Origin of the sequence: Vibrio sp. 3-2(1), from assembly GCF_963887575.1 — a bacterium.
Taxonomy (GTDB): domain Bacteria; phylum Pseudomonadota; class Gammaproteobacteria; order Enterobacterales; family Vibrionaceae; genus Vibrio; species Vibrio anguillarum.
This window is the reverse complement of record NZ_CAWPGB010000055.1, coordinates 57,672-170,076: the sequence shown is the minus strand read 5'-3', so window position 1 is coordinate 170,076 and position 112,405 is coordinate 57,672. Positions and strand designations below refer to the sequence as shown.

The window sequence follows — 112,405 nt, the reverse complement described above, 5'->3', positions numbered from 1 at the left end:
CGGCCATGTGGAACCGAGCCTGTTCTTACCCGCGTTAGGCTGTGGCTTATTGGCGGTCGCTGTGCTCAATGTCAACAATATGCGTGATATTGAAAATGATGCAGTTTGCGGAAAAAAAACCGTTGCCGTACGTCTTGGGCAAACACGCGCCAAGCAATATCACTTTATGCTATTGGCGGGTGCGGTGGTCGCTTTTGCTTGGTATTTAGTGATGCAAAGCAGCCCAAGGTGGATAAGTTTGCCCTTTTTGTTGAGCATTGTGGTAGTGGTAAAACACAGTAAAGCGGTGTGGGTGAGTGATCAACCTGCGCAGATAGCACCTATGATGCCCGCTATCGTTAAATGTTCACTGATCACCAACTTGTTGTTTGTTGGAATTGTTATAGCTCAAACTCTGACGAGTTAATTGTCGCTTGTCATTGCAATGACTTAATGACCCTATATACTCGGTGAAGATAATTTTCGGCAAGAGAAGAACCATTATGGAATACAACACCTCTGCGTTATGTGATATTTATCTCGACCAAGTCGATGTGGTGGAGCCAATGTTTAGTAACTTTGGTGGAAGCGCATCCTTTGCTGGCCAGCTTACGACGATTAAATGTTTTGAAGATAATGGCTTAATCCGTGAAGTATTAGAGCAAGATGGGCTAGGACGGGTGCTGTTAATTGATGGTGGTGGTTCACTGCGCCGTGCGCTGATTGATGCAGAATTGGCCGCTCTTGCTGAAGAAAATGAGTGGGAAGGCATCGTTGTTTACGGTTGTGTCCGCGAAGTGGATGAACTCGAAGAGATGAGCATCGGCATTCAAGCGCTCGCCTCTATTCCTGTTGGAGCATCCAATCAAGGTATCGGTGAAGTGGATGTGCCTGTCAATTTTGGTGGCGTCACTTTCCTACCTGAAGATTATTTATACGCTGATAATACGGGTATTATTTTATCTCCTGAGCCTTTAAATGTGGATATGGACTTAGATGATGACCTTGACGAGATTGAAGAGTAGTTTCTCGCGCTGAAAGGCGATGCTTCTAAGTGATAAAGCCAGCATGAATGCTGGCTTTTTTATATTTAGTTCACCACGACGTGCTCAACCAGATAAATGGTAGCATTAGCGAAACAGGTAAGTTCGTTTTAGACGCAGGGCGTAGTAATAACCCAGCAGCCCACCTAAGGTATTGCCTGCGGCAATCCCGATAAACAGCCCTTCGACATCATAGAGATACGAACCTAACCACGCGGCAGGAAGAGTGAACACAAATAGCCGCATCACGCTCCACTGAAAGGCGCGCATGGGTTGATGCAATGCATTCAATCCAGATACAAGCATCATCACAATGCCTTGAAAGCCATAGCTCAGTGGCACCACCAGCAAATAGTGCCACAATAGATCGCGCACCGAGGGCTCTTGAGAAAATAGGGCTGACAAAGGGATGCTCAGCGGTACCATCATCGCAAAAATCATCAATTGAAATACGATAGAAAAACGCATGCTGAGGAACAGGCCAGCAAAGCTACGCTCAATGTTTTTTGCGCCGATGTTTTGTGCCATAAAGGGAGTCAGTGCTGAGGTTAGTGACATCAAGACCAAAATGAGTATCGACTCAATACGCTGCGCGGCGCCGTAAGCGGCCACGGCAGCCGTGCCATGGCTTGCCAGCATTATCATTAATAGCGCGCCAGAGAGTGGATTCATTGCATTGGAGAGTGCCGCTGGTGTGCCCACTTTTAAGATCTGCTGCCAATCATGCCATAAAGTAGGAAAATACGGCCATGCCAATAATTTTTCTCTTTTGATTAAGACATATAGCGATCCACACAGTGCGCCTAACCAACTGAATGCACTGGCAATAGCAGCACCTTGGATTCCTAATTCAGGGAAAGGGCCATAACCAAAAATCAGCAGCGGATCGAGCAGACCGTTAATACAACCTGCGAGCATCATAATTTTAGCCGGCGTTTTGGTGTCACCCGTGGCTCGAATTGCGCTGTTACCAGCCATGGGAATAACGAGCAAAGGAATGGTCAAATACCAAACCTGCATGTATTGCTCAATCAAAGGGATTAAATCGTCAGTGGCACCAAGCAGTAGGAAGAGTGGCTTAATGGTCAGTAAACCCAGAATTGAAGCGAATGTCACCAGCACCACAGCCAGTAACACACCGTGACTAGAAAAACGTGCCGCATTTTTGGCGTCACCTTGACCGAGTAAGCGGCCAATACTCGTCGAAAGTCCAATACCAATCCCCATGGTGATGCAGTTGACCGCAAAGGTGACGGGAAAGGTAAAACTGATGGCGGCAAGAGATTCGGTGCCCAACAGTGAGATAAAAAAGGTGTCGACCAAGTTAAACATCAAAATCGCGATCAAACCAAAAATCATTGGGATCGTCATTTGACTGAGCACATTTGGAATTGGGGCGGTTAATAGGCCGTGTTTATCGTGCATTACTGGCAACGTAGGTTAAGCAAAACGTTAGGATACTTGATTCTGGCGATCGCGACTATAGCTGCTGGGATGGGAAGTGTGACGCGAGTGAAGAAACAAAAAAGGCCAGCAAATGCTGACCTTCTTAACGATAATTAGTGTGAATAATTACGCTTTTTTCGCTTCAGCTGCTGCTTTTGCGATAGCTGCAAAGCTTTTCGCATCAAGTGCTGCGCCGCCAACTAGAGCACCATCAATGTCTGGTTGTGCGAAGTAAGCTGCTGCATTTTCAGGTTTGACAGAACCGCCGTATTGGATAACGACATTCTTCGCGACTGCTTCTGATTTTGCAGCAATGTGCGCGCGAATGGCGGCGTGAATACGTTGAGCATCATCTGCTGTTGCTGCTTTACCTGTGCCGATCGCCCAGATTGGTTCGTAAGCGATGATCGCACCTTCTAGCGCTTCAACACCTTGAGTGTTGATCACAGCGTCAAGTTGACGTGCACATACGGCTACTGTTTCGCGAGCTTCGTTTTGTGCTTCAGATTCACCGATACAAAGTACTGGTGTTAGGCCATTTTCTTTTAGGAATGCAAATTTTTGCGCCACAAATTCATCGGATTCGTTGTGGTATTCACGACGCTCTGAGTGACCAATGATGATGTGTGTTGCACCGAATTCTTTCAGCATTGCTGGAGACATATCGCCAGTGAATGCACCACTGTTGTGTACGTCGCTGTTTTGGGCACCCAGAATGATCGCGCTACCCGCATCGGTCAGAGTGCGCTCTGCTAGGTCAATAAAAAGTGCTGGTGGAGCAACGGCTACGTCAACACCCGTTACACCTTCAAGCTCTGCATTCAGACCATTTAGCAGCTCAACAACCATCTCTTTGCTGCCGTTTAGTTTCCAGTTACCCATAACTACAGGATGACGCATAGGAATATCTCCATTATCTATCAAAGTTAAAATGAATGAATGTCAAAAATAAACGTGATTGCGAAAGAATATAACAGATAAAATCGGTCAGATCATGATTCGAGTCATGACTTTATGGGATCTTAAGCAATGCGTGACACCCCTTATCAGTGATCAGATAGACAGAATAGTCGATAATGGCTCGGATTTTACGAGATTAATTGCTATTAGTGGCTGTTAAAAGAAAAGCTAGTGATACCAATAAGGCTCACCAGTGTTGAAATTTGATCATGAATGAAGAAAAGGAATTCGTATGCCCAACCTTGTTATGGAATACTCGAACTCTGTGGATGAACGTGTGAATGTTCAAGGGTTATTGGAAGATCTTCACCAAGTCGCACTTCGCTGCGGATTATTTGACGCTGACTCAGTGAAATCACGGGCGCTACGCTGCCACCATTGGTGCATTGGTGAAGAGGGCGACAGTGTTGATTTTATTCACCTCAGCTTTGATTTGCTGTCAGGGCGGACACCTGAACAAAAAAGAGAGTTGTCACGTCAATTAATGGCGGTATTGCAACAGCAAGCTAGTCAAGTCAGGAGTCTGACCGTGAATGTGCGTGATATGGATAAAGATTGCTTCCAAAAGGTTGTAAATTAACCATTTTAGGTAACAAGATGTCAATTAAAGAACTGCTATTTTCATTTCAAGGACGCATCGGGCGCAAAGTATTTTGGATGTGGAATCTCTGTTATTACGCGTCCATTATGGGCTTCGCACTCGCTGCAAACCAAATGTTTCCTGCCTATACGCACCTGATCTTGCCGCTGTTTTTGCTAGTGGTGTTACTGCCTGATTTGGCCATCACGGTAAAACGTTGGCATGACAGAGATAAGTCTGCTTGGTGGTTATTGCTTAATGTCCCTTTGGTGATAGGCCGTATGAGTATGCCTTTTGCCAGTGCCGAGATTGCCACTCAAGCCAGTATGACAGAGTCATTGGTATCGCTGGTCGCACTGGTTTGTGGCTCATGGATTTTAGTCGAATGTGGTTTTATGAAGGGAACGCAAAGCCGCAACCGCTACGGACCTGAACCAGAGTAAACTTGATAGAAAAAAATTGATGAAACAACAGGAGGCCAATGCCTCCTGTTGTTTTAAAAAGCTTCAAATAGCGAGGTTAACGCCAGTCGCTGTGGCGCGGCACAAATGGAATGATGGTCGCGCTCGGTTGAGTGCGCGCCGATTCGCCATCTAAGGCATTTCTAAATTTCATCATCTGTTCGCCGAGCTCACGCATCAGCATAACATTAGCATGGACAGGGTTTTTGCATTGGCTCACCACCAAGTCAATGTGACTTTGCTGAGCCCATAACCTGTCTTGCATGTTGTTGGAAGAGGAGAGGATCATCTCTTCACAGATATCTTTTTTCAGTTGCGTAAAGGCATCTGGATTATGTTTGGCAAGTTCAACCAATTCATCAAAAGAAGGTAAGGCCTGTTTTTGAGGGGGCTCCATATCTTTCTCCTTTACACTATTTCTCTGTTGATTATTTTATCAACACAATGAAAGCATAACCGATCAATAAGGTAGGAGTTGGAACGAAATCGCCATTTCTTACTAATGAGACGATCTTAGCGTGGTGTGATTTGATAACGGCAGCGACGCTCACCCATAATGATGTGTTCGCTCCGCTCAACTACATATTGCTCACCGATCAACGTTTGGAAAATATTAAGTTCAGATTGGCACAGATTAGGGCAGCGTGCCGCAGCTTTACAGATAGGGCAATGGTTCTCAATTAAAGTGTAACCGTTCGTTGATGGTATGAGCTCTGCCATATAGCCTTCTTGCTCACGAAGCGTCACTAGCTTAGCTAGTTTTTCTTCTAAACTGTGGCAATCAATTAATGTGTGTTGATACTGTGCTAATGTGTGAGCTTCACGTTCTGCCGCCACTTTGGCTAGTCCTTCTTTACCAAAAAGGTGCTCAACAGCATCAATCACTTGGATGATCAACTCGCCATGCCGATCAGCAAATTGGTCGTGGCCTTGTTGTGTCAAAGACCAGTGTCGAGTAGGGCGTCCGACTTTTACTTTGACATCATGAAACGCCACAATGCCATCATCTTCCAAACTTTGTAGGTGCTGGCGAGCCCCCATGGTGGTAATTCCTAGGTCGTCGGCCAGTCGTTTAGCGGTTACCGCTCCATCGCGTTTGATGGTTTGAAGTATTCGGTCAATGGTTTTCATCGCATTCCTCTGTTTGCCTTATCTATTATGAAGAAGCAGCTTAATAAAGCAAATTATTGACTATACAGGATGAGCCGCTAGTAACTTTTGTCAGCACAGAACCAAGATTCGCTATCAATTCGTTAAATAGATCACAAAATTTTCGTTTTCCCCCCTTGGGATCCCTTGCTTGCTCCCCCACATATCACTCACGAGCTGAGTAATCAGCCTTTTCATAAACCTAACGGAAAATCTAATCAGGAGAGACGACCGATGAACATTCGTCCATTACACGACCGAGTTATCGTTGAACGCCAAGAAGTTGAATCTAAATCTGCTGGTGGCATTGTTCTAACAGGTTCCGCTGCAGAGAAATCGACTCGCGGCGTCATCTTAGCAGTAGGCAAAGGCCGAATCCTTGAAAATGGTTCGGTACAACCGCTGGATGTCAAAGTAGGTGATACGGTTATTTTTGCAGAAAGCTACGGTACTAAAACGGAAAAGATCGACGGTAAAGAAGTGCTCATTATGTCTGAAAACGACATCATGGCGATTGTCGAGTAAGCATTGAGTAATTTTTGCTCTGATTCAAAAACGATTGATTAAAACAGAATTTAGAAAAGGAAATTAAAGATGGCTGCTAAAGACGTTAAATTTGGTAACGATGCACGTATTAAAATGCTAGAAGGCGTTAATATTCTAGCCGATGCAGTAAAAGTCACCCTTGGCCCTAAAGGCCGTAACGTTGTGATAGATAAATCGTTTGGTTCACCTATTATCACCAAAGATGGTGTCACTGTTGCGCGTGAAATTGAACTGGAAGACAAATTCCAGAACATGGGTGCACAAATGGTGAAAGAAGTTGCTTCTCAAGCTAACGATGCAGCGGGTGACGGAACGACAACCGCAACGGTATTAGCGCAAGCGATCATCACTGAAGGCTTGAAAGCTGTAGCAGCGGGTATGAACCCAATGGATCTTAAGCGTGGCATCGACAAAGCTGTCGTGGCGGCGGTTGAAGCGTTGAAAGAGCTTTCAGTACCTTGTTCAGACACTAAAGCGATTGCGCAAGTGGGTACTATTTCTGCGAACTCGGATTCAAGCGTGGGTAACATCATTGCTGAAGCGATGGAAAAAGTGGGCCGAGATGGCGTTATCACTGTTGAAGAAGGCCAAGCACTGCAAGATGAACTCGATGTAGTGGAAGGCATGCAGTTTGATCGTGGTTACCTATCTCCTTACTTCATTAATAACCAAGAAGCGGGCAGTGTTGATCTAGATAGCCCATTCATCCTATTGGTTGATAAGAAAATTTCTAACATTCGCGAACTGCTTCCTGCACTTGAAGCGGTAGCAAAAGCTTCTCGTCCACTACTGATTGTGGCGGAAGATGTTGAAGGTGAAGCATTGGCGACGCTGGTTGTGAACAACATGCGTGGCATTGTAAAAGTGGCTGCCGTGAAAGCACCTGGTTTTGGTGATCGCCGTAAAGCGATGCTACAAGACATTGCTACCCTAACGGGCGGTACTGTGATTTCTGAAGAGATCGGTCTTGAGCTTGAAAAAGTGACACTAGAAGATTTGGGTCAAGCGAAACGTATCTCTATCACTAAAGAAAACACCACCATCATTGATGGTGCAGGTGAAGAGCAAGCCATTAAAGGTCGCGTTGCACAAATTCGTCAACAAATTGAAGACGCAACTTCAGATTACGACAAAGAAAAACTACAAGAACGCGTGGCCAAACTGGCAGGTGGCGTTGCAGTGATCAAAGTCGGTGCAACCACTGAAGTTGAAATGAAAGAGAAGAAAGATCGTGTAGAAGATGCACTGCATGCAACTCGCGCAGCCGTTGAAGAAGGCGTGGTTGCGGGTGGTGGTGTTGCACTGATCCGTGCGGCTGCTAAAGTTGCGGGCCTTGAAGGTGACAACGAAGAGCAAAACGTAGGTATTCGTGTTGCACTACGTGCGATGGAAGCACCAATTCGTCAAATCGTGAAAAACGCGGGCGAAGAGGATTCTGTTGTGGCTAACAATGTTCGCGCTGGTGAAGGTAACTATGGTTACAACGCTGCGACGGGTGAATATGGCGATATGATCGACATGGGTATTTTGGATCCAACCAAAGTGACTCGTAGTGCACTACAGTTCGCAGCTTCAGTCGCGGGCCTCATGATCACCACAGAAGCTATGGTGACTGAGCTACCGAAGAAAGAAGCGGCAATGCCTGATATGGGTGGCATGGGCGGTATGGGAGGGATGATGTAATCATCCTCTCTCAATAAGAAACCGGAGCTTGCCTCCGGTTTTTTTTCGCATAATTAGCTCAATCCTGACGTTTGAGTGATCCGACTCTTCTAGACTTCGTCTCTTCACTGATCACAATTTGGTGATGATGTGAGTGGAATAGCGTGAACAAACCAAATATTAACGGTTTCATTGGTCAATGGAGATCTTTATGAAAAAAGTACTTTCAGCACTAGCCGTAGTGGCTGCGTTATCTTCTTCTGTTGCGATGGCTGGCACTCCAGTTATGTTTTCTTCCATCAATAACTTCAATGCGCCGGATGAAAATGCGGTATCAGGCGTTCGTGTTGCGGCTCTTTACGGTAAAGTGAATGAGGTTAAAGGCTTAGATCTCGCCGTTGTTGGATTATCTGAAACTGACTCTACGACGGGTGTAAATTTAGGTCTTTTAGGGGCATCGAAAGTCAATCAAGAGATGACTGGTGCTTCACTCGGTTTGTTAAACTGGAATACAGGGCAAACCGTGGGTGCTAACGTGGGTGTAGTGAATCTGACCAACAATGTACAAGGTGCTAACGTCAGTCTAGTGAACTACTCTGAAGGTAATACCATGGTTGATGTTGGTGCAGCAAACTTCTCTGATACATCGAAAGTGCAAGTGGGTTTGTTCAACAAAACCACAAAAATTGAAGGTGTTCAGGTTGGTCTAATTAACTGTGCGGATAACGGTTTCTTTAAGTGTTTTCCTATCATCAACTTTGCTAAATAGCCGATGAATTGAAATCGAAAGAGCAGCATCAAGCTGCTCTTTTTTCACCTTATGTACGACGACGAAAGCGTTGATGAACACCACGGCGCAAACTTTGAAAGCTATTTTCTACCTTATCCACGCCATACAACACACACAATGCCAATACCGTGATAATGATGGATTGCTGTAAGTAACCAAGACCGATCATCAATCCCAGTGATGCCAGTACCCAAATAACAGCGGCTGAGGTGACGCCATGGATTTTCCCATCTTGAGTCATCATCACGCCTGCGCCTAAAAAACCAACCCCAGTAATAATTTGTCCAAGCACGCGAGCTTGATCTAAGGTGTTAGGGGACAGTGATACGGCCATCGCTAGAAAGAGGTAAGTCCCTGAGATGATTAATATTGATGTGCGAATGCCCACCGGTTTGCCACGGGTTTGGCGTTCAACGCCAATCAGTAACCCATTGATAGCACAGCACAATAATGCAGACCAACTGAATGGACTAAGATCAAGAAATTGTCCGAGAGATTGCATGATGGTTTTCCCAAAAGTATGAAGGTAAGAGTTCGTTGATTGACACCGAACCGCTCTTTTGAAGTTCTGTAATTACTCAAGATGCAGATCGAGTGGCGTTTTACTGGCTCTGCCACCGATTTCTCGAGTTAGCTTAGCAACAAGATAGCCCGAGACTCGCTCAATGACACCTGCCATTATTTCTTTTGCTTTTTGATCACTAACAAAAAAGTGCGCTGCGCCTTGCACTTTATCCAGCACATGCAAGTAGTAAGGCAAAATTCTTGCATCAAATAACGTTTCGCTGAGCGCGACTTGCGCGTCAACGCTATCATTAACACCTTTTAACAATACACCTTGGTTGAGTAAGGTAACATTGATGGCGCGCAGACGACTCATCTGCTGTTTGAATTCTAGATTGATTTCATTGGCATGGTTAATGTGCGTCACCAAAATGACTTGTAAGCGAGTTTCACGCAGTAAATCACACAATGCATTGGTGATTCGAGCGGGGATCACCACGGGTAAGCGCGAGTGAATACGCAATCGTTTAATATGAGGCACGCTGCTGATTGCATCGATGAGCCAACGCAGTTCTTCATCTTTCGCCATTAGCGGATCACCGCCCGATAAAATGACCTCATTGAGCTCGGGATGCGCAGCAATATAGTCGACACTTTGCTGCCACACCTGCTTTGAGCCTTTATTCTCTTGGTAGGGGAAATGACGACGAAAGCAGTAACGGCAGTTAATCGCACAACCACCTTTGACTATCATTAGCACTCGGTTGCGGTATTTATGCAGCAATCCCGGAATGGCATTGTTTTGCTCATCAAGTGGATCATTTGAGTACCCATCATGCCATTCAAACTCTTCATTGAGTGGCAAAACTTGACGCAACAGGGGATCGTAAGGGTTTCCTTTTTCCATGCGATCGACAAAACTTTGTGGCACCCGTAGTGCGAAGAGTTTGCGTGCGGCAAACCCGTTTTGCCAAAGGGCAGGATCAATCTCTAACTGCTGGAGAAGCTCGGCAGGGTTTGAGATCGCATTCGTTAATTGTTGAAGCCAGTTTTGCTCAACAGAATCAAGTTTTCGGGTTATTATATGCGGCATTGAATTTAACTCGAAGAATGGTAAGAGGAAAAAATGGCTACTGTTAGCACGAATGAATTTAAAGGCGGTCTCAAAATTATGCTTGATAATGAGCCTTGTGTCATTCTCGAAAATGAATATGTGAAACCAGGTAAAGGCCAAGCCTTCAACCGTGTCAAAATCCGTAAACTTCTTTCTGGCAAAGTGTTGGAAAAAACATTTAAGTCAGGTGATTCAGTAGAAACGGCTGACGTAATGGATATCGACCTTGATTATCTCTATAACGACGGCGAATTCTACCACTTTATGAATAATGAAACATTCGAGCAAATTGCGGCGGATAATAAAGCGGTGGGTGAAAGCGCAAAATGGCTAGTGGAAAACAACACCTGCATGTTGACGCTTTGGAACGGTAACCCAATTGCGGTAACGCCACCAAACTTTGTTGAACTGGAAGTGGCTGAAACTGATCCGGGCTTGAAAGGTGATACGCAAGGTACGGGTGGTAAACCCGCTACGTTGGTCACTGGTGCTGTGGTACGTGTGCCACTGTTCATCTCTATCGGTGAAGTGATCAAAGTGGATACCCGCTCTGGCGAATATGTAGGTCGAGTCAAATAATCACCTCAAAGTAAGTAAGAAGGTCGCTCGGTTAGCGGCCTTTTTTATTGCTCCAAAGCTGAGTGAGTGCCGTAATAAAAAAGAGCTGCCGAGGCAGCTCTTTGATGTCATCACTTTTCTATCTTTAAATCATAAAGATAAAAACGACAGCGAGCGCGGAAATCAGCCCAGCAAACGCATAACAAGCGATTTTACCCACTAAACCGGTGTGGAATTTTAGGTCATGCATACCGTGGTGGACACGGTGCATGGCATGCCACATCGGTAAGGCTAATGTGCCAATGATAAACAGTGCGCCGATGATGCTAGTCGCAAAACTCGAAACGCGTTCATAACTCACTGCTTCAGCATCGATAATGCCTAATGGTGCTAAAATACCCAACACGAGAATGGTGATCGGGGTAATCATCGCAAACCATGTTCCACCGGCACCAAACAGCCCCCACCAGATAGGTTCATCAGAACGTTTTGGCGTGCGATTTACCTTATAATTGTTGTTCATGACTATAAGCTCCTACACCACGATGAGAACAATCAGTGAGATAAACGCAACCGCTGCCCACTGAGTTAAGACGATGATTTTCTTGTCGATTAGCTTACCTTTCAAGCGGATTGGCATCACTTGCGGCATCATGCTAAAGAAGGTTTGTGCATGCAGCAAACTCCCCGCCAACGCGACAATATTGATTGCGACCACAATTGGGTTTGCCATAAAGCTTAGCCAGCCTTCCCATGCTTCAGGGCCTTTAACCAAGCAGCCCAAGCCAAAGGTAAGGAATAAGGTAAAGAATATCAGTGGCAGTACCGTGGCTTCACGCAACATGTAGAAGCGGTAGAATGGGTGATCTTTCCACCAAGTACGTGTCATTTCACGAACGTAAGGTTTACGGTTACTCATCCTTATCCCTCCACTTTCTTTGGTGAACCGTCAGGTTTTAGCATGGCAATCACGAAGTCCATTGAAGACTCAACTTTGCCTTGGTTGACGGCTGCTGCTGGATCAACGTGTTTTGGACACACTTCAGAGCAGTAACCAACAAAGGTACAACCCCAAGCACCGTTATCACCATTGATGAGCTTCATACGCTCGGCTTTACCATGGTCACGGCTATCTAAGTTGTAGCGGTGAGCAAGGGTTAATGCTGCGGGGCCAATAAACTCAGGGTTCAAACCGAACTGAGGGCAGGCCGCGTAGCAAAGACCGCAGTTAATACAACCAGCAAATTGTTTGTATTTGGCCATTTGCTCTGGCGTTTGTAAGTTGGTGCCATCTTCAGGTTTGCGATCGTTGCCAATGATGTAGGGTTTAATGGCTTCAAGACGCTCGATAAACGAAGTCATATCCACGATCAAATCTTTTTCAATTGGGAAGTTGGCTAAAGGTTCAATTTTCACGCCATTGGGGTAATCGCGCAGGAAGCTCTTACAAGCCAATTTAGGTACGCCATTGACCATCACACCACACGAACCGCAGATCGCCATACGGCAAGACCAGCGATAAGAAAGGTCCTTATCGAGGTTATCTTTGATGTAGCCAATCGCGTCGAGCACTGACATGGTGTCATCAAAGGGAACTTCAAACGCTTGCAGGCGTGGTTTAGCGTCTTTTTCTGGGTCGTAGCGCAAAATGTCTACTTTTTGAATGCGATTTGCTGACATTATTTTTGCTCCTCTGCGCTTTTCTCTTCTGCCGCTTTTTCCGCAGCGGCAGCCTGTTCTGCCGCTTCACCATAGAGACGAGCTTTCGGCTGAGATTTCGTGATCTTAACTGCGCTGTAGTCGATACTTGGAGCAGCATCAGGTTGATAGAAAGCTAAAGAGTGCTTGAGGTAGTTCACATCATCACGCTCAGTACAACCTTCGTCTAAACGCTGATGCGCACCGCGAGATTCTTTACGCAAGATAGCTGAGTGAACCATAGCTTCAGCCACTTCAAGGCCATAACCGACTTCGATAGCGTACAGAAGGTCGGTGTTGAACACTTTGCCTTTATCTTTAATGCTAATGTTCTTGTAGCGTGCTTTTAGCTCGGTGATTTTATCAATCGTCGCTTGCATTAAATCTTCTTGGCGGTAGATACCACAACCCGCTTCCATGGTGTGACCCATCTCAGTGCGAATGGTGGCCCAGTTTTCATCACCTTCTTGGTTCATTAACGCTGCAATACGCTCTTCTACGGCTTTGACTTGTTTGGCGATAGATTCATCGTTCCAACCTTTGAATTCCGCTGCGCGTTTCACTGCACTTTCACCCGCAACGCGGCCAAAAACCACAAATTCAGCTAACGAGTTAGAACCCAAACGGTTTGCACCATGCAAGCCAACCGAGGCACATTCGCCGACAGCAAACAGACCTTTGATGCGCGTTTCACATTGTCCATCCGTTTCGATACCACCCATGGTGTAGTGTACGGTTGGACGAATTGGGATCGGCTCTTTTGCTGGATCAACGTTGACGTAAGCTTTCGCCAATTCGCAGATAAACGGCAAACGCTCTTGTAAGTACTCTTCACCAAGGTGGCGAAGATCAAGCAGCACCACATCACCAAGCGGATGTTTGATGGTGTTGCCTTTTTGTTGTTCATGCCAGAAAGCTTGAGAAACTTTGTCGCGAGGACCGAGTTCCATGTATTTGTTTTTAGGCTGACCCACTGGAGTTTCTGGGCCCATACCGTAATCTTGCAGATAACGATAGCCATTTTTATTGACGATGATACCACCTTCACCGCGGCAACCTTCCGTCATCAAAATACCCGTGCCAGGTAGGCCAGTTGGGTGGTATTGCACGAACTCCATATCGCGTAGAGGGACGCCATGACGATAAGCCATCGCCATACCATCGCCGGTTACAATGCCGCCGTTGGTGTTGCAGTGGTACACACGGCCGGCGCCACCAGTGGCTAATACCACGGATTTCGCTTTGATGGTTACTAGCTCACCTTCGGACATATGAATCGCGATAAGCCCTTGAACTTCGCCATCTTCAACAAGTAGATCCACCACGAAATACTCATCAAATCGATTGATTTGTGGGTACTTCATTGAAGTTTGGAAGAGGGTGTGAAGCATGTGGAAGCCTGTTTTGTCAGCCGCAAACCAAGTACGCTCGACTTTCATGCCACCAAAACGGCGTACGTTGACTTCGCCATTTTCTTTACGGCTCCATGGGCAACCCCACTGTTCCATTTGCACCATCTCGCGGGTCGAGTTGGCCACAAAATATTCAACAACATCCTGTTCACATAGCCAATCTCCACCACCAACGGTATCGTTGAAGTGGTTGTCAAGGCTATCTTCTTCCTTGATAACTGCTGCTGAGCCTCCTTCCGCTGCAACCGTATGAGATCGCATAGGATAAACTTTAGAAATCAGAGCAACTTCTAAATCAGGGTTTGCTTCAGCGGCTGCAATTGCAGTGCGAAGACCAGCGCCGCCTGCGCCGATGACTGCGATATCTGTGGTGATAATTTGCACAGTTATCCTCCGGTGTGTGATGCGGAAAATCCGCTTGTTATAGTTAAAGGTTCGTAAGCCTTAAGTGGTACGGGTAGTGTAGAAGAGCTGTGTAAGGAAAAAATTGATTCTGTTAGGTTTTTGCTTCGGAAGTGCAAGCGCGAGCATACTTATTTTTCTTTGTGTGATAATAATCACGTTAGAATTTGGAATTGCGCTTTAAGTCAGTAAAATTCATATCATCCAAACTTATGTGTGCCAGAACATGAATAGAAAAAACTGGATGCCAACCGCATCAATATCACAACTCAAACAGCGTGCTCAGTTACTCAAGCAGATCCGCCATTTCTTTGAACTACGAGATGTATTGGAAGTCGATACACCAGCCATGAGTCATGCCACGGTAACCGACATTCATTTGCAAACCTTCCAAACCCAATTTGTTGGCCCAGGGTATGCTGATGGCCGTCAACTTTATTTAATGACCAGCCCTGAGTTTCATATGAAACGACTTTTGGCGGCGGGGAGTGGTTCGATTTATCAGATCAATAAAGCGTTTCGCAACGAGGAAAATGGCCGCTATCACAACCCAGAATTTACGATGTTAGAGTGGTATCGGGTTGGTTTTACTCACCATGATTTAATGGATGAGATGGATCAATTGCTGCAACTTATTTTGCAGTGTGGAGCGGCGCAGAAGATGAGCTACCAACAAGCATTTTTACAGGTACTTGGGGTTTGTCCGTTAGAAGGCTCAATGAACGAGTTAAAAGCGGCTGCGAGCCGATTAGGTCTAAGTGACATTGCTGAGCCAGAAGAGGATAGAGATACCTTACTGCAACTGCTATTTAGTGTCGGTGTTGAGGCGGAAATTGGTCAACAGGTACCCGTTTTTGTTTACGATTTTCCTGCATCACAAGCGGCACTAGCTAAGATTAACCCGCAAGATCATCGTGTTGCGGAGCGCTTTGAGGTCTATTTCAAAGGGATTGAACTTGCGAATGGTTTTCATGAGCTGGACAACCCACAAGAGCAACTGGCTCGTTTTGAAGCGGATAACCAAAAGCGTAAAACGATGGGGCTGGTCGAACAGCCGATTGATTACCACTTGATAGCAGCGTTAGAGGCTGGCTTACCTGAATGTTCAGGAGTAGCGCTTGGTATTGATCGCTTGATTATGCTGGCGTTAGGCCAAGATCATATTGATAACGTGACGGCTTTTCCTTTTCCGATAGCTTAAGCTTTTAAGCTGATGTGGATTGCGCGCTTGTAGTGCGATGAGCGCGCTGAAAAACGGCAACAGTTTCTTATTATGCAATGTAAGCCCTCGCGTCTGGCTGACAACCTCGTTATACTCCTTGTCTGATTTTAAGCCCACATTGCAAGAGCACAGAATATGCAAGAGTACATCGAATTTTTCCAACACAATATGATTCTATCTTTGGCATGGGTAGGTATTCTCGTCGCCTTAATCATGAGCATCGTGAAATCAACCACGGCAGCCTATAAAGAGATCACCGCTTCACAAACGACGCTTTTAATGAATCGTGAAAACGGTGTTGTTGTCGATATCCGCACGAAAGATGAATTTAAAAAAGGCCATATTACCGATGCGGTTCACATTTTACCGTCAGATATTAAATCCGGTAACTTGGCTAGCCTTGAAAAGCACAAGTCTGACCCAATCATTGTGGTATGTAAAACGGGTCAAACCGCGCAAGAGAGTGCCAACCTGCTTGCCAAAGCTGGGTTTGAGAATGTGAATTTACTGAAAAATGGTCTTGTAGCTTGGAATGAAGCGAACTTGCCATTGGTTCGTGGCAATAAATAATTCACTGATCGCGGTTATCTTGAACTGAGTGTGCTGGCTGAAAAGCCAGCATTTGATGCTAAGAGTTGTGATGTTTTCCACGTAATCGTGAGCTCATCTAGTCATTCGAAATCAGCTCGGTTAGTCTAAAAGCAACACTGAATTTGTAAGTATTTAAGGATTTAATCATGGCTGAAGCCGCACAACAAACAGCACAACAAAATTTCGCAATTCAACGTATCTTTCTAAAAGATGTCTCTTTTGAAGCGCCAAACTCACCTGTTATGTTCCAAAAAGAGTGGAATCCAGATGTGAAGTTGGATCTTGACACTCAAAGTCGTGATCTGGGTGAAGGTGTGTATGAAGTCGTATTACGCCTAACAGTGACAGTGAAAAACGCGGAAGAAATCGCGTTCTTATGCGAAGTGCAACAAGGTGGTATTTTTACTGCTGAAAAAATGGAAGCGGGTCAACTTGCCCATTGTTTAGGTGCATTCTGCCCGAACATTCTGTTCCCATATGCACGTGAAACGATTTCTAGCTTAGTTGTTAAAGGGACATTCCCACAACTTAACCTTGCACCAGTGAACTTTGATGCATTGTTCATGAACTACCTACAACAACAAGCGACTCAAGGCGAGCAAGCAGAAGCTTAATCGTTAATGACGTGAGATCATTAACGTTGGCGTTCCACGTCAGACTTTGATGATAAAAAATGCACAAAGCATCCCAGATAATGATGGTGCGTTGTGCATTTTTTGTTTATTTCGAATGCCAATACCTCCGTTCCTTGTTACTCCGTATTGAAAGCTGTATCGGAAGGAATTTAGGTATAACATGACAACACGAATAGCAATGGACGAAACAATGACAGATCCTAACAGTATTTACGGTAAAGCGATCACCATGACAGTAGTTGGTGCGGGTTCTTACGGCACATCTCTGGCGATTTCTTTAGCACGTAACGGTGCTAATGTTGTCCTTTGGGGACACGATGCTAAGCATATGGCTCGTCTTGACGCTGATCGTGCTAACCAAGAATTTTTACCCGGTATTGATTTTCCCGATTCGCTGATTGTGGAAACCGATTTGAAAAAAGCGGTACAAGCGAGCCGCGATTTGTTGGTTGTAGTTCCGAGCCACGTATTTGGCCTTGTTATGAATAGTTTAAAGCCTCACTTACGTGATGATTCCCGTATTTGTTGGGCAACCAAAGGGCTTGAACCTGAAACGGGCCGGTTACTGATGGATGTGGCCTATGACACCATTGGCGAGCGCTATTCATTGGCAGTGTTATCTGGGCCGACTTTTGCTAAAGAGTTGGCGATGGGAATGCCTACCGCAATTTCTGTTGCTTCGCCTGACGCGCAGTTTGTCGAAGATCTGCAAGGCAAAATTCACTGCAGCAAAACTTTCCGCGTTTACGCCAATAGTGATTTTATTGGCATGCAGCTAGGTGGTGCGGTTAAAAACGTGATTGCGATTGGCGCTGGCATGTCCGATGGGATTGGCTTTGGTGCGAATGCGCGTACTGCATTGATTACGCGCGGTCTGGCCGAAATGTGCCGTTTGGGTGCAGCGTTAGGTGCTCAGCCTGAAACCTTTATGGGGATGGCCGGATTGGGTGACTTAGTACTCACTTGCACCGATAACCAATCACGTAACCGCCGCTTTGGTTTGGCGCTGGGACAAGGAAAAGATGTGGATACGGCGCAGCAAGAAATTGGCCAAGTGGTTGAAGGTTATCGCAACACCAAAGAGGTGTGGTTATTAGCGGCGCGCATGGAGGTTGAAATGCCAATAGTTGATCAAATCTATCAAGTGCTGTATCAAGGAAAAGATGCGCGTGTTGCAGCACAAGATTTGCTGGCTCGTGATAAAAAAGCAGAACGCTAATTCATTGCTCATGATTAGGCACAAAGCCTATTAGCAATCTACATTGACGCTCTAGAGATTGGATGAGGAAGGGTGATCAACCAACGATGAAACATTGCGAAAAACTCAAAGTGTGGCAAGCCATAGTCAAAGAGGCGCGCGAGCAGTCAGAGCAAGAACCGATGCTGGCTAGTTTTTATCATGCCACTATTATTAAGCATGATAGTTTAAGCTCGGCCTTGAGCTACATTCTTGCCAATAAGCTGAATACGGCCTCAATGCCAGCGATGGCGGTGCGTGAAGTGGTCGAAGAGGCATTTGCCGCAGACCCCAGCATTATGGAAGCGGCGGCGTGTGACATCTGCGCGACTGTCAATCGTGACCCCGCGGTATCTATGTTTTCAATGCCTCTACTTTATCTCAAGGGCTACCATGCCTTACAAGGCTATCGCGTCGCGAACTGGTTATGGAAGCAAGGTCGAGTGGCGTTGGCTACCTATTTTCAAAACCAAATCTCGGTAGCTTGCCAAGTGGACATCCATCCTGCAGCACGTATTGGTCGCGGCATCATGCTTGACCATGCTACGGGCATTGTGATCGGTGAAACCGCGGTGGTGGAGAATGATGTCTCTATTTTACAAGATGTAACGCTAGGCGGAACGGGTAAAGAGTGCGGCGATCGCCACCCGAAAATTCGTGAAGGCGTGATGATTGGCGCGGGTGCCAAAATTCTCGGTAATATTGAAGTGGGCGAAGGGGCGAAAATTGGTTCTTGTTCGGTGGTATTGCAAGCGGTGCCTCCGCACACTACCGTCGCTGGAGTGCCAGCCAAAATTGTCGGTCGTCCGCAAACCGATAAGCCTTCGTTAGATATGGACCAACAATTTAATGGCCGTTCTCAAAGTTTCATTGCCGGTGATGGTATTTGATTTGGTCGCGGAAAACAAAAAGGGTGATGCTCACAGAGCATCACCCTTTTTTATGGTTGGCATTAAGCCATTGCATCGAGTTCAGCAAGCACCTCTTCAGCCCAATCAACCCACGCTTGGCGAACCAGTAGGTTGCGGCGTAGTGTTAGACGCTCAAGGCGCTGTAGCTTATCGAGGGTAGCTGGTATTGCATAGTACGCAGACTCAATCTCTTTGTAGTGAGCAACCAGTTTTTTCGATTCTTCAACCAATTCACCCAGTTGAATTCGGTAAGGTGTTGCTGGTTGTACCGCGCAAGCGATCAATTTAGCGCTAAATTCATCACGTACGGTTGGGTGAGCTGTAGGTTGGTCAAACCATTCACCTAAAGCGCTGCGACCTGCATCGGTGATGGAGTAAACTTTACGATCTGGCTTGCCATCTTGCGGTTCTAATACACAAGTGACTAGGCCTTGTTGACCCATTTTATTCAGTTCGCGGTAAACTTGTTGGTGGCTGGCTTTCCAAAAATAGCCAATGCTCGAAGAGAACTCTTTTGTGATGTCGTACCCTGTGGCATCGCGAGTGCTCAAAACAGTGAGGATAACGTGTGGTAATGACATGTCTTTAATCCAAATGGTTAATAAACTCAAAAACAACTTGCTCAAACTCGTGTTGTGCTTCTGATGGCATCAATCATGAATGAGTTTAAGCAACACCCACCGTTCTATTGACGGAGTGGGTTGTGTCACCTTAAAAAGCCGTTTATCACCTAGGATTATATGCGTGACGCATATCGACCTGCGATTTGTTATGTTTGTATGCTACCGCAGAGGAGCAGTAGTATATCTAAATAATAAGCATAAAGTAGAATACTTTGTTAGTTTAGCTTAAAAAACTGATAATATGCTCAATAATTTTTGTGATTTAAAATAAAAAGCCGCACAGAGGCGGCCTTTTAGCTAGTTTGTGAAACAAAATGCTGTTACTTAGCCTGTGTTACGCATTCCTGCTGCAATACCCGCGATAGTCACCATTAAGGCTTCTTCTAACTCTGCTGGTGCGGTTTCGGTTTTGCGAGTGCGGTACAACAGCTCTGCTTGCAGCATATTTAATGGCTCAACATAGATATTGCGCAAACGGATTGACTCTTGACCCCAAGGATCGCTTTGCATCAAGTTCTCATTGTTTTCTACATTTAACACCGCTTTGATGTCTTTCTGTAATTGAGAACGCAAACGCTCACCGAGCGGGCGTAACGATTCATCGACTAAGCGTTCATCGTAATAGCGTGAGATTTCAATGTTGCACTTGGAGTAAACCATCTCTAGCATGCCCAAACGCGTTGAGAAAAATGGCCATTCACGGCACATCTCTTCCAGCAGTGCTTGGTGTCCTTTATCGATAGAAAACTGAATTGCTTCTCCCGCACCTAGCCAGGCTGGTAGCACGAGGCGGTTTTGGCTCCAAGAGAAGATCCACGGGATTGCACGTAAGCTTTCGACTCCACCATTAGGGTTGCGTTTAGCCGGACGTGAACCGAGCGGCAATTTACCCAGCTCTAGCTCTGGCGTTGCTTGGCGGAAGTACGGGACAAAGTCCGGCTCGCCGCGAACAATATGGCGATACGCTTCGCAAGAGACCTCAGACAATACCTGCATTAAGTCGCGCCAATCTTGTTTTGGCTCTGGTGGTGGCAGCAGGTTCGCTTCTAAAATGGCGCTGGCGTACATCGTAAAACTATTGACCGCTACTTCTGGTAGACCAAGCTTAAAGCGGATCATTTCGCCTTGCTCCGTCACACGCAAGCCACCTTTTAAGCTTTTGGGTGGTTGTGAAAGCAGTGCCGCATGTGCTGGAGCGCCCCCGCGACCAATGGTGCCGCCACGTCCATGGAATAGTGTCAGTTCAATTCCAGCCTCTTCACTGACATTAACCAAAGCTTCCATCGCGCTGTATTGTGCCCAACCGGCGGACATTACACCTGCATCTTTAGCGGAATCGGAGTAACCAATCATCACCATCTGGTGGTTTTGAATAAAGCCACGATAGAGATCAATGCCCATTAGTTGGCGGATCACCGTTTCTGCGTTGTTTAAATCATCCAAAGTTTCGAACAGTGGACAAACGTCCATGCGATAAGGGCAGCCACACTCTTGCAACAATAGATGTACAGCAAGTACATCTGATGCGGTACGAGCCATCGAAATCACATAAGCACCAAAGGCTTCGCGAGGCTGAGAAGCAACGATTTTACAGGTGTCGATCACCTCTTGTACCGCTTCTGAAGGCTGCCAGTCACGAGGTAACAAAGGACGTTTTGAGCTCAACTCATTGGTGAGAAACGCAATTTTGTCTTGCTCGCTCCACTGGTCATAATCACCAATGCCTAAATAAAGGGTGAGCTCGGAGATCACATCAGAGTGACGAGTGCTCTCTTGGCGAATGTCCAAACGTACAAGATGCACACCAAACGCTTTAATCCGGCGCAGAGTATCAAGCAGCGAGCCATCGGCAATGACGCCCATGCCGCATTGATGTAAAGATTGGTAGCAGGCATAAAGCGGTTCCCACAACTGTGCGATATTTTGCAGTGGTGCTTTGCGTGCCAGTTGTTGGCCATTGATCTTGGCATCCAACACTTCCAGTGTTTCGCTGAGTAGTTCACGCAGGCGTTTGAGAATAGCGCGATAAGGTTCGTGTTCATCTATGCCAGCCAAATCGCGTAGCGCGTCACTGCATTTGGTCATCGACAATTCGCTGACCAGCTCATTGATATCACCTAGGTAGAGATCGGCCGCTTTCCAGCGAGAAAGCAGCATTACTTCACGGGTGATTTTATGAGTCACAAAGGGGTTACCATCACGGTCGCCGCCCATCCACGAAGAGAAATGCACAGGGCGTGCATCAATTGGTAGTCCTTCACCTAAGTAGTTGGTGAGGTGCTCATCAAATTCACGAAGAAAATCAGGCACGGCTTGCCATAGAGAATTTTCCACCACCGCAAAGCCCCATTTTGCTTCATCCAGTGGCGTAGGGCGCTGCTTACGAATCACATCTGAATGCCAGCTTTGCGCGATCAACTGTTCTAAACGGCGTTCGGTTTTTTGGCGCTCTTTAAATGAAAGGTCACTGAGTTCAAGCTTGGAGAGACACTCGTTAATTTTCACAAGCTTGTTGATCATCGTGCGGCGTGTAATTTCGGTTGGGTGAGCCGTTAGCACTAACTCGATATTGAGATCGCGTACCGCTTGAGCAGCATCCAATTTACTGATTTTATTTTGATTCAGTTTAGTAAACAGTAAATTAATCGCATCAGGCTCACACACATGTTCTTCACAGTGACGTGAAATGGTGTGGTACTGCTCGGCCATGTTGGTTAAGTTAAGAAATTGGTTGAATGCCCGCGCTACTGGGGTGAGCTGTTCATTGGGAAGGTTTTTGATCTCTTCAACCAAGCTGTCTCGGTCGGCTTGATTGCCATTACGGGCTGATTTTGAAAGTTTTCGGATGGTTTCCACTTTCTCTAAGATAACGTCACCATGGGCGTCCTGAATGGTGTTGCCCAGCAAACGGCCAAGCATGCTCACGTTACTTTTGAGCGCAGCGTATTTTTCGTTCATTGTCATCCTGCCTTGTAAAAAAATTACATCCATTGTTCCTTGCTAAGTACACAATCTAGCGAAAAGATCCCTGTAGAGTCAAATAAAGCCGACTATTTTTACGATTATTGCTGAATGTTATTGAACGTGATCATTTGGTGAATAATTGGCGTAAATTACTGAAATTTTATTACAAAAATGCCCGACCGTAGAAACCCGGTCAGGCATTTATCGCTTGAGTAAGCTTGGTAGGCTAGAAGCAGTATTTATACATTGCTTTGGACAAAATCGAGATGGTTGGATCAATAAATTCAAACGCTAGGAATTCATCCGGTTGATGCGCTTGATCGATCGAACCTGGGCCGAGTACCAGTGTTGGGCATAATTGTTGTAAGAACGGTGCTTCAGTACAGTAATTCACGGTTTGTGAAGCGGTATTGCAAATCTCTTCAATGTTGCCAATAAAGGGGTGATCATGCTGACATTCATAACCCGGAATCGCATCATGCAGCGCGGTAATCTCAATGCGGCCGGGCCATTTTGCACTGACTTCATTCAGTGCATTGCGCAGCAAGTTATCGAGCCCATCTAGACTCATGCCGGGCAGCGGGCGCACATCGTAATGCAATTCGCAGCAGCCACAAATGCGGTTTGGACTATCGCCACCGTGGATATGGCCGAGGTTTAAAGTGGGGTGAGGAATGGCAAAGCCTGGGTGATGGTACTCTTTGATCAATTTGTCGCGCAGTTGCATTAACGCGAACAGCACTTCATGCATGATTTCGATGGCATTTACGCCCAGAGCTGGATCAGACGAGTGGCCCGATTTTCCTGTCACTCGAATAGCGTTGGCTACGTGGCCTTTATGGCCGCGGATGGGCACAAGGCTAGTCGGCTCACCAATAATGCAGTAATCCGGTTGAAATGGTGCATGTTCAGTGAAATGACGCGCGCCGAGCATAGTGGTTTCTTCATCACAGGTAGCCAACACATACAGCGGTTTAGTCTGTTTACTCCAATCGACTTTTTTCACCGCTTCGTAGATAAAAGCAAAAAAGCCTTTCATGTCTGCCGTGCCTAAGCCATAGAAACGATCATTGGCTTGCGTTAACGCGTGTGGTTCAAAATTCCAACGTCCTTCGTCAAATGGAACGGTATCACTGTGCCCCGCGAGCAGTAGGCCACCTTCGCCGCACCCTTTCTTCGCCACTAAATTGTATTTTCCCGGCGCGACTTCAATGGTGTCGACTACAAACCCTAAGCTGGAAAACCAGCTTGCCAATTTATCAATCACATTCTGGTTACCTTCGTCCCAACGAGCATCTGTGGAGCTGATGGAAGAGGTTGAAATCAGACCTTGGTAAACCTCAAGAAAACTGGGTAATTGCATATTATCTTTGCTCCTAGTATTGACAGAGTAATTGCGAGAAGGTAAAACACATATTAAATCACTTTGTGTGAATAAAAAACCGAGTTAAGTGTCTTTTTTGAAATTTATAGTCATTTTTAGATTGTCTTTTTTACCTTGAAATTGGATGTCACGAGATGTTGAAAACCACAATTATCGGAGCTAGCGGTTATACCGGCGCTGAGTTGGCGTATATGGTGCAAAAACACCCACAACTCACGCTATCAGGTTTATACGTTTCCGCCAATAGCCTAGATGCTGGAAAACCAATGGCTGAGCTGCATGGCAAACTCTCCGGTATTGTCGACATGCAGGTACAACCATTAATGGATCCGGTGAGCGTTGCAAGCCAATGTGATGTGGTGTTTTTAGCTACGGCTCATGAGGTGAGCCATGATCTCGCGCCTATTTTTCTTGCGCAAAATTGTCAAGTTTTCGACCTTTCTGGTGCTTTTCGCGTCAAAGGTGATGATTTTTACCAAAATTACTATGGTTTTAAACATCAACACCCTAAATGGTTAGAAAACGCGGTTTATGGACTGGCGGAATGGAATTGTGAGGCAATTAAGCAGAGCCAATTGATCGCTGTTGCGGGTTGCTATCCAACCGCATCGCAACTTGCGATAAAGCCTTTGGTTGAAGCGGGTTTGTTAGATACAACTCAATGGCCGGTGATTAATGCCACCAGCGGTGTCACAGGCGCGGGCAGAAAAGCGACATTAACCAACAGTTTTTGTGAAGTGAGTTTACAGCCATACGGCGTGTTTACTCATCGCCACCAACCTGAAATCGTCGCCCATTTAGGATGTGATGTGATTTTTACGCCTCACTTAGGGAATTTCAAACGCGGTATTTTGGCCACCGTGACGATGAAGCTTGCATCAGGTATTTCAGAGCAACAAGTCAGCCATGCTTTTGAGAAGGCGTACGCTAACAAACCAGCGGTTCGGCTCAAATCAACCTTGCCGAGCATCAAAGATGTTGAATTTACACCATTTTGCGACCTCGGTTGGCGAGTGCAAGGTGAGCATATTATCGTCGTGTCCGCGATCGATAATTTATTAAAGGGGGCATCGAGCCAAGCGATGCAGTGTTTAAATATTCATTACGGTTTTTCTGAGCTAACGGCTTTGGTGTAACGCACCAAGCGTAAGGGTTAAATATGACAGATACAAAGCAAAATCCATTAGTGATTAAGTTAGGCGGCGCGGCGCTGTCTTGTTCTGAAACGCTAAGCAAACTGTTTGGCGCAATCGCACTGTATCAAGCCCAAGCTCAGCGACGAATTGTCATCGTGCACGGGGGCGGTTATCTCGTCGATGACCTGATGGCGAAATTACAACTAAAAACCGTGAAGAAAGAAGGTTTGCGTGTCACGCCTTATGACCAAATTCCGCTGATTGCAGGCGCGCTGGCTGGAACAGCCAACAAAATGCTGCAAGGGCAAGCGATTAAAGATGGCTTAAATGCGGTTGGTTTATCGCTCGCTGATGGCGGGTTATGCAAAGTCGAAGAGTTGGATCCAGAACTCGGCGCAGTGGGCAAGGCTTCTCCTGGTGATTCACAAATCGTGCAAGCGATTTTAGCCGCTGGTGGTTTGCCTATTATCAGCTCGATTGGCCTGACTGCTGATGGCCAAATGATGAATGTCAACGCCGATCAAGCAGCCGTTGCAGTGGCTGGCGCATTGGACGCAGAGCTCGTTCTGCTTTCCGATGTGAGCGGTGTGCTGGATGGCAAAGGCCATTTGTTGTCGAGCCTCAATGAGCAGCAGGCCAATGCGCTCATTAAAGGCAAAGTGATCACGGATGGCATGATTGTCAAAGTGAAAGCGGCGCTGGAAGCGGCAAATGATTTAGGTCGCCCGATTGAAGTGGCGACATGGCGTTACCCAGATAAGCTCAGCAAATTGTTTGCGGGCGAAAGTATCGGGACCCAATTTTTACCTCAATAAACGTATTTAATCAGTTGTTGATAACAGCTGTAAGTAATTAATCACCCAGAGCACTGACCGCCAAGCGCAGCGCCGGGAAATGGAGAAAGTAAGATGAGCAAGGTTCAAGTCAATAAAGTCGTTGTCGCATACTCTGGCGGTCTAGATACCTCGGTAATCATTCCGTGGTTAAAAGAAAACTACGATTGTGAAGTGGTTGCCTTTGTTGCCGATGTCGGCCAAGGTGAAGAAGAATTGGTCGGCATTGAAGAGAAAGCGAAAGCGTCTGGCGCGTCAGAGTGTTATGTGGTCGATCTTAAAGAAGAGATGGTCGCTGAATACATCTACCCAACACTAAAAACAGGTGCTTATTACGAAGGTAAATACCTGCTTGGGACGTCAATGGCTCGCCCAATCATTGCCAAAGCTCAAGTTGAAGTGGCGCGTAAAGTGGGTGCTGATGCGCTGTGTCACGGCTGTACGGGGAAAGGTAATGACCAAGTGCGTTTTGAAGGTGCGTTTGCAGCCCTAGCGCCTGATTTACATGTGATTGCCCCTTGGCGTGAGTGGGACATCGTGAGTCGTGAAGAGTGTCTTGATTTCCTTGCTGAGCGTAACATTCCTTGCGCCGCTTCATTGACGAAAATTTACTCGCGTGATGCGAACGCGTGGCACATTTCGACCGAAGGTGGCGTGCTTGAGAGTACTTGGAACGCCCCTAATGAGGATTGCTGGGTATGGACAGTAGATCCAGAGCAAGCGCCAAATGAGCCAGAGTTTGTCACACTGCAGGTCGCGAAAGGCGAAGTCGTTGGCGTCGATGGTGAACTGATGACGCCTTACAACGCACTCGTTTACCTTAATGAGAAAGGCTCTAAACACGGAGTTGGTCGTATCGACATCGTCGAAAACCGTTTGGTTGGTATGAAGTCTCGTGGTTGTTATGAAACCCCAGGAGGCACCATCATGATGGAAGCGTTGCGTGCTGTTGAGCAGTTAGTGCTCGATAAAGCCTCATTCGAATTTCGTGAAGAACTGGGTGTCAAAGCGTCGCATCTTGTATACGATGGCCGTTGGTTCACTCCGCTGCGTAAATCCATCATGGCTGCAGCCGATGAGCTGGCACAGGATGTTAATGGTGAAGTGGTTGTGAAGCTTTACAAAGGGCAAGCGACAGTGACGCAAAAACGTTCGGAAAACAGCTTGTACTCGGAAGAGTTTGCGACCTTTGGTGAAGATGTTGTGTATGACCAAAGCCACGCAGGCGGCTTCATTCGTCTCTATTCGTTGGCAAGCCGGATCAGAGCGTTGAACGAAGCGAAGAAGAATAAAGCCTAGGTTAACACCCAAGGTAGAGACACAAAAATAACAATAAAAGATCGCTCTAGTAGCGATCTTTATTATAAAAATGATTGAGCAATTTGATGTGGTCACGCTCAGTCGCGACCTAAGAGCAGGAGATACGCAATGGCATTATGGGGCGGTAGATTTACCCAAGCAGCAGACACGAGGTTCAAAGAGTTCAACGATTCACTTCGCTTTGATTACCGATTGGCTGAACAAGACATTGTGGGCTCTATAGCATGGTCAAAGGCGTTGGTGTCAGTGAATGTTTTGGGCGAAGAGGAGCAGCAAAAACTAGAACTTGCGCTCAACGAACTCAAACTGGAAGTGATGGAAGATCCTGAGCAGATCTTACGCTCTGATGCAGAAGATATTCACTCTTGGGTTGAGCAGCAGTTGATCAGCAAAGTGGGTGATTTAGGCAAAAAGCTGCACACTGGGCGCTCTCGTAATGACCAAGTCGCGACCGATTTAAAATTGTGGTGCCGCCAGCAAGGTCAACAATTACTGTTGGGGTTAGATCGCCTGCAAACGAAATTAGTGTCGGTTGCTCAGCAGCACCAAGCGACGGTTTTGCCCGGTTATACCCACCTGCAACGTGCGCAACCAGTGACCTTTGCGCATTGGTGTTTGGCCTATGTTGAAATGTTTGAGCGTGATTACTCTCGTTTAAATGATGCGATTAAGCGCCTTGATACTTGCCCGCTTGGCTCCGGCGCGCTGGCAGGTACGGCCTATCCGATTGATCGTGAACAGCTTGCTCATCATTTAGGGTTTCGCCGTGCCACGCGTAACTCGCTCGATTCAGTATCCGACCGAGATCACGTGATGGAATTGATGTCGGTGGCGTCGATCTCGATGCTGCATTTATCGCGCTTGGCGGAAGATATGATCTTCTACAACTCGGGTGAGTCTGGTTTTATCGAACTGGCTGACACCGTGACTTCGGGTTCATCCTTGATGCCGCAAAAGAAAAACCCTGATGCATTAGAGCTGATCCGTGGCAAAACTGGCCGTGTTTATGGCTCGCTTGCGGGCATGATGATGACGGTCAAAGCCTTACCATTGGCTTATAACAAAGATATGCAAGAAGACAAAGAAGGGCTGTTTGACGCGCTGGATACTTGGAACGACTGCATGGAAATGGCTGCGCTTTGCTTTGATGGCATCAAAATTAAAACCGAACGGACTTTAGAAGCGGCCAAACAAGGCTATGCCAATGCTACCGAATTAGCTGATTATTTAGTCGCCAAAGGGATCCCTTTCCGTGAAGCGCACCATATTGTGGGCGTAGCGGTGGTTGGCGCGATCGCGAAAGGGTGTGCGCTTGAAGAACTGACCCTTGCCGAGCTTAAAGAGTTTTCGTCGGTCATTGAAGATGATGTTTATGCGATCCTCACTATTGAATCTTGCTTAGAAAAACGCAGCGCTTTAGGTGGCGTTTCGCCAAAACAAGTGGCCTATGCGGTTGATCAAGCCAAAGCGCGTTTAGACAAACGTGACACCACGGCGGTGAAAGTTCGTCCTGCCCGTTTGACGGATATTGAAACGCTAGAAAGTATGGTCACTTATTGGGCGAATATGGGAGAAAATCTGCCTCGTTCACGCAATGAGTTGGTGCGCGATATTGGTTCATTTGCCGTGGCGGAACACCATGGTGAAGTGACGGGATGCGCCTCGTTATATGTCTATGACTCTGGGTTGGCTGAAATTCGTTCGCTTGGTGTAGAAGCAGGTTGGCAAGGTCAAGGACAAGGAAAAGCGATCGTCTCGTATTTGGTGAATAAAGCGCGGCAAATGGCGATTAAGAAAGTGTTTGTTCTGACTCGAACGCCAGAGTTTTTCATGAAGCATGATTTTATTCCAACCTCAAAAAGCTTACTGCCAGAGAAAGTGCTCAAAGATTGTGAACAATGCCCACGGCAGCACGCTTGTGATGAAGTGGCGCTTGAGATCAATTTGGTTGAGCAGATCATCAAGCGAGTCAACGTCGCTTAATGCGTTGATTACCAACGCGATCATTGCCGTTAATGAGGCCTTGGAAAAAGATCTCAAAAAGATCGAATGATCACGGAACAATTTAAGAAAAGCGTGGTCTATAACTGTACCACTGCTTTTTCTTAGAAGAATCTAAGAAGGCCCCAAACCTACTATTGGTTCTGGGGCTTTTTCTTTTGTGCTCTTTAGCTTTTTATTTGTCGCGCCCTTGCCGCTTACGCCAAGGGAGTACCACAAACTTCATCCACAGATGTAAAAACAGCAAACCGTTAAAGGCAAAGCCCGCTATTAGCAAGCTGATCGATTCAATGGTTTTAGGGTTCTCCCTGTATAACCACCACCACACAAGCCAGCACCCAACTGACAAAACAGTGAGCTGATCCATACAACGTTGGCAGCGGCCGATTTTTTTCCAAAACCACGAAGATTGGCAGTTATTGCAAGGCATAAGCGCGTTCATTAAAGAGAAAATAACGGCAGTATAACGTGCGTGAAGGTGTGAGTCTAAGGCGCGGCTGAAACTAAAGCGTATAAAAAACGGCCGCCCAAGGGCGACCGCATGAATGGATGTTGAAAATTAACAGCCCGGACCGCAGTCCATGCAATGCTTTATCATCTCAGGACCTAAATGCAGTTTAGCGTTTAGATCACGCAGCGCGGTGCGCACGCCTTCTTCAATTACGGGGTGATAAAAAGGCATATCCAACATCTGTGAAATCGTCATCTGATTTTGATGTGCCCACGCCAGTAAATGAGCCAAGTGCTCCGCATTCGGTCCCATCATTTCAGCGCCTAAAAATCGCCCTGTTCCTTGTTCGCCATACACATGCAATAACCCTTTATTGCGCAGCATGACGCGTGAACGGCCTTGATTTTCAAACGACACAGTACCGATAGCAAAACAGCCACAATTTCCTAAACGAGTGGTTAGCTGTTTGTAGGATTCACCGACCATCGCAATTTGTGGGTCTGAAAAAACCGCTGAGATAGAGGAACGACGAAGCCCGGCACGAATATCTGGGTAGCGGCCAGCGTTATCCCCTGCAATACGACCTTGATCGGCTGCTTCATGAAGCAGTGGCAGTTGATTACTGGCATCACCAGCAATGAAAATACTGTCTACAGAGGTTTGCAGCGTATAGTGATCGGCCGTTGGTACGCCGCGCGCATCAAGGGCTACATCGGTATTTTCAAGTGCCAATTTATCTACGTTCGGGCGACGACCGGTTGCCGCCAACACATAGTCAACGACAAATGTCTCGAGCTGCCCTTCACGGTTGATGAATTGGATTTCAACTTTGTCGTTTTGGCCTGTTGGAGAAGCAATGCGTTTCATGCTTTCCACTTTAACGTCAGCGTCTAAATAGAATTCTTCCTTAAACGTTTTATCAGCGTAAGCCATCACATCAGGGTCGGTTAATGGGCCAACTTGTCCACCAATGCCGAACAGCTTTACTTTCACCCCTAAACGATGCAAGGCTTGGCCTAGTTCTAAGCCAATAACTCCCGGGCCAAATACGGCAACAGATTCGGGTAAGTCGTCCCACTCAAATAGGTCATCATTAATGATTAAGCGATCGCCAAGTTCATGCCATACCGCGGGGTAGGCTGGGCGAGAACCGGTAGCAATCACGATCCGCTTGGCGCTGATTCGTGTATGGTTGTCGACCTGTAGGGTGTGGTTGTCGATAAATTGGGCGTAGCCTGAGATTTTGTCTTCAGCGGGGATCTCCTCAACGCCTTCAAGCACAAATCCGACAAAGCGGTCACGTTCACGTTTTACCCGCGCCATCACTTCACGTCCATTAATGACAATTTCACCTTGAGGATGAACACCAAAAGCAGGAGCTTTGTGAATGTGATGGACGCTTTCAGCGGCCGCAATCAGTAACTTAGATGGCATGCAGCCGACGCGAGCGCATGTGGTTCCGTATGGGCCACCTTCGATCATGACGACACTAGTCGTATGTGCTTTTGCTGCACGATAAGCGCCGAGTCCTGCGGTCCCACCACCAATAATGGCTACATCAACGTTTAACTGTTTCATCATCGCTTTCTCTAAATTTGGAATGTGAATAGTCGATGGCAACATTTAATAATGCTGTCATTGAGTCTAAATGAGGAGGATGCCCTAGGAAGATTTTCCTAGGGCAGGCGTGATTAGCCCAGGTAAGCTTCTAGCTCTTCGCTGCCGCCGATGTGTTTACCACCAACGAAAACTTGCGGAACGGTGGTACGGCCTGTGATAGCTCGTAAGCTCACTGTGGTTGCATCTTTACCCAATACCACTTCTTCATATTGAAGACCGTGGTCAATCAAGAGTTGTTTTGCTTTAGTGCAGAATGGGCAACCTGGTTTAGTAAATACGGTAACCGATTCTTGTGTTTTATAGTTAGGTGCAATGTATTTCAGCATGGTGTCAGCATCTGATACTTTGAACGGGTCACCCGGTTCATCAGCTTCGATAAACATTTTTTCGATGATGCCATCTTTGACTAGCATGCTGTAACGCCATGAACGTTTGCCAAAACCGATTTGGCTTTTATCAACTAACATACCCATGCCGTCAGTAAATTCGCCATTGCCATCAGGAATGAAAGTAATATTCTCTGCTTCTTGGTCTGCTTTCCAAGCATTCATCACAAAGGTATCGTTCACCGAAACACATAGGATGTCATCAACGCCATGCTCTTTAAACACCGGGTACAGTTCGTTGTAACGCGGCAAGTGGCTTGATGAACAGGTTGGGGTGAAGGCACCTGGCAAGCTAAATACGATAACGGTTTTACCTTTGAATAATTGATCTGTTGTGAGATTAACCCAAGCATCACCTTGACGAGTAGGGAAAGTGACTTGTGGTACCGCTTGGCCTTCTTTAGATATTAACATTCTATTTTCCTTGTGATTTTCTAAGTTAGGTTATGATTTTAAGAGCCGCTGCTCTCATTTGTTGAAGCCATTATGGAAGAAAACCTTTGATAGCTCCAATCGTTTGATGCTATGGTTTTGATAGGTGGATTCTATTGAGATTGAAGATGAACATTCGTGATTTTGAGTACTTAGTATCATTAGCTGAACATAAACATTTTCGTAAAGCAGCAGAAGCTTGTTTTGTGAGCCAGCCAACACTCAGTGGCCAGATCCGCAAACTGGAGGATGAGCTGGGAACGGTATTATTAGAGCGCAGCAGTCGCAGAGTATTGTTCACCGATTCGGGCCTGCAATTGGTCGATCAGGCCAAGCGTATTTTAAGTGAAATCAAAACCTTCAGAGATATGGCTAGCGGCCAGGGTGGCTCGATGAGTGGTCCTATCCATATTGGGTTCATTCCCACTTTAGGCCCCTACCTTTTGCCGCGTATTGTGCCTTTTTTAAAAGAGCAATTTCCTGAACTGGAGCTCTATTTACACGAAGCGCAAACCCAACAGCTTGTGCGCCAGTTAGAAGATGGAAAACTCGATTGTTTAGTGTTGGCCTCCGTTGCGGAAACGGCTCACTTTAAAGAGATTGATCTGTATGACGAAGCATTGAGTATTGCCGTGCCTAGTGGGCATGAATGGGCTGCAAAAAGTGAAGTAAGTATGTTGGATTTGAAAGGGCGAACGGTATTGGCTTTAGGTGACGGTCATTGCTTACGCGATCAAGCCTTAGGTTTCTGTTTTGCGGCAGGCGCAAAAGATGACGAACGTTTTAAAGCGACCAGCTTAGAGACGCTGCGTAATATGGTCGCAGCGGGTGGGGGAATTACCCTGTTACCTGAACTCTCTTTACCAGATGTCAAAGAGAAGGATGGCGTTTGTTACCTTAAAGCGGTCAACCCGCAGCCTTCACGCCGCTTAGTATTAGCTTATCGGCCGGGATCGCCATTGAGGCAGCGTTTTGAGCAGTTGGCTCACGCAATCAAAACAAAGCTAAATGAGAAATAAAAAAAGAGGCTAAATTTAGCCTCTTTTTACTGAGCTTTAGAATAGCTCTTCACCTGAAGGTGAAGAGTAGATGTTGTCAGAGACACTCTCTGCGACATACTCGGTTGGCTCAGTGCCTTGAATGAAGTATTCAAACATCGAGCTTGAATCAAACTTATTGGTTAACAGGCCGGTATCGATATCGATTCTTACCCGCACAATATTGGCGGGAATGGGTTTGTCTTGCGCTGGCACATTGACCAGTACTTGACGCATAAAATCAATCCAAGCGGGTTGTGCCGTTTTTGCTCCCGCTTCCGCACCGGACACACCATCGTCATCTACATTGCTGTTTTCGGTTGTCCTACCTAAGTTGCGGTTATGATCATCAAATCCGACCCAAGCAATAGCGACCATGCCCGGTGCATAGCCGTTGTACCACGCATCTTTGGAGTCATTGGTCGTTCCTGTTTTACCACCAATATCACGACGCCCCAGCTTTTGTGCACGCCAGCCTGTACCATTCCAACCCGTTCCTTCACGCCAATTTCCGCCACCCCAAATATTGCTGTACATCATCTCTCGGACAAGAAATGCGTTTTGTTCGGAAATTACTTGTGGAGCATAGTGCGATGCAACATCTTGCTCATCGAACTCATTTGTGTCTGGGGTGCATTGCTGTTGGCAAACGACTTTTGGTGTGGCTTGATACTCAAGTTTGCCAAAGGGATCTTCAACTTTGCTGATGTAATAGGGTTCAACATAATAGCCACCATTGGCAAACACGGAATAGCCTTGCGCCATCTTAACCGGCGTTAAGCTCCCCGCACCTAAGGCTATGGTTTCTGAGCGTGGTACTTGGTCAATATCAAAACCAAAGCGAGTGAGATACTCACGTGTTTCATCCAGCCCAACAGAGCGTAGCACTCTCACCGCCATCACGTTTTTGGATTGAGCCAAGCCAACGCGAAGACGAGTTGGGCCAATATAAGTCGGTGGTGAGTTTTTAGGACGCCATGCTGTACCTTGGCTTTGGTCCCACTGGTTAATCGGCGCATCATTAATGAGCGTCGCTAAGGTCATGCCTTTATCGATGGCGGCAGAGTAGATAAAGGGTTTAATACTTGAGCCGACCTGGCGCACCGATTGAGTCGCACGGTTAAATTTATTGTGCACAAAGTTAAAGCCGCCAACCAGCGCCAGTACCGCACCATTTTCTGGGTTCATGGCAACAAAGGCAGTGTTGGCATTGGGTACTTGGCTTAAGTACCACTGTGGTACTTCGTCGGTGGTATGCTCATCACTGTATTCAGCACGATTACGTACCCAAATTTGTTCACCAGCGGCGATGATTTCCGTCGCTGTACTCGGAACCGGTCCTTGTCGAGAATCAGTTAAGAAACGGCGAGCCCAGTTCATGCCTTGCCATTCAATGGTCTGCAATCCTTGGTTCTTAACCCAAACCGTAGCCGATTGGCTGCTTACGTGGGTAACGACGGCTGGTAATAAATCTCCATAAGTCGGCTCATTATTTAAGTGCTCGGCCAGTTGCTGTTCATTCAATGGCGTTTGGCCTTCTTTCCAAACTACTTTTTCAGCACCGCGATAGCCATGACGCTCATCATAGGCGAGTAGGTTATTGATTGCAGCTTTACTCGCGGCTTGCTGCTGTTTGGAATCTACCGTTGTGGTGACAATCATGCCAGAGGTATAGGCCGACTCTTCACCATAGCGCTCCACCATCCATGAACGGGCGATTTCTGCCACATAAGGTGCATTAAGTTCAATTTCAGCACCGTGGTATTTCGACATTAAGGGCTCAGAGCGGGCTTGCGCATATTGCGCTTGGGTTATGTATTTCTCATCAAGCATTCTCTGTAGCACCACGTTACGGCGGTTAGTCGCGCGATCTAGAGAATAGATAGGGTTCATGGTTGAAGGTGCTTTGGGAAGTCCTGCAATCAGGGCAATTTCACTCAGCGTTAAATCTTTGACTTCTTTTCCAAAATAAACTTGGGCTGCCGCTCCAATTCCATACGATCGGTAACCGAGATAAATTTTATTGAGATAAAGCTCTAGGATTTCTTTTTTCGTCAGCAATTGTTCGATATGAATAGCGATAAAAATCTCTTTGATTTTTCGCATGATCTTCTTCTCATTAGAGAGATAGAAGTTACGAGCAAGCTGCTGAGTAATGGTACTTGCACCTTGTTTAGCGCTACCTGAGGCGATCACAGCGACCGCAGCACGCGTGATACCAATTGGGTCAAAACCATAGTGCTCGTAGAAGCGGCTATCTTCGGTGGCGATAATCGCTTCGATAAGTTCAGGCGGGATCTCTTCAATACGCAACGGAACTCGGCGCTTTTCTCCAAATTGGGCGATGAGCTTGCCATCTTGACTATAGACCTGCATCGGTGTCTGCAATTGTACATCACGTAAAGTCGCTACATCGGGGAGGTCTGGCTTCACGTAAAAATAGAAGCCAAATATCGTAGTGACTCCAAGAATAATGCAAATCAATGAAAGTAATAACAATCGCTTTATGAACTTCACCGGATAATCCCTGTTTAGTTAAGGCTGCCCTTATGCAAACCCTTGTACTCTAGGCTAAAAATTTAGCTCTAAAAATAAATTGTGGCTTATTTAACCTCAAAATAAGCAAATCGAGCTAAGCCTAAGCAGCGTTACTGGAGCTAAGCCGTATGGGTAAATCATTGGTTACGGGTATAGATATTGGCCACCATAGTATTAAAGCGGTGGTGTTAAAGCTAGCGGGTGATTCATATGCACTCGTCGGTTATAAAGAATTATTTATTACTGAGGACATATTCTCCGATAACCACACGCTGGATTATCAGAAAATTGTAAAGAAACTCAAAGAACTAAGAAAGGGTTTACCACTATTTAGTCGCAAAGTCGCCATATCGGTACCGGACAATGCGGTAATAAGTAAGGTATTACAGATAGATAGTGACCTGCAGGCGCGTGAAAAAGAGTTTGCTATTTATCAGGCATTTTCTCATCAGTCACCGTTCCCGATAGAAGAACTGAGTCTCGATTTCGTCAAAGTGATGGAAAAAAGCGTAAGTCGCAGTAGCACCGTAAGTTATCAAGTTTACGCCACTCGTAAAGACGTCGTGGAAAGCCGTGCGTTAGCGGCTCAAAAAGCGGGCTTTTTACCGATCGCGGTTGATGTGCAAATACACAGTTTGTTAAACATTTGGCAGTTGGCGAGCAGGGCACAACATCGCAGCGATTGGATGCTCATGGATGTGGGCCATACCCAAACGGCGCTCTGTATTGATTTTACTGATAAAGCCCCTTTTCATAAAGAGATCCCTCTCGGTTGTCAGTGGTTGTCCCAAGACAGCGCGATGTCGGGCACCAATGCGGAATTAGCCGATAAAAACGAGCGCTTTGTGCATGAGTTGATCGAGCGACTTCAACGTCAGTTGCAGCTTTTCACCTCCGTCAATGGCGCGGGCAGTTTAGCAGGCATTTGGCTCTCAGGTGGTGGCGCAGATACTCCGATGTTGGCGCAAGAGATCTCACGGCGTCTCAAGCTTGAGTGCGAAATTCTCGATCCCTTCCTTCTGTTTAACAATAAGTTAGCGAAACGCCAGCGAGGTAAGCAGTCTGGGCAGAGTTTTAGCACCGCGGCTGGCCTTGCACTGCGTGGTATTGAGTGGTTGGAGTCTTCTCATGTTGCATAGTATTAACTTACTGCCTTGGCGAGAGGAACAAAGAGCGGCGCATAAGCGTCGTTTTATGGGCTTGGTCGTCTTAGGTGTGATGAGCGCTGTTGGTATTCAATGGGGTATCGGTTTGTATTTCTCTGGGCAAGCGCAGCAGCAAGAGTCTCGTTTGGCTTATTTGAATCAATACATTCAGCAGCTTGATAAACAGATCAATGCATTAAAAATGACGGAACAAGAACACAAGGCACTATTAACTCGCTTGTCGGTCGTCGAGTCATTGCAAAGCCAACGCAATAAAACCACCGAGTTGATGAACCTGATGCCACAGCTTATGCCTGAAGGAGTCTACGTCGATAAGATCAAAATGAATGGTGAAGAAATTGAAATTACGGGCATCAGTGACAGCACTGCGCGTCTTGCGACCATGCTCGATAATTTTGAAAAATCAGCCTTACTTTCCGATGTCAACATGCACTCTATCGTGCACGGTAATAAGCGATTTGGTAAGGAGTTTCAGACATTTAAAGTGTCATTTATGTTTCATTCGCCGACACCACAGGGCTCTGTGCTAACCAAGATTCGGCCTACAGGAGCTGTCCATGACTAGTTTTCAAGATCTTGATATGGATGAAATGGCTGAATGGCCGTTGCTGCCTCAACTGCTGGTTATTTTGGTGTTGATGCTGATTATTCAAGGCGTTGGCGCGTGGTTCTACCTGATGCCTCAAAATGAGCAATTGCAGAACTTAAAACAGCAAGAAGAGGTGCTGAAATCGACCTTACGGATTAAGGCCAGCAAAGCCGCTACCTTACCCCAGTTGCAAGCTCAACTGGATGAATTAACCGAACGTTATGATTTTTTATTACGCCAATTACCCGTGCAAAAAGAGCTCGCAAGCATGCTGGCGTCGGTCAATGAACTAGGGCTAGATAACGCGTTAACCTTTACACGTATTGATTGGGGAGAAAAACAGAATAAAGAGTTTCTGTATCGTTTGCCGCTCAATATCGAATTAACTGGGAATTACCACGACATTGGTGATTTCTCCGAGGCGATCGCGAAATTGCCCCGCATTATTAATTTCGATGATGTTGATTGGCAACGGGTTAGCCAGGAAAGCAGTACGTTACATTTTAGGGTGCGCGCTTATACCTATCAATTCAAGCAAGAGGTGGACGATGAAAAACAATAATCTGCTGCTGATGGTGCTGTTTAGTACCAGCGTATTGGTTGGTTGTAAGGCGAATCAAGATTCATTGAAGGTTTATGTGGAGCAGGTTGAGGGGCAAGCACGCAAAGAAGTCTCCAAATTAAAACCCATTATTCAATTTGAAGTTGCTCATTATGCGCAACATGAATCCCGCGAACCTTTTGTGCTGCCTAAAGAAGCGATTGTACAAAATCAGCCTGTAGTGAAGGCAGACTGCTGGCAACCTCCAGCTCGCAGTAAAAATGGCCAGCTAGAGCGCTATCCGCTTAATCAACTGCGATTAAAAGGCGTGATGAGTAGCGGGGGCGCGGTATCGGCATTAGTGCAAACGCCCCAAGGCAAGGTCGTCAACGTGAAAGCGGGACAATATTTAGGTTTGAATCACGGCAAAGTTACTCGAGTTAATTCCAATTACCTGCTGATCAATGAAACCTTGCCAGACGGCTTAGGTTGTTGGAATCAACGTAACGTCAAATTGGCTCTGAAATAGAATTTGAATTTAGAGAAATCACTATGATTAAAGGACTACAGACACAAATGACTATGGTATTTCGGAGCCTCTTATTTGGCTTATTATTGAGTGTGGCAGGGCTAAGTGTGGCGGCAGAAACGACGCAGACCAACGAGCTTAAAGGCATTGATTTTCGAGTCAATAAAAACAAAGACGCTGTATTGATTGTTGAACTCGCATCACCTTCGACAGTAGTTAATGTGCAGAAAGTGGCTGACGGTTTACAAATTGAACTGCTTAAGACGGATGTCTCCAATGAGAAACTGTATGTCTTGGACGTCAAAGATTTTGCAACCGTTGTTGAGAGTATCGAGGTATTGCGCAAAGAGCCAAGTACACAGTTACTGGCGACCATTCATGGCGAGTTTAAGTATGATTACAGCTTGAAAGGGAAATACCTTGAGGTGGTGATTGGCAAACTGAAAGAACAAGAAAAACCTAAGCCGAAGAGCATTCTTGAGAAAGAGGGCAAGCTTATCTCGATTAACTTTCAAGATATTCCTGTGCGAAATGTTTTGCAGCTTATCGCAGATTATAACGCGTTTAACCTAGTCGTCTCAGATTCGGTCACTGGTAACCTGACGCTACGGCTTGATGGCGTGCCTTGGCAGCAAGTGCTCGATATCATTTTGCAAGTCAAGGGATTAGATAAGCGTGTTGACGGCAATGTGATTTTAGTTGCACCTAAAGAAGAATTGGATTTACGTGAAAAGCAGCAGCTTGAAAAGGCACGTTTGGCTGAAGAGTTGGGCGATCTGCGTTCTGAAATCATCAAAATTAATTTTGCTAAGGCGTCTGATATTGCGCAGATGATTGGCGGCGAAGGGGCAGTCAGCATGTTGTCTGAGCGAGGTTCCATCAGTATCGACGAGCGAACCAACTCACTGCTGATCCGCGAATTGGCTGAGAATATTGTGGTGATACGCCAAATTATTGAATCGCTCGATATCCCGGTCAAACAGGTACAGATTGAAGCGCGCATTGTTACGGTCAACGAAGGTAATTTGGATGAACTTGGCGTACGCTGGGGCTTTACTTCGACCAATGGCAACAACACCGCAGGCGGAAGTATTGAAAGTAATTTATTCCAAGTGGGCAAGTTGGGGGAAAGCACATTGCCCGTTGATGACTTCCTTAACGTAAACTTAGCGGCGACCTCTGCTAACGCCTCAAGTATTGCCTTCCAAGTGGCTAAGTTGGGGTCGGATATGTTGTTGGATTTAGAGCTTTCAGCGCTGCAACGTGAGTCGAAAGCGGAGATTATTTCCAGCCCTCGTTTGATCACGACAAACAAGAAGCCAGCTTATATCGAGCAGGGTACGGAGATCCCTTATCTGGAGTCTTCTTCCAGCGGGGCAACGACGGTCGCCTTCAAAAAAGCGGTGCTGAGTTTAAAAGTGACGCCGCAGATAACGCCGGATAATCGTTTAGTGTTAGATCTCAGTGTCACTCAAGACCGGCCTGGGGATATTGTAAAAACAGGGACGGGAGAAGCGGTTGCAATTAATACTCAGCGTATTGGCACTCAAGTATTGGTCAATAATGGAGAAACCGTGGTCCTTGGTGGAATATTCCAACATAGCGTCAACAATACGGTGGATAAGGTGCCATTACTTGGTGATTTGCCATTACTTGGTGCATTGTTCCGCCGTTCCTATGAACAAGTAGGCAAAAGTGAGCTGCTGATTTTCGTGACACCGAAAGTCGTCATTCAATAACTTACGGCTGATATTGCGATTGGTTAAAAAATAAAGTTGCATTAGTGGCACCATATCTAGATAATTTCGGGTCTTATCACGAATCATCTGTGAGGAATAGGTGCCACGAGCGTCTTAACGGTCAGTATTATACTGGCTAATCTTGTGGCGATGTCATTGAATTAACGTTGTAAATTACTGCTAAACATGGCTGAGAAACGCAATATTTTCCTTGTTGGCCCAATGGGCGCCGGCAAAAGTACAATTGGTAGACATCTTGCTCAACAACTGCATATGGAGTTTTTAGACTCAGATACAGTCATTGAAGAGCGTACAGGCGCAGATATCGCATGGGTATTTGACGTCGAAGGTGAAGAGGGCTTCCGTAAACGTGAGGAAGCTGTAATTAATGACCTAACCGAGAAACAAGGTATTGTACTCGCAACAGGCGGTGGTTCTGTTAAGAGTAAAGAAAACCGTAATCGTTTATCTGCTCGTGGTATTGTGGTCTACCTTGAAACGACGATTGAAAAACAACTTGCACGCACGAACCGTGACAAAAAACGGCCATTGCTTCAAACAGACAATCCACGTGAAGTCTTAGAATGCTTGGCTGATGAACGTAACGATCTTTACGCTGAGATCGCTGATTTTACGGTTCGTACTGACGATCAAGGTGCAAAAGTGGTAGCCAACGAGATCGTAAAAATGCTAGAAGAACATTCCTAAGTTCTTTATTTTGGAGTGCAAACCATGGAACGGATTACGGTCAGTTTAGATGAGCGTAGCTACCCAATCTCAATTGGCGCCGGATTATTTAATGATCCGGCCCTCCTTTCTTTCTTATCGGCCAAACAAAAAGTCGTCGTCATCAGTAATGTAACGGTCGCGCCTTTGTACGCGGATAAAATCTTCGCCCTTCTTGCACCGCATGCTTGTAACGTCTCCTTGCTTGAACTGCCAGATGGCGAGCAGTACAAAACTTTAGATACATTTAACACGGTGATGAGTTACCTGCTGGAAGGTAATTACAGCCGTGATGTGGTGATCATCGCTTTAGGTGGTGGCGTGATTGGTGATTTAGTTGGATTCGCCGCAGCCTGTTATCAGCGCGGAGTCGATTTTATCCAAATACCGACCACGCTGCTTTCGCAAGTGGACTCCTCCGTTGGCGGTAAAACCGCGGTCAATCATGCTTTAGGTAAAAACATGATTGGTGCATTTTATCAGCCGAAAGCCGTCATTATTGATACTGAATGTTTGGCGACTTTACCTGCGCGAGAATTTGCCGCTGGTATGGCGGAAGTGATCAAATATGGCATCATTTACGATCATGATTTCTTTGTCTGGTTGGAAGAGAATCTCGATAAACTCTATGCCTTAGATGAGCAAGCGCTAAGTTATGCCATCGCTCGCTGCTGTCAAATTAAAGCCGATGTGGTCGCTCAAGATGAAAAAGAGTCGGGAATTCGCGCGTTGTTGAACCTAGGTCATACATTTGGTCATGCGATTGAAGCGCAGCTCGGGTATGGTAATTGGCTACACGGTGAAGCGGTTTCTACCGGAACTGTGATGGCCGCTAAAACGGCGCAGTTACAAGGTTTAATTAACGATCAGCAAGTTGAGCGGATTGTTTCTATACTCAAAAGAGCAAATTTACCGATTCATACGCCCGAAAGCATGTCGTTTTCTGACTTTATGCAACACATGATGCGTGATAAAAAAGTGCTTTCAGGCGAACTACGTTTGGTGCTACCAACCAGTATTGGTACATCACAAGTAGTGAAAGGTGTACCCGAAGCGGTCATTGAACAAGCGATTGACTTCTGCCGCACCCTGTAAATCTTCATTGATACTAATTTGACAGTTGTCTGTCAGTAGGACGGCCTAATGAGTTTGGCGAATGAATTACGTATATTGGAATTAGATTCGCAAGTCGAGCTACTTGAGCGTTTGCAATTATTGACCAATTTTGGCTCAAATGTCATTACCGTTGGTGGTGGATTAGGTTTTGGTAAATCTTGGTTAGCGCAGCGTTATTTAGAAGCGTGGGCCGAAGATAAAAACCAATCGCTGTTGCTGTGTCATCCCAATCAAGATGACCAGCAGCGTCGAGCGACCATTCTTACCCAAATCGTTTCAGGCCCGTTATTTAATCCTCATGATACACTTTCTGACAGCTTAGCTCGTCTGCTAGATGGTGGCGGTTGTGATGTGGTGATTGTTGTCGATGACGCTCATCTACTCTCCGAAACCTTAGTGTCTGAGCTATGGATGCTGGTGTTAGAAGCACAAGCCAATCCATTGTGGACCATCAATGTCGTATTATTTGCACAAGCTAATAGCCTTGATGCTTTGCTGACTCGTTTAAGCTACGGACAAGAGCATAAACCCGTAGAGCTTGAGATTGAAGCCCTAAGCAATGAAGAAGCGGATCGCTTTTTTGAAAATCTGGTCATGCGTTATGTACCCGATGAGATGGAGCGCCGCGTACGCAACGCTTACAAAAAGGTGAAACGCGTGCCTGGGGAAATCATGGCATTAGGAGAGCAGAAAATGGAAAAAAGGATCATCATCCGTTCGATTATCGGTTCTCCTGTGCAGATCGCTGCCTTGGTTTTACTGCTTCTGCTCATCATCGGTGGTGGTTACTGGTGGCTATTTACCCAGCCCTCACCCGATGAGCAAGCGTCGCAAATTACAGGCACACTCGAGCAGACGGTGATTCCGACGCTCGGGGATGCTGCTGCACCAACAGTCAATACGCTTAACGATGATTCAGCAACTGACGCCACCAATAATGGGAAGCTGCTTGCGAAAAGTGACCCGAGTTATTTAGATGCTGAAGATGATTCCAGTTCGTTACCACCCGATGTGATGGAGAATTCAGAGAGCGTGGGCATAATTGACAGCGATCAGCAACGAGTGGTGATTGAGTCTGATGTTGTGGATGCGCTTTTGGAAGGCAATTCGACCAAAGCCGATACGTCAGTGATTAATAATGCACTTGCTGATGCACAAAACCGCACGGCGCAAACTGTGCCAGTAAGTGAGTCTGTCACTGCTGCTGCGCCAACGAAAATCACCTTCTCCTTTGCGAGAGAAGAACTCAAAGCCTTCTCGCCACGCAGTTATACTTTGCAATTAGCGGCGGTCAGTTCGCTTGCTGAAGCACAAAACTTTATTAACACCTACGCGCTGCAAGAAAAGGTGCGTATTTATCCGACAGCACGCAATGATGTGGAGTGGTACATCATCACCTATGGTAATTATCCAACCATCCAGTTTGCGCGTGATGCCGTTGAAACCTTACCGAAAGCGTTGCAATTGCAAGGCCCTTGGGCCAAATCACTCAGCCAAGTACAGCGAGAGATTGATCGTGCGAAATAACGCTGAGCTTGACGCAAAAATATGTTACATTCCGCAGCCTTATTTCGTGGTTGAAAGATAGAGCAGTAAATGAAGAAGCAGCGTGCCTTTCTTAAATGGGCTGGTGGTAAGTATGGCCTAGTCGAAGAGATTCAACGTCACCTGCCGCCAGCGCGTAAACTGGTTGAACCCTTTGTTGGTGCTGGCTCTGTGTTCCTCAATACTGATTTTGAACAGTATTTGTTGGCCGATATCAATCCTGATCTCATCAACTTGTACAACCTGATCAAAGATCAACCTGAACTGTACATCACCGAATCTAAGCGTTGGTTCACGGCCGATAACAACCGTAAAGAAGCGTATCTCGATATTCGCAAAGAGTTCAATAAAACCGATGATGTACTGTATCGTTCGTTGGCGTTTTTATACATGAACCGTTTTGGTTTTAATGGTTTATGTCGCTATAACAAAAAAGGCGGTTTCAATGTGCCTTTTGGTTCTTACAAAAAGCCTTATTTCCCGCAAGCAGAATTGGAGTTTTTTGCCGAGAAAGCCAAGAAAGCGACCTTTATTTGCGAAGGATACGAAGAGACGTTTCGTCGTGCTCGCAAGGGCTGTGTTGTCTATTGCGATCCGCCATACGCGCCACTCTCTACTACCGCCAATTTTACTTCTTATTCTGGTAATGGCTTTTCATTGGATGATCAAGCCTCATTGGCCGATGTTGCCGAAAAAGCCGCCAATGATCGTGGCATACCGGTACTGATTTCCAATCATGACACTAAGTTAACGCGCCGTTTATATCATGGTGCAGAACTTAACGTGGTCAAGGTTAAGCGCACCATTAGCCGTAATGGAGCAGGGCGCAACAAAGTCGATGAGTTGTTGGCGCTGTTCAATACAGCGGAATGCGAAGGTTAACATTTCGTAGTTAAATCGGGTGTCGCGCTAGGATATCTTGGCCAGCTTAGGTAGAATTGCGGGCGAATTTTGCTCATCACGCATTTGCGCCCACTAGCCTAAGAGGTCAGGTATGAAAGATTTCCTAATTGCCCCATCTATACTCTCAGCAGATTTTGCTCGTCTTGGCGAAGATGTTGAGAAAGTGCTTGCCGCTGGGGCAGACGTTGTCCATTTTGATGTAATGGATAACCACTACGTTCCCAACTTGACCTTTGGTGCTCCTATTTGTAAGGCGCTGCGTGACTATGGTGTTACGGCACCGATTGATGTTCACCTGATGGTGAAACCAGTTGATCGCATCATTCCTGATTTTGCCAAGGCAGGGGCTTCGATGATCACTTTTCATGTGGAAGCTTCTGATCACGTTGATCGCACATTGCAATTGATCAAAGAGCACGGATGCCAAGCGGGTGTAGTGCTCAACCCAGCTACGCCACTTGCGCATCTCGAATTTATTATGGATAAAGTGGACCTCATTTTGCTGATGTCGGTTAACCCTGGTTTTGGTGGTCAATCTTTTATTCCGCATACGTTGGATAAACTGCGCGCGGTGCGTCAATTGATTGAGCAATCGGGTCGTCATATCCGCCTTGAGATTGATGGTGGGGTCAAAGTCGATAACATTCGTGAAATTGCACAAGCGGGCGCAGATATGTTTGTCGCAGGCTCGGCTATTTTTGGTCAACCTAATTACCAAACGGTGATTGATGAGATGCGCGCAGAATTAGCCAAAGTGGCGCGCTAAGTCATAATACTGACTACACCTCAATAATCACTACGCAACATACTTATAACGCAACAAGGGGCTTTGTGCCCCTTGTCTATTATTCGGAAGTTAAGATGTCTTTAAGCTCAATTAAATTAATCGCCTTTGATCTCGATGGTACCTTGCTCGATAGCGTGCCAGATTTAGCTGTAGCCGCCGACCAAGCGGTACAATCGTTAGGCTATTCATCAGTATCAGAAATGCAAGTGCGTGATTACGTCGGCAATGGTGCAGATGTGCTGATCGCTCGCTCACTTAGCCAAAGTTTAACCATCAACCCTGATCTTAGCGATGAGATCAAAGCCACCGCTCGTGAGCGTTTTGATGAATTTTATGCCCAAACGGGCCATAAACTGAGCCATTTATATCCCCAAGTGAAAGAAACCTTAGCGCAGCTACACAGTGCTGGATTCACATTAGCTTTGGTGACCAATAAACCGTCTAAGTTTGTACCTGACGTATTGGTACAACATGGTATTGAGCACTTTTTTAGTGATGTGATTGGTGGTGATACCTTCCCGATCAAAAAACCTGATCCAATGGCGCTTAACTGGCTATTGGATAAACATCAACTAACGGCCAAGGAAATGTTGATGGTTGGGGATTCGAAAAACGATATTTTAGCGGCTAAAAATGCGGGTTGTTATTCGTTTGGTTTGACTTATGGCTACAATCACGGTGAGCCCATTTCAGCTTCCAACCCTGATTACGTGGCGGACTGTATCGACCAATTGCTTGATGTGTTGCGAGTTTCAGCATAAAAGTTCACACAATGCGCTAGTAAAATACTCGTCAATGAGTACACTGCATAAACCGCGTTATCGCTAAATCAAGTATCACTTAGCGAATAAGCGCGGTTTTTTTCACAGACATTTTCAGTCTTATCTCATTTTAAGTAGCAAGGAAATCATCCCTATGAGCAAACCCATTGTATTGAGTGGTGTTCAACCGTCAGGTGAACTAAGTATCGGTAACTATTTGGGTGCTCTACGTCAATGGCAACAGATGCAAGATGACTATGATTGTCAATACTGCGTGGTTGATCTGCATGCGATCACGGTTCGTCAAGATCCGAAAGCACTGCATGAAGCCACGTTAGATGCATTGTCAATCTGTCTTGCAGTTGGTGTTGACCCTAAAAAGAGCACGCTATTTGTTCAGTCACACGTACCAGAGCATGCTCAATTGGGTTGGCTTCTCAACTGCTACACGCAGATGGGTGAATTGAGCCGCATGACTCAGTTCAAAGACAAATCAGCACGTTATGCGAACGATGTGAATGCGGGCTTATTCGGTTATCCTGTGTTGATGGCGGCCGATATTCTACTTTATGGCGCGCACCAAGTACCCGTGGGCAGTGACCAAAAGCAGCACTTAGAACTTGCGCGAGATATCGCGACTCGTTTTAACAACATCTATAGTCCTGAAAAGCCGATCTTCACCATTCCAGAGCCTTACATTCCTCAAGTGAACGCGCGAGTAATGAGCCTGCAAGATGCGACGAAAAAGATGTCTAAGTCAGATGATAACCGTAAGAATGTCATCACTTTGCTGGAAGATCCAAAGTCGATTATCAAGAAGGTTAATAAGGCTCAGACAGATACTGAAACGCCACCGCGCATCGCTTTTGATACCGAAAACAAAGCGGGCATCTCCAACTTGATGAGTTTGTACTCTGCGGCGACAGGCAAAAGCTTTGCTGAGATTGAAGCGCAATATCAAGGTGTTGAGATGTACGGCCCTTTCAAGAAAGATGTTGGCGAAGCGTTGGTTGCCATGCTGGAGCCTGTACAAGCTGAATACGCGCGCATTCGAGAAGATCGCGCGTATCTTGATTCAGTAATGAAAGCTGGTGCAGAAAAAGCCTCGGCCCGCGCTGCGATCACCTTGAAAAAAGCATTTAAAGCGGTAGGGTTTGTCGAGCGTCCTTAGTTTTTCCTGCGATAATCTAACTCTTTTTGCATTAAATAAAGCTAGGTTTTCCTAGCTTTATTTTTTACTTCTGCTTAATCAAATTTGATCTTTCTCTTTGTATTGTAGGCTTAGGTCTACACTTTAAATCATAACCATGATGATGAGTTTTGAACATGAGACGACTGCTGTTATTAGGATTGATGTTCATCTGTAGTGCCGCCGCCGCAGAGCCAGTTCGTATTTGTGTTGGTGATGTGAATGTTTGGCCCCCGTTCACCTATTGGCAGGGGAGCTCGTATCAAGAAAAAGCCGATTCCTTGACTGGCTCAGCCACAACGCTGGTGTTGGACGCATTAAAATCTCACAACATCGATTACCAGTTTTATTTTATGCCTTGGGCGCGAGTCCAACATGAACTGACGCAAGAGCGCGGTCGCTGCGATCTGACATGGGATGCAAGTTATCGCGCAGAAAGGGCTGAGTACAGCTATTTTTCGGTCCCGCTTTATACGATCCAACTCGGTTATTTTACGCTGCCAGACAACCATGAAGATTTAAAAGACCCATCCGTTGATGGCGTATTATGCGGAGTTAATGGCTTTAATTATGAGAATTTTGCACTGTCTAGAGAACCCTCTCTCTATTTAAATTCCGTACAGCAAGCGTTGAATATGCTGCAAAAAGAGCGGTGTGATTGGTTTGTGAGTGAAATTGAACCCATTTATGGTGGAATTCAGTTGGGTCTATATAAAATTGATCGGCCAATCGTTCATCATTTTCTCGCTAGAAACAAGCCGTACCACGTGCAAGTTCGCCGTAGCTTAGAAAATTCGATGCCGCTGTTAAATCAGCTTAATGACTATTTTCTCGATGCGCAGCAAACTGGTCGCGCGCAGGCGGTCTTTGATCGCTACCTCTCTTTTAGCCAGCCACAATAATCAAACTAAGGTGTTTGTCGTGTACGGAGCACCTTGTTTGCTTTTCTTTTTAGAAAAATAAGACTTTTCACCTCACTGCAATATCACTGTCGAAAACCCCCTTTACCTTCTTTGTTGAAAGTTTGCGCTTAGTTCAAGTATTTGCTCTAGCTATGCGATGTTGATCTCGATATGAATGGTGAATGTTTTTATCTTTCATTTAAAAACACAACACTGTACGCGCAAATGGAACCAATCCCCTTTATAAACGTGATTTACAACACCTTGCTTACCACTTCGGTTACAGAGCAGGGAAAGAGGTGAACAATGGAATCGACACGAATTAAACCCTTTGGCCGAACATTACTCGCTGCGGCGATAAGCTCCACATTGGCTGTATCAGCTCAAGCTGAGATTATTATTTCTCAGTATGTAGAAGGCAGCAGCTTCAATAAGGCCATCGAAATTGCTAACACTAGCAATGCATCCGTCAGTTTAGACAATTTCATTTTAGCGAAATCAAGCAATGGCGGTGGGAACTGGGATACACAGTTGCCCCTGACTGGGCGAGTAATTGCTGCGAACGATGTGTTAGTGATTTCTCATGCCAGCGCCAATAGTGCTATCCAAGCGGTGAGTGATGAAAATGATGTCTCGGTGATTAATTTTAACGGTGATGATCCGGTGGCGCTGCTAAACAGTGATGGTAGCGTACATGATGTGTTGGGAGTGATGGGCGGCATTAACTGGGGCAAGGACACCACTTTAGTGCGTAATAGCGATAGCCTCACGCCCTCAGCGGCTTATCAAGCTGCGCAGTGGAGCGCGTTAGGCAAGGATAATATTGAAGGGTTAGGCGCACTCGATGCCGTTGAGCCACCAGCTGAATTTACCTGTACTCAAGAGGGATCTGAGCCCGCCTTTACCTCTATTCAAGCCATTCAAGGCGAAGGGCAAACCTCTCCTTTTATTAGTGGCTACCCTTACATCACCGACCAAGAATATTTTGTCAAAGGTGTCGTGAGTGCCATTACCACAGGGTTGACTAAAGGTTTTTATCTGCAAGCGTTGGAAGATGATTACAACTTAAATACCTCTGAAGGTTTGTTTGTTTTTACCGATCAATCAAGCTCAAGTTTAAAACCGGGGGATGTGGTTTGTGTGAAAGGTAAAGTACAGGAGTATTACAACCTCACACAGCTTAAAGTCGAAAACAACCAATGGCTAAAACGAGGTGAACAAGAGGCACCACAAGCGACCGCGATAGAGATTTTGCCCACCGATGAGAACTTTGAACACACATTAGAGCGTTATGAAGGCATGTTGGTAAAAACCACACCAGAGCTGGATATGCGTGTGACGCGTACCTTTGGTTATGACTATGCTTCTCGTCGCAATAACATGGTGTTAGCGCAAGGTCGTATTAACATGCAACCGAACCAGCTTTTCGCTGCGGGCTCTGAGCAAGCCAAACAACAGAGCATCGAAAACGCGCAGCGCCGCTTGTTTATTGAATCAGATGCGAAAGCCGCCGATGGCCAAATTCCGTACTACCCAGAGTTTGGTCGCAGTGATATTGATCAAAATGGTTCGACGGAAGATTACATCCGCATTGATGACAGCATCATAGGTTTAGAAGGTGTGCTCTCATACGGTTACAACGAATATCGTCTGATTGTGACCAATTCGCTCAATCAAGAGAATTTCGTGCGCAATGATCCTCGCAGCGAGAAACCGGATATCGATGAAGGTGATCTGCGCATTGCCACATTCAACGTGCTTAACTATTTCAACTCGCCGTTTGGCGGTGATGCAAATCAGCATGGTGATAATCGTGGTGCTAATAACCTTGCAGAATTTGAACTGCAGCAAGCGAAGATCGTCAATGCGATTGTACGTTTGGATGCCGATATTGTCGGTTTGATGGAAATTGAGAATAACGGTTTCGGTGCAGGGTCGGCGATTGCGCAATTGGTCAATCAGATCAACAGCCAGATCTCGGATAAGAAAAAGCATTACCGTTTTGTCGCGATTGACTCAAATAATGATGGCGTGACCGATGAACTTGATTCTATTGGCACGGATGTGATCACCACAGGAGTGATTTATCGTGAAAAAGTAGTGAAGTTGACAGAGAATCGTGTAATTCCAATGCCAAGCCAGCAAGCACCAGAAGTGTTGGATGACAAAGGCAAAGTGATTGAAGATGGTAAAAATTACCAGCGTGACACGCTTGCACCGACCTTCAAAGTTAAAGGTGGCAATGAGAAAATTACCGTCGCGGTTAACCATCTAAAATCCAAAGGCTCGGCATGTTGGGAAGATGCCGCACCAGTTGAACAAGGTGGGCAAGGCGGCAAAGATCTTGATTTTCAAGGTGCATGTGAACAATTCCGTGTCGCAGCTGCAGTTGCTTTAGGTGAAGCGTTACAAAAAATAAAAGGGCATAAAGTCATTTTGGGTGATATGAACTCTTACGGTATGGAAGACCCGATGCTCGTATTGACGGACTACAGCCCAGAGAAGTATGGCAAAACCATTCGTGCGGCACGTAATACTTACATTGCAGGTACTCCTCAGTTTGGTGATGATGGCGCGTTGATTACTCACAATTATGGGTACCTTAACGCTGTGGCGATAAAACACCCAGAGAGCTGGAGTTACTCATTTAATGATGAAGTTGGCGCACTGGATCATTTGCTGGTCAGCAAAAGTTTGAAAGGCAAAGTGGTGGATGCGACCGATTGGCACATCAACGGTGGTGAATCGACACTGTTTGATTACAACAGTGAATTCAAAGGTGATTTGCCCAAATATCAAGATCATTTCCGCGCATCTGATCATGATCCTGCCGTGTTAGAACTGAACATCTATGGCGGTTCATTCAGCCTAGGAGCACTCTTCTCATTACTCGGCTTTGGTATGTGGCGACGTCGTCGTTAAGGCTTAAATTGCGCCCCGTTAACTGACGGGGCGTTTTTGTTTTGCTCAAGCTCGGATTTTTTCAATTAAATAATCAATAAATAGCCTTACTCGTGGCGCAAGGTGGTGACGGCTCGGGTAAAGAATGTTCATGGTGTTATCTGATAGATAATAATCTGGAAAAAGCCTGACGAGGTTAGGATCATTGATTTCGTCAGCAAGAAAATTGGCAATCAAGCCGATCCCCATGCCTTGTTGTACCATTGACATCGCACCAAGCGGCGCATTGCAGATATGTTTAGGGCGGGTTTTAATGTTGCATCTCACTCCCTTTGGATTGATTAGCGTGACTTTATCTTGAGGAAGATTCAATAAAGTTAACGCAACCCATGGGTGCTGCTCTAAATCTCGTAGTTTCCTTAATAAAGGTGCACTAGCTAAGTATTTTTTACTGGCGTATATCCCCATTTTAAAAGGCATTAATTCGCGGCCAACCATTGAGCAAGATGTCAGTTCACCCATTCTGATCAGCACATCTAATTGTGTGGCTACTGGATCTTGTAAACCATCTTCGAGTTGAATATCAAACAGCACATTGGGGTAACTCTCAGAAAATGTTGAAATCAGCGGACTTAAAATATAGCTGCCGACATCAATGGTTGTACCGATCCTAATCACGCCTGCCACATCGGTAGAAAAATGCTGGACGGCCCGTAGCGCGTCTTCTGCCAGCGGTAAGAGGCCATTGGTATGTTGATAAAATGCGTGCCCTTCAGTCGTTAGGCTAACTTTACGGGTAGAGCGATGCAGTAAACGTACGTTAAGATGTGATTCTAGCAAGCTAACTTGCTCGCTCACTTTCGATTTTGCTATACCTAACGATTCACCAGCCGAGGTAAACGAACCGTATTCAACCACTTTATTAAAAATGGCAATACGTTTTAACTCACTCAACATAATTGTTCCCTTATTGGTAACCTTTCGTTCTTGTTTTGTTATCTAGTCAACCTTTGTCATTCATCAAATAATGACAGCTCTAATTAGAGAGATATAAACCATTTTGGTTTCCTTTAAATACGGGTAAATAATAAATTTCTTCTGAATGATGGCACTATTGAGATATCTATTCCTAAATAAACTGGGATTAATAATTAAATTGGCAATGTCAATCTTATAAATATCAATGTTGTGTAAATATTTTTAATATTATCCAACCGAATTTTCGAAAATGATGGATGCAATGTTGTTTTATTTCTAACGTTTTATTAAAAATTAATTTAAAGGAACGGGTGATGAATTATCAGGTCACGAAGCTCCATCCTTTTGGAGTAAAAATAGAAGCAAATGGATTAAAAATTCCCATTAGCGAAGTACCAATAGCACTACTGCGTAAACTATTTATTGAGCATCAGTTGGTATTGATACGTGGATTTAAAGCCTTTGAACAGGCCGAGCAATTTGCGGAATATTGCGAGCAATGGGGAGAGATCAGTATTTGGCCATTTGGCAAAGTGTTAGATTTAATTCAAAAAGATCAGCCAAAGGACCATATTTTTGATAGTAGCTATATGCCGCTGCATTGGGATGGCATGTTCCGTCCTCAAGTGCCTGAATATCAGATATTTCAATGTGTTCAGGCGCCATTGCCAGCACAAGGCGGCCGGACGACCTTCACTCATACAACCAAGGCGCTACAGAACGCAACCGAACAGCAGCGCTCATTATGGCGAAAAGTCACGGGGCATTACCAGCGAGAGATGGAGTTCTATTGCAGTCACACCATTTCCCCGATTATTGCTCAACACCCCTATCACTCATACGAGGTCATTCGTTACGCCGAACCGCATTTCGCTGAACGTGGTGATCTGCTAAACCCACCAAATGTGACCTTTAGTGGCATTGATAGTGAGCAAATAGCTGAGTTCCACCGTAGCTTGCGTGACGCACTGTATGACCCTCGTCATTTTTATGCTCACGAATGGCAAAATGATGATGTGGTCATTACGGATAACTTTAACTTACTGCATGGTCGAGAAAGCTTTTTATCGCATACCCCACGTCATATCCGTCGAGTTCAGGTGCTAAGCGATCCACCGTTTGATAATCCAAGTTTGGAGTCTTACCGATGAGTGATTACCACACAGATATTATGATCGTTGGAGCCGGCCCTGTCGGGCTTATGTGCCACTATTTAGCGCAGCGCTGCGGTCTGAACTCACAAGTTATTGATAAATCTAATGGGCCACTGGTGGTCGGACGGGCCGATGCACTTAATGCTCGAACTCTGCAGTTACTTGATATAGTTGACTTATTTGAGCCACTTTACGTGCAAGGCAAACCCTGTAATACCAGTTCGGTATGGGCTAATGGTCAATTTTTGTCACGCCAGTCTCATTGGTGGACAGCGCTGCAAGGCTGCTTCTATCCTCACTTTCTGATGTTGGGGCAAGCACATATTGAAAAAGCGCTAGATAGTGCAGTCAAAGCGCAGAACGCGGCCGTGCGCCGTGGTTTATCTGTGGTCGATATCACTGTTGATGAGCAAGGCTGCGTGACGGAACTAAGCAGTGGCGAGCGAGTTCGTTCACGTTACGTGATTGGTGCAGACGGTGGGCGCTCTTTTGTACGTCAGCATTTTTCGATTCCATTTGAAATCGAGAGACCAGAAATTATCTGGGCGGTGATTGATGGTGTTATTGAGTCAGATTTTCCGAAAGTGCCAGAAATCATCGTATTTCAGGCTGAGACGTCAGATGTCGCCTGGATTCCACGTGAAGGTGATTTGGATCGTTTTTATATCCGTATGGACACCGAAGAATTTACTCAGCAAGAGGTTATTACGCGCATTAACCGAGCAATGTCGCCGCATTCACTGACGTTTAAGCAGGTTGAGTGGTTTTCTTATTTCTCGGTTAAGGAGTCTGTTGCAGAACGGTATGACCACCAGCAACGGGTATTTCTAGCAGGAGATGCCTGCCATATACATTCGGTCAATGGCGGCCAAGGGCTCAATACCGGAGTTGCTGACGCGTTCAATTTGATCTGGAAGCTCAATATAGTGTTGCGTGGTCAGGCATCACCTACGCTGCTGGACAGTTATCAGGCTGAGCGCCAACTAGTGGCTCGCAGCGTGATTGAAAGCTCTGGTGCATTGGTGCGTGCGACTAAATACTCAGAACGAGGAACCCATGCGGAGGACTATGTACAAATCGTTGAACAGCGAGCTGGTAACATCACAGGTATGGGCATTGGGTATGGCAATGGTGGCTTAAACGGTTCTCGAGTGTATGACTTTGAGATGCATAGCGATCAGCAGAGTTGCCGCTTTTATCAATGGCTAGATTACCGCTCCTTTACGCTTCTGTTAACTGGCGATGCGGAGTTACCACCAGAAATTCCTCCGTTTGTGCGTTGCCTTCATCTGTACGATCAGGCGAAGCCTGGGCAGTATTGGAGTGAGAGTTCATTCTACCAGGGGCAAGCTTTACTGATCCGCCCTGATGGTTATATTGCGGCTTTCGCGTCGCTTGCGCACGCGGCTGAACTGTTGGCTGGCCTATAAACTTTTTAACCGAGAGTGAAGGCCGAGGGTTCTGCATCATTCCGTCAATGGTCTTCGCCTTTAATAAGGAAACACTATGCTTGATCATCAACAGCAGCAATGTGTGGATAATATTGCTTTTATTTTATTAGACCAATTATTAGCACAAACAGACGCCACTTTTAGTGGGTATCAGAAGTTAAAAAAACAGATAGCTCAGTGTGTCATTGAAAACAAAGTCATTACATTATTACTACCTGCCTTTCCATGTAAAACGAATAACCTAGATAAGGTATTAGGTTATAAGCCTGATTTGGGTGAATATCGAGTTTTACAAAAATTTGTTAATGCCATTCGTGATATTCAATCTGTCTATTCTCCAGGAGTGATGTTTTACATTTTTTCTGATTATCATACATTTTCTGATTATATTAATGTCGATTTAGAACATCATTACACTTATTCTGATGAATTACGGAATATGGTGGAAAATATGAACGCCAGTGATTGTCTAAAAATTATAAACTTTGAGCACTTCTCTGCGTTTGATGACTTAAATGAATATCAATATTTCAATGGATTAAAGCAGCGCTTTGGTGATGCGGAATATGAGCGTGATTTTGCACGTCTTAAACAGCATGATAATGCAATGCACCATACCTATCTGGGCTTGAAAAAATTCATGCATCAGGATCAGAAATATGCGCTTGCTCCGCTGAGTTATAAGAAACGACGTGAGCGACTAGCTCTTATGGCTAAAGGAATGATGGTGCAAGGACGTGCACTCGATAATTTCCTCAATACTCATTTGAGCCACGCTATTCGTCTCAGCATTCATGAACACCCAATGCAAGGCAAAAAATATTCGCTGTTTCTTTTTGATGAGCGATCGTTTAAGACACCTTGGCATACTTGTGTCTTATTTGATGCTTGCCACGGAGAATTTATTATTGATACGCAGGCCAATCACAAACAACGTGAAGGCGTGATTATTCCCGTAACGCACCAGGGAACGTTGTGGTGCTTACTGCGTTTCAATATCGAAGACGCTAACGAAGCACAGTTGATGCGAGAGGTGAAAGCCACTCTACAAACCGAGCAGTTTGGCCTGACGTTAGAGTCACACCATGGATGCTCATTGACCACGCTACCGCAAGCTCAAGTGAGCCAATTGGTGAAGGCATTCTCTGCTGTCTGTTTAAAAGGCTTTGGCCCGTTGCCTCAAGCTTCATTTTGGTCTTCGTGGTTTACCGGAAATCATGCTCTGCTTCCGGAAGAATATGTTCGGAGTAGTACATTAGCAGAGCCCAGTTGGTACGGGCTCAAAACACCGTCAACGAGCATAGCGCGTCGCTATTCTTATACTGACATGACTCCTGATGAATGGGCGATTTACTGTTCATCTTCTCCGCTGAAGGTTAACTTACTGGATGCCTCACTGGCTGCGTTGTGTCTTAATGGTCAAGCAAGTGGTTGGCTGAAAAATACCATTGTGCAGTACGATGATACGGCTACTTATCCTGTGATTATGTCGGGGGATTGGGGAATGAATTTACGCTGGAGCCCATCATTGGCGAAGCATATATCGTCGTCGACTGAAATTGACAATATCAATCAAGTAGCCAATGTTTTAACTCCTATTCTTGAACGTTCACAAGTACAGCATGTGTTTGATTTACAACTTGGCGATATATTACTGGTGAATAACCACACCGTACTTCGTTATGGCGTGTTATCCGAAACAGAATTAGCGGTGCGTCAGCCTTATTCGGTAAATTCCCCTTGGCAGCCTCATAACAAACAACCAAGTAGTGAGCATTTACAAGAAAGCCCTGCTTAAATAAACGACATTTTTAGGAAATAAGCATGAAGAGCCAAGTAAGCGGATTACTTGGCTTTATTTTTATGGATCATTAACTATGGGATAGATTTATTTTATCGTTGTTTCCATTCTCTTATTCGACCATACGATGAGAAGTGTTACTTTCAAATGAGAGCAAGTAAAATAATGATCACAACCGAACTGGTTACATAATGAACGAATGTGCAAATAGTGTATTTAGTACAGAATCGATAACTTCTTGCCTTTCCAAACCAGTATTGCACAATAGCGCCTCTCGCTGACTTTTACCCAGAGCGTTTTAATTCACATGCTACTTATCATCGATAACTACGATTCCTTTACCTACAACTTGTACCAATACTTCTGTGAGCTGGGAGTTCAAGTGACGGTGGTGCGTAATGATGAAATCGATATCGCTGGCATTGAAGCGCTCAGCCCAACGCATCTGGTGATTTCCCCTGGGCCTTGCACGCCGAATGAGGCGGGAATTTCACTGGCCGCGATTGAACATTTTGCGGGTAAACTACCTATCTTAGGAGTCTGCCTTGGGCATCAAGCCATTGCGCAAGTGTTTGGCGGGCAAGTGGTGCGAGCCAAAAAGGTGATGCATGGTAAAACCTCACCGATCCAACACACCAACCGTGGTCTCTTTTTAGGGCTCAATAACCCGTTAACCGTTACTCGCTACCACTCGTTGGTGGTCAAAGCCGATTCTCTTGCGGACTGTTTTGAGCTCACCGCTTGGACTCAACAGGCCGATGGTTCGATGGACGAAATCATGGGTTACCAACATAAAACACTGCCAATTGATGCCGTGCAGTTTCATCCTGAATCAATTAAAACAGAACAGGGTCATCAACTGCTCGCAAATTTTTTGCGCCGTTGAACCATTCTCAACCGGACTGCGATCACCTTTCTTAACATTTTCTTCATCATTTCTGCTGTTTTTTATCTTTGCAATATTATGCACCATACATCCTGTTGGAATGAGGGATGGCTTGTTGCCTCAAGGCCTTGTTGTGCTTATTCATATTATTTATAAAAAAGTGCTTCATAAAAGAGGTGACTTAATGCATAAATAATCATAAGTAGTGACGATTGTCGGTGGTTCTGCCGATCTAAAAGAATAAATCACTATTGAAATGGTTAATAATTTGTAAATACAATGCTGCATTAGCTAAAAAGCGAAACAATATCTTCCACTCAAGCGTTTAATAGGAAGATCGCAATCTGCTTGGCATGCGGTATCAAGAGGGAATGTGTAATGACAGTGGAAAATAGTGTAGATCGCAGTCTGTTTGATGAGGTGATGGTCCCTTGTTATAACCCGATGGAAATGATTCCAGTTAAAGGGCAGGGCTCTCGAGTGTGGGATGAACAAGGTCATGAATACATCGACTTTGCTGGCGGTATTGCAGTGAGTTGTTTGGGCCATTGCCATCCGGCGATGGTTGATGCGATCACCAAGCAAGCCAATAAGTTGTGGCATCTCAGTAACGTGATGACTAATGAGCCTGCTTTGCGCTTGGCGAAAAAATTAACGCAAGTCAGTTTTGCTGAAAAGGTGTTTTTTGCTAACTCCGGCGCGGAAGCTAATGAAGCGGCGCTCAAACTGGCGCGTCGCTGGGCCGCTGATGTCCATGGTGAACAAAAATCAGAAATCATCGCCTTTAACCAAGGCTTCCACGGCCGCACTTTCTTTACAGTGACGGTCGGGGGGCAAGCGACTTATTCCGATGGATTTGGTCCTAAACCTGCGGATGTTACCCACCTACCGTATAACGATATTGAAGCGTTGCAAGCACACATCTCTGATCGCACTTGTGCGGTAATGATGGAACCCTTGCAAGGCGAGGGTGGCATTGTGTCGCCTTCGGCTGAGTTTGTCCAAGCCGTGCGTGAATTGTGCAATAAGCACAACGCCCTGTTGATCTTTGATGAAGTGCAAACCGGTAATGGCCGCACTGGTGAGTTCTATGCTTATCAAGGATTGGGCGTCACGCCGGATATTTTAAGTACCGCGAAATCACTCGGTGGCGGCTTCCCTATTGGCGCTATGCTCACCACAAACGAATTGGCCGCGCATTTTAAAGTGGGCACTCACGGCTCGACTTATGGTGGCAACCCACTGGCTTGCGCAGTAGCGGAAGCGGTAGTTAATGTGGTTAGTCAGCCAGAAACCTTGGCTGGCGTTAAAGAGCGTGAAGCGCTCTTTCGTGAAGGATTGGCTAACATTAATGAGAAGTACCACATTTTTAGTGAAATCCGTGGTAAAGGTCTACTGCTTGGCGCGGCATTGAATGAGCAGTGGCAAGGTCGCGCTCGCGATATCCTACAAGCCGCGGGCAAGCAAGGTTTACTGGTGTTGGTTGCGGGTATGAACGTGGTTCGTATGACGCCTTCATTGGTGATCACCAAACAAGAAATAGAAGAAGGCTTAGCAAGATTAGATAAAGCTATTGCATCACTCATGTAGTGAAAAAGCCTAGCAGCCCAAGGTAGGATGCCTTGGGCCACTTCAAGCATCTGGAGGGAAGTATTGATGCTAGTTGTTCGCCCTATCGCAATGTCGGACTACGATGCGCTACACACATGCGCTATTGAATCCGGTCACGGGTTTACATCACTACCCGTGAATGAAAAGCTCTTAACCAACCGTATTACTCATTCTGAATACAGCTTCGCTAAACCCGACGTCTCAGAGCCGGGAGATGAAGGTTACCTGATGGTCGGTTTTGATTCTGAAACCGGTGAGGTCGCAGGGACGACTGGCGTTGAAGCATCGATTGGCCATGACGTGCCGTTCTATTCTTATCACATCAGCACGATAGTGCATTCGTCGCCTAAGCTGAAGGTTAACAATACCGTCAAGTTGCTTACTTTTGGCAATAACTACACTGGATGCAGCGAAATTTGTACGCTTTTTTTACGCCCAGATTTTCGTCAAGGGTTGAATGGGCGTTTGATGTCGAAATGCCGTTTTCTGATGATGGCGGAACACCCACATCGTTTTTCTAAAACCATCTTTGCTGAAATGCGTGGTGTGTCTGATGCCGAAGGCAACTCGCCCTTTTGGCAATGGCTGCAAGAGCATTTTTTCTCGATTGATTTCACTATGGCTGATTATTTAACCGGCATTGGTAAAAAAGGGTTTATTGCTGATCTGATGCCCAAACTGCCGATTTACGTCAACTTATTGAGTAAAGAGGCACAGGCGGTGATTGGTCAAGTGCATGACAATACCCGTCCAGCGTTAACGCTACTCGAGCGCGAAGGATTCACCTGCCGTAACTATGTAGACATTTTTGATGCAGGTCCAACGGTTGAGTGCGATTTGCGCAATATCGAATCCGTACGTCACTCGGTGCGAGCTAAAGTGGAAGTGGCCGAGCATTCAAGCTCGCAAGATTATCTTATCTGCAATAGCTCGTTTGAAAACTTTCGTGCTACTGCTGCAAAAGGTGCTTATAACCGCGAAACGGAAACGGTGATCATCTCACCTAAAGTGGCGCAAGCTCTATTGGTTGATAGTGGTGATTTTGTTCGAATTTTGGCGCAGTAAAATAGGTACATTGAAAGGTAAGGATTAACAGATGACTCAGTGGATTGCAGGTGAATGGTTAGCTGGACAAGGCGAGGCAATGCTTTCGCTTAGTCCCTATAACAATGAGACGATTTGGCAGGGCGATAGCGCCACACCCGCGCAAGTAGAAGCTGCGGTAACGGCGGCAAGAGTCGCATTTATAGAGTGGAAAAAACGTCCTTTTGTTGAGCGTGAGCAATATGTCTTAGCCTTCGCTGAAAAAGTGAAACAGCGCAGTGAAGAGCTTGCGCAGATCATCGCCAAAGAGACAGGAAAGCCACTTTGGGAAACGCGTACTGAAGCGGCAGCGGTGGCGGGTAAAATCGCTATATCCATTCGAGCTTATCATGATCGCACTGGTGAAAACACACGCGAAGCGGCGGGTAATCAACTGGTATTACGTCATCGTCCATTGGGCGTTCTTGCTGTTTTTGGTCCGTATAATTTCCCTGCCCACCTGCCGAATGGTCATATTGTGCCTGCACTTTTAGCGGGTAATACGGTTGTGTTTAAACCTTCAGAGCAGACTCCGTGGACTGGTGAGTTTGTGATGAAGTTGTGGCAAGAAGCAGGCCTACCTGCGGGTGTGCTTAACCTAGTGCAGGGCGCGAAGGAAACGGGTATTGCGCTTGCTCAGGCCAAAGGCATTGATGGCCTTCTTTTTACTGGCAGCGCCAATACAGGTCATTTACTCCATCGCCAGTTTGCTGGGCAGCCGGGGAAAATGCTGGCTTTAGAAATGGGCGGCAACAACCCAATGGTTATCTCTAAGCAGTATGGCGAGCTTGATGCGGCAGTGTATACCATTATTCAATCCGCATTTTTAAGTGCAGGCCAGCGCTGTACCTGTGCGCGGCGTCTTTATGTTCCAGAGGGAAATGAAGGCGATCGATTGCTTGAAAAGCTGGTCAGTACCACTCAAAAATTGCGTATTGATCACCCCTTTGCTGAGCCAGCACCTTTTATGGGGCCACAAATATCACAAGCGGCGGCGCAGTTCATTCTTGCTGCTCAGGACAATTTACGCGCCTTGGGTGGCGTCAGCTTGCTGGCCGCGACACCTTTGCAGGCGGCGTTTGTCACACCGGGCATTATTGATGTCACCGCAGTTAGCCAATTGCCTGATGAAGAGTATTTCGGACCATTGTTACAAGTCGTGCGTTACCAAAGCTTAGAGCAAGCGGTACAACTGGCTAATGAAACTCGCTTTGGTTTATCGGCAGGCTTAGTGTCGACCAATGATGCCGAATGGGACTACTTTGTCGATCATATCCGCGCTGGCATTGTAAATCGTAATCGACAATTAACCGGAGCCAGTGGTGATGCACCGTTTGGTGGGCCGGGAGCATCGGGAAATTTAAGACCAAGCGCCTATTACGCGGCCGATTACTGCGCATACCCAATGGCATCAATGGAAGGCCGTTCGACAGAACTGCCTGCCACGCTCAGCCCTGGGGTTGAGCTATAGCAGTAAACTTTATCTAAAACCCCATGCCTACTAGCATGGTTTAAACCGAGCACAGACAAGGAGGCGTTATGACGCCAACCGTTTTATTTCAATCATTATGGAATGACTACATTCAGCGCCTTTGCCCTTCTGCCGACAAAGTCCATCACTTGCTTCAAGAAGAGGAAGCGTTGATTAATGACCATATTGCGTTGCGAACCTTCAATGTTGCGCCATTAGGTATTGAAACGCTGGCTAAGCCTTTTCTTGCCTTAGGCTACGTTGCCTGTGGTGATTATGTGTTTGAAAGTAAGAAGCTGGTAGCGAAGCACTATGAACACCCTGATCCGACTCAGCCTAAAGTATTCATAAGCGAGCTGAAAGTGGAAGAGTGCTCGCCTGCACTCCAAGCCATTGTGGAGAAGCTGGTACATCAAGTCGATAGCAATAAATTAAACAGCAGTGACTTTTTATATGGCGGTCGCCTGTGGCAACTAAGCTACAGCGATTATTTGCAGCTTGCCAACGAAAGTGAATACGCCGCTTGGTTGGCGGCGCATGGCTATGGCGCAAACCATTTCACTGTTAGTGTTAATCAACTGCAGGCGTTTAATGAAGTGAAAGCGGTCAATGATCATCTACGCCAAGCGGGTTTTACCATCAATGAAAATGGTGGAGAAGTGAAAGGTACACCTGATGTGCTGCTTGAGCAGTCGTCGACCATGGCCGATAAAGTACCGGTGCAATTTACGGAAGGGGTGGAGGTGATTCCCGGTGGATTCTATGAATTTGCCAAACGCTATCCAATGGCCAACGGTGAACTCTATAGCGGTTTTGTGGCGGCCTCTGCAGATAAGATATTTGAAAGCACTGACATGCAATAGCCTCTCATCTTTTTACTTTCGTATCGAAATATCACCAAAGAAAAAGCCACCTGAGTTCCCCAAGGTGGCTTTATGCATTTAATCTCAATCATTTTGATTGAGATTAACGAGTTCCGTACACCACGATAGTTTTACCATGGGCAGAAATTAAATTCTGCTCTTCGAGCATCTTCAAAATACGTCCCACAGTTTCACGAGAACAGCCTACAATTTGGCCGATCTCTTGACGGGTGATTTTGATTTGCATGCCATCTGGGTGCGTCATTGCATCAGGTTGTTTCGCTAGGTTGAGTAGCGTTTGTGCAATACGACCCGTCACGTCTAGGAAGGCTAAATCACCCACTTTTTGACTGGTGACTTGTAGACGTCGAGAAATTTGTGCAGACAGACGCATTAAGATGTCTGGGTTCACTTGGATAAGCTGACGGAATTTCTTAAATGAAATTTCCGCAACTTCACAAGGAGATTTTGCACGAACCCAAGCAGTACGCTCTTGGTCTTCTTCGAATAGACCAAGTTCACCGATAAAGTCACCTTGGTTTAGGTAAGAGAGGATCATCTCTTTACCTTCTTCGTCTTTAATCAATACCGCTACCGAGCCTTTGACGATGTAGTACAGCGTCTCTGCTTTTTCGCCCGCATGAATCAACGTGCTTTTCGATGGGTATTTATGAATATGACAGTGTGAAAGAAACCACTCTAGTGTTGGATCGGTTTGAGGTTTACCTAGAACCATAATATCTCACTTCCTCTGCAGGGTACGCTTGCCGCTTTCCATATTGTAGCTAAGCCTAAAATAAGCTTACTAGGATAAGAGCACTTTCCAAATGCTGCAAGCTAACTTGTGTTTCGGTTAAGGATAGTATCCTTTTTCAGAAACGATTTCTTGATTTTAATCGTGTCAGTGGCATGATTTTTTACGCAAAACTGTGCACATGATCACGGTATGAAAAGTAACCGTCAACTTGTCCGATCACTTAGCCAATTTTACCTGTTTCAATCAATTGCTGCAGGATCGGTCTGACGATCAATTCCATCGCAAAACTCATCTTGCCACCCGGTACCACAATGGTGTTGTGGCGCGACATAAAAGAGCCATCAATCATGGCGAGCAGATAGGGGAAATCAACATTCTTTATGCCGCGCAGGCGGATCACGACGAAGCTTTCATCTAAACTAGGGATGCCCTTGGCGTTAAGTGGGTTTGAAGTATCAACCGTCGGTACCCGTTGGAAGTTGATGTGAGTTCGTGAGAATTGGGGGGTGATGTAATTGAGGTAATCATCCATCGAACGGACGATGGAATCCATCACCGCTTCACGTGAATGGCCTCGATCACGAGTATCACGCACGTACTTTTGTATCCACTCAAGGTTAACGATTGGCACCATGCCTATCAAAAAATCGACATGCTGCGCGACGTTTACATCGCCATCGACTACACCGCCATGCAGACCTTCGTAAAACATCACATCCGAGTTTTCTGGTAAATCTTGCCAAGGTGTAAAGGTGCCGGGCATTTGATTGTAGGGCACAGCTTCGTCAAAAGAGTGTAGATAGCGGCGAACTTGGCCTGTGCCTAATTTCCCATATTGGCGGAAAAATTCTTCCAATGCAGGAAAATCATTGGCTTGTGGACCAAAGTAACTGATGTGCTTCCCTTGTTCGCGCGCTTTACGAATTTCCACATCCATTTCTGGCCGTGTAAAGCGATGGAAGCTATCCCCTTCAACCCATGCTGGTTTAATGTTCATCATATTGAACATTTTGCGAAAGGCTTCTGAGGTCGTAGTTGTACCGGCACCGGACGAGCCGGTGACAGCGATAATTGGATGTTTTGCTGACATGACAAACCCTGTCTGTATGTAACGTACTTGTTATCGATGGCTGCAATATAGCACGAAAAGAGTAGATTGTTTTGAGCTGAAATTATTTACGCAATTGAATATCCACACTTTCATGCAACTCAGAATAGACGATGATCGCTTCCCCTGTTGCGAGCTGTTTCTTTATTTGCTCGATTTTTTGCTGCAATGGTACTTCCTGCTCTCCGTAATCAGTACCTTCGCGTAATACAAACGTTTCAATCAAATTATCCAGTGTTTCAGGCGCAATGTGCTGCCAAGGAATAAGCATGACGACCTCTTAAACTGTCATGGAGAAAAGGGTATCGATTTAAAGCGATATGTGATTAATCATGCGTTGCATTGATGGTCAATAGGGTTGCCGTGACGCAGGTTTTCGTAATATGTTGGAAGTGCTTCTTCGAGCCAAAATTTAGGCTTAAGCGCGCTACCGCTGAGAAAACCGACATGGCCACCTTGGGTAAATAAGCGGTAATGGATGTTCTCTGGTAAGGAAAATTTGGGGATCACGGCATCCGTCATAAAGGGATCATCTTGCGCTTGAATGATTTGTAGCGGCACGCGAATTTGTGTCAGCTTTGAAAGGCCTGAGCACTGCTGGTAGTAATCCTGCGCATCTTGAAAACCATGCAAAGGCGCGGTGATGAGATCGTCAAATTCGTAAAGTTTTTTGATGTGTTTAATTTGATGGTTAGAAATACCTAACTCATTATGTAAAAGATGCTGTTTCTTTAGTGCATTTTTTTTCAATGATGTCAGTAAGTAAGCGCGATAAACCTTTGAAAATCCCTGTTCAATGCGTGTGGAACACGCTGACAGATCGAGCGGAGCGGAGACAACGGTTGCCGCGCTAACGATCGGGTCGTGATTATATTGCGCTAAGTAATTAACCAACATATTGCCGCCAAGAGAAATACCCACCGCCACGATAGGTCGATTCGGGCATTGCTTGCGTATGTATTCGAGCACAAAGCGTGCATCTTCAACTTCACCAGAATGGTAAGCACGTGCCAGATGGTTCGGTTTGCCGCTACAGCCGCGAAAATGCATCATGACCGATAACCACCCCTGCTGTGCGAAGGCGTACATTAAGCCATTGGCATACGGGCTATGAAAACTGCCTTCTAAGCCATGAAACAAGATAAATAGGGGTTTATTTTGTACTCGCTCTGAGCGCCAATCATCACTCCAAGCAAGGTCTAAAAAATCACCATCAGGTGTAAACAGCGTTTGCCACAGCGGCTCAAAACGTGCGCGTTTGCGCAACAAACGAGGAAGCAGAGTCTGAAGGTGTGGATTTGTTAGTCCAGTAGCAGCGATAAATGAAGTCATAACCATAGCGCATTATTTTTATGAATTGCGACCAGTATACACCGAGCGAGCAATTGATGTAGTTACGGTTTTTGAGAATGAGGCGCCGGGGTTTTAAAGGCGAGATGCAAATGCTCACAGCCAAGTTGGCGACAGTAACGCAGCGTTAATTGTTCACCATGGTTATTCTGCAATGCCAATGCGTTGATACATTCCACAAGGTCAGCTTGCTGCTGCTTTTCAAGCTGCAGCTCAAATTGCAGCGCCTCGCGGTACAGCGTATCTGGCACCATGCTTTTCAAACGTCGTCTTAACTCTCGGTAACTGTGCAGCAGCGCTTCTGAACGACCGATACATTGAGTGACATTTTGCCAGTCAGCATCGGCAACCGTCACTTGTTGCTCATCAAGCCATTTGAGTAGCAGCAATAAGTTGACGTTGCCGTGGAAGTTATTTTGTAAACTTAAGCACGCCTCTTTCACTTCTCGCACGCTGTAGTATTGCAAACTGAATTGCCATAAGCGTTCTAAGGTCAGTGATAATCGTACGTGCTCTTGGCTCATCTTAGCGACTGAATTCCTGCTCTAGTTGTTCGAGTGTCTCTTGTTCCGACATCCATTCCATTTCGATCGCTTCAAGTGCCGATTTACTGCGAGCTTGAAGCGCAATCACTTCGGTAAGTTTAGCTTTGTTTTCGGCTTCATACAGCGAAGTATCAGACAATTGCTCTTCAGTTTGCGCCAGTGCCGCGTTCAATGTGTCCATTTTCGCTTCGAGTTGTGTCAGTTTTTTGCGAATTGGTGCGGTTTGGATGCGAAATTCCGCTTCTCGGCGCTTTTGATCTTTTTTGGCAGCGGCACTGTTGCTGCTGTCTTTGGCAGGTTGCTGAGATTGAACTTCTCTACGTTCCGCTTTCTGTTGTTCTGTCAGCCATTTGTAGTAGTCGGTTAAATCCCCATCGAAAGGCGCGACTTGACGATCGTGCACCAAGTACAAGTCATCGGTGGTTGCGCGCAGTAGATAACGATCATGGCTGACGATGACCATCGCGCCTTCAAAGGTTTGCAGGGCAAACGTTAGGGCTTGACGCATATCCAAGTCTAAGTGGTTGGTGGGTTCATCAAGCAGCAGCAAGTTCGGTTTTTGCCACACAATTAGCGCAAGCACTAAGCGAGCCTTTTCACCCCCGGAAAACGGAGCGATTTTCTCTAGCGCTTTGTCGCCTTGGAAACCAAAACTACCCAGATAATTACGCAGCTCAAGTTCGTTTTTATCTGGGGCGATTTGCATCATGTGCTGCAGAGGGGTCTCTTCTGGATGCAGTGTTTCTAACTGATGCTGGGCAAAGTAACCAATCTTTACACCTTGCGAATAAGTGAGATCGCCGCCTTGCGGTTTTAACTCACCGGAGAGCAATTTAATTAATGTTGATTTACCCGCACCGTTACGCCCGAGTAATCCAATACGGCTTCCCGGTACAAGGTTGAGGCGAATTTTTTCTAAAATTAAACGTTCACCATACCCGGCGTAGACTTCGTCCATCATCATGATTGGGTTAGGCAGTGCCGAAGGCTCTCGAAATTCGAAATTAAATGGGTTATCAAATTGAGCTGGCAGCACTTTTTCCATTCGTTCCAACGCTTTGATACGACTTTGTGCTTGGCGAGCTTTGGAGGCCTTGTAGCGGAAACGGTCGATGTAGCTTTGCATGTGCACCATCTGTTTTTGCTGCTTCTGGTACATGGCTTGTTGCAAGATCAGTTTTTGCGCCCGTTGATTTTCAAACGATGAGTAGTTTCCGGTGTATTCGTTCATGGCTTGATTTTCGATATGGATGATGCGTCCGACGATCGGATCAAGAAAATCGCGGTCATGGGAAATCAAGATCAAGGTGCCGGGATAGTTTTGTAACCAACGTTCAAGCCACATGACGGCGTCCAAATCCAAGTGGTTGGTCGGTTCATCAAGCAGCAGTAAATCCGAGCGGCACAACAGCGCTTGCGCTAAGTTTAAGCGCATCCGCCAACCACCTGAAAATTGCGTTAAGCTCCATCCCATCTGTTCTTGGCTAAACCCCAAACCATCAAGCAGTTCAGAAGCCCGAGCGCGAATACTGTATCCACCGATGGTTTCAATTTTTCCATGCAGCTCTGCAACTAAGGTTCCTTGGTCAGCCTCTTCAGCAACGCTGAGGCGCCGTTCTAATTCACGATATTCACGATCGCCATCGATGACATATTCAATCGCATCGCGATCAAGAGCCGGAGTTTCTTGGGCAACCCAAGCCAGTTCCCAGTGAGCTGGTTTACTGAAGGAGCCAGCGTCAATAGATAGCTCATCTTTGAGTAGGGCAAAGAGCGTTGATTTGCCACAGCCATTTTTGCCTACTAGGCCAACTTTATCGCCCGGCTGGATAGTTGCAGAGGCCTTTTCAAGGAGCGGTTTACCGCCGCGCAGTAATTGAATATCAGAGAAGGTAATCATAAAAATCTATTTTTCATATCGAGACGTTATCGCGTGGAATAGTAGGGGCAATAAGGATAAATGTCGATCATTATGCAAATTGCGTTATTATGCTTAATAACATATTGATAACTATTGGGAGCGCAGACAAAAATGTCCACCACCGTCATGCCTGACCAAATTACACCTAAAATATTGGTGATTTATGCGCATCCTGAGCCATTAAACTCCATCGCCAATCAAACCATGCTGCTCAATATTGCGTCACTTTCCCACGTCACAGTGCATGACTTGTATGCAACCTATCCCGATTTTTTTATCGATGTGCACGCAGAGCAGCAAAAACTACTTGAGCATGATGTGATTGTGTTTCAACACCCTCTTTATATGTATTCCTGCCCCGCGCTGCTCAAAGAGTGGTTTGATCGCGTGCTTGCCAAAGGGTTTGCCTTCGGCGGACAGACGGCGTTGCATGGTAAATACTGGCGTAGCGTCATCACCACGGGCGGAAAAAAAGAAGCGTTTGATGAGCGGGGCTACAACAAATACCCACTGGATCAAATTCTCCAACCATTTGAATTAACCGCGGCTCTGTGTTGTATGAACTGGATGGAACCGTTAGTTCTCTACTGGTCACGTAATGTGAGTGATATGGAGCGCTATCAACACGCTGAGCATTATCGACACTGGTTGCAACACCCACTGGCCACACAAGGAGAGCTTGATGGCGTTAAGCGGTGATTTTTTACAAAGCAGCGTGGTGTTTTTAACCGCGGCTGTGGTGGCCGTACCGATTGCTCAGCGTGCAGGGCTGGGTTCGGTGCTCGGCTATTTGTTAGCTGGTGTAGCCATAGGCCCTTGGGGGCTGGGTTTAATCAGTGATGTGCAAGCCATATTACACTTTGCTGAATTTGGCGTGGTGCTGCTGTTGTTTCTGATTGGGCTGGAATTAAACCCCAAAAAATTATGGCAGATGCGTGGGCCGATCCTTGGTTTGGGTGGCGCGCAGGTAGTGGTAAGTACCTTAGTCATTGCCAGTATTGCTTATCTATTAGGCGTTAACTGGCAGAGTAGTTTAGTGATTGGTATGGGCCTTGCGCTCTCTTCGACAGCAATCGCATTACGCGTAATTGAAGAGCAAGGGCTAACACGCAGTGAAGCTGGCCAGTCTGGTTTTGCAGTACTGCTTTTTCAAGATATCGCTGTCATCCCGATGTTGGCCTTTTTGCCTTTACTGGCAGGCAACGCTGGCGGAAGCTGGTTAGATGTGACTTGGATGTTGGGTGGCATTACCGCTTTGCTGGTCGGGGGCCATTTTCTATTGAGCCCGCTGTTTCGTTATATTGTGACCAGTGGTGTGCGTGAACTTTTTACCGTTGCCGCCTTATTGTTGGTGATTGGGATTGCACTGTTAATGCAGCAGCTTGGCTTGTCAATGGCGCTCGGTACTTTCCTTGCTGGCGTGTTGCTGGCAGAAAGTGAATTTCGCCATGAACTTGAGATCGCGATTGAACCGTTTAAAGGGTTATTGCTCGGGCTATTTTTTATTGCCGTTGGAATGGCGGTTAATTTGGGCTTATTGGCGCAAGCGCCGCTGCAAGTGTTGGCGGCTGTATTAGGTCTAGTGGTGCTGAAAGGAGGAATCCTTTATCTCCTCGCGCGTTTATCGGGTACACGTTCCAAAGCGCGCAGCAAAATGGCGGCGATCCTCAGCCAAGGCGGCGAGTTCGCGTTCGTGATTTTCACAGCGGCAAGCGCGCAGGGCGTGCTATCACCGGATCAAGTGGCCTTTTTGCTCGTTGTGGTCAGCTTGTCGATGGTCACCACACCTTTATTACTGACGATTCAGGACAAATGGTTTGCGCGAAAATTGAACCTCAGCAGTGACGATGAGATGCATTCCGATGTCGTCAATAAACAGCCGCAAATTATCATTGCGGGTTTTGGGCGTTTTGGGCAAATTGTAGGGCGTTTGATGTACGCCAATAAGATTAAAATTACCGTATTAGAAAGCGATGCCAGTCAAATTAAATTATTGAGAGAGTACGGTTATAACGTTTTTTATGGTGATGCGACTCAACTTGAACTGTTGCGCGCCGCGGGTGCAGAAGAAGCTGAGGCGATTGTCATCTGTACCGATGCGCCCGATGAAGTGATGAAAATTGTGGAACTTTGTCAGCACCATTTCCCGCAGTTAAAGATCTTAGCTCGCGCTCGTAGCCGGGTAGAGGCGTATCAGTTACTCAGCCATGGGGTCGATAAATACTCGCGGGAAACTTTCTTAGGCGCTTTGGACCTCGGCCGACAAGTACTGGTCGAATTGGGCATGCACCCTTACCAAGCCAAGCGCGCCGAAGCACATTTTAGAAAACTCGATAATGCGATGCTCAAAGAACTGCTACCGCAACATAACCAAGACAAACAACTCGCACTGCGCGCCAAAGAGGCACGTAAAGAGCTAGAAGAAATATTTGGGCGTGAAATGGATAATGATCGCCAATCTCGTCATTATTGGGAAAAATAACGCCAATCAATATTCAGTTGTAGGATGTAACGTGAAACAGAAAAAACGCTTTATTGCCGGTGCAAAGTGCCCAAGTTGTCAGTCACAAGATACTCTGCGCTGGTGGGTTGAAAACAACATAGAGCTCGTTGAGTGTGTCGAGTGCGACTACCATGAGCAGCGAAAGCCCAAATCTGTAGAAAAAAGTGAACATGCTCGGCAAGAGATGATCGGGATTTTTAAACCAGAATAATTGAGTTTCTGGAATAGATCTTCATAATACGCCTCATACCGATCGATTTCTTAGGTTTGAAGATGACAACCTAGGAACAAACCTCCTTGGAGTTGTTATGAAAATTGAAAAGAACGTGGTTGTAAGCCTAGCCTACCAATTAGTATTGGAAGATGGTGCAGTCGTAGACCAATCAACAGTTGATGCACCACTAGATTACCTTCACGGTCACAACAATCTAATCACTGGCCTTGAAAATGAGTTAGAAGGAAAAGTTGTGGGCGATAAGTTCACAGCAACTATCGCTCCTGAAGAAGCGTACGGTGAATACAACGATGAGCTTGTACAACGTGTACCTGCTGAAGTTTTCCAAGGCGTTGATGAAATTGAAGTGGGTATGCGTTTTCTAGCGGATACTGACCAAGGCCAAATTCCAGTTGAAATCACGGAAGTGGATGGTGACGAAGTGGTAGTTGATGGTAACCACATGTTGGCTGGCCAAACATTAACGTTTGATGTAGAAGTCGTTGCGATTCGCGCTGCAACTGAAGAAGAAATCCAACATGGTCACATTCACCAAGCTGGTGGCTGTGGACATGGCCACGACCATGACCACGATCATGATCATGAAGGTGGTTGCTGTGGTGGTGAAGGCCATGACCATGGTGAGAAAAAAGAAGGTTGTTGCGGTGGCGGCAGCTGCGGTTCACATTAATCATTTTTTGGTTGGTAGTGCCAAAGTAGGCAGTAATAACCGACTGATACAATGAAATGGAAAGCGTTAATCGTCATGCGATTAGCGCTTTTTTGTTGCTTGTTAATTATTACAGTACTCACTTGCCGCCTACCTGCAACTTCAAGTTATTTGGGTATAGTTAATGTGTAGAACAGAAGTGTATTGCCTCTCAATTTATTAAGTTAAGGAATTCTCATGTCACAACCTTTTGCTATAGCAATTCATGGCGGCGCTGGAACCATCATTCGTCAACAAATGAGCGAATCATTAAAGCGCGATATTTTGAACACGCTAGAAAGTGCTGTCCGAGCGGGGCATCAAGTACTGGCACAAGGTGGTGATGCACTGGATGCGGTGGTTGAGGCTGTGAAAATACTTGAGGACTCTCCGTTGTTTAACGCAGGAAAAGGTTCGGTGTTAACGCATCAAGAGATGGTGGAGATGGACGCCTCTGTCATGCATGGCAAAATGATGGACGCAGGCGCGGTCGCTGGGGTTCGGCACATTAAAAATCCGGTGCAGCTCGCGCGTGATGTAATGAAGCACAGTGATCATGTGTTGTTGATTGGTGAGGGCGCAGAAGCGTTTGCTTTTACTCAAGGGCATCAATATACAGAACAAGATTACTTTTTTACTGAGCGTCGTTATGAACAGTTGCTAGCGATGAAAAGCAACAATCAATTTGCTTTGTCGGAATCAAAATTCCCAGATGACAAGAAATTTGGCACTGTTGGCGCAGTTGCATTGGATAAACAAGGCAACCTTGCGTCTGCTACTAGTACCGGTGGCATCACGAATAAAAAATTTGGTCGCGTCGGCGATTCTCCCATCATCGGTGCAGGAACGGTGGCTGAAAATGGTAATGTGGCGGTATCGACAACGGGCATGGGGGAATATTTCATTCGTAAAATGGTTGCCAGTGACGTTGCCGCTCGCATGCGTTATTTAAAAGAAGATGTTCATACCGCATGTGAAACCATTATTCAGGGTGAACTTAAAACGCTCGGTGGTGAGGGTGGATTGATCGCCATTGATGCGCAAGGCGACATTCATTTTGCAATGAACAGTTCCGGTATGTACCGTGCTTGTGTTGATCGTCAAGGAGAGCTAATCGTAAAAATATATTCGGATGAGTAACTTACGTGCCTAATAACTGAATCATTTATTAAGTTATATTTTTATGACATTTTCGTGTTTAAAAAAGGACTGCAAGGAAAAGGATTCGGTGCTAGAATCCTTTTTTAACTAGCAATCAGACTTGGAAAGATGGGAAATAACGTAGTCGTTCTAGGCACCCAATGGGGTGACGAAGGCAAAGGTAAAATCGTAGACCTTTTAACTGAAGATGCAAAATACGTGGTTCGCTACCAAGGCGGCCATAATGCAGGCCACACTTTGGTCATTGACGGTGAAAAAACCGTTCTTCATTTAATTCCATCCGGCATTCTTCGCAATAAAGTGAAATGCATCATCGGCAACGGTGTTGTGCTTTCACCTGACGCACTAATCAATGAAATGAAGCCTCTAGAAGAGCGTGGTATTCCAGTCCGCGAACGTCTTTTCATTTCTGAAGCTTGCCCACTTATTCTTCCTTACCACATTGCGCTTGACCAAGCTCGTGAAACGGCTCGTGGTAAAAAAGCAATTGGTACGACAGGTCGTGGTATCGGTCCTGCTTATGAAGACAAAGTGGCTCGTCGTGGTTTACGCGTTGGTGACTTGTTCGATATGGCTTCATTTGCAGAAAAGCTAAAAGAAGTGATGGAGTTCCATAACTTCCAACTTGAGCATTTCTACAAAGCTGAACCAGTAAGCTACGAATCCGTACTTGAGCAAGCACAAGGCTATGCTGATTTGCTGACTTCGATGGTGATCGACGTGACCGATGAACTTGATGCAGCGCGTAAGCGTGGCGACAAAATCATGTTCGAAGGTGCGCAAGGTACTATGCTTGATATTGACCACGGTACATACCCATACGTAACGTCTTCTAACACGACTGCTGGTGGTGTTGCTGCAGGTTCTGGTTTCGGCCCTCGTCATCTAGGTTATATTCTAGGTATCGCGAAAGCTTACTGTACTCGCGTTGGTGCAGGTCCATTCCCAACCGAATTGGATGATGAAATCGGTAATCACCTAGGCACGAAAGGCCATGAGTTTGGTGCTACAACAGGCCGTAAGCGCCGTTGTGGTTGGTTTGATGCGGTAGCGATGCGTCGCGCCATTCAAATTAACTCAGTCACAGGCTTCTGCTTGACTAAACTTGACGTACTTGATGGTCTAGAAGAGCTAAAAATCTGTACGGGTTACCAAATGCCAGATGGCTCAATTGCTCAAGTATCACCAATGGCAGCTGACGCTTTTGAAGCGGTAACACCTATTTACGAAACTATGCCTGGTTGGTCTGAAAATACCTTCGGTGCTAAATCAATTGATGCCCTGCCACAAGCGGCGCTTGATTACATCAAACGTATTGAAGAGTTGACTGGTGTACCTGTTGACATCGTTTCTACAGGTCCAGATCGTAACGAAACCATTATCAAGGTTCACCCATTTTCAGTTTAATGGTTGATTGATAAACGTTTTTAAAACCGGCTTTCAGAGCCGGTTTTTTTATACCTGTATTGATGATATTTTGTCCTTGGTGTGGCAATAAATGGCCGAATAACGGCAAATTTTGTCTAAAGAGTTTGCCGCACTGGTCGATAAAGTTATCAAGCCCAGCCCTAGATGAAACTGAGGCTATAATTTTAAGGCTATCGATAGACATAAAGAGTGCAGGTATGAAGCTACGAACGGTAGCAGCTTCATTGTTTTTAGCGCTGACCTCATCCTTGAGTCATGCCAACGTGGCGGAAGTGGGTGAGCCAGTCCCTATTTACACCGAAGCTGAACTAATCAAGTTAATTGAGCAAAATAAACATTTAGAGCAAGTCAAGGCCGACAACTGCCAATTGGTAGAAGATATTGTTGCGCGTGCTACTCGCATCAGCCTGCCTTCCTACGAGTTTTTGTATGGAGATATGCTAGCGTGGGGGGTCTGTGTAGATCAAGATGTCGAACTTGGCTTGTACTATATGGAAAATGCAGCTCATCAAGGTTTACCCGCTGCGTTAGAGCAGCTTGGGCGTTATTATTCGCGTGGTACTTTAGTACAGCAGGATAAAGAGCGAGCTATTCCCTATCTGCGTGAAGCCGCTGCGATGGGCAATATTAATGCTCGTATCCATCTAGCTGAGCTTTTGCTGCGTGATTATGGCAGCCCGCTTGATTATGAAGATGCTTATCGCTGGCTCTATAATTCGGTGACTATCGATCAAAGAATACATTCTCGGATCTCTATGCTCCGGCAGGGGTTAGAGCAGCGAATGCCACAAAATGTGGTTGCGCGAGCCAAGCGCAGAGATACGTTTTGGTAGCCTTCATTATTGCTTTTCTTATTTCGCCCACACGGTTGGGCGAAGTCATTTCTACGCTTTTCCTCTAACGCATTAGCCTATAATAATCAATACGCTGCTGTAGCTTCTGCCGTGAGTCAGTTATACTCTGGCTATCTCTCCTTGCTTTAGCAGGTCTGCCTATGTCTGAAATTATCAATAACGATCCTTTTGCGGATCGAGAATCTAGCAATTACGAAAATCCAATTCCAAGCCGAGAATTCATCCTCGAATTTCTAACCGAAGCCAATGTACCGATGAATCGTAATGATCTTTTTGAGGCATTGGGTTTGTCTGGTGAAGAGCAATACGAAGGGCTACGCCGTCGTTTGCGTGCGATGGAGCGAGATGGCCAATTGGTATTTACTCGTCGCCAATGCTATGCATTGCCAGAAAAACTGGAAATGATCAAAGGTCACGTAATCGGACATAAAGATGGTCATGGGTGGGTTCGTCCTGATGGCAGCGTTGGCAAAGATAACGATGTTTTGCTACCTCATCACCAAATGCGTACCATTATTCATGGCGACTACGTGCTGGTACAACCGACAGGCACGGATAAAAGAGGCCGTAAAGAAGGGCGTTTGGTCCGAGTTTTGGAAGAACGTAAAACCCAACTTGTTGGGCGTTTCTTCCTCGAAAATGGCTACTCTTATGTCGTGCCCGATGATTCACGCATCACTCAAGACATCTTGATCCCTAATGAGCACAAAGGCGGAGCTCGCATGGGGAACGTGGTGGTGATTGAAATTACCGATCGTGGTGCCAGAGCAAGAGGAATGACAGGCAGGGTTGTTGAGGTACTTGGGGAAAATATGGCTCCCGGTATGGAGACACAAATAGCGATTCGCACTCACCAGATCCCTCATGAGTGGCCGCAAGAAGTATTAAAGCAAGTCGAAAACCTGAGAGAAGAAGTTCCAGAAGAGGCGAAGCAAGGGCGCGTTGATTTGCGTCAATTACCTTTAGTGACTATTGATGGTGAAGACGCGCGTGACTTTGATGACGCGGTTTATTGCGAAGCCAAAAAAGGTGGTGGCTGGCGTCTCTGGGTTGCGATTGCTGACGTAAGTTATTATGTGCGCCCCGATACGGCTCTTGATAAAGAAGCGATCAACCGTGGTAACTCAGTTTACTTCCCATCGCAAGTCGTCCCTATGCTACCGGAAGTACTGTCGAACGGTCTTTGTTCACTTAATCCACAAGTCGACCGTCTATGCATGGTGTGCGAGATGACAGTCTCTGCAACGGGCAAAATTTCGGGTTACAAACATTACGAAGCCGTGATGAACTCTCATGCCCGTTTAACTTACAACAAAGTACACGCCATTCTTGAAGGGGATGAAGAGCTACGCGAACGTTATCAAGCCGTGGTTCCTCATCTTGAAGAACTCTATTCGATGTATAAGGTGCTAAAAGCAGCGCGTGATGAGCGTGGCGGTATCGAATTTGAAACGATTGAAACTAAGTTTATTTTTAATGCTGAGCGTAAAATCGACAGCATTGAACCTGTTGTACGTAATGATGCGCATAAAATAATCGAAGAGTGCATGATCCTCGCTAATATTGCTTCAGCATCGCTGGTGGAAAAAGCGAAAGAGCCCGCTCTGTACCGTATCCATGAATCACCGGGAGAAGAGCGCTTGACCGGCTTTAGGGATTTCTTAGGCGAGCTTGGTTTGAACTTAGCGGGTGGGCTAGAGCCTTCGCCAACCGATTACGCTAACTTAATGAAACAGATTGGTGAGCGCCAAGACAAAGAGTTGATCCAAACCATGTTACTGCGTTCCATGAAGCAGGCTGTGTATAACGCGGATAACTGTGGTCACTTTGGTTTAGCGCTCAAACGCTATGCGCACTTTACTTCACCTATTCGTCGCTACCCTGATCTCCTATTGCACCGCGCAATTAAATATTTGATTGCCAAAGAATCGGGTAATCACACCGACCGTTGGACAACCACAGGTGGTTATCACTACTCTTTTGATGACATGGACTTCTATGGTCAGCAATGTTCAATGACAGAACGCCGTGCTGATGATGCGACGCGTGAAGTATCTGATTGGCTCAAGTGTGAATACATGCAAGATCATGTAGGCGAAGAGCTTGATGGAGTCATAGCCAACGTGACAGGTTTCGGTTTCTTCGTTCGTTTAACTGAGTTGCACATTGATGGATTGGTCCATATTTCAACGCTAGCGAACGACTACTATCAATTTGATCCCGTGGGACAACGATTGATCGGCGAAAGTTTTGGCAACATCTATCGCTTAGGTGACGCCGTTAAAGTCAAAGTGTTATCCGTCAACTTGGATGATCGTCAAATTGACTTTGAAATCGTGGGCACTAGCCGTAAGCTGCGCGGAGAAGGCAAGACAGCGAAGAAACGTGCAACGGATGCACGAGAGAAAGCACGTGGCAAGAAGGTGACGTCAAGTAAAGGAAAGGCAACTCCTTTAGTTGAAGCGACTAAACGCCCAGATGAAAAAAGTAGTGAAGGCTCAAAACCTGAACGAAAAAAAAGCAAAACAACAAAAGCACGCAAAAAGAAACCCGCGGCCAAAGCAAATAAAGCGCGTGCTAGTAAATAACGATCAATGGGTAAATCATGAGTAACGAATGTATTTATGGTATTCACGCGGTCAGCGCTGTACTTGAAAAAGATCCAGCGCGATTGATAGAAGCGTTTGTACTGAAAGGGCGACAAGATGATCGCCTGCTTCCACTGTTAAATGAACTGCAACATTGCGGTGTCTCTATTCAACAGATGGGACGTAAAACATTGGATGACAAGGCTCAAGGGGCGAATCATCAGGGCATCATTGCTCGTGTAAAACCAGCAAAACAGCTTAATGAGCATGATTTAGAAGCAATCATCGCACAGCATGAACAACCGCTATTACTTGTTTTGGATGGTGTTACCGATCCGCATAATCTCGGCGCATGCTTACGTAACGCCGATGCTGCCGGGGTCGCTGCAGTGATCGTACCGAAAGATAAGTCAGCACCAATGACGGCAACGGTCAGCAAAGTCGCTTGTGGCGCTGCTGAAACTGTGCCTTTAGTACGAGTGACGAATCTTGCACGTACCATGCGCGCCCTTCAAGAACAAGGCGTATGGTTTGTTGGCACTGCCGGTGAGGCGACGCATGACATTTACCAAGCCAAACTGACAGGGCCCCTTGCGATTGTTATGGGCGCTGAAGGGGATGGTATGCGCCGTTTAACGCGCGAAACCTGCGATGATCTGATCAAAATACCGATGGCGGGCACCGTTTCTAGCCTAAACGTATCAGTAGCGGCTGGGATCTGTCTGTTTGAAGCAGTGAGACAGCGCCAAGCTGTATAATTGTGCAACAGGGATAAAAGGATAGGGTCGTGAGTGCTCACCTCATCTTTCTATCCCTTCTATACTTCCTCAGTGAAAGAAGAAATAGATAGTTTATAAGTTTAATTTCTACACAGCGCTTGCATGTGTAATGGTGATCTGTATAATGCACCGCACTGGTTAAATCCAGTTGTGAACCAATGAGCAGTGAGGAGTAAACTGACCTAGCTGTTAGTTTAGTAACGTATACTCAGCTTATGTTCGCAGTTAATACAATTAGCTCTGTTGCGTTTAGTAATAGATTAAAGTTAATCGAAAATTAACTGACAATGTGCCTAATTTTGGCACTACGGTTTCACATAAATCAATCGGCATTCTCTCGTTTTAACGAGTTTGAGTGGCGATATTGTTTGTGTAATTTTTAATTATTGGAGCTCTGTCTCATGCAGAACCAACGTATCCGTATCCGCCTAAAAGCGTTCGATTACAAACTAATCGATGCTTCTACAGCGGAAATCGTTGAAACAGCTAAGCGTACCGGCGCACAGGTTCGTGGTCCTATTCCACTTCCTACTCGTAAAGAGCGTTTCACTGTTCTTATCTCTCCACACGTCAACAAAGATGCTCGTGATCAGTACGAAATTCGTACTCACAAACGTCTAATCGACATCGTTGAGCCAACAGATAAAACTGTTGATGCACTGATGCGCCTAGATCTAGCTGCTGGCGTTGACGTACAAATCAGCCTAGGTTAAGGGAGATTAGAAGAATGATTGGTCTAGTCGGACGTAAAGTGGGTATGACCCGCGTATTTACTGAAGAAGGCGTTTCTATCCCAGTAACTGTTGTTGAGGTTGAAGCAAACCGTATTTCTCAAGTGAAAACTCTTGAGACTGACGGCTATGCAGCAATCCAGGTAACTACTGGTACTAAGAAAGCCAACCGTGTAACTAAACCAGAAGCTGGTCACTTTGCGAAAGCAGGTGTAGAAGCTGGTCGCGGTCTTTGGGAATTCCGTTTAGAAAACGGCGAAGAGTTTGAAGTTGGCACTGAGCTAAATGTAGAACTTTTCAACGAAGTTAAAAAAGTAGACGTTACTGGTACATCTAAAGGTAAAGGTTTCCAAGGTGCTGTTAAGCGCTGGAATTTCCGTACCCAAGATATGACTCACGGTAACTCTTTGTCTCACCGTGCACCGGGTTCAATTGGCCAATGTCAAACTCCAGGTCGCGTGTTCAAAGGCAAAAAAATGGCAGGTCACATGGGTGCTGAGCGTGTAACGACTCAAAACCTAGAGATCGTACGTGTTGACGCTGAGCGCAATCTGCTTCTTATTAAAGGTGCAGTACCAGGTGCAACTGGCGCTAACGTGATCGTCAAACCAGCTATTAAAGCATAACGTCTAGGAGTAAGTAATGGAATTGATGGTTAAAGGTGCTAACGCACTAACTGTTTCCGAAACTACTTTCGGACGTGAGTTCAACGAAGCCCTTGTACATCAAGTAGTTGTTGCGTATGCAGCAGGTGCTCGTCAAGGTACTCGTGCTCAAAAGACACGTTCAGAAGTTTCTGGCGGTGGCGCTAAGCCATGGCGTCAAAAAGGTACTGGCCGTGCACGTGCTGGTACAATTCGTAGCCCAATCTGGCGTACAGGTGGTGTTACTTTTGCTGCGAAACCACAAGATCACAGCCAAAAAGTAAACAAAAAAATGTACCGCGGTGCTATGAAGAGCATTCTTTCTGAACTAGTTCGTCAAGAGCGTTTAATCGTTGTTGATAACTTCTCAGTAGAAGCACCAAAAACTAAAGAGCTATTAGCTAAGCTTAAAGAACTTGAGCTTAACGATGTACTCATCGTTACTGGCGAAGTAGACGAGAATCTATTCTTAGCTGCTCGCAACCTATATAAAGTTGACGCACGTGACGTAGCGGGTCTTGACCCAGTTAGCCTAATTGCGTTTGACAAGGTTCTAATGACTGCAGAAGCAGTTAAGCAAGTTGAGGAGATGCTGGCATGATCAGTGAAGAGCGTCTACTAAAAGTTCTACGTGCACCGCACATCTCTGAAAAAGCAACTATGACTGCTGAGAAAGCGAACACTATCGTTTTCAAAGTAGCAAAAGATGCAACTAAGAAAGAGATCAAAGCAGCTGTAGAAAAGCTATTTGAAGTTGAAGTTAAGTCTGTAAATACTCTTATCACTAAGGGTAAGACCAAACGTCAAGGTCTACGCCAAGGTCGCCGCAGCGACGTTAAAAAAGCGTATGTGACTTTGAAAGAAGGTCAAGATCTTGACTTTGTTGGCGGCGCGGAATAACAGGAGTAGTTGAATAATGGCTATTGTTAAATGTAAGCCGACTTCCCCTGGTCGTCGTCACGTCGTTAAAGTTGTTAACGCTGACCTACACAAGGGTAAGCCATACGCACCTCTTCTAGAGAAAAACTCTAAGAATGGTGGTCGTAACAACAACGGTCGTATCACAGTACGTCATATCGGTGGTGGTCATAAGCAACACTATCGTTTGGTTGACTTCAAACGTACTAAAGATGGCATCCCAGCGAAAGTTGAGCGTCTAGAATACGATCCAAACCGTAGCGCAAATATCGCTCTAGTTCTGTACGCAGACGGCGAGCGTCGTTACATTATCGCACCTAAAGGTGTTCAAGCTGGTGATACAATCCAGTCTGGTGTTGATGCGCCAATTAAAGCAGGTAACACTCTGCCAATGCGCAACATCCCAGTGGGTTCTACTATTCACTGTGTTGAACTTAAGCCTGGTAAAGGTGCACAGCTAGCTCGTTCGGCTGGTGCATATGCTCAACTTGTCGCTCGCGACGGTACTTATGCAACTATCCGCCTACGTTCTGGTGAAATGCGCAAAGTACTTTCTGAAGGCCGTGCAACAATCGGTGAAGTTGGTAACTCTGAGCACATGCTACGTGAACTAGGTAAAGCTGGTGCTTCACGCTGGCGCGGCGTACGTCCAACTGTACGTGGTGTAGTAATGAACCCGGTTGACCACCCACACGGTGGTGGTGAAGGCCGCACATCTGGTGGTCGTCACCCAGTATCTCCTTGGGGTATGCCTACTAAGGGCTTCAAGACTCGTAGCAACAAACGCACCGACAAGTACATCGTACGTCGTCGTAATAAGTAATCTATATAAGAGGATAAGCCATGCCACGTTCTCTCAAGAAAGGTCCATTTATTGACCTACACTTGCTGAAGAAGGTAGAGAAAGCGGTGGAAAGCGGAGACAAAAAGCCTATTAAGACTTGGTCCCGTCGTTCAATGATCATTCCATCAATGATTGGTTTGACCATCGCTGTCCATAATGGTCGTCAGCACGTTCCAGTATTTGTCACTGATGAAATGATCGGTCACAAACTGGGCGAATTCGCACCAACTCGTACTTACCGTGGTCACGCTGCGGATAAGAAAGCTAAGAAGCGCTAAGGAGTAAATGATGGAAGCTATTGCTAAACATAACTTTGCTCGCATTTCTCCTCAGAAAGCTCGCTTAGTTGCAGATCTAATCCGTGGTAAATCTGTGGATCAGGCTCTTGAAATCCTAACTTTCAGCAACAAAAAAGCGGCTGTATTAGTTAAGAAAGTTCTAGAGTCAGCTATCGCTAACGCAGAACACAACGAAGGTGCAGATATCGACGATCTTAATGTCGCTAAAATCTTCGTAGATGAGGGCCCGGTCATGAAGCGTATTATGCCTCGTGCAAAAGGCCGTGCGGATCGTATCTTGAAGCGTTCAAGCCACATCACTGTTGTTGTAGCAGACCGCTAAGAGACTAGGAGAGTAAGCAATGGGTCAGAAAGTACATCCTAATGGTATTCGTCTTGGCATCGTTAAGCCTTGGAATGCTACATGGTTTGCTAACACCAAAGATTTCGCTGACAACCTAGACGGCGACTTCAAGGTACGTCAGTTCCTTACTAAGGAACTTTCAAAAGCGTCTCTATCACGCATCGTTATCGAGCGTCCTGCTAAGAGCATTCGTGTGACTATCCACACTGCTCGCCCAGGCGTTGTTATCGGTAAGAAAGGTGAAGACGTTGAGAAGCTACGCGCAGCTGTAGCTAAAATTGCAGGTGTACCAGCGCAAATTAACATCGCTGAAGTACGTAAGCCTGAGCTAGACGGCCAATTAGTGGCTGATAGCATCGCGTCTCAACTAGAGCGTCGCGTTATGTTCCGTCGTGCTATGAAGCGTGCGGTACAAAATGCTATGCGTCTAGGCGCTAAAGGTATCAAAGTGGAAGTAAGCGGTCGTCTTGGCGGCGCTGAAATTGCACGTTCTGAGTGGTACCGTGAAGGCCGTGTGCCTCTACACACTCTACGTGCTGACATTGATTACGCAACTTCTTCGGCTCACACTCAATACGGTGTGATCGGCGTTAAAGTTTGGATCTTCAAGGGTGAAATCCTTGGTGGTATGCCAGCTGCAAACGCTGTTGAGCCAAAGGCTGACAAGCCTAAGAAGCAGCGTAAAGGCCGTAAGTAAGGAGTCGACTGATGCTACAACCTAAACGCACTAAGTTCCGTAAGGTTCATACTGGTCGCAACCGCGGTCTAGCTAAAGGTACTGACGTAAGCTTCGGTACATTTGGTCTTAAAGCCGTTGGACGTGGTCGTCTAACTGCTCGTCAGATCGAAGCGGCACGTCGTGCAATGACACGTCACGTTAAGCGTCAAGGTAAAATCTGGATCCGTGTGTTCCCAGATAAGCCAATCACTGAAAAACCACTAGAAGTTCGTCAAGGTAAGGGTAAAGGTAACGTTGAGTACTGGGTAGCCCAAATCCAACCTGGTAAGGTTATGTACGAAATGGACGGTGTACCTGAAGAATTGGCACGTGAAGCGTTCCGCCTAGCGGCTCGTAAACTGCCATTCAAAACTACATTCGTAATTAAACAGGTGATGTGATGAAAGCACTAGATCTACGCGCAAAAAGCGCTGAAGAGCTTAACGCTGAGCTACTGAATTTGCTACGTGAACAGTTCAACTTGCGCATGCAAGCTGCAACTGGTCAACTACAGCAAACTCATACTTTGAAAGCTGTACGCCGTGATATCGCACGCGTTAAAACTGTTTTGACTGAGAAGGCAGGCGAATAATGAGCGACAAAATTCGTACTCAACTAGGTCGTGTTATTAGTGACAAGATGGATAAATCTATCACTGTTGCTATCGAGCGCATGGTGAAACACCCAATTTACGGTAAATTCGTAAAGCGTACGACTAAAGTACACGCACATGACGAAAACAACGAGTGTGGCCTAGGCGATACCGTTGAGATTCGTGAGTGTCGTCCTCTGTCTAAGACTAAGTCTTGGACATTGGTTAAAGTTATAGAAAAAGCGAAGATGTAATCATCGTTATTCTATGATTTTAAACGGCTCCAAAGTTTTTTTGGAGCCGTTTATTTTTTGTCTACCCAATCTTAGGAAAGGGTGGTACAATTCGCGTCCCTTTTAAAGAGGCAGCCCGACCCGAGAGGGTCTAGTTTTAATATTTAGCGGAGCACTAACAATGATCCAAATGCAAAGTACACTTGATGCAGCTGATAACTCAGGCGCGCGCAAGGTAATGTGTATTAAGGTTCTGGGTGGCTCTCACCGCCGTTATGCACATATCGGTGACATCATCAAAGTTACAGTGAAGGAAGCAATTCCTCGCGGTAAAGTTAAAAAAGGTGATGTACTGAAGGCGGTGGTAGTTCGCACCCGTAAAGGCGTACGTCGTCCAGACGGTTCTGTCATTCGCTTCGACCGTAATGCTTGCGTATTGTTGAACAATAATACAGAGCAACCTATCGGTACACGTATCTTTGGTCCAGTGACTCGTGAACTTCGCAATGCGAAATTTATGAAAATCGTGTCACTAGCACCTGAAGTTCTGTAAGGAGCGGCACACATGGCAGCTAAAATCCGTCGTAATGACGAAGTAATCGTTCTTGCTGGTAAAGATAAAGGCAAGAAAGGTAAAGTAACTAAGGTTCTCGTAACTGGTAAAGTTATCGTTGAAGGTATCAACCTTGTTAAGAAACACCAAAAGCCGGTTCCGGCTCTAGGTCAACAAGGTGGCATCGTTGAACAAGAAGCAGCTATTGATGCTTCTAACGTTGCAATCTTTAACGCAGCAACTGGTAAAGCGGACCGTATCGGTTTCCGTTTTGAAGACGGCAAAAAAGTTCGTTTCTTCAAATCTAACGGTGAAATCGTTTCTAACTAATTAGAAGTAATTTGGAGTTCTACTATGGCGAAACTGCATGATTACTACAAGTCGTCTGTAGTGACTGAACTGACCAAACAGTTCGGTTACACAAGCGTCATGCAAGTCCCTAGGATTGATAAAATCACCCTAAACATGGGCGTTGGTGAAGCTATCAACGATAAGAAACTATTAGAAAATGCAGCAGCTGATATGGCTACGATCTCTGGTCAAAAACCACTGATCACTAAAGCTCGTAAATCTGTTGCAGGTTTCAAAATTCGTGAAGGCTACCCAATTGGTTGTAAAGTAACCTTGCGTGGCGAACGTATGTGGGATTTTTTAGAGCGTTTAATCTCTATTGCACTTCCACGTGTACGTGACTTCCGTGGTGTTAGCGCTAAGTCTTTTGACGGACGCGGTAACTACAGCATGGGCGTTCGCGAGCAAATCATCTTCCCAGAAATCGACTACGATAAAGTCGATCGTGTACGCGGTCTTGATATCACTATCACGACTTCTGCTGGTACCGATGAGGAAGGCCGTGCTCTGCTGGCTGCCTTTAACTTCCCATTCCGTAAGTAAGGTGAAGGGTTACTGTTATGGCTAAACAATCAATGAAAGCACGTGAAGTAAAACGTGCAAAGCTAGTAGCTAAGTTCGCAGAAAAGCGTGCAATGCTAAAAGCTACCATCAGCGATGTAAACGCATCTGAAGAAGATCGTTGGAACGCAGTTCTTAAACTGCAAGCTCTTCCACGTGATTCAAGTGCTTCACGTCAGCGCAACCGTTGCAACCAAACTGGTCGTCCACACGGTTTCCTACGTAAGTTCGGTCTAAGCCGCATCAAAGTTCGCGAAGCTTGCATGAAAGGCGAGATTCCTGGACTTCGTAAGGCTAGCTGGTAATTGCCACTTAATCATTTGGAGTAAATCTTATGAGCATGCAAGATCCGATTTCGGATATGCTGACCCGCATTCGTAACGGTCAGGCAGCAAATAAAGTTGCTGTAAAAATGCCTTCTTCAAAGCTTAAAGTTGCAATTGCTGCACTGCTAAAAGCTGAAGGTTATATCGCAGATTTCGCTGTTGAAGGCGAAGTAAAACCTGAGCTAGAAGTTACTCTTAAGTACTTCCAAGCTAAACCAGTAATCGAGCAAATCCAACGTGTTTCACGTCCTGGTCTACGCGTTTATAAGAAAAAAGACGCGTTACCAACAGTGATGGGCGGTATGGGTGTTGCTGTGGTGTCCACTTCCAAGGGTCTGATGTCTGACCGTGCTGCTCGCAAAGCAGGTCTTGGCGGTGAAATCATTTGCTACGTAGCGTAAGGAGTAGGATATGTCTCGTGTTGCTAAAGCACCTGTCGCTATTCCAGCTGGCGTAGAGGTGAAACTAAACGGCCAAGAAATCACTGTAAAAGGTGGTAAAGGTGAGCTGACTCGCGTCCTGAATAAAGGCGTAGTTATTGCACAGGAAGAAAACAACCTTACTTTCGGTCCTCGTGAAGGTGTTGCTAACGCTTGGGCACAAGCAGGTACTGCTCGTGCACTAGTAAACAACATGGTTGTTGGTGTTACTGCAGGCTTTACTAAGAAGCTTGTTCTTAAAGGTGTTGGTTACCGTGCTGCTATTAAAGGCAACTCAGTAAGTCTTACTTTAGGCTTCTCACACCCTGTAGAGCATGAACTACCAGCGGGTATCAATGCTGAATGTCCTAGCCAAACTGAAATTGTCCTAACTGGTTGCGATAAGCAAGTAGTGGGTCAAGTTGCGGCTGACATCCGTTCTTACCGTGAGCCAGAACCTTATAAAGGTAAAGGCGTCCGTTACGCAGATGAAAATGTGCGTAGTAAAGAAGCTAAGAAGAAGTAAGGTAACACTATGGATAAGAAAGCATCTCGCATCCGTCGTGCTACACGCGCACGTCGTAAGATTGCTGAACTGGGTGCAACTCGCCTAGTAGTACACCGTACTCCTCGTCACGTGTACGCTCAGGTTATCGCATCAAACGGCTCTGAGGTTATCGCAGCAGCTTCTACTGTAGAAAAAGCGATCCGTGAGCTAGTTAAGAACACCGGTAACGTAGACGCAGCTAAAGCGGTAGGTAAAGCTATTGCAGAACGCGCTCTTGAAAAAGGCGTATCAGCTGTTGCGTTTGATCGTTCTGGTTTCCAATACCACGGTCGAGTAGCGGCGCTAGCAGAATCTGCTCGCGAAGCTGGTCTGAAATTCTAAGGTAGGGTTGGAAGATGGCTAAAGAACAACAACAAGCTAGTGATTTGCAAGAAAAATTAATCGCAGTTAACCGTGTTTCTAAAACGGTTAAAGGTGGTCGAATCATGAGCTTTACTGCACTAACTGTAGTTGGTGACGGTAATGGTCGCGTAGGTTTCGGATACGGCAAAGCTCGTGAAGTACCTGCAGCGATTCAAAAAGCAATGGAAAAAGCGCGTCGTAACATGGTTACTATCGCTCTTAACGAAGGCACTCTTCACCACGCGGTGAAAGGTCGTCACTCGGGCTCTAAAGTTTACATGCAGCCAGCTGCAGAAGGTACAGGTGTTATCGCCGGTGGTGCGATGCGTGCTGTACTAGAAGTTGCCGGTGTACATAACGTACTTGCGAAAGCGTACGGTTCTACTAACCCAATCAACGTTGTTCGTGCAACAGTTGCTGGTCTAGTAGATGTGAAGTCACCAGAAATGGTTGCAGCTAAACGTGGTCTCACTGTTGAAGCGATTTCGGAGTAAGCACCATGGCAACTATTAAAGTAACTCAAACTAAAAGCTCAATTGGTCGTCTACCAAAGCACAAAGCTACTTTGCGTGGTCTAGGCCTTCGTCGTATCAACCATACAGTAGAACTTGAAGATACACCGTGTGTACGCGGTATGATCAACAAGGTTTACTACATGGTTAAAGTTGAGGAGTAATCAGAATGCGTTTGAATACTCTATCACCGGCTGCTGGTTCTAAGCACGCTCCTAAGCGTCTAGGCCGTGGTATCGGTTCTGGCCTTGGTAAAACAGGTGGCCGCGGTCACAAAGGTCAAAAGTCACGTTCTGGCGGTACAGTTCGTCCAGGTTTTGAAGGCGGTCAAATGCCTCTAAAACAACGTCTACCTAAATTCGGTTTCACTTCTCGTAAGAGCCTAGTGTCTGCTGAAATTCGTCTAGCTGAGCTAGCGAAAGTTACGGGTGACGTGGTCGATCTAAACAGCTTGAAAGCAGCTAACCTAATCACTAAGAACATCGAAAATGTTAAAGTTGTTCTTTCTGGTGAGATTAGCAAAGCAGTGACTGTGAAAGGTCTTCGCGTGACTAAAGGCGCTAAAGCTGCAATCGAAGCTGCAGGCGGTAAAATCGAGGAATAATCTCGAGGAACGAGGTACAGATGGCTAAGAAACCAGGACAAGATTTTCGTAGTGCTCAGAGCGGCTTAAGTGAGCTAAAGTCGCGCTTATTATTCGTAATTGGTGCACTTTTAGTATTCCGAGCCGGTTCTTTTGTGCCGATTCCTGGTATTGACGCAGCTGTACTTGCCGATTTGTTCGAACAGCAAAAAGGTACCATCGTTGAAATGTTTAACATGTTCTCCGGTGGTGCTCTTTCGCGTGCATCTATCTTAGCATTGGGCATCATGCCGTATATTTCGGCATCAATTGTTGTCCAATTGCTAACTGTAGTTCATCCAGCGTTAGCCGAACTCAAGAAAGAGGGTGAGGCAGGGCGTCGTAAGATTAGCCAATATACGCGTTATGGCACGCTTGTACTTGCAATATTCCAAGCTATTGGTATCGCAACAGGCTTACCAAACATGGTCAACAATCTGGTTGTTATCGACCAAACCATGTTTACCCTGATTGCTACCGTGAGTTTAGTAACTGGCACCATGTTCTTAATGTGGTTAGGTGAACAAATTACTGAGCGTGGAATAGGAAATGGTATTTCCATTTTGATTTTTGCAGGTATTGTTGCTGGATTGCCTTCGGCAATCGGACAAACGATTGAGCAAGCGCGTCAAGGTGAATTGCATGTGCTTCTTCTGTTGTTAATTGCGGTACTTTCTTTTGCTGTAATTTATTTCGTTGTTTTCATGGAGCGTGGTCAGCGTCGTATTGTCGTTAACTATGCAAAGCGTCAACAAGGTCGTAAAGTGTTTGCAGCGCAAAGTACTCACTTGCCATTGAAAATTAATATGGCGGGTGTAATACCTGCAATTTTTGCATCGAGTATTATTTTGTTCCCAGGAACATTAGCTCAGTGGTTTGGTCAAAATGGTGAGAGCAGCACATTCGGTTGGTTAACTGATGTGTCTTTGGCTCTTAGCCCTGGTCAACCTCTGTACGTTATGCTTTATGCAGCAGCGATTATTTTCTTCTGTTTCTTTTACACAGCGTTGGTGTTTAACCCTCGTGAAACAGCGGATAACTTGAAGAAGTCCGGTGCGTTCGTACCCGGCATCCGCCCAGGTGAGCAGACAGCGAGATACATTGATAAAGTAATGACCAGACTAACCTTAGCGGGTGCTCTCTACATTACCTTTATCTGTCTGATTCCCGAGTTCATGATGGTCGCGTGGAACGTACGTTTCTACTTCGGCGGCACATCACTACTTATCGTAGTGGTTGTGATTATGGACTTTATGGCACAGGTACAGACTCATATGATGTCCCAACAGTATGATTCTGTGTTGAAAAAAGCAAATCTGAAGGGCTACGGCCGTTAATTCAGATTTCACTTACGGAGTTTAGCAATGAAAGTTCGTGCTTCCGTTAAAAAAATCTGTCGTAACTGTAAAGTAATCAAGCGTAACGGCGTCGTTCGCGTGATTTGCAGTGAGCCAAAGCACAAGCAGCGCCAAGGCTAATTAGCAGAAATTTTTACTTGAAATATAAAGGTCGGTCGAGTATATTCCTCGGCCTACCTTTTGTGTGCAAAAGAAGTAGTATGCCGCAGCGTATCCTCGACGGGCTTTGCTGCGGATAATTTCTTATATAAGTACTAGGAGTGAATAGTGGCCCGTATAGCAGGCATTAACATTCCTGATCAGAAGCATGCTGTAATTGCATTAACTGCAATCTACGGCATCGGCAAGACCCGTTCGAAAGCTATCTTAGCTGATTTGGGTATTGCTGAAAGTGTTAAGATCAGTGAACTAACTGAAGAGCAGATCGATCTACTGCGTGATGGTGTAGCTAAATACACTGTAGAGGGTGATCTTCGTCGTGAAGTTTCCATGAACATCAAGCGTCTTATGGACCTTGGCTGTTACCGTGGTCTTCGTCATCGTCGCAGTCTACCACTACGTGGACAGCGTACTAAAACCAACGCTCGTACCCGTAAGGGTCCGCGTAAACCGATCAAGAAATAGTCGGAAGGGTATAGAGTACAATGGCAAAACAACCAACTCGCGCACGTAAGCGTGTACGCAAGCAAGTTGCTGATGGCGTAGCGCACATCCATGCATCTTTCAATAACACAATCGTAACTATCACAGACCGTCAAGGTAATGCTCTAGCTTGGGCAACTGCTGGTGGTTCTGGTTTCCGCGGTTCTCGTAAGTCTACTCCGTTCGCTGCACAGGTTGCTGCTGAGCGTTGTGCTGAAATGGCTAAAGAATACGGCCTTAAGAACCTAGAGGTTATGGTTAAGGGTCCAGGTCCAGGTCGTGAATCAACTGTTCGCGCACTGAACGCTGCTGGTTTCCGTATCACTAACATTGTTGATGCGACACCAATCCCTCATAACGGTTGTCGTCCACCTAAGAAACGCCGCGTATAACGTTTCTAGGAAGATTGGAGAAAGATCATGGCAAGATATTTGGGTCCTAAGCTGAAGCTTAGCCGCCGCGAAGGTACTGACTTGTTCCTTAAGTCAGGCATTCGTGCGATTGATACCAAGTGTAAAATTGACAACGCACCAGGTGTACACGGCGCTCGTCGCGGTCGTCTATCTGAGTACGGTGTTCAGCTTCGTGAGAAGCAAAAAGTTCGTCGTATTTATGGCGTTCTAGAAAAACAATTCCGTAACTACTACAAAGAAGCTGCACGTCTTAAAGGCAATACTGGTGAAAACCTACTTCAGCTTCTTGAAGGTCGTCTTGATAACGTAGTTTACCGCATGGGCTTTGGCGCTACTCGCGCAGAAGCACGTCAGCTAGTAAGCCACAAAGCTATCCTAGTTAACGGTAAAGTTGTAAACGTTCCTTCTTTCAATGTTGCGGTTAACGACGTTGTTGCAATCCGTGAGAAAGCTAAAAAGCAATCTCGCATTAAAGCAGCTCTAGAAGTTGCTGAACAACGCGAAAAACCAACTTGGATTGAAGTAGATGGCGGCCAAATGGAAGGTACATTCAAGCGTATGCCTGAGCGTTCTGACCTGTCAGCTGACATCAACGAACAATTGATCGTCGAGCTTTACTCTAAGTAAGGTTAAACTAAAGAGAGGACACAATGCAGGGTTCTGTAACAGAATTTCTTAAGCCACGTCTTGTTGATATCGAACAGATTAGCACGACACACGCAAAAGTAACTCTTGAGCCGTTAGAGCGTGGTTTCGGCCATACTCTGGGTAATGCACTTCGCCGTATTCTTCTATCTTCAATGCCAGGTTGTGCTGTAACTGAAGTGGAGATTGAAGGCGTACTACACGAGTACAGCACCAAAGAAGGCATTCAAGAAGATATCCTTGAGATCCTTCTGAACCTAAAAGGTTTGGCTGTTCGCGTTGCCGAAGGCAAAGATGAAGTGTTCATTACGCTGAACAAATCAGGCTCGGGCCCTGTTGTTGCAGGTGACATCACCCATGATGGTGATGTAGAGATCACTAACCCTGAGCACGTGATTTGTCATCTAACGGATGACAACGCTGAGATCGCTATGCGTATCAAAGTAGAACGTGGTCGTGGTTATGTTCCAGCTTCAGCTCGTATCCATACTGAAGAAGATGAGCGTCCAATCGGTCGTCTACTTGTAGATGCTACTTACAGCCCAGTAGACAAAATTGCCTACTCTGTGGAAGCCGCTCGCGTAGAACAACGTACTGATTTAGATAAGCTCGTTATCGATATGGAAACGAACGGTACTCTAGAACCTGAGGAAGCAATCCGTCGTGCAGCAACTATTCTTGCTGAACAATTGGATGCGTTCGTAGATCTTCGTGATGTACGTGTACCTGAGGAGAAGGAAGAGAAGCCAGAATTCGATCCAATCCTACTGCGTCCTGTAGACGATCTTGAACTAACAGTTCGCTCTGCTAACTGTTTGAAAGCAGAAGCGATTCACTACATCGGTGATCTAGTACAGCGCACTGAGGTTGAGCTACTTAAAACGCCAAACCTTGGTAAGAAATCTCTTACAGAGATTAAAGACGTGCTTGCATCACGTGGTCTATCTTTGGGCATGCGCCTAGAGAACTGGCCGCCAGCGTCTATCGCTGAAGATTAATCGATACTAGTTAGAAGGATTAGGTCATGCGCCATCGTAAGAGTGGTCGTCAACTCAACCGCAACAGCAGTCATCGCAAAGCGATGTTCAGCAACATGGCTAGCTCTCTAGTACGTCATGAAGTTATCAAGACTACTTTGCCAAAAGCAAAAGAGCTACGTCGCGTCGTTGAGCCTTTGATTACACTAGCTAAGACTGACAGTGTTGCAAACCGTCGTCTAGCATTTGCTCGCACTCGTGATAACGAAGTTGTGGCAAAACTATTTAACGAACTAGGTCCACGTTTTGCAGCTCGCCAAGGCGGCTACACACGTATCCTAAAGTGCGGTTTCCGTACTGGTGATAAAGCTCCAATGGCATACATTGAGCTTGTCGATCGCCCAGAAGTAGCTGTAGAAGCTGCTGCTGAGTAATCAGTTCGTATAATTAAAAAAGCCGAGTAGTAATACTCGGCTTTTTTGTATGCGTAGATTTTATCTTTGAACACGGGCTAACCAGATAAGTATGCGTAGTGTCGTTTTTGATAGATGCTAAGTAAGAAATACTAATAAAAAAGGTCAGCGAATGCCAACCTTCTCACTATCAATTCTATTTATAGAATATCGAGTAGCTCTACTTCAAATACTAGAGCTGCAAAAGGAGGAATTGCAGCGCCAGCGCCACGCTCACCGTAGGCAAGATCTTGTGGAATATAGAGTTTCCATTTTGAACCCACAGGCATCAGTTGTAGTGCTTCTACCCAACCTTTGATTACACCTGTTACTGGGAATTCAGCTGGTTGACCGCGAGATACAGAGCTATCAAATACTGTACCGTCAGTCAATTCACCGTGGTAATGAACACGGACTTGCTTGTCAGATGTCGGGATATCCCCCGTACCTTCTGTAAGAATTTCGTACTGTAGACCAGATTCAAGAACGGTCACTTCAGGGCGTAGTGCGTTATCTGTTAAGAATACTTCACCGTCGGCTGCGGCTGCTTTGGCAGCTTCTTGGCGTAGAGATTCTGCACGCATGTGCAACTCTTGCAGTGCATTATTGATTTCATCAATTTCAATTGATGGCATGTCGCCTACTAATGCGGTTGCGATACCTGCGGCGATTGCGTCAACGTTAAGTCCTTCTAGACCACTACCCGCAAGTTGTTGGCCCATTTGTAGACCGATACCGTAGCTTGCTTTTTGCTCTACAGTGTCAAATTTTACTTCAGACATAAACAGTCACTCTTTTTATGTAAATAAACAAGTGCCAAAGGATATCAGTTTCAAGCATGGGATGAAATGCTAATGGAAAATATCCAATATTGAACCTTCAGGTTGTGACAAATCGCAGATCCCAAAGAAAAATGTTCAAGATTGTGTCAACGTTTACGTTATCGCCACCTTGGCTCTATACTGATCCCTCTTGAGTTTTTATACTGTAGCTCGACAGAAAAGGAGACGGGTTAAGATGAATCGTCGTCACAAGAAGAAACCGCAAACTGATTATTTAGCGTTTATCCAGCAGAAGTGGCATGCATTCGATTGGCGTGGCCTTATTTTACGTGTTCGCACAGTTTGGCTGGCGCTGCCTAAGCTTCACCAGCGCGCTTTATTAGCGATCGTTCCAGTAGTGTGTTTGCTCATTATTATTCCTTTTCCTGAGCGAACAGAGCCGGCCGCTCTACCGAAAAGTAATGAGCGTGTGGAAATCAGCATTAATACGGTTGGGTTGAGTGAACAAAAAACGCCTCAACAAACCGATCGTAAATCTGAGTTCTGGCGAGAGTACACGGTTAAGAACGGGGACACTTTGTCGCAGGTTTTTCGGGCAAATGATTTACCGATGTCTGATCTTAATGCCTTAGTCAAAATTGAAGGCAGTGACAAACCGCTCAGCCAAATTACCCAAGGCCAATTAGTTCGCTTCAAACTCGCGGCTGATGGGCAGCTCGATATCCTACAACTTGAGAAAAACGATCAATCAGTGATGTTTTTCAGGCGCTCAGATGGCGGATTTGGCCGTAGTAAATAACACGCTTTGATCAAGGGGGTTACTTACTTGCTGAGCTGCATGTCGATATGCGGGATATCATCTTCTAGATACATCGCCGACGTTTGTTGAAAACCATAACTTTGATAGAAGCTAGCAAGATAGTGCTGTGCACCAATTTCAATATCTTGATTGGGCCACAGCTTCTGGCATTCGGCTAATGCTTGCTGCATTAATTGGTGTCCAAGGCCATTTCCTCTCGCTTCTTTCTGGGTTGCAATGCGACCAATGCTGACACTTGGGTAGCTGATCCCCGCAGGGAGTAAGCGCGCGCAGGCAACAATCTGCTGATCCTGTTCACCAATTAAATGAAAAACACCCGGCTGGATATCTTTATTATCCAATTCAGGGTAAGGACAGGTTTGTTCGACCACAAAGACATCGACGCGGAGTTTAAGTAGCGCATAAAGTTGATGAGTGGTTAATTGTGAGAATGAAAGACAGTGCCAAGTAATCATCGTAGTGCTCCTTTAAAAATGGATGTCGTTACTCTATCAAGCTTAAGTGCATGATTCATTAACAAAGGTTAAGAGTGAGCTACAAACTTGATGAATGATAAATAAAGATTCACTAGCCACACGAGGTTAAATAACGATAATAGGCGTTTAATTTTCGTCTAACGAAAGGACGGTCTCTTGAGTAATCTCTCTTTTTCAACGGTAAATCTACAACCAGAACTTCTTTCTAACCTCGATACTTTGGGATACACCAAGATGACGCCGATTCAGGCGTTAAGCTTGCCAACCATTTTGGCGGGTAAGGATGTGATTGGCCAAGGAAAAACAGGCTCAGGAAAAACAGCAGCGTTTGGTTTAGGCGTATTATCTAACCTCAACGTTAAGCGTTTTCGCGTTCAAGCTTTGGTGCTATGCCCAACGCGGGAGTTAGCCGATCAAGTCGCAACGGATATTCGCACACTCGGCCGCGCCATTCATAATATTAAAGTGCTCACCTTGTGTGGTGGCATGCCAATGGGGCCACAAATTGGTTCGTTAGAGCACGGCGCACACATTTTGGTTGGTACTCCGGGGCGTATTCTTGACCATTTAGACAAAGGTCGTATCGATCTTTCTGAACTCAATACGTTAGTGCTTGATGAAGCGGACCGAATGCTCGAAATGGGTTTCCAAGAAGCGCTGGATGCGATCATCAATGAAACGCCAACCAGCCGTCAAACATTGCTGTTTAGTGCTACGTTCCCCAATCAAATCAAACAAATTGCGCAGCGGATTATGCGTGAGCCTGAAATGGTCAAAGTTGAATCCACCCATGATACGTCCAGCATTCAGCAATATTTTTATAAAGTAGAGGGTACAGAGGCGCGTGATCGCGCGTTAGAACTGCTGCTTTTACACCATCAGCCTGAATCTGCCGTGGTGTTCTGTAATACAAAGAAAGAAGTACAAAGTGTTGCTGAAGATCTACATCACAAGGGCTTTAGTGTGGTGGAACTGCATGGTGATTTAGAGCAGCGTGACCGTGACCAAGCTTTGGTGCAGTTTGCTAATAAAAGTATCTCCATTTTAGTTGCAACCGATGTGGCGGCACGTGGCCTTGATGTCGATAACTTAGATGCGGTATTTAACTTTGAGTTATCACGTGATCCTGAAGTGCACGTGCACCGCATTGGGCGTACTGGCCGAGCGGGCAGTAAAGGTTTAGCCTTTAGCTTCTTCAGTGACAGTGAAATGCACCGAGTGGCGATGATTGATGAATATATGGATATGCCCATCGAACCTGCTAAATTGCCTGATGCCAGTGCGTTAAACAACGCGCCTTATCAAGCCAATATGGTCACTATCCAGATTGATGGCGGTAAAAAGCAGAAAGTACGCCCGGGAGATATTCTAGGGGCCTTGACCAGTAACGACGGTATTGACGGTCAATATGTCGGTAAAATTAACATGTTACCGATGCGCAGCTACGTTGCAGTCCATAAATCGGTGGCGAAAAAAGCACTGAAGAAAATGGAAAGCGGTAAGATGAAAGGACGCCAATTTAGAGCACGCCTTCTAAAATAAGCCCCTTCATTTAGAATTAAAGCCAGCGAACAACTCGCTGGCTTTTGCGTTTATGAGGGCTTTGAACTGAAAGGTGTCGAATCCAAATAAGCGCTGGCCTGCTCTTTACCCATGTATTTTGCCAGTGTATGCAGCGGAACTTGTTTCAAGTTCACCACAATTAAGCCATCTAACGCATTGTTAAACGCGGGGTCGACATTAAAACAGACGAGCTTGCCATTCATCCCTAAATATTGGCGCAGCAATACAGGAAGGCCCTTGCCATTTTCCATTTTTGCTAACACTTTCGACAGCAGAGAAATGCTTGCCAAAGAGGAGAGCAAGTTGGTTTGCCAAAATGTGTTCCCATTGCTCCGTAGTGGAGTGGAAGGTGAAACCAAGGTTGCCTTTTCATGATCATAATGATGAATAGAGAGTGTGGCGGCCATTAATTGTCGCGCGGAGTGGCTGTAATCGTTGCTAATGCTTACTGGGCCAAACAAGTGCGTGTATTGTGGATGACGCGCGACAAACGCAGCAATACCTTTCCACAGCATTAACAGTGAGTTGAGGTTGCGCTGGTATTTCGAGGAAACCACCGAGCGGCCTAGCTCAATACTGGTATCGAGTGTGTTGATGAAGGCTTCATCATACTGAAATAAGCTACGGGAATAGAGCCCTGCTAACCCTTGCTTCGCTATCAGTTCATCCACTAACCCCAATCGATAAGCTCCAACAATTTGACGGTCTTTCTTGTGCCAAACAAAGAGTTGGTAGTAATGGCGATCATACTCATCAAGATCACAAGCTAAGCCGCTTCCTTCACCTACGGCGCGAAAACTCTCTTCACGAATTCGACCAATCTCTTGCAGTATGTGGGGCAACTGCTCGCTTGCGGCGCAATAGACAATCCAATCACCTTGCTCTAAGAGCTTGCTTTCGCTTGGCAGCGCGGCGAGATCTTGCTCGAGTTTCTCTACAATAAGCGCATCAATAATAGGAAGGGGCGATGTTACTAATTCTGGTGAGGATGGCGTTGCAGTGGGTGCTGCACTCATTAAATAGGTATTGAGACGCAGATAATGAACAATGTCCCGTTCTTGTTCAAATGCTTTTACTTCGGAATAGGGGATGGGATTGCCGATGGAAATTTCAATGTTGTGCGCCTGCTTATTCAGTAGCTCGCGGCCGAGCAATGCCGTTCGCAGTAATGGATGAATTCGCCCCGCTTGATAAAACAGAGTGCTATTTTTACCATTAATAAAGATCGGGACGGTGGTGGCTTGGGCGCGTTTAACAAATTTGGCGACGGATTGACTCCATTCGATATCCGACAGTGTTTGCGATCCTTTAGGGTAAGTAGATACCTCACCAGCGGGGAAGATAATCAATAAGCCACCTTGAGCCAAATGAAGGTTCGCATCTCGAATGGCTTGCGCATTGGTGCTGCGAGCACTTTTACTATTGAACACATCGACACCGATAAAGAGTTCACTAATTTCAGGCAGGCGCTTTAGCAACTGATTCGCCAGCACTTTAATATCGGTGCGTACTGAACCAATTAAATCGGCTAATATCACCCCTTCAATTGCGCCCAGCGGGTGGTTAGCGACGATCACCACTGGGCCTGTTTGTGGAATGTTATCGATGCTGCCCAAAGCAAGGCGATATTCGATATTGAGTGCCGCTAGCGTGTAGCGCATAAACTCAAAGCAAGAGGGTTTGGCAGGACGCTGCTGATACAGTTTATCCAGTGTTGCAAGCCCAGAGGCCCATTCAACAATTGATTCTGCGACGCCAAATGGAGTGTGTCGTGGTAAACGAAAAGGACTGGCTAGCATAATTACACTCCTTTATTCAGCCACTGGTGCAATAAACCATCACCGTTTTTGAGATCTCGTCGCACCAAAAAAGCCGCACACAACCAAACAAGACAAGCCATCGCAAATAGCAGGCCGCTATCATTGCCGACCACTTCTCCTACTTGGTTAAACTCTGGCATCACAATGCCAAGAGGCGTAAATAAATGAAAGAAAATCGCACCACTCATAATGCCGACGCTCATCAGTGCACCAAGGCCATGCCAGCGGCTAAACAGCAAAATAGAGGCTATCAGTTCAGCCGTTCCGATTAAATACCCGCCATACACAGCAAACCAACCGAGGCCAGACCACGCACCTAAGGTGCCAAAAATATAGTTGGTTTCGTAAGAGCCGGAAAACTTAAAGACAAGCGATTGAATAAAAACAAACGCAATCAAGAGTGAGGGGAGATGCTGGCTAGCTTTAAACGTCATGGTGTGGCTCCTACTACTTAATTAAATTGGGCCAATTTTTATCGGCTTGTTGGATGTGCACCGCTTGGTTGGCATCCCATAATGTTTTGATCTTTTTGTCGTAATTGAGATAGAGCTTGCCGTCGACAATCGCCCATTGATTAGGATCTCCCGGAGCAAAATCGTTCTTTTCAGAGACGGCCCAAGCGCAGTAGCCGCCATATTGCGGCGCATATTGGTTAGGGTTATTCAGAAACAGTTCAAGGTTCTCTTTTGAAGAAAAATACCACTGCGCATTTTTATAAAGGGTCGAAAAATCGGAGGAGCCTTTTACTGGCTCTCCTTCGGTGAAGTAGGCGACGGTGTCATAGCCACTCAGCGCTTTATTGCTCAGAAAACTGGTGTAAATTTCATCCTCAGCGAGGCTCACGCTGCTGACAAACAGCAGTAATAGTCCTAGTAAACGTTTCATTGTTGATTCCTCATAAATTGGCGACCCAAGGCGTGATTTTGTCGATCTCATCGCGCTGCTGGTGGAGTGATGTCTCACTGATCTGTAAGCAAGGTGAACCTGAGATATAGGTCATGTACTGCTGCTGTTGTGTGACGCGTAAATAGGTAAAGCTAACGGTGTGCGCATCTTGACGATGCATACAGGGTGCCCAATGTGGATGGGCGACATGGTGGTGGGCGTGAAACTTTAGTCGCTGTTGCACACTATCTTCCTCAGCGATTAAAGCTTGATAGAGCTGCGAGCGGTAGTGTTGCACCTGTTCTAAATCGACACTGGATGAAAATAGAGGCGATTGCGTCACCGCGATTTGGCTCTGTTCACCATTCCACGCCAGAGCCATTACATTGCCTTGTACATCAGTTAAATTAGGGTCGAAAGCAAGCAAAGTGAATGGTGCAAATTGCTGAAGATTAAGCTGTGTAAACGCTTGGATAACCTTCTCGACACTGACTTGACTGGATAAATGCTTAAGCAATTGACCGCGGCTCACTAAGCGTTCGGCATCGGCTCCTTGGGGGGGGTTACCTTGGTAATTATTGAGCAAGCACAAAGCCAAACCGCATTCATTAAGGCTGATCCAACTGCCTCCACCGGCAGGATCAATCGGCATCAACACTTCAACACCAGCTTGCGTGTATTGTTTAGGTGGCAACGCTAATGGGCGGTTTTTTTGTTCATCACGGTTAAAAAACAGATGATAGCCGTGTTTGTCGAGTAACCAAGAAACTGAGCACATGTTATTGCCCCCGAATGAAGGAGGCCGTGGCTGGCGCTAAGCCGAAAGCGGCATCGGTTTCTACATGCAGCAAATGAGCAACCACTTTAGCCATCGCAAAATGGTGCTGTGCATGCAAAGTGGCGAAGCTTAACTCTCGCTCCCATGTTGATGAGAGAGAGCACACTTGCGTTTCCTGCAATGAGGTTTCAACAAGTACCGTAACGGATTTTTGGAGTGAGGCCGAGCACTGCGTTAACCACTGAATTAAATACTCAATTTCGGCCAAGGCCGCAGCACGGGACGTCTCAACGAGGTGGCCCCGGCGGCGTTGGTTGTAATCAATAGTGCTAGTTGAGTTAGCCAGCGCATGAAACAGATCCAACCAATGACGAAAATGTTGCCCCACTGAACTGGCAACAATTGGCGTGGCTAAGTGGGTGTAGTGCCTATCTTCTAACTGTTCGAGAAATAGGTGCGCTTGTTCCAGTGTTTCAATGCCGCCTTGGATCACGGGGGCATGATTAGGCTGCGATGCGCTTTGTTGTGAACTTGTGATGATTGCAAACATATTTCTATCCCTATGATTGTTCTTATGGATAAGGTTAATCCGTGCTTGGGTAGTGTTCGGTTAAGGCCTTTTCTTTGCGCCAAGCGTTCAGCAGTTCAGCCATTTTGGGTGTTTGATGGCCTAACTTTCGCTGCTGCGCGCCAATGTCGAATAAGATTCGGTACTGCCTAAGTAAGGTTGAGAAGATCTCACGCAGCGGTGTTTCTCTATCCCAAATATGAGCGGCTTCACTGCTTGCGCCATTGATTTCCAAAATCGTGAACTGTTCTCCAGCCATCAATTGGTGAATATTGGCAAACTTGATATCGAGCCGCCCATAGTGAAACCCGTCAACGTTGTTAAAAATCTCATCCAGCTTGTTGGTGAGAGCGCGAGTAATGTAACGGTTACCATTGCGGAAAATCGATCCGCGACTATGGCTGCCCGCAAAGGCGAGTTGAAACTCCTGCCCTGCTTCAAGAACCCAATCGAGCTTCTCAAGGTGGCGAGGAAAATAGAGATGAGGGAGTTGCCCTGCGCGTGGGCAGCGTTCAATTAACTGCTTTAAAGTGTGAATGCCATCCCCAGTGACAAACGGGGCATACTTAAGTGTGATGGAAATAATGTTGCCTTGAGCCTCACCGGGATAGCGCACATAAAATACGCCAGCTTCAGCCTGATACGGCGCTTTTTGTTGCAGTAAAAAACGGGCATTAATCGGAAATGATTGAATGTAGTCACTCAGTTGCTGTTCATTTTGCAACAGTTTGACGCCAACGCCGCGGCAGCCTAAATCTGGTTTAGCGACAAGAGGGAAATCCAACGATGCTTGTTGCATTGCAGACAGAGCCTGTGCTGTTTGCTGCTGAGCGGTTTGATGGCTTTTCGTTCGGGTGATAAAGGGCGATATCCACTGCTGAGCGTATTCACCGGCTAGATTAAGAATGTCGTGTTTTGACTCTCCAACCATGCCGCTGAGCTTGATGCCGGGGTTTGCAATTAAGGGTAAGCCCCAGTTGCCATAACGCAGCCCTTGCAGCAGGCTTTGAATCACCACCGGAGTGTAGAAAAACCAACTGGGCAGAAATTCATAAGGAGAAATGCTGCGTTTGGTGTCTTGCTCTAAAAGCGGCATACCCGCGTTGATTTTGCCATGTGCAATGCAAGGTATTTCTAATTTGGCGTTCATGACAATCCTTTAGAAAATGATTTGTTGAGAAGACGATTAGTGAGCATTAATAGCCCAATCGCGATAGGAATAATGATCCATTGATAATGAGAGGGCTGTTGCCAAACCTGACTCCCTAGGTAATAAAGCGTTGAAAAAACGATCAGTGTCCACAGTGCTGTGGCCGTCAGTACGGAGCACAGAAATAGCGCCAACGGAATAGAAAAAAAACCGCTCAAAGTAAAGCCCACCGTTCTTAGGCCGGGGACAAAGCGAATAATAAACAGATTTAAAAAAGTATGATGGTGCAGCTTGCGACGGACGGTTCGAAAATGTTTATTGGTCAGCGCTTGATAACGAAGCGGACGAACGCGTTGTGCCACTTGGCCTAAGTAATACAAACCGAGATCGCCACTAACAATGCCGACAAAAATAGCCAACAACGCCAAGCCGGGGGGCATGAGATTTTGCAAAGCCAGTGTGGCGGCGGTGACAATAGCGACATCCTCTAACAAATAGGAAAGCAAAATTACGCCGATGAATAGTAAAGTCAGTGAATGACTTTCGGCTGTTAGAAAGGTTTGAATGTCGATAGCAAGCCCCACACTTCCTCCTTAGCAAATTATGATCAAGTATAGAATAAGGCGCTGATTGCGCTTTTATTCTCATTACGAGGACAAAGACCTGCCAAAGAATAGAAAAATTGCATATTTGATGATTTTTTATAATTAAATTTAATCAAACTAATGTTTGAAAATTAAACAGAGGTTGTAACGAGCCTTAAATGAAGTGTGGATAGTCAAGAACCATCAAGATCAGAGTTAGGGTTGTCGAGCGGGAAATAAAAAACGCAGCGAAAGGCTGCGTTTGTGAGGTGAAAGCGCCTTAATTCATTGGCCTCTTTCAATCGATTTGAGTGGGGGTTTATTGGGTAAGGTCAATCTTGTAAACCGCAAAACCAACTTCATCGTTTTCCACCAAAGTCATTGGGTATTGGCCTTTCTCTTTGATGAACTGTGCTGCTTTCTCGCTTGGAGAGGTTTCAAAACGAATATCTAATGCAGTATTGGTTTTAATCGGGGCAAACGACCAGTTGTTATCAGCACTTGGCGTAACTTGACCTTTTTCTTTACTCACATGAGAGATGTAGTTGGCGACGGCCGTGCGGTTTTCGTCGGGTGAGTCAAAGGCAACAAATTGTGCGCCTGTGCCTGCAAATTTATTGCTATAAGCGCGGTAGTTATTGGTGGCGACAATAAAGGTCTGTTTTACATCGATAGGTTTACCTTGATAAGTTAAGCCTACAATGCGCTCAGCATCTTTATTCGCCACTTTACAATCACCATCGTATTTGGCGGGTTGAGTCACATCGATTTGGTAATTCACCCCATCCATCACATCAAAGTTATACGTGCGGAAATCAGCCCAATTGATCAAGGATTGTGGTTGAGTGCTGTGCGGATCAATCTGATTAAACTGCCCCGCGCTGCATTCCAACCATTCCTTCACTTCTTTACCCGTCATTTTCAGCGCGACTAATGTATTAGGGTAAAGATAGAGATCTGCTGCGTTACGAAATGTCAGTTGGCCAGCTTCGACTTCGGTGAAACCGGCAGGATCATCTTTACGGCCACCAACTTTGAAAGGGGCTGCGGCCGATAACACCGGTAAACCATCAAGATCAGGGTCGCCTTGAATAAAGCGTTCCACATAATCTTTTTGTGCAAGGTTAACGATTTGCACGGTTGGGTCATCTTGTACCAAGGCTAAAAAGCTGTACATCACATCATTCGCTTGGCCAATCGGTTGATTCACGAAATCTCGCGTGCCTTTGTGGTCTGACTCTAAGGCTTTCACTATGCCTGTATCGGCTGCTGCCAGTGATTTCTTATTGGCTTTATCGAAGATTGGGCGAGCTTGGGATTGACCATTCACGACTGACCATTGGCCATCTTTGCTTTGCAAAGTCAGATCCATCACACCAACATGGCTACCCCAGCGCCCCGGCATGACAGCGGTTACGCCATTAATGGTGCCTTTAGTTACATCTGCTCCTGGCAGTTTGGCAAAATCTTGGCTAGGGAATACCGCGTGAGAGTGACCAAAAGCAATCGCGTCAATGCCTTCTACTTGGGTGAGGTAGTAAACCGAGTTTTCTGCACCAACGGAATATGGGTTAGCTGAGACACCAGAGTGCGGGATTGCCACGATCACATCGGCACCCTCTTTTTTCATCTGCGGGATCAGCTCCTCGGCTGTTTGCTTGATGTCTTTGGCAAACACTTTGCCATCCAGGTTTTTCTTATCCCACACCATGATTTGTGGTGGGACAAAACCAATGTAACCCACTTTAATTTGGTGCTCTTTGCCATCGGTATCTTTGAACGTGTGCGTTTTAATGAGATAGGGATTGAAGAGGTGTTTGCCCGTTTGTTGGTCATAGACGTTGGCATTGACATACGGGAATGCGGCGTCGTTAATACTCTCCTTTAAAAAGGACAAACCGTAGTTAAATTCATGATTACCAATGTTACCCACATCGTAGCCGAGCTGATTCATCGCTTTGTAAACTGGGTGAACCTCACCAACCTTGATGCCTTTGGCGGCCATATAGTCGCCCATTGGGCTACCTTGGAGTAAATCACCGTTATCGACCAAAATGCTGTTTTCGACTTCGCTGCGCGCTTGCTTCACTAACGTCGCCGCACGGGATAAACCAATCTGGTTCGATGGCTTGTCTTTGTAGTAATCGTAATCCATCACATTGGTGTGAATATCGGTCGTTTCGACGATACGCAGTTTAATGGTGTCCGCCATTGCTGGGCCAGCCATTGCTAACATACCGCTCAAAATCGCGATGGAGAGAGGTTTCACTGCCACTTTCATTGTGTACTCCAGTTAGGGGTAGGGAACAAATAACTCGTCTAATGTAACAAAATCTTATGAAACGATGATTTCAATGAATATCAATTTGTGATGTTACGCGTTAACTCACCGGCATTCTGTCGACAAGATCTCATCATTGATTGGCTTTTAATCAGAGAGATAGTCACTTCTTATTCGGAATTATCCATTCCCTTATCAGCTTTTGATATAAAAAATGAAATTTTAGAATTTCAGGTAATATGAAGAGCCCGCCATAATGCATCCATGAATTAAGTTATGGATAACAACAATGAGTACGACGGAAACCATTTCTCAGTTGCCAATCAAAGGGCCGCGCTTAGTTGCGGTCAACAATGATGCTTTGGCAAGTAGCGCTCCATCGTACGTCAAAAGCCAATTGACCTGCGGTGAAGTGGCTTTGATTGGTGCAGGGCCGGGCGACCCAGAACTGCTGACGCTCAAAGCGCTGAGCTTTCTACAACAAGCCGACGTGGTGTTGTACGACTACCTAGTGTCTGATGAAATTATGGCGCTGGTGCCGAGCGATACCATCTTAGTCTGCGTGGGTAAGCGCGCTGGACACCACAGTGTTCCTCAAGAAAAAACCAATCAATTGCTGATCGATTTTGCGCAGCAAGGTTACAAAGTCGTGCGCATTAAAGGCGGCGATCCGTTTATGTTTGGCCGCGGTGGTGAAGAGTTGGAAGTGCTGTTTGATGCGGGAGTGAAATTTCAGGTGATCCCCGGTATTACAGCGGCGGCAGGCGCAACGGCCTATGCGGGTATTCCACTGACTCATCGTGATTATGCGCAATCCGCTCTGTTTGTCACCGGTCACCTTAAAGCGGAAAACGATGACATGGATTGGTCAACACTGGCACGTGGTAATCAAACCTTAGTCATTTACATGGGCTTGATGAAGTCGAGTTATATCCAGCAGCAGTTGATTGAACATGGACGCCAAGCCAACACACCAATCGCGATTATTGAACGCGGTACTCAGCGTTCGCAAAAAGTCTTCAAAGGGCAGCTCAGTGACTTATCACAACTGGCGGTGCAGGCACAGGCTCCGGCCTTGATTGTGGTGGGCGAAGTGGTGGCGCTGTCGGAAAAACTGCATTGGTTTGGTGAACAACCCGCGCAGCAAAACCAAGTGAATTACGCCTGATTGCAAGGCAAGTCAGTTATTTCCAACTCAATACTCAAACCAATTTCTCATTGTACAAGGCTCGCAATGCGAGCGAAAAGGAAGCATGCAGATGGATCAACAACGCTTAACCCATTTACAACAGCTCGAAGCCGAAAGTATTCATATTTTACGTGAAGTGGCCGCTGAATTTGATAACCCAGTAATGATGTATTCGATTGGTAAAGACTCTTCGGTGATGCTGCATTTAGCGCGCAAGGCTTTTTATCCGGGGAAAATTCCCTTCCCACTGCTGCATGTGGACACCGATTGGAAATTTCGTGAAATGATCGAATTTCGTGATCGTATGGCGCACAAGTATGGTTTTGAGCTTTTGGTACACAAAAACCCAGAAGGGATCGCGATGGGGATCAGCCCTTTTGAGCATGGATCTTCAAAGCATACTGACATCATGAAAACCCAAGGTTTAAAACAAGCGTTGAACCAATATGGTTTTGATGCTGCTTTTGGTGGTGCGCGTCGTGATGAAGAGAAATCACGCGCGAAAGAGCGTGTTTATTCTTTTCGTGACAAGAACCACACGTGGGATCCGAAGAACCAGCGTCCGGAGCTATGGAAAACCTACAACGGCCAAATCAATAAAGGTGAGAGCATTCGTGTTTTCCCATTGTCGAACTGGACTGAATTGGATATTTGGCAATACATCTATTTGGAAAATATCGAGATCGTACCGCTGTATTTATCGGACATTCGCCCAGTTGTCGAACGCGATGGGATGCTGATCATGGTTGATGATGAGCGGATGAAGCTTCAATCCGGAGAAGAAGTTCAGCACAAGAGTGTGCGTTTTCGCACGTTAGGTTGTTATCCACTTACTGGCGCAATTGAATCAGAGGCCAATACGCTAACGGGCATCATTGAAGAGATGTTGGTGGCCACTTCCAGTGAACGACAAGGCCGCGCGATCGACCACGATCAATCAGGATCGATGGAATTGAAAAAACGCCAAGGTTATTTCTAAGCCTCTAAGGAAAGATTATGAATAGTGCAGTTCAGGCTCAGCTTTCTGAGATCGGTATTGAAGCTTATCTCACGCAACACCAGCACAAATCGTTACTGAGATTTCTGACTTGTGGCTCAGTTGATGATGGAAAAAGTACCTTGATTGGTCGTTTGCTTCATGACACAAAACAGATTTATGAAGATCAACTGGCCGCCGTCCATTCCGATAGCCAGCGTGTTGGCACGACGGGCGAGCGCCCCGATTTAGCTCTGTTAGTTGATGGCCTGCAAGCGGAACGTGAGCAAGGGATCACCATTGACGTAGCGTATCGCTATTTCTCTACTCAAAAGCGCAAATTCATCATTGCCGATACTCCGGGGCATGAGCAGTACACGCGCAATATGGCGACAGGCGCATCCACTTGCGATCTCGCGGTGATTTTGATCGATGCCCGTAAAGGCATTTTGGATCAAACGCGTCGCCACTCATTCATTGCCAATCTGTTAGGTTTGAAGCATTTTGTGGTGGCGGTGAATAAGATGGATCTGGTCGATTACTCACAAGATCGTTTTGAGCAGATCCGTCAAGACTACGTGGAATTTTCAAAGCATCTGCAAGGTGATACTGATATTCAGATCATCCCGCTTTCTGCTCTGGAAGGGGACAACGTGGTCGAAGCAAGCCAACATATGCGTTGGTATCAAGGCCCATCACTGCTGGAGCTGCTTGAAACGGTTGACGTTGATCAGCAAAAAGGAGCTGGTGAGTTTCGTTTTCCTGTGCAGTATGTGAACCGACCGAATCTCGATTTTCGCGGTTTTGCTGGCACGATTGCAGCGGGTAGTATCAGCGTTGGAGATGCAATCACTGCACTTCCGTCTGGAAAAACATCCACCGTGGCACGTATTGTTACTTTCGATGGAGATTTGCCGCAAGCGCAAGCCGGCCAAGCGGTGACGTTAACGCTCAGCGATGAAATTGACATCAGCCGTGGTGATCTTATTGTGCTGCAAGGAGCGCAGGTTGAATCAACTAACCATCTATTAGCCGATGTGGTCTGGATGACAGAACAACCACTCAAAGCCGGGCGTGAATACAACATCAAAATTGCGGGTAAGAAAACCGTCGGTCAGTTGCAAGCGGTGCGTCACCAGTACGATATTAATAATTTATCAACTTATCACAGTGAAGAGTTGCCGCTCAATGGTATTGGCTTGTGTGAATGGTCGCTAACAGAGTCGATCGCGCTGGATAAATACTTAGACAGTGCCAATACTGGTGGCTTTATCATCATCGATCGCCTGACGAATGTGACGGTGGGGGCGGGCTTGGTTCGAGATAGTTTGCAAAACATCGCTCATGCTCAAAGTGCCCACTCTGCGTTTGAAGTTGAATTGAATGCCTTGATCCGCAAGCACTTTCCACACTGGGAAGCCAAAGATCTTCGTCAGTTACTCAAGGCTTAACAGTGGTGATTATGTGGGAGGGATTGCCGCTTACAGCGTTCCTCTATTGGCTAGTTTGAGACAACAAAGGATTGAGTAATGAGTACGAATTTGGCCAAGAAAGATGAAAATGTTGTGTGGCATCAGCATACGGTGGATAAGTCGTTCCGCGCCAACTTAAAACAACAACAGCCAGCAGTATTGTGGTTTACGGGGCTGTCAGGGGCGGGAAAATCAACCATTGCTGGTGCGTTGGAACAGCGTTTAGCTCAACTCGGGTATCACACCTATTTACTCGATGGGGATAATGTACGCCACGGCTTGTGCAGCGACCTTGGGTTCTCAGAGCAAGATCGGCGAGAAAATATTCGCCGTATTGGTGAACTCGCGAAGCTGATGGCCGATGCTGGGTTAATCGTGTTATCAGCATTCATTTCACCGCATCGCGCTGAGCGTCAATTAGTGCGCGATATGCTGCCACAAGGTGAATTCATCGAAGTGTTTGTCAATACCAAGTTGGACGTGTGCGAGCAGCGTGACCCGAAGGGGCTGTATAAAAAAGCGCGCGCTGGTGAAATCAGTAATTTTACGGGCATTGACTCTGAGTATGAGTCGCCGCAAAACCCTGAGATCGATCTTGCGGCTGGCGAAAAAAGCATTGATGAGCTAGTGGAAATTTGCCTAACAGCGCTGCAAGTGCGAGCGATTATCGCCTAATCGCCTAATGTAGAAGAGGGCTCATCAGCTTGAGCCCTTTATTTTTGAGGCTAGACGGCGTGATGAAAAGAGCTGCTGGCAACTTCGGTGTGGACAGTGAATTTCTGGCTAAGCACCGCCAACATCTGATCGTAGTACTGCATATTCGGTTTATTACCCAGTAGCTTACACAGCTCATTGCCAGTGGGACTGAAACGGTAATAGAGCAGCCTGACTCCTTTACTCATCGATTGCAGTGACAGATTCTTGCCTTGATAGGTCAACAGCAGCGCCGGTTCAAGTTCAATTTCTCCCGACTCCAGTTCAGTGGCATGCAGTAAGCCAAGCTCGATCAGTACCAACAGGCTCGAATAGGGTAATTGGAAACTACCCATATTGATGACAAATGTGCTGATGCGTTTTCCTAAACTAAAAATGCCGTTAGTAGCACGAATGCCGACCAACAGCTTGCGGCTATTATCGCTACCAAAACAGCAGGCTAACGCTGAGGCTTTTTGGAGTATCTGCGCCTCTTTTGGTGTCATGTCTTGTAATACTTGCAGTGCTTTCATTGAGGTTGAACCGGGGTTGGTCACCTCGCGTTTGAGTACTTGCGCCCAAAGTCGCTGCATCGAAGAGTTGTGGATGTCTTGCGCCATATCGAAAAAACGGTGTAACCAATCTTGATCAGGCTCTCCCGCGGTCTCATTTTTACAAGAGATATGCGCCAGTTTGACGATCTGCTCTAGGTTTTTTTGTCGCTGCTCTTTACGTTGCTGTTCTCTAAATAAGGCGCGATCAAGCGAGGTTTTTTCTGGCGGATCCGTTTGTAGCAGCGCATCTAAGCCGTGATATTGAGCAATATTCAAAATGCGACTACCACTGTCTTTGATGTAGCTCGATTTTTTTTCGTGGCTTTGACCTGAGTTGGCTTGATGTTCAATCACTACAGGGTTGTTGGTATCTGCCATTTTATGTCCGCTTCAATCACCCATTTCATTCATGGATTAAAATGTAACGTGTAACGCATTTTCCATCTAGGAAAAACATTCGTTCTAGATCATAAATTTGCGCTATCCCTAATGATAATAACTTGTTAAAATTGTTATCGGAATTTGTGGGGCGCTTATGAAGTGTTGGAAAGAAAATAGACTGAAAAAGCACCTATCGATTACTTTACTATTGTTGATATATGTCGCTTTGCTAGCGTATTTATCTAAATATATCGTTTAGTTTAGATGAATCAATAGGTTGCTATTTTGTTAACTACATGTCGTCGTATTCTTCGATCGCAGTGCCTTCGATCACATACGCTGTTTCGGCCAGATCGTGGCTAACACTTTCAGTTTTCAGTGTCCCAATCAGATAAATTACATCCCAGAGCTGCTGGATTGGAGCACCTTGCGGATATTTCACATAAATAATTTGGTTTGGTGGCGGTGGCGGCACGTGAATGCATGCGCCAAAGTAGGGCACCAGTAGAAACTCAGTAACGTTATTGGCGTCACCTTCCAATGGGATCACAAAGCCGGGTATTTTGACCACGCTGCCATTGAGCTCTTTTCTAACCACGCCGATTTTTGATTGTGCAGCCGTCATTTCGCCATCATGGTTCAATGCCGGCATACCATCGGCGTTGAATTGGTTACGTTCGTTCTCCGGGATCAGATCGATCCAATCGAGCGTCAGTACTTGTTCATTACTCTGTGCGTACATCGGTAACAAGACTGATAGCAGCAGCGTGCTGATAAGCAGTAGTTTTTTCATCGTTAAGTCCTAAATTCGAATGGTCATTCCATCGCTAAGTGATTGTCTATAGGCGCGTAGAGCCGGGATAACACCAATAATAATGCCAGCCAGCTGTACATAAGCTAATAATTGCCACTCATAGCCGCTTAAGGTGCTGAGTGTGATTTGAATGCCATAATGCTGCGCAATAAAAGGTTGCGCCAGTGCGAGCAGTGAATATAACCCCGCTAATCCAACGCAGATGCCAATAAAGGTCAGCGTCGTCGCTTCGCTGATAAGCAGAGCAAAAATATGTTTAGGTTGTGCGCCCATGGCGCGCAGAATCGCCATTTCACGGCGTCTTTCCTGCAAGCTTGTCAGTAAGCTGCTGAGCATACCAAGTAACCCTGCCGCCACCACAAAGACCGACACTGCCATTAAAGCTTGTTCTGCTATCGACATCATACCCCACAGCTCTTGCAGAGCGACGCCGGGCATAATGGCGCTCAAAGGTTCTTGGCGATAGTTATTGATTTCACGTTGCAGTGCAAAGGTTTGAATTCTCGATTTTAAACCGATCAACATGGCGGTGATCTGCTTGGGTTGGAAGTTGTGTTGTTCAAGTTGCTCTTTGGATGGTGAATTGCCTAAATGCGCACCCGATTCCCAACCCACGTGAATGGCTTCAATCGCTTCTAATGAGACATGCACCGTTTTGTCTACGGGCGTTCCCGTTGGCGCTAAAATACCCACTACTTTGAAAGGGAGGTTGTCGTGGCGGCTAAAACTCACATCGCTGATCCCATGCGCAATAATGATGTCACTGCCAATATGATAACCTAAGGTTTTGGCGACATCAGAACCCAACACCGTTTCAAATAAACCATGAAATTCAGTGCCTTGAGAGAATGTGAGTGGTTGCTTACTTCCATATTTGAAATGCTCGAAATAATGGTGATTGGTGCCCATAACGCGAAACCCTTGGTGTGAGTCACCCAATGAAATGGGGATCGCCCACTTGACGCTGCGATGCTCACTGAAGGCTTGGTAGCTTTTCCAGTCGATATTATTGGTGGCATTGCCAATTCTAAATACCGAATAGAGCAGCAAGTTGACTTGTCCAGAGCGGCCACCGACGATTAGATCCGTCCCTGAAATGGTGTTTGCAAAGCTCTCTTTGGCTTGAGTTCGAATGCGTTCAACCCCCATTAACAGAATGACTGAAATGGCGACCGTCAGAATGGAGAGTAGCGCTGTGGTTTTGCGGTTAAGTACGCTTTTCCACGCCAGATTGGTAATTACATTCATGCTGTCACTCCTGCCTGATTCAATTGAGGGAGGTAAACTGCGCGGTCAAATAAAGCTTCTAAGGTGGGATCGTGGCTCACAAACACCAGTGTTGAACCTGCCCGATTCGCCTCTTCCAATAGCAGTTCGATAAACGCGAGTCGATTGTCGTGATCCAGCGCCGAGGTTGGCTCATCAGCGATGATCAGCTTGGGTTCGCCAATCAGTGCTCTCGCCGCCGCGACACGCTGCTGCTGGCCAATACTCAGTTCGATAACCGGTTTAGTCAGTAGTTCAGGTGCAAGATGTAGGCGAGTGAGTAACTGTTTTGCTTTCTCAATCAGATCGCCTGCCACATTCTGCTTGCGAGTGCTGGAAAAATGGCAAGGTAGCGTAACGTTTTCAATCACTGAGAGATAAGGCAATAAATTAAATTGTTGGAAAATGTAGCCAATGTGATCGGCTCGAAAACGATCCCGTTGACGGGAAGTTAACGTCGATAGGTTGGTGCCTAAAATAGAGACCTCCCCTCGTTGTGCTTGGTTGATCCCAGTCAGTAAGCTCAGTAAGGTCGATTTGCCACAACCACTTGGCCCTTTAATAAAAAGGTGCTCTCCACGTTTTACACAAAGATCTTGGATAGATAAGGCTGGTTGTGAGCTATTCGGCCAACGAAATTCGACCTCTTTCAATTCAATGACAGACGTCAGCGATAGAATATGCAAATCACTCATTGTGAATTCCTTTAACGACAGTGAACCTGGAGTAAGTATGTGCTTACTCCAGGTTGTTGCTTATACGCCTTAAAACGTAATGCGAGTGCTGTTTGTTTTCAACTCAGAGGCAGATTGTGCTTTGTCTGTCAGTACATTGGCAGAGATTGTTTGGGTATTTGGGAACAAGTTAAACCATTGCGTGTCGAGGTACTGCAATTGCGGCATGTTATCGCAGTGATATTGGTACTGAATCGTGAATTCACCGTGACCACTGTGCTCGCCTTCATCATGCACATCTTTTTTATGGTCATGGTGTGCGTGTTGAGCATCTTTATCTTGATGTTTATCATCATGTTTTTCATGATGGTCGTGGTCGTGG

Annotated in this window: 122 protein-coding genes (2 of these 122 only partly in view); 83 read left to right on the top strand and 39 right to left on the bottom strand. The window is 46.0% G+C overall.

Annotated elements, in window-relative coordinates:
- Positions 1-406 carry the end of a 1,4-dihydroxy-2-naphthoate polyprenyltransferase gene (locus tag AACQ79_RS15185; RefSeq protein ID WP_170899324.1) on the top strand. 512 nt of this gene lie to the left of the window's left edge, so 406 of the gene's 918 nt are visible here — the last part of the coding sequence; the start codon falls outside the window, past its left edge; the stop codon is at positions 404-406.
- A gap of 76 nt (positions 407-482) precedes the next feature.
- Positions 483-1,004 (top strand): ribonuclease E activity regulator RraA, encoded by a 522-nt coding sequence (gene rraA, locus AACQ79_RS15180; RefSeq protein ID WP_026027418.1) that lies wholly within the window; start codon positions 483-485, stop codon positions 1,002-1,004.
- Between the two features lie 105 nt (positions 1,005-1,109).
- On the opposite strand, the gene AACQ79_RS15175 is transcribed toward rraA, so the two are convergent.
- On the bottom strand, positions 1,110-2,447 hold the full coding sequence (locus AACQ79_RS15175; RefSeq protein ID WP_139152216.1) for an MATE family efflux transporter: 1,338 nt from the start codon (positions 2,445-2,447) through the stop codon (positions 1,110-1,112).
- A 147-nt stretch (positions 2,448-2,594) separates the two neighbouring features.
- Positions 2,595-3,368, bottom strand: coding sequence for a triose-phosphate isomerase (gene tpiA, locus AACQ79_RS15170; protein WP_170899323.1), 774 nt, complete (start codon positions 3,366-3,368; stop codon positions 2,595-2,597).
- A 292-nt stretch (positions 3,369-3,660) separates the two neighbouring features.
- Here tpiA and AACQ79_RS15165 point away from each other — a divergent pair, with 292 nt between their 5' ends.
- Positions 3,661-4,008 (top strand): 5-carboxymethyl-2-hydroxymuconate Delta-isomerase, encoded by a 348-nt coding sequence (locus tag AACQ79_RS15165; RefSeq protein ID WP_017043199.1) that lies wholly within the window; start codon positions 3,661-3,663, stop codon positions 4,006-4,008.
- Between the two features lie 17 nt (positions 4,009-4,025).
- Positions 4,026-4,451, top strand: coding sequence for a DUF805 domain-containing protein (locus AACQ79_RS15160; protein ID WP_029190043.1), 426 nt, complete (start codon positions 4,026-4,028; stop codon positions 4,449-4,451).
- 76 nt (positions 4,452-4,527) lie between these two features.
- Here the strand turns inward: AACQ79_RS15160 and AACQ79_RS15155 are convergent, their stop codons facing one another.
- Positions 4,528-4,866 carry a DUF3135 domain-containing protein gene (locus AACQ79_RS15155; protein ID WP_013855858.1) on the bottom strand — a complete coding sequence of 113 codons (339 nt, stop codon included), beginning with the start codon at positions 4,864-4,866 and terminating at the stop codon, positions 4,528-4,530.
- Between the two features lie 116 nt (positions 4,867-4,982).
- Positions 4,983-5,600, bottom strand: a complete 618-nt coding sequence (locus AACQ79_RS15150) for a helix-turn-helix transcriptional regulator (RefSeq protein WP_170899322.1) — start codon at positions 5,598-5,600, stop codon at positions 4,983-4,985.
- Between the two features lie 252 nt (positions 5,601-5,852).
- Between AACQ79_RS15150 and AACQ79_RS15145 the strand changes: the two genes are divergently transcribed.
- The 3 genes from AACQ79_RS15145 to AACQ79_RS15135 all read left to right on the top strand — a co-directional run bounded on the left by AACQ79_RS15145 (position 5,853) and on the right by AACQ79_RS15135 (position 8,595).
- Entirely contained in the window at positions 5,853-6,143 is a 291-nt protein-coding gene (locus AACQ79_RS15145; protein ID WP_010317634.1) for a co-chaperone GroES, read from the top strand.
- Between the two features lie 69 nt (positions 6,144-6,212).
- On the top strand, positions 6,213-7,847 hold the full coding sequence (groL, locus tag AACQ79_RS15140) for a chaperonin GroEL (protein ID WP_013855861.1): 1,635 nt from the start codon (positions 6,213-6,215) through the stop codon (positions 7,845-7,847).
- Positions 7,848-8,037: 190 nt separating this feature from the next.
- The gene (locus AACQ79_RS15135) at positions 8,038-8,595 is read left to right on the top strand and encodes a VC2662 family protein (RefSeq protein WP_026027420.1); all 558 of its coding nucleotides are present in this window, start codon (positions 8,038-8,040) and stop codon (positions 8,593-8,595) included.
- A gap of 49 nt (positions 8,596-8,644) precedes the next feature.
- Here the strand turns inward: AACQ79_RS15135 and AACQ79_RS15130 are convergent, their stop codons facing one another.
- A complete protein-coding gene (locus AACQ79_RS15130) occupies positions 8,645-9,118 on the bottom strand; it encodes an MgtC/SapB family protein (protein ID WP_013855863.1) in 474 nt (157 codons plus the stop codon).
- Positions 9,119-9,190: 72 nt separating this feature from the next.
- The gene (epmB, locus tag AACQ79_RS15125) at positions 9,191-10,213 is read right to left on the bottom strand and encodes an EF-P beta-lysylation protein EpmB (protein ID WP_170899321.1); all 1,023 of its coding nucleotides are present in this window, start codon (positions 10,211-10,213) and stop codon (positions 9,191-9,193) included.
- A 33-nt stretch (positions 10,214-10,246) separates the two neighbouring features.
- On the opposite strand from epmB, the gene efp reads away from it, so the two are divergent.
- Entirely contained in the window at positions 10,247-10,813 is a 567-nt protein-coding gene (efp, locus tag AACQ79_RS15120; RefSeq protein ID WP_017043203.1) for an elongation factor P, read from the top strand.
- A 124-nt stretch (positions 10,814-10,937) separates the two neighbouring features.
- Here efp and frdD read toward each other — a convergent pair whose 3' ends face one another.
- The 4 genes from frdD to frdA are packed head-to-tail and all read right to left on the bottom strand — an operon-like array spanning position 10,938 to position 14,286.
- The gene (frdD, locus tag AACQ79_RS15115) at positions 10,938-11,315 is read right to left on the bottom strand and encodes a fumarate reductase subunit FrdD (RefSeq protein ID WP_170899320.1); all 378 of its coding nucleotides are present in this window, start codon (positions 11,313-11,315) and stop codon (positions 10,938-10,940) included.
- A 12-nt stretch (positions 11,316-11,327) separates the two neighbouring features.
- Complete coding sequence (frdC, locus tag AACQ79_RS15110; RefSeq protein ID WP_017043204.1) at positions 11,328-11,711, bottom strand: fumarate reductase subunit FrdC; 384 nt, start codon at positions 11,709-11,711, stop codon at positions 11,328-11,330.
- 2 nt (positions 11,712-11,713) lie between these two features.
- Positions 11,714-12,472, bottom strand: coding sequence for a succinate dehydrogenase/fumarate reductase iron-sulfur subunit (locus tag AACQ79_RS15105; protein WP_017046770.1), 759 nt, complete (start codon positions 12,470-12,472; stop codon positions 11,714-11,716).
- Positions 12,472-14,286, bottom strand: a complete 1,815-nt coding sequence (frdA, locus tag AACQ79_RS15100) for a fumarate reductase (quinol) flavoprotein subunit (RefSeq protein WP_013855868.1) — start codon at positions 14,284-14,286, stop codon at positions 12,472-12,474. The genes AACQ79_RS15105 and frdA overlap by 1 nt, the downstream gene beginning before the upstream one ends.
- Before the next feature lie 244 nt (positions 14,287-14,530).
- On the opposite strand from frdA, the gene epmA reads away from it, so the two are divergent.
- From epmA to cysE, 5 genes are all read left to right on the top strand, one after another.
- Positions 14,531-15,505 carry an elongation factor P--(R)-beta-lysine ligase gene (gene epmA / locus AACQ79_RS15095; RefSeq protein ID WP_170899319.1) on the top strand — a complete coding sequence of 325 codons (975 nt, stop codon included), beginning with the start codon at positions 14,531-14,533 and terminating at the stop codon, positions 15,503-15,505.
- Between the two features lie 156 nt (positions 15,506-15,661).
- Positions 15,662-16,096 (top strand): rhodanese-like domain-containing protein, encoded by a 435-nt coding sequence (locus AACQ79_RS15090; RefSeq protein ID WP_010317649.1) that lies wholly within the window; start codon positions 15,662-15,664, stop codon positions 16,094-16,096.
- A 167-nt stretch (positions 16,097-16,263) separates the two neighbouring features.
- Positions 16,264-16,731 (top strand): protein-export chaperone SecB, encoded by a 468-nt coding sequence (gene secB / locus AACQ79_RS15085; RefSeq protein ID WP_013855870.1) that lies wholly within the window; start codon positions 16,264-16,266, stop codon positions 16,729-16,731.
- Between the two features lie 181 nt (positions 16,732-16,912).
- Positions 16,913-17,971: an NAD(P)H-dependent glycerol-3-phosphate dehydrogenase gene (gene gpsA / locus AACQ79_RS15080; RefSeq protein WP_017043209.1), complete on the top strand. Its 1,059-nt coding sequence runs from the start codon at positions 16,913-16,915 to the stop codon at positions 17,969-17,971.
- Positions 17,972-18,057: 86 nt separating this feature from the next.
- A complete protein-coding gene (gene cysE / locus AACQ79_RS15075; RefSeq protein ID WP_010317654.1) occupies positions 18,058-18,879 on the top strand; it encodes a serine O-acetyltransferase in 822 nt (273 codons plus the stop codon).
- Between the two features lie 62 nt (positions 18,880-18,941).
- On the opposite strand, the gene AACQ79_RS15070 is transcribed toward cysE, so the two are convergent.
- From AACQ79_RS15070 to argE, 3 genes are all read right to left on the bottom strand, one after another.
- Positions 18,942-19,481: a PadR family transcriptional regulator gene (locus tag AACQ79_RS15070; RefSeq protein ID WP_249339205.1), complete on the bottom strand. Its 540-nt coding sequence runs from the start codon at positions 19,479-19,481 to the stop codon at positions 18,942-18,944.
- Positions 19,482-19,847: 366 nt separating this feature from the next.
- Positions 19,848-22,481 (bottom strand): phosphoenolpyruvate carboxylase, encoded by a 2,634-nt coding sequence (gene ppc, locus AACQ79_RS15065; protein WP_170899317.1) that lies wholly within the window; start codon positions 22,479-22,481, stop codon positions 19,848-19,850.
- 232 nt (positions 22,482-22,713) lie between these two features.
- A complete protein-coding gene (gene argE, locus AACQ79_RS15060; protein ID WP_170899316.1) occupies positions 22,714-23,850 on the bottom strand; it encodes an acetylornithine deacetylase in 1,137 nt (378 codons plus the stop codon).
- A gap of 155 nt (positions 23,851-24,005) precedes the next feature.
- On the opposite strand from argE, the gene argC reads away from it, so the two are divergent.
- The 4 genes from argC (at position 24,006) to argH (ending at position 29,143) form a co-directional block, all read left to right on the top strand.
- Entirely contained in the window at positions 24,006-25,007 is a 1,002-nt protein-coding gene (gene argC, locus AACQ79_RS15055; protein ID WP_017049213.1) for an N-acetyl-gamma-glutamyl-phosphate reductase, read from the top strand.
- 23 nt (positions 25,008-25,030) lie between these two features.
- Positions 25,031-25,822 carry an acetylglutamate kinase gene (argB, locus tag AACQ79_RS15050; protein ID WP_010317663.1) on the top strand — a complete coding sequence of 264 codons (792 nt, stop codon included), beginning with the start codon at positions 25,031-25,033 and terminating at the stop codon, positions 25,820-25,822.
- Positions 25,823-25,915: 93 nt separating this feature from the next.
- Positions 25,916-27,139 carry an argininosuccinate synthase gene (locus AACQ79_RS15045; RefSeq protein ID WP_017043213.1) on the top strand — a complete coding sequence of 408 codons (1,224 nt, stop codon included), beginning with the start codon at positions 25,916-25,918 and terminating at the stop codon, positions 27,137-27,139.
- A gap of 129 nt (positions 27,140-27,268) precedes the next feature.
- Positions 27,269-29,143 (top strand): argininosuccinate lyase, encoded by a 1,875-nt coding sequence (gene argH, locus AACQ79_RS15040; RefSeq protein WP_013855879.1) that lies wholly within the window; start codon positions 27,269-27,271, stop codon positions 29,141-29,143.
- Between the two features lie 193 nt (positions 29,144-29,336).
- On the opposite strand, the gene AACQ79_RS15035 is transcribed toward argH, so the two are convergent.
- The 3 genes from AACQ79_RS15035 to AACQ79_RS15025 form a co-directional block, all read right to left on the bottom strand.
- Positions 29,337-29,591: a DUF3624 domain-containing protein gene (locus AACQ79_RS15035; RefSeq protein WP_017046763.1), complete on the bottom strand. Its 255-nt coding sequence runs from the start codon at positions 29,589-29,591 to the stop codon at positions 29,337-29,339.
- 129 nt (positions 29,592-29,720) lie between these two features.
- Complete coding sequence (locus tag AACQ79_RS15030; RefSeq protein ID WP_026027892.1) at positions 29,721-31,190, bottom strand: dihydrolipoyl dehydrogenase; 1,470 nt, start codon at positions 31,188-31,190, stop codon at positions 29,721-29,723.
- A gap of 113 nt (positions 31,191-31,303) precedes the next feature.
- Entirely contained in the window at positions 31,304-32,032 is a 729-nt protein-coding gene (locus AACQ79_RS15025) for a redoxin family protein (protein WP_170899315.1), read from the bottom strand.
- A gap of 146 nt (positions 32,033-32,178) precedes the next feature.
- Between AACQ79_RS15025 and oxyR the strand changes: the two genes are divergently transcribed.
- On the top strand, positions 32,179-33,069 hold the full coding sequence (gene oxyR / locus AACQ79_RS15020) for a DNA-binding transcriptional regulator OxyR (RefSeq protein ID WP_026027425.1): 891 nt from the start codon (positions 32,179-32,181) through the stop codon (positions 33,067-33,069).
- A 36-nt stretch (positions 33,070-33,105) separates the two neighbouring features.
- On the opposite strand, the gene AACQ79_RS15015 is transcribed toward oxyR, so the two are convergent.
- Positions 33,106-35,604, bottom strand: a complete 2,499-nt coding sequence (locus tag AACQ79_RS15015) for a PBP1A family penicillin-binding protein (protein ID WP_170899314.1) — start codon at positions 35,602-35,604, stop codon at positions 33,106-33,108.
- Positions 35,605-35,753: 149 nt separating this feature from the next.
- On the opposite strand from AACQ79_RS15015, the gene pilM reads away from it, so the two are divergent.
- From pilM to AACQ79_RS14945, 14 genes are all read left to right on the top strand, one after another.
- Positions 35,754-36,764 (top strand): type IV pilus assembly protein PilM, encoded by a 1,011-nt coding sequence (gene pilM / locus AACQ79_RS15010; RefSeq protein WP_094165236.1) that lies wholly within the window; start codon positions 35,754-35,756, stop codon positions 36,762-36,764.
- Positions 36,754-37,356, top strand: a complete 603-nt coding sequence (locus tag AACQ79_RS15005; RefSeq protein WP_017047271.1) for a PilN domain-containing protein — start codon at positions 36,754-36,756, stop codon at positions 37,354-37,356. Before pilM ends, AACQ79_RS15005 begins: the two co-directional genes overlap by 11 nt.
- Complete coding sequence (locus AACQ79_RS15000) at positions 37,349-37,942, top strand: type 4a pilus biogenesis protein PilO (RefSeq protein ID WP_013855887.1); 594 nt, start codon at positions 37,349-37,351, stop codon at positions 37,940-37,942. The genes AACQ79_RS15005 and AACQ79_RS15000 overlap by 8 nt, the downstream gene beginning before the upstream one ends.
- Positions 37,929-38,450, top strand: a complete 522-nt coding sequence (locus tag AACQ79_RS14995) for a pilus assembly protein PilP (RefSeq protein WP_013855888.1) — start codon at positions 37,929-37,931, stop codon at positions 38,448-38,450. The genes AACQ79_RS15000 and AACQ79_RS14995 overlap by 14 nt, the downstream gene beginning before the upstream one ends.
- 23 nt (positions 38,451-38,473) lie before the next feature.
- Positions 38,474-40,189 (top strand): type IV pilus secretin PilQ, encoded by a 1,716-nt coding sequence (locus tag AACQ79_RS14990; protein WP_017047273.1) that lies wholly within the window; start codon positions 38,474-38,476, stop codon positions 40,187-40,189.
- A 186-nt stretch (positions 40,190-40,375) separates the two neighbouring features.
- Positions 40,376-40,897, top strand: a complete 522-nt coding sequence (aroK, locus tag AACQ79_RS14985; protein ID WP_010317691.1) for a shikimate kinase AroK — start codon at positions 40,376-40,378, stop codon at positions 40,895-40,897.
- Between the two features lie 24 nt (positions 40,898-40,921).
- Entirely contained in the window at positions 40,922-42,010 is a 1,089-nt protein-coding gene (gene aroB / locus AACQ79_RS14980) for a 3-dehydroquinate synthase (RefSeq protein ID WP_094165234.1), read from the top strand.
- 48 nt (positions 42,011-42,058) lie between these two features.
- Complete coding sequence (locus tag AACQ79_RS14975) at positions 42,059-43,558, top strand: AAA family ATPase (protein WP_094165232.1); 1,500 nt, start codon at positions 42,059-42,061, stop codon at positions 43,556-43,558.
- A 69-nt stretch (positions 43,559-43,627) separates the two neighbouring features.
- Positions 43,628-44,458 (top strand): Dam family site-specific DNA-(adenine-N6)-methyltransferase, encoded by an 831-nt coding sequence (locus AACQ79_RS14970; protein ID WP_013855892.1) that lies wholly within the window; start codon positions 43,628-43,630, stop codon positions 44,456-44,458.
- Positions 44,459-44,570: 112 nt separating this feature from the next.
- Positions 44,571-45,245 carry a ribulose-phosphate 3-epimerase gene (gene rpe / locus AACQ79_RS14965; RefSeq protein ID WP_013855893.1) on the top strand — a complete coding sequence of 225 codons (675 nt, stop codon included), beginning with the start codon at positions 44,571-44,573 and terminating at the stop codon, positions 45,243-45,245.
- A 95-nt stretch (positions 45,246-45,340) separates the two neighbouring features.
- The gene (locus AACQ79_RS14960) at positions 45,341-46,027 is read left to right on the top strand and encodes a phosphoglycolate phosphatase (RefSeq protein ID WP_026027427.1); all 687 of its coding nucleotides are present in this window, start codon (positions 45,341-45,343) and stop codon (positions 46,025-46,027) included.
- A 154-nt stretch (positions 46,028-46,181) separates the two neighbouring features.
- The gene (trpS, locus tag AACQ79_RS14955) at positions 46,182-47,198 is read left to right on the top strand and encodes a tryptophan--tRNA ligase (protein ID WP_013855895.1); all 1,017 of its coding nucleotides are present in this window, start codon (positions 46,182-46,184) and stop codon (positions 47,196-47,198) included.
- A gap of 155 nt (positions 47,199-47,353) precedes the next feature.
- On the top strand, positions 47,354-48,118 hold the full coding sequence (locus tag AACQ79_RS14950) for a substrate-binding periplasmic protein (RefSeq protein ID WP_088718007.1): 765 nt from the start codon (positions 47,354-47,356) through the stop codon (positions 48,116-48,118).
- A 306-nt stretch (positions 48,119-48,424) separates the two neighbouring features.
- Positions 48,425-51,040, top strand: a complete 2,616-nt coding sequence (locus tag AACQ79_RS14945) for an ExeM/NucH family extracellular endonuclease (protein ID WP_170899313.1) — start codon at positions 48,425-48,427, stop codon at positions 51,038-51,040.
- Between the two features lie 45 nt (positions 51,041-51,085).
- On the opposite strand, the gene AACQ79_RS14940 is transcribed toward AACQ79_RS14945, so the two are convergent.
- A complete protein-coding gene (locus AACQ79_RS14940) occupies positions 51,086-51,976 on the bottom strand; it encodes a LysR family transcriptional regulator (RefSeq protein ID WP_017043227.1) in 891 nt (296 codons plus the stop codon).
- Positions 51,977-52,311: 335 nt separating this feature from the next.
- Here AACQ79_RS14940 and AACQ79_RS14935 point away from each other — a divergent pair, with 335 nt between their 5' ends.
- The 8 genes from AACQ79_RS14935 (at position 52,312) to AACQ79_RS14900 (ending at position 62,317) form a co-directional block, all read left to right on the top strand.
- Positions 52,312-53,148, top strand: a complete 837-nt coding sequence (locus AACQ79_RS14935) for a TauD/TfdA dioxygenase family protein (protein WP_026029183.1) — start codon at positions 52,312-52,314, stop codon at positions 53,146-53,148.
- Complete coding sequence (locus AACQ79_RS14930) at positions 53,145-54,581, top strand: FAD-binding protein (protein WP_170899312.1); 1,437 nt, start codon at positions 53,145-53,147, stop codon at positions 54,579-54,581. Before AACQ79_RS14935 ends, AACQ79_RS14930 begins: the two co-directional genes overlap by 4 nt.
- Positions 54,582-54,657: 76 nt before the next feature.
- On the top strand, positions 54,658-56,400 hold the full coding sequence (locus tag AACQ79_RS14925) for an L-tyrosine/L-tryptophan isonitrile synthase family protein (protein WP_170899311.1): 1,743 nt from the start codon (positions 54,658-54,660) through the stop codon (positions 56,398-56,400).
- Positions 56,401-56,710: 310 nt separating this feature from the next.
- A complete protein-coding gene (locus tag AACQ79_RS14920; protein ID WP_010318736.1) occupies positions 56,711-57,289 on the top strand; it encodes an aminodeoxychorismate/anthranilate synthase component II in 579 nt (192 codons plus the stop codon).
- Positions 57,290-57,667: 378 nt separating this feature from the next.
- Positions 57,668-58,879: an aspartate aminotransferase family protein gene (locus AACQ79_RS14915; protein ID WP_170899310.1), complete on the top strand. Its 1,212-nt coding sequence runs from the start codon at positions 57,668-57,670 to the stop codon at positions 58,877-58,879.
- A 66-nt stretch (positions 58,880-58,945) separates the two neighbouring features.
- The gene (gene astA, locus AACQ79_RS14910; protein WP_026028416.1) at positions 58,946-59,965 is read left to right on the top strand and encodes an arginine N-succinyltransferase; all 1,020 of its coding nucleotides are present in this window, start codon (positions 58,946-58,948) and stop codon (positions 59,963-59,965) included.
- Positions 59,966-59,996: 31 nt separating this feature from the next.
- Entirely contained in the window at positions 59,997-61,454 is a 1,458-nt protein-coding gene (astD, locus tag AACQ79_RS14905) for a succinylglutamate-semialdehyde dehydrogenase (RefSeq protein ID WP_047690542.1), read from the top strand.
- Positions 61,455-61,522: 68 nt separating this feature from the next.
- On the top strand, positions 61,523-62,317 hold the full coding sequence (locus AACQ79_RS14900) for a DUF1338 domain-containing protein (RefSeq protein WP_013855906.1): 795 nt from the start codon (positions 61,523-61,525) through the stop codon (positions 62,315-62,317).
- 103 nt (positions 62,318-62,420) lie between these two features.
- On the opposite strand, the gene crp is transcribed toward AACQ79_RS14900, so the two are convergent.
- From crp to AACQ79_RS14870, 6 genes are all read right to left on the bottom strand, one after another.
- A complete protein-coding gene (crp, locus tag AACQ79_RS14895; RefSeq protein ID WP_010318741.1) occupies positions 62,421-63,053 on the bottom strand; it encodes a cAMP-activated global transcriptional regulator CRP in 633 nt (210 codons plus the stop codon).
- A gap of 241 nt (positions 63,054-63,294) precedes the next feature.
- Complete coding sequence (locus AACQ79_RS14890) at positions 63,295-64,164, bottom strand: phosphoribulokinase (protein WP_010318742.1); 870 nt, start codon at positions 64,162-64,164, stop codon at positions 63,295-63,297.
- 82 nt (positions 64,165-64,246) lie between these two features.
- Positions 64,247-64,453 (bottom strand): YheU family protein, encoded by a 207-nt coding sequence (locus AACQ79_RS14885; RefSeq protein ID WP_010318743.1) that lies wholly within the window; start codon positions 64,451-64,453, stop codon positions 64,247-64,249.
- Between the two features lie 59 nt (positions 64,454-64,512).
- A complete protein-coding gene (locus tag AACQ79_RS14880; RefSeq protein ID WP_094165217.1) occupies positions 64,513-65,520 on the bottom strand; it encodes a hydrolase in 1,008 nt (335 codons plus the stop codon).
- Between the two features lie 56 nt (positions 65,521-65,576).
- On the bottom strand, positions 65,577-66,056 hold the full coding sequence (locus AACQ79_RS14875; protein ID WP_010318745.1) for a TIGR02444 family protein: 480 nt from the start codon (positions 66,054-66,056) through the stop codon (positions 65,577-65,579).
- 1 nt (position 66,057) lies between these two features.
- On the bottom strand, positions 66,058-67,977 hold the full coding sequence (locus AACQ79_RS14870; protein ID WP_094165215.1) for an ABC transporter ATP-binding protein: 1,920 nt from the start codon (positions 67,975-67,977) through the stop codon (positions 66,058-66,060).
- 132 nt (positions 67,978-68,109) lie between these two features.
- Here AACQ79_RS14870 and kefG point away from each other — a divergent pair, with 132 nt between their 5' ends.
- The 37 genes from kefG (at position 68,110) to rplQ (ending at position 92,279) form a co-directional block, all read left to right on the top strand.
- On the top strand, positions 68,110-68,697 hold the full coding sequence (gene kefG / locus AACQ79_RS14865; RefSeq protein WP_026029181.1) for a glutathione-regulated potassium-efflux system ancillary protein KefG: 588 nt from the start codon (positions 68,110-68,112) through the stop codon (positions 68,695-68,697).
- Positions 68,681-70,480: a glutathione-regulated potassium-efflux system protein KefB gene (kefB, locus tag AACQ79_RS14860; RefSeq protein ID WP_017046742.1), complete on the top strand. Its 1,800-nt coding sequence runs from the start codon at positions 68,681-68,683 to the stop codon at positions 70,478-70,480. The genes kefG and kefB overlap by 17 nt, the downstream gene beginning before the upstream one ends.
- Before the next feature lie 31 nt (positions 70,481-70,511).
- A complete protein-coding gene (locus AACQ79_RS14855; RefSeq protein WP_010318749.1) occupies positions 70,512-70,712 on the top strand; it encodes a YheV family putative zinc ribbon protein in 201 nt (66 codons plus the stop codon).
- A gap of 97 nt (positions 70,713-70,809) precedes the next feature.
- The gene (gene slyD / locus AACQ79_RS14850) at positions 70,810-71,406 is read left to right on the top strand and encodes a peptidylprolyl isomerase (RefSeq protein WP_013855912.1); all 597 of its coding nucleotides are present in this window, start codon (positions 70,810-70,812) and stop codon (positions 71,404-71,406) included.
- 216 nt (positions 71,407-71,622) lie between these two features.
- Complete coding sequence (locus AACQ79_RS14845; RefSeq protein ID WP_013855914.1) at positions 71,623-72,564, top strand: isoaspartyl peptidase/L-asparaginase family protein; 942 nt, start codon at positions 71,623-71,625, stop codon at positions 72,562-72,564.
- A gap of 129 nt (positions 72,565-72,693) precedes the next feature.
- Positions 72,694-73,992: an adenylosuccinate synthase gene (locus AACQ79_RS14840; protein WP_013855915.1), complete on the top strand. Its 1,299-nt coding sequence runs from the start codon at positions 72,694-72,696 to the stop codon at positions 73,990-73,992.
- Positions 73,993-74,210: 218 nt separating this feature from the next.
- On the top strand, positions 74,211-74,846 hold the full coding sequence (gene motX / locus AACQ79_RS14835; protein ID WP_013855917.1) for a flagellar protein MotX: 636 nt from the start codon (positions 74,211-74,213) through the stop codon (positions 74,844-74,846).
- Positions 74,847-75,007: 161 nt separating this feature from the next.
- On the top strand, positions 75,008-77,455 hold the full coding sequence (gene rnr / locus AACQ79_RS14830) for a ribonuclease R (RefSeq protein ID WP_017046740.1): 2,448 nt from the start codon (positions 75,008-75,010) through the stop codon (positions 77,453-77,455).
- A 17-nt stretch (positions 77,456-77,472) separates the two neighbouring features.
- The gene (gene rlmB, locus AACQ79_RS14825; RefSeq protein ID WP_017042851.1) at positions 77,473-78,213 is read left to right on the top strand and encodes a 23S rRNA (guanosine(2251)-2'-O)-methyltransferase RlmB; all 741 of its coding nucleotides are present in this window, start codon (positions 77,473-77,475) and stop codon (positions 78,211-78,213) included.
- Positions 78,214-78,635: 422 nt separating this feature from the next.
- Entirely contained in the window at positions 78,636-78,947 is a 312-nt protein-coding gene (rpsJ, locus tag AACQ79_RS14820; protein ID WP_001181007.1) for a 30S ribosomal protein S10, read from the top strand.
- Between the two features lie 14 nt (positions 78,948-78,961).
- Positions 78,962-79,591 (top strand): 50S ribosomal protein L3, encoded by a 630-nt coding sequence (gene rplC / locus AACQ79_RS14815; RefSeq protein WP_013855921.1) that lies wholly within the window; start codon positions 78,962-78,964, stop codon positions 79,589-79,591.
- Between the two features lie 16 nt (positions 79,592-79,607).
- Complete coding sequence (gene rplD, locus AACQ79_RS14810) at positions 79,608-80,210, top strand: 50S ribosomal protein L4 (protein WP_010318759.1); 603 nt, start codon at positions 79,608-79,610, stop codon at positions 80,208-80,210.
- A complete protein-coding gene (gene rplW / locus AACQ79_RS14805) occupies positions 80,207-80,509 on the top strand; it encodes a 50S ribosomal protein L23 (protein ID WP_010318760.1) in 303 nt (100 codons plus the stop codon). Before rplD ends, rplW begins: the two co-directional genes overlap by 4 nt.
- Positions 80,510-80,525: 16 nt before the next feature.
- A complete protein-coding gene (rplB, locus tag AACQ79_RS14800) occupies positions 80,526-81,350 on the top strand; it encodes a 50S ribosomal protein L2 (protein ID WP_013855922.1) in 825 nt (274 codons plus the stop codon).
- A 20-nt stretch (positions 81,351-81,370) separates the two neighbouring features.
- Positions 81,371-81,649: a 30S ribosomal protein S19 gene (gene rpsS, locus AACQ79_RS14795; protein WP_010318762.1), complete on the top strand. Its 279-nt coding sequence runs from the start codon at positions 81,371-81,373 to the stop codon at positions 81,647-81,649.
- A 10-nt stretch (positions 81,650-81,659) separates the two neighbouring features.
- Positions 81,660-81,992, top strand: coding sequence for a 50S ribosomal protein L22 (gene rplV / locus AACQ79_RS14790; RefSeq protein WP_026027327.1), 333 nt, complete (start codon positions 81,660-81,662; stop codon positions 81,990-81,992).
- A gap of 19 nt (positions 81,993-82,011) precedes the next feature.
- On the top strand, positions 82,012-82,710 hold the full coding sequence (gene rpsC, locus AACQ79_RS14785; protein WP_010318764.1) for a 30S ribosomal protein S3: 699 nt from the start codon (positions 82,012-82,014) through the stop codon (positions 82,708-82,710).
- Positions 82,711-82,721: 11 nt separating this feature from the next.
- On the top strand, positions 82,722-83,132 hold the full coding sequence (rplP, locus tag AACQ79_RS14780; RefSeq protein ID WP_010318765.1) for a 50S ribosomal protein L16: 411 nt from the start codon (positions 82,722-82,724) through the stop codon (positions 83,130-83,132).
- Positions 83,132-83,323, top strand: coding sequence for a 50S ribosomal protein L29 (rpmC, locus tag AACQ79_RS14775; protein ID WP_010318766.1), 192 nt, complete (start codon positions 83,132-83,134; stop codon positions 83,321-83,323). The genes rplP and rpmC overlap by 1 nt, the downstream gene beginning before the upstream one ends.
- Positions 83,323-83,577, top strand: a complete 255-nt coding sequence (rpsQ, locus tag AACQ79_RS14770) for a 30S ribosomal protein S17 (RefSeq protein WP_013855925.1) — start codon at positions 83,323-83,325, stop codon at positions 83,575-83,577. The genes rpmC and rpsQ overlap by 1 nt, the downstream gene beginning before the upstream one ends.
- Positions 83,578-83,737: 160 nt before the next feature.
- Positions 83,738-84,109, top strand: a complete 372-nt coding sequence (rplN, locus tag AACQ79_RS14765; RefSeq protein ID WP_010318768.1) for a 50S ribosomal protein L14 — start codon at positions 83,738-83,740, stop codon at positions 84,107-84,109.
- 12 nt (positions 84,110-84,121) lie between these two features.
- Positions 84,122-84,439, top strand: a complete 318-nt coding sequence (gene rplX / locus AACQ79_RS14760) for a 50S ribosomal protein L24 (protein ID WP_010318769.1) — start codon at positions 84,122-84,124, stop codon at positions 84,437-84,439.
- Between the two features lie 24 nt (positions 84,440-84,463).
- Positions 84,464-85,003, top strand: a complete 540-nt coding sequence (rplE, locus tag AACQ79_RS14755) for a 50S ribosomal protein L5 (RefSeq protein WP_010318770.1) — start codon at positions 84,464-84,466, stop codon at positions 85,001-85,003.
- 17 nt (positions 85,004-85,020) lie between these two features.
- A complete protein-coding gene (rpsN, locus tag AACQ79_RS14750; RefSeq protein WP_010318771.1) occupies positions 85,021-85,326 on the top strand; it encodes a 30S ribosomal protein S14 in 306 nt (101 codons plus the stop codon).
- Positions 85,327-85,355: 29 nt separating this feature from the next.
- On the top strand, positions 85,356-85,748 hold the full coding sequence (rpsH, locus tag AACQ79_RS14745) for a 30S ribosomal protein S8 (protein WP_010318772.1): 393 nt from the start codon (positions 85,356-85,358) through the stop codon (positions 85,746-85,748).
- Positions 85,749-85,758: 10 nt separating this feature from the next.
- Positions 85,759-86,292, top strand: coding sequence for a 50S ribosomal protein L6 (gene rplF, locus AACQ79_RS14740; protein ID WP_010318773.1), 534 nt, complete (start codon positions 85,759-85,761; stop codon positions 86,290-86,292).
- 9 nt (positions 86,293-86,301) lie between these two features.
- Positions 86,302-86,655 (top strand): 50S ribosomal protein L18, encoded by a 354-nt coding sequence (gene rplR, locus AACQ79_RS14735; protein ID WP_013855926.1) that lies wholly within the window; start codon positions 86,302-86,304, stop codon positions 86,653-86,655.
- Positions 86,656-86,669: 14 nt separating this feature from the next.
- Entirely contained in the window at positions 86,670-87,170 is a 501-nt protein-coding gene (rpsE, locus tag AACQ79_RS14730; RefSeq protein ID WP_010318775.1) for a 30S ribosomal protein S5, read from the top strand.
- Between the two features lie 5 nt (positions 87,171-87,175).
- Entirely contained in the window at positions 87,176-87,352 is a 177-nt protein-coding gene (rpmD, locus tag AACQ79_RS14725) for a 50S ribosomal protein L30 (RefSeq protein WP_004398455.1), read from the top strand.
- A 5-nt stretch (positions 87,353-87,357) separates the two neighbouring features.
- Complete coding sequence (gene rplO, locus AACQ79_RS14720) at positions 87,358-87,792, top strand: 50S ribosomal protein L15 (protein WP_010318777.1); 435 nt, start codon at positions 87,358-87,360, stop codon at positions 87,790-87,792.
- 20 nt (positions 87,793-87,812) lie between these two features.
- On the top strand, positions 87,813-89,147 hold the full coding sequence (gene secY, locus AACQ79_RS14715) for a preprotein translocase subunit SecY (protein ID WP_017046739.1): 1,335 nt from the start codon (positions 87,813-87,815) through the stop codon (positions 89,145-89,147).
- Between the two features lie 27 nt (positions 89,148-89,174).
- Complete coding sequence (gene rpmJ / locus AACQ79_RS14710) at positions 89,175-89,288, top strand: 50S ribosomal protein L36 (protein ID WP_000868186.1); 114 nt, start codon at positions 89,175-89,177, stop codon at positions 89,286-89,288.
- Positions 89,289-89,435: 147 nt separating this feature from the next.
- On the top strand, positions 89,436-89,792 hold the full coding sequence (gene rpsM / locus AACQ79_RS14705; protein WP_010318779.1) for a 30S ribosomal protein S13: 357 nt from the start codon (positions 89,436-89,438) through the stop codon (positions 89,790-89,792).
- Positions 89,793-89,812: 20 nt separating this feature from the next.
- Positions 89,813-90,202: a 30S ribosomal protein S11 gene (rpsK, locus tag AACQ79_RS14700; protein ID WP_001118870.1), complete on the top strand. Its 390-nt coding sequence runs from the start codon at positions 89,813-89,815 to the stop codon at positions 90,200-90,202.
- Positions 90,203-90,229: 27 nt separating this feature from the next.
- Positions 90,230-90,850 carry a 30S ribosomal protein S4 gene (gene rpsD, locus AACQ79_RS14695; RefSeq protein ID WP_013855928.1) on the top strand — a complete coding sequence of 207 codons (621 nt, stop codon included), beginning with the start codon at positions 90,230-90,232 and terminating at the stop codon, positions 90,848-90,850.
- A 23-nt stretch (positions 90,851-90,873) separates the two neighbouring features.
- Positions 90,874-91,866 (top strand): DNA-directed RNA polymerase subunit alpha, encoded by a 993-nt coding sequence (locus AACQ79_RS14690; protein WP_010318781.1) that lies wholly within the window; start codon positions 90,874-90,876, stop codon positions 91,864-91,866.
- Between the two features lie 26 nt (positions 91,867-91,892).
- Entirely contained in the window at positions 91,893-92,279 is a 387-nt protein-coding gene (gene rplQ, locus AACQ79_RS14685) for a 50S ribosomal protein L17 (RefSeq protein WP_017042856.1), read from the top strand.
- Between the two features lie 179 nt (positions 92,280-92,458).
- Here rplQ and AACQ79_RS14680 read toward each other — a convergent pair whose 3' ends face one another.
- Positions 92,459-93,079, bottom strand: coding sequence for an FKBP-type peptidyl-prolyl cis-trans isomerase (locus AACQ79_RS14680; RefSeq protein ID WP_010318783.1), 621 nt, complete (start codon positions 93,077-93,079; stop codon positions 92,459-92,461).
- A 235-nt stretch (positions 93,080-93,314) separates the two neighbouring features.
- Here AACQ79_RS14680 and AACQ79_RS14675 point away from each other — a divergent pair, with 235 nt between their 5' ends.
- Positions 93,315-93,878, top strand: a complete 564-nt coding sequence (locus AACQ79_RS14675; protein WP_170899309.1) for a LysM-like peptidoglycan-binding domain-containing protein — start codon at positions 93,315-93,317, stop codon at positions 93,876-93,878.
- 23 nt (positions 93,879-93,901) lie between these two features.
- Here the strand turns inward: AACQ79_RS14675 and AACQ79_RS14670 are convergent, their stop codons facing one another.
- Positions 93,902-94,354 (bottom strand): GNAT family N-acetyltransferase, encoded by a 453-nt coding sequence (locus tag AACQ79_RS14670; RefSeq protein ID WP_013855931.1) that lies wholly within the window; start codon positions 94,352-94,354, stop codon positions 93,902-93,904.
- 177 nt (positions 94,355-94,531) lie between these two features.
- Here AACQ79_RS14670 and dbpA point away from each other — a divergent pair, with 177 nt between their 5' ends.
- Positions 94,532-95,917, top strand: coding sequence for an ATP-dependent RNA helicase DbpA (gene dbpA, locus AACQ79_RS14665; RefSeq protein WP_017042859.1), 1,386 nt, complete (start codon positions 94,532-94,534; stop codon positions 95,915-95,917).
- Positions 95,918-95,967: 50 nt separating this feature from the next.
- On the opposite strand, the gene AACQ79_RS14660 is transcribed toward dbpA, so the two are convergent.
- The 8 genes from AACQ79_RS14660 to cpdB form a co-directional block, all read right to left on the bottom strand.
- A complete protein-coding gene (locus AACQ79_RS14660) occupies positions 95,968-97,737 on the bottom strand; it encodes a lysophospholipid acyltransferase family protein (RefSeq protein WP_088729170.1) in 1,770 nt (589 codons plus the stop codon).
- 2 nt (positions 97,738-97,739) lie between these two features.
- Positions 97,740-98,192 (bottom strand): hypothetical protein, encoded by a 453-nt coding sequence (locus AACQ79_RS14655; protein WP_013855934.1) that lies wholly within the window; start codon positions 98,190-98,192, stop codon positions 97,740-97,742.
- A gap of 13 nt (positions 98,193-98,205) precedes the next feature.
- Positions 98,206-98,643 carry a YHS domain-containing (seleno)protein gene (locus AACQ79_RS14650; RefSeq protein ID WP_017042861.1) on the bottom strand — a complete coding sequence of 146 codons (438 nt, stop codon included), beginning with the start codon at positions 98,641-98,643 and terminating at the stop codon, positions 98,206-98,208.
- 10 nt (positions 98,644-98,653) lie between these two features.
- The gene (locus tag AACQ79_RS14645; RefSeq protein ID WP_170899308.1) at positions 98,654-99,421 is read right to left on the bottom strand and encodes an NRDE family protein; all 768 of its coding nucleotides are present in this window, start codon (positions 99,419-99,421) and stop codon (positions 98,654-98,656) included.
- Position 99,422: 1 nt separating this feature from the next.
- Positions 99,423-99,971, bottom strand: coding sequence for a hypothetical protein (locus tag AACQ79_RS14640; protein WP_170899307.1), 549 nt, complete (start codon positions 99,969-99,971; stop codon positions 99,423-99,425).
- Between the two features lie 34 nt (positions 99,972-100,005).
- Positions 100,006-101,139 (bottom strand): D-alanine--D-alanine ligase, encoded by a 1,134-nt coding sequence (locus AACQ79_RS14635; protein ID WP_088721324.1) that lies wholly within the window; start codon positions 101,137-101,139, stop codon positions 100,006-100,008.
- On the bottom strand, positions 101,136-101,723 hold the full coding sequence (locus AACQ79_RS14630) for a VTT domain-containing protein (protein ID WP_170899306.1): 588 nt from the start codon (positions 101,721-101,723) through the stop codon (positions 101,136-101,138). Before AACQ79_RS14630 ends, AACQ79_RS14635 begins: the two co-directional genes overlap by 4 nt.
- Positions 101,724-102,042: 319 nt before the next feature.
- The gene (gene cpdB / locus AACQ79_RS14625; RefSeq protein ID WP_170899305.1) at positions 102,043-104,004 is read right to left on the bottom strand and encodes a 2',3'-cyclic-nucleotide 2'-phosphodiesterase; all 1,962 of its coding nucleotides are present in this window, start codon (positions 104,002-104,004) and stop codon (positions 102,043-102,045) included.
- A 289-nt stretch (positions 104,005-104,293) separates the two neighbouring features.
- Here cpdB and cobA point away from each other — a divergent pair, with 289 nt between their 5' ends.
- The 4 genes from cobA (at position 104,294) to cysC (ending at position 108,316) form a co-directional block, all read left to right on the top strand.
- The gene (cobA, locus tag AACQ79_RS14620) at positions 104,294-105,172 is read left to right on the top strand and encodes a uroporphyrinogen-III C-methyltransferase (RefSeq protein WP_013855941.1); all 879 of its coding nucleotides are present in this window, start codon (positions 104,294-104,296) and stop codon (positions 105,170-105,172) included.
- A 91-nt stretch (positions 105,173-105,263) separates the two neighbouring features.
- Positions 105,264-106,172, top strand: a complete 909-nt coding sequence (gene cysD / locus AACQ79_RS14615; protein WP_234826547.1) for a sulfate adenylyltransferase subunit CysD — start codon at positions 105,264-105,266, stop codon at positions 106,170-106,172.
- Positions 106,173-106,189: 17 nt separating this feature from the next.
- Positions 106,190-107,620: a sulfate adenylyltransferase subunit CysN gene (gene cysN, locus AACQ79_RS14610; protein ID WP_017049184.1), complete on the top strand. Its 1,431-nt coding sequence runs from the start codon at positions 106,190-106,192 to the stop codon at positions 107,618-107,620.
- Between the two features lie 78 nt (positions 107,621-107,698).
- Positions 107,699-108,316 carry an adenylyl-sulfate kinase gene (gene cysC, locus AACQ79_RS14605; RefSeq protein WP_170899304.1) on the top strand — a complete coding sequence of 206 codons (618 nt, stop codon included), beginning with the start codon at positions 107,699-107,701 and terminating at the stop codon, positions 108,314-108,316.
- A 50-nt stretch (positions 108,317-108,366) separates the two neighbouring features.
- Here the strand turns inward: cysC and AACQ79_RS14600 are convergent, their stop codons facing one another.
- The 5 genes from AACQ79_RS14600 to zrgA form a co-directional block, all read right to left on the bottom strand.
- On the bottom strand, positions 108,367-109,266 hold the full coding sequence (locus tag AACQ79_RS14600; protein WP_013855945.1) for a TIGR03899 family protein: 900 nt from the start codon (positions 109,264-109,266) through the stop codon (positions 108,367-108,369).
- A gap of 295 nt (positions 109,267-109,561) precedes the next feature.
- Positions 109,562-110,062, bottom strand: coding sequence for a DUF3299 domain-containing protein (locus AACQ79_RS14595; protein ID WP_170899303.1), 501 nt, complete (start codon positions 110,060-110,062; stop codon positions 109,562-109,564).
- Positions 110,063-110,071: 9 nt separating this feature from the next.
- Positions 110,072-111,331 carry an ABC transporter permease gene (locus AACQ79_RS14590; protein WP_170899302.1) on the bottom strand — a complete coding sequence of 420 codons (1,260 nt, stop codon included), beginning with the start codon at positions 111,329-111,331 and terminating at the stop codon, positions 110,072-110,074.
- Positions 111,328-112,044 (bottom strand): ABC transporter ATP-binding protein, encoded by a 717-nt coding sequence (locus tag AACQ79_RS14585; protein ID WP_013855948.1) that lies wholly within the window; start codon positions 112,042-112,044, stop codon positions 111,328-111,330. The genes AACQ79_RS14590 and AACQ79_RS14585 overlap by 4 nt, the downstream gene beginning before the upstream one ends.
- A 69-nt stretch (positions 112,045-112,113) precedes the next feature.
- Positions 112,114-112,405 carry the 3' portion of a zinc uptake protein ZrgA gene (zrgA, locus tag AACQ79_RS14580; RefSeq protein WP_170899301.1) on the bottom strand. Its footprint extends 398 nt past the window's final position, so the window shows 292 of its 690 coding nt (coding positions 399-690); its start codon lies beyond the right edge, outside the window; the stop codon is at positions 112,114-112,116.

What these genes read in the sequence shown, in the direction of transcription:
- rpsD (WP_013855928.1), top strand. Translation starts at nt 90,230, where the DNA reads ATGGCAAGATATTTGGGTCCTAAGCTGAAGCTTAGCCGCCGCGAAGGT.
- AACQ79_RS14600 (WP_013855945.1), bottom strand. Translation starts at nt 109,266, where the DNA reads ATGGCAGATACCAACAACCCTGTAGTGATTGAACATCAAGCCAACTCA.
- AACQ79_RS15030 (WP_026027892.1), bottom strand. Translation starts at nt 31,190, where the DNA reads ATGAAACAGTTAAACGTTGATGTAGCCATTATTGGTGGTGGGACCGCA.
- slyD (WP_013855912.1), top strand. Translation starts at nt 70,810, where the DNA reads ATGAAAATTGAAAAGAACGTGGTTGTAAGCCTAGCCTACCAATTAGTA.
- cysE (WP_010317654.1), top strand. Translation starts at nt 18,058, where the DNA reads ATGAAACATTGCGAAAAACTCAAAGTGTGGCAAGCCATAGTCAAAGAG.
- rplE (WP_010318770.1), top strand. Translation starts at nt 84,464, where the DNA reads ATGGCGAAACTGCATGATTACTACAAGTCGTCTGTAGTGACTGAACTG.
- cpdB (WP_170899305.1), bottom strand. Translation starts at nt 104,004, where the DNA reads ATGAAAGTGGCAGTGAAACCTCTCTCCATCGCGATTTTGAGCGGTATG.
- AACQ79_RS14655 (WP_013855934.1), bottom strand. Translation starts at nt 98,192, where the DNA reads ATGACGTTTAAAGCTAGCCAGCATCTCCCCTCACTCTTGATTGCGTTT.
- AACQ79_RS14590 (WP_170899302.1), bottom strand. Translation starts at nt 111,331, where the DNA reads ATGAATGTAATTACCAATCTGGCGTGGAAAAGCGTACTTAACCGCAAA.
- aroK (WP_010317691.1), top strand. Translation starts at nt 40,376, where the DNA reads ATGGCTGAGAAACGCAATATTTTCCTTGTTGGCCCAATGGGCGCCGGC.
- AACQ79_RS14875 (WP_010318745.1), bottom strand. Translation starts at nt 66,056, where the DNA reads ATGAGCCAAGAGCACGTACGATTATCACTGACCTTAGAACGCTTATGG.
- AACQ79_RS14645 (WP_170899308.1), bottom strand. Translation starts at nt 99,421, where the DNA reads ATGTGCTCAGTTTCTTGGTTACTCGACAAACACGGCTATCATCTGTTT.
- kefB (WP_017046742.1), top strand. Translation starts at nt 68,681, where the DNA reads ATGGCGTTAAGCGGTGATTTTTTACAAAGCAGCGTGGTGTTTTTAACC.
- AACQ79_RS15135 (WP_026027420.1), top strand. Translation starts at nt 8,038, where the DNA reads ATGAAAAAAGTACTTTCAGCACTAGCCGTAGTGGCTGCGTTATCTTCT.
- AACQ79_RS14845 (WP_013855914.1), top strand. Translation starts at nt 71,623, where the DNA reads ATGTCACAACCTTTTGCTATAGCAATTCATGGCGGCGCTGGAACCATC.
- AACQ79_RS14680 (WP_010318783.1), bottom strand. Translation starts at nt 93,079, where the DNA reads ATGTCTGAAGTAAAATTTGACACTGTAGAGCAAAAAGCAAGCTACGGT.
- secB (WP_013855870.1), top strand. Translation starts at nt 16,264, where the DNA reads ATGGCTGAAGCCGCACAACAAACAGCACAACAAAATTTCGCAATTCAA.
- AACQ79_RS14920 (WP_010318736.1), top strand. Translation starts at nt 56,711, where the DNA reads ATGCTACTTATCATCGATAACTACGATTCCTTTACCTACAACTTGTAC.
- AACQ79_RS14885 (WP_010318743.1), bottom strand. Translation starts at nt 64,453, where the DNA reads ATGCTTATTCCTTGGCAGCACATTGCGCCTGAAACACTGGATAATTTG.
- rpsN (WP_010318771.1), top strand. Translation starts at nt 85,021, where the DNA reads ATGGCTAAACAATCAATGAAAGCACGTGAAGTAAAACGTGCAAAGCTA.
- rpmD (WP_004398455.1), top strand. Translation starts at nt 87,176, where the DNA reads ATGGCAACTATTAAAGTAACTCAAACTAAAAGCTCAATTGGTCGTCTA.
- AACQ79_RS15035 (WP_017046763.1), bottom strand. Translation starts at nt 29,591, where the DNA reads ATGCCTTGCAATAACTGCCAATCTTCGTGGTTTTGGAAAAAAATCGGC.
- cobA (WP_013855941.1), top strand. Translation starts at nt 104,294, where the DNA reads ATGAGTACGACGGAAACCATTTCTCAGTTGCCAATCAAAGGGCCGCGC.
- rplD (WP_010318759.1), top strand. Translation starts at nt 79,608, where the DNA reads ATGGAATTGATGGTTAAAGGTGCTAACGCACTAACTGTTTCCGAAACT.
- efp (WP_017043203.1), top strand. Translation starts at nt 10,247, where the DNA reads ATGGCTACTGTTAGCACGAATGAATTTAAAGGCGGTCTCAAAATTATG.
- AACQ79_RS15150 (WP_170899322.1), bottom strand. Translation starts at nt 5,600, where the DNA reads ATGAAAACCATTGACCGAATACTTCAAACCATCAAACGCGATGGAGCG.
- gpsA (WP_017043209.1), top strand. Translation starts at nt 16,913, where the DNA reads ATGACAACACGAATAGCAATGGACGAAACAATGACAGATCCTAACAGT.
- AACQ79_RS14925 (WP_170899311.1), top strand. Translation starts at nt 54,658, where the DNA reads ATGCTTGATCATCAACAGCAGCAATGTGTGGATAATATTGCTTTTATT.
- rpsC (WP_010318764.1), top strand. Translation starts at nt 82,012, where the DNA reads ATGGGTCAGAAAGTACATCCTAATGGTATTCGTCTTGGCATCGTTAAG.
- AACQ79_RS14890 (WP_010318742.1), bottom strand. Translation starts at nt 64,164, where the DNA reads ATGTCAGCAAAACATCCAATTATCGCTGTCACCGGCTCGTCCGGTGCC.
- AACQ79_RS14870 (WP_094165215.1), bottom strand. Translation starts at nt 67,977, where the DNA reads ATGATTACCTTCTCTGATATTCAATTACTGCGCGGCGGTAAACCGCTC.
- rpe (WP_013855893.1), top strand. Translation starts at nt 44,571, where the DNA reads ATGAAAGATTTCCTAATTGCCCCATCTATACTCTCAGCAGATTTTGCT.
- AACQ79_RS14940 (WP_017043227.1), bottom strand. Translation starts at nt 51,976, where the DNA reads ATGTTGAGTGAGTTAAAACGTATTGCCATTTTTAATAAAGTGGTTGAA.
- AACQ79_RS15130 (WP_013855863.1), bottom strand. Translation starts at nt 9,118, where the DNA reads ATGCAATCTCTCGGACAATTTCTTGATCTTAGTCCATTCAGTTGGTCT.
- AACQ79_RS15155 (WP_013855858.1), bottom strand. Translation starts at nt 4,866, where the DNA reads ATGGAGCCCCCTCAAAAACAGGCCTTACCTTCTTTTGATGAATTGGTT.
- rplN (WP_010318768.1), top strand. Translation starts at nt 83,738, where the DNA reads ATGATCCAAATGCAAAGTACACTTGATGCAGCTGATAACTCAGGCGCG.
- rnr (WP_017046740.1), top strand. Translation starts at nt 75,008, where the DNA reads ATGTCTGAAATTATCAATAACGATCCTTTTGCGGATCGAGAATCTAGC.
- AACQ79_RS15175 (WP_139152216.1), bottom strand. Translation starts at nt 2,447, where the DNA reads ATGCACGATAAACACGGCCTATTAACCGCCCCAATTCCAAATGTGCTC.
- rpsE (WP_010318775.1), top strand. Translation starts at nt 86,670, where the DNA reads ATGGCTAAAGAACAACAACAAGCTAGTGATTTGCAAGAAAAATTAATC.
- AACQ79_RS14995 (WP_013855888.1), top strand. Translation starts at nt 37,929, where the DNA reads ATGAAAAACAATAATCTGCTGCTGATGGTGCTGTTTAGTACCAGCGTA.
- AACQ79_RS14975 (WP_094165232.1), top strand. Translation starts at nt 42,059, where the DNA reads ATGAGTTTGGCGAATGAATTACGTATATTGGAATTAGATTCGCAAGTC.
- argC (WP_017049213.1), top strand. Translation starts at nt 24,006, where the DNA reads ATGTTGAAAACCACAATTATCGGAGCTAGCGGTTATACCGGCGCTGAG.
- epmB (WP_170899321.1), bottom strand. Translation starts at nt 10,213, where the DNA reads ATGCCGCATATAATAACCCGAAAACTTGATTCTGTTGAGCAAAACTGG.
- rplB (WP_013855922.1), top strand. Translation starts at nt 80,526, where the DNA reads ATGGCTATTGTTAAATGTAAGCCGACTTCCCCTGGTCGTCGTCACGTC.
- astA (WP_026028416.1), top strand. Translation starts at nt 58,946, where the DNA reads ATGCTAGTTGTTCGCCCTATCGCAATGTCGGACTACGATGCGCTACAC.
- rlmB (WP_017042851.1), top strand. Translation starts at nt 77,473, where the DNA reads ATGAGTAACGAATGTATTTATGGTATTCACGCGGTCAGCGCTGTACTT.
- AACQ79_RS15105 (WP_017046770.1), bottom strand. Translation starts at nt 12,472, where the DNA reads ATGTCAGCAAATCGCATTCAAAAAGTAGACATTTTGCGCTACGACCCA.
- AACQ79_RS14990 (WP_017047273.1), top strand. Translation starts at nt 38,474, where the DNA reads ATGATTAAAGGACTACAGACACAAATGACTATGGTATTTCGGAGCCTC.
- AACQ79_RS14635 (WP_088721324.1), bottom strand. Translation starts at nt 101,139, where the DNA reads ATGAACGCCAAATTAGAAATACCTTGCATTGCACATGGCAAAATCAAC.
- cysC (WP_170899304.1), top strand. Translation starts at nt 107,699, where the DNA reads ATGAGTACGAATTTGGCCAAGAAAGATGAAAATGTTGTGTGGCATCAG.
- AACQ79_RS14660 (WP_088729170.1), bottom strand. Translation starts at nt 97,737, where the DNA reads ATGCTAGCCAGTCCTTTTCGTTTACCACGACACACTCCATTTGGCGTC.
- AACQ79_RS15145 (WP_010317634.1), top strand. Translation starts at nt 5,853, where the DNA reads ATGAACATTCGTCCATTACACGACCGAGTTATCGTTGAACGCCAAGAA.
- rpmC (WP_010318766.1), top strand. Translation starts at nt 83,132, where the DNA reads ATGAAAGCACTAGATCTACGCGCAAAAAGCGCTGAAGAGCTTAACGCT.
- AACQ79_RS15025 (WP_170899315.1), bottom strand. Translation starts at nt 32,032, where the DNA reads ATGTTAATATCTAAAGAAGGCCAAGCGGTACCACAAGTCACTTTCCCT.
- AACQ79_RS15160 (WP_029190043.1), top strand. Translation starts at nt 4,026, where the DNA reads ATGTCAATTAAAGAACTGCTATTTTCATTTCAAGGACGCATCGGGCGC.
- argH (WP_013855879.1), top strand. Translation starts at nt 27,269, where the DNA reads ATGGCATTATGGGGCGGTAGATTTACCCAAGCAGCAGACACGAGGTTC.
- AACQ79_RS15165 (WP_017043199.1), top strand. Translation starts at nt 3,661, where the DNA reads ATGCCCAACCTTGTTATGGAATACTCGAACTCTGTGGATGAACGTGTG.
- AACQ79_RS15005 (WP_017047271.1), top strand. Translation starts at nt 36,754, where the DNA reads ATGTTGCATAGTATTAACTTACTGCCTTGGCGAGAGGAACAAAGAGCG.
- AACQ79_RS14945 (WP_170899313.1), top strand. Translation starts at nt 48,425, where the DNA reads ATGGAATCGACACGAATTAAACCCTTTGGCCGAACATTACTCGCTGCG.
- AACQ79_RS14915 (WP_170899310.1), top strand. Translation starts at nt 57,668, where the DNA reads ATGACAGTGGAAAATAGTGTAGATCGCAGTCTGTTTGATGAGGTGATG.
- rpsJ (WP_001181007.1), top strand. Translation starts at nt 78,636, where the DNA reads ATGCAGAACCAACGTATCCGTATCCGCCTAAAAGCGTTCGATTACAAA.
- rpsH (WP_010318772.1), top strand. Translation starts at nt 85,356, where the DNA reads ATGAGCATGCAAGATCCGATTTCGGATATGCTGACCCGCATTCGTAAC.
- AACQ79_RS14950 (WP_088718007.1), top strand. Translation starts at nt 47,354, where the DNA reads ATGAGACGACTGCTGTTATTAGGATTGATGTTCATCTGTAGTGCCGCC.
- AACQ79_RS14960 (WP_026027427.1), top strand. Translation starts at nt 45,341, where the DNA reads ATGTCTTTAAGCTCAATTAAATTAATCGCCTTTGATCTCGATGGTACC.
- argE (WP_170899316.1), bottom strand. Translation starts at nt 23,850, where the DNA reads ATGCAATTACCCAGTTTTCTTGAGGTTTACCAAGGTCTGATTTCAACC.
- AACQ79_RS14675 (WP_170899309.1), top strand. Translation starts at nt 93,315, where the DNA reads ATGAATCGTCGTCACAAGAAGAAACCGCAAACTGATTATTTAGCGTTT.
- AACQ79_RS14880 (WP_094165217.1), bottom strand. Translation starts at nt 65,520, where the DNA reads ATGGTTATGACTTCATTTATCGCTGCTACTGGACTAACAAATCCACAC.
- motX (WP_013855917.1), top strand. Translation starts at nt 74,211, where the DNA reads ATGAAGCTACGAACGGTAGCAGCTTCATTGTTTTTAGCGCTGACCTCA.
- rplF (WP_010318773.1), top strand. Translation starts at nt 85,759, where the DNA reads ATGTCTCGTGTTGCTAAAGCACCTGTCGCTATTCCAGCTGGCGTAGAG.
- AACQ79_RS14595 (WP_170899303.1), bottom strand. Translation starts at nt 110,062, where the DNA reads ATGAAAAAACTACTGCTTATCAGCACGCTGCTGCTATCAGTCTTGTTA.
- oxyR (WP_026027425.1), top strand. Translation starts at nt 32,179, where the DNA reads ATGAACATTCGTGATTTTGAGTACTTAGTATCATTAGCTGAACATAAA.
- rplW (WP_010318760.1), top strand. Translation starts at nt 80,207, where the DNA reads ATGATCAGTGAAGAGCGTCTACTAAAAGTTCTACGTGCACCGCACATC.
- rplV (WP_026027327.1), top strand. Translation starts at nt 81,660, where the DNA reads ATGGAAGCTATTGCTAAACATAACTTTGCTCGCATTTCTCCTCAGAAA.
- frdD (WP_170899320.1), bottom strand. Translation starts at nt 11,315, where the DNA reads ATGAACAACAATTATAAGGTAAATCGCACGCCAAAACGTTCTGATGAA.
- AACQ79_RS14650 (WP_017042861.1), bottom strand. Translation starts at nt 98,643, where the DNA reads ATGAAACGTTTACTAGGACTATTACTGCTGTTTGTCAGCAGCGTGAGC.
- pilM (WP_094165236.1), top strand. Translation starts at nt 35,754, where the DNA reads ATGGGTAAATCATTGGTTACGGGTATAGATATTGGCCACCATAGTATT.
- AACQ79_RS15045 (WP_017043213.1), top strand. Translation starts at nt 25,916, where the DNA reads ATGAGCAAGGTTCAAGTCAATAAAGTCGTTGTCGCATACTCTGGCGGT.
- AACQ79_RS14840 (WP_013855915.1), top strand. Translation starts at nt 72,694, where the DNA reads ATGGGAAATAACGTAGTCGTTCTAGGCACCCAATGGGGTGACGAAGGC.
- AACQ79_RS14690 (WP_010318781.1), top strand. Translation starts at nt 90,874, where the DNA reads ATGCAGGGTTCTGTAACAGAATTTCTTAAGCCACGTCTTGTTGATATC.
- rpsK (WP_001118870.1), top strand. Translation starts at nt 89,813, where the DNA reads ATGGCAAAACAACCAACTCGCGCACGTAAGCGTGTACGCAAGCAAGTT.
- rplC (WP_013855921.1), top strand. Translation starts at nt 78,962, where the DNA reads ATGATTGGTCTAGTCGGACGTAAAGTGGGTATGACCCGCGTATTTACT.
- astD (WP_047690542.1), top strand. Translation starts at nt 59,997, where the DNA reads ATGACTCAGTGGATTGCAGGTGAATGGTTAGCTGGACAAGGCGAGGCA.
- AACQ79_RS14900 (WP_013855906.1), top strand. Translation starts at nt 61,523, where the DNA reads ATGACGCCAACCGTTTTATTTCAATCATTATGGAATGACTACATTCAG.
- AACQ79_RS14670 (WP_013855931.1), bottom strand. Translation starts at nt 94,354, where the DNA reads ATGATTACTTGGCACTGTCTTTCATTCTCACAATTAACCACTCATCAA.
- rplP (WP_010318765.1), top strand. Translation starts at nt 82,722, where the DNA reads ATGCTACAACCTAAACGCACTAAGTTCCGTAAGGTTCATACTGGTCGC.
- rplX (WP_010318769.1), top strand. Translation starts at nt 84,122, where the DNA reads ATGGCAGCTAAAATCCGTCGTAATGACGAAGTAATCGTTCTTGCTGGT.
- epmA (WP_170899319.1), top strand. Translation starts at nt 14,531, where the DNA reads ATGAATAGAAAAAACTGGATGCCAACCGCATCAATATCACAACTCAAA.
- AACQ79_RS14970 (WP_013855892.1), top strand. Translation starts at nt 43,628, where the DNA reads ATGAAGAAGCAGCGTGCCTTTCTTAAATGGGCTGGTGGTAAGTATGGC.
- argB (WP_010317663.1), top strand. Translation starts at nt 25,031, where the DNA reads ATGACAGATACAAAGCAAAATCCATTAGTGATTAAGTTAGGCGGCGCG.
- groL (WP_013855861.1), top strand. Translation starts at nt 6,213, where the DNA reads ATGGCTGCTAAAGACGTTAAATTTGGTAACGATGCACGTATTAAAATG.
- ppc (WP_170899317.1), bottom strand. Translation starts at nt 22,481, where the DNA reads ATGAACGAAAAATACGCTGCGCTCAAAAGTAACGTGAGCATGCTTGGC.
- frdC (WP_017043204.1), bottom strand. Translation starts at nt 11,711, where the DNA reads ATGAGTAACCGTAAACCTTACGTTCGTGAAATGACACGTACTTGGTGG.
- aroB (WP_094165234.1), top strand. Translation starts at nt 40,922, where the DNA reads ATGGAACGGATTACGGTCAGTTTAGATGAGCGTAGCTACCCAATCTCA.
- AACQ79_RS14640 (WP_170899307.1), bottom strand. Translation starts at nt 99,971, where the DNA reads ATGTTTGCAATCATCACAAGTTCACAACAAAGCGCATCGCAGCCTAAT.
- rplQ (WP_017042856.1), top strand. Translation starts at nt 91,893, where the DNA reads ATGCGCCATCGTAAGAGTGGTCGTCAACTCAACCGCAACAGCAGTCAT.
- rpsS (WP_010318762.1), top strand. Translation starts at nt 81,371, where the DNA reads ATGCCACGTTCTCTCAAGAAAGGTCCATTTATTGACCTACACTTGCTG.
- cysD (WP_234826547.1), top strand. Translation starts at nt 105,264, where the DNA reads ATGGATCAACAACGCTTAACCCATTTACAACAGCTCGAAGCCGAAAGT.
- trpS (WP_013855895.1), top strand. Translation starts at nt 46,182, where the DNA reads ATGAGCAAACCCATTGTATTGAGTGGTGTTCAACCGTCAGGTGAACTA.
- secY (WP_017046739.1), top strand. Translation starts at nt 87,813, where the DNA reads ATGGCTAAGAAACCAGGACAAGATTTTCGTAGTGCTCAGAGCGGCTTA.
- rpmJ (WP_000868186.1), top strand. Translation starts at nt 89,175, where the DNA reads ATGAAAGTTCGTGCTTCCGTTAAAAAAATCTGTCGTAACTGTAAAGTA.
- AACQ79_RS15000 (WP_013855887.1), top strand. Translation starts at nt 37,349, where the DNA reads ATGACTAGTTTTCAAGATCTTGATATGGATGAAATGGCTGAATGGCCG.
- crp (WP_010318741.1), bottom strand. Translation starts at nt 63,053, where the DNA reads ATGGTTCTAGGTAAACCTCAAACCGATCCAACACTAGAGTGGTTTCTT.
- kefG (WP_026029181.1), top strand. Translation starts at nt 68,110, where the DNA reads ATGTCCACCACCGTCATGCCTGACCAAATTACACCTAAAATATTGGTG.
- AACQ79_RS15070 (WP_249339205.1), bottom strand. Translation starts at nt 19,481, where the DNA reads ATGTCATTACCACACGTTATCCTCACTGTTTTGAGCACTCGCGATGCC.
- tpiA (WP_170899323.1), bottom strand. Translation starts at nt 3,368, where the DNA reads ATGCGTCATCCTGTAGTTATGGGTAACTGGAAACTAAACGGCAGCAAA.
- AACQ79_RS14930 (WP_170899312.1), top strand. Translation starts at nt 53,145, where the DNA reads ATGAGTGATTACCACACAGATATTATGATCGTTGGAGCCGGCCCTGTC.
- rplR (WP_013855926.1), top strand. Translation starts at nt 86,302, where the DNA reads ATGGATAAGAAAGCATCTCGCATCCGTCGTGCTACACGCGCACGTCGT.
- rpsQ (WP_013855925.1), top strand. Translation starts at nt 83,323, where the DNA reads ATGAGCGACAAAATTCGTACTCAACTAGGTCGTGTTATTAGTGACAAG.
- AACQ79_RS14585 (WP_013855948.1), bottom strand. Translation starts at nt 112,044, where the DNA reads ATGAGTGATTTGCATATTCTATCGCTGACGTCTGTCATTGAATTGAAA.
- AACQ79_RS14935 (WP_026029183.1), top strand. Translation starts at nt 52,312, where the DNA reads ATGAATTATCAGGTCACGAAGCTCCATCCTTTTGGAGTAAAAATAGAA.
- AACQ79_RS15090 (WP_010317649.1), top strand. Translation starts at nt 15,662, where the DNA reads ATGCAAGAGTACATCGAATTTTTCCAACACAATATGATTCTATCTTTG.
- cysN (WP_017049184.1), top strand. Translation starts at nt 106,190, where the DNA reads ATGAATAGTGCAGTTCAGGCTCAGCTTTCTGAGATCGGTATTGAAGCT.
- rraA (WP_026027418.1), top strand. Translation starts at nt 483, where the DNA reads ATGGAATACAACACCTCTGCGTTATGTGATATTTATCTCGACCAAGTC.
- rplO (WP_010318777.1), top strand. Translation starts at nt 87,358, where the DNA reads ATGCGTTTGAATACTCTATCACCGGCTGCTGGTTCTAAGCACGCTCCT.